The organism is Streptomyces sp. NBC_01445 (assembly GCF_035918235.1).
Taxonomy (GTDB): Bacteria; Actinomycetota; Actinomycetes; order Streptomycetales; family Streptomycetaceae; genus Streptomyces.
The window spans coordinates 6,306,795-6,417,929 of sequence record NZ_CP109485.1; the positions used below are offsets into that span (position 1 = coordinate 6,306,795).

Below are 111,135 nucleotides of genomic sequence, written 5' to 3' on the forward strand. Positions count from 1 at the left end.
CGACGTTTTCGCTAGGCTCCCTCCCATGTCTCGTATCGACGGCCGCACCCCCGAACAGCTCCGCCCCATCACCATCGAACGCGGGTGGAGCAAGCACGCAGAAGGCTCCGTCCTCGTCTCCTTCGGCGACACCAAGGTCTTCTGCACCGCCTCCGTCACCGAAGGCGTCCCCCGCTGGCGCAAGGGCAGCGGCGAAGGCTGGGTCACCGCCGAGTACTCGATGCTCCCGCGCGCCACCAACACCCGCGGCGACCGCGAATCCGTCCGCGGCAAGATCGGCGGCCGCACCCACGAGATCAGCCGCCTCATCGGCCGCTCGCTGCGTGCCGTCATCGACTACAAGGCCCTCGGCGAGAACACCATCGTCCTCGACTGCGACGTCCTCCAGGCCGACGGAGGCACCCGCACCGCCGCCATCACCGGCGCCTACGTCGCCCTCGCCGACGCCATCACCTGGGCCCAGGGCAAGAAGCTCATCAAGGCCGGCCGCCAGCCCCTCACCGGCACCGTCTCCGCCGTCTCCGTCGGCATCGTCGGCGGCATCCCCCTCCTCGACCTCTGCTACGAGGAAGACGTACGCGCCGACACCGACATGAACGTCGTCTGCACCGGCGACGGCCGCTTCGTCGAGGTCCAGGGCACCGCCGAGGCCGAGCCGTTCGCCCGCGACGAACTCAACTCCCTTCTCGACCTTGCCGTTTCCGGCTGCGCCGACCTCGCCACCGCCCAGCGCGCGGCACTCGAGGCCGCCCTGGAAAGGTAAAGAGCACGCCAAGTAGGGTGGCAACCCGAAAGACGTCAACTGCGTCACTACGGACGGGCGCACGGCATCACGCCGTGCGCCCGTCCGCACACAAGGGGAGGACCGTTCCATGGCCGCGCGCCCTCGACACCGTCGCCGCATCGCCGTACTCGCCGCCACCGCGGCACTCATCGCCCTACCGGCCGCCGCCGGCTGCGGCGCGCTCGACAAGGCACTCGACTGCGTCCAGACCGCCGACTCCATCGCCGACAGCGTCAGCGACCTCAAGCAGGCCGTCGAGAGCGCGACGAACGACCCCGCGCAGGCCGACAAGGCGCTCGACTCCATCGACAGGAATCTCGACAAGATCGGCGACAAGACCGACAACGCCGACGTCTCCAAGGCCGTCGACGACCTCAACACCGCCGTGGGCAACGTGCGCACGGCCATCAAGAACGGCGACGGAACGCCCGACATCACCCCCGTCACGGACGCGGCGGGCGAACTGACCAAGGTCTGCACGCCGTAACACCGGCGCGATACTGGTCCCCATGACCCGCCTCATCCTCGCCACCCGTAACGCCGGCAAGATCACCGAGCTCAGGGCGATCCTCGCCGACGCAGGCCTGCCCCACGACCTCGTCGGCGCGGACGCCTACCCCGACATCCCCGACGTCAGGGAAACCGGCGTCACCTTCGCCGAGAACGCCCTCCTCAAGGCCCACGCCCTGGCCCAGGCCACCGGCCTGCCCGCCGTCGCCGACGACTCGGGCCTGTGCGTCGACGTACTCGGCGGAGCGCCCGGCATCTTCTCCGCCCGCTGGGCCGGCCGCCACGGCGACGACAAGGCCAACCTCGACCTCCTCCTCGCCCAGCTCGGCGACATCGACGACGACGTCCACCGGGGCGCCCACTTCGCGTGTGCCGCCGCGCTCGCCCTCCCGGACGGCACGGAGCGGGTGGTCGAGGGCCAGTTGCGGGGAGTGCTGCGGCACGCGCCGACGGGTTCGGGGGGCTTCGGGTACGACCCGATCCTGCAGCCGGACGGGGAGACGCGGACGTGCGCGGAGCTCAGCGCCGCCGAGAAGAACGCGATCTCGCACCGGGGGAAGGCGTTTCGGGCGTTGGTGCCGGTGGTGCGGGAGCTGTTGGGCTGAGTTCTCGCCACGCACGACGAAGGGCGCTCCCCGCTGGGGAGCGCCCTTGTGTGTGCGGTCGGAGGGATTCGAACCCTCACGGGATTTCTCCCACCGGGACCTAAACCCGACGTGACTGCCAGATTCCACCACGACCGCGAAATAACGGACATCTCGCCCTCTCGGCGAGATCCGCCCCGTCAGTGTACGGCGACGCTGCTCGGCGCGGGAGCGCACGTGTTGCGTCGGCACCAAGTTCTAGTCAGTGCATGACAGTTCGGGAAGCGGGGGTCAGAACTTCGGTGCCCGGGCCTGGGACTCCACCAGTTCCGCCGCCTCCTCCTGTGTCTCCACCGACGGCGGGGAGCCCGCCAGGGGCTGCTGGGCCGTTTCCTTCATGCAGGCCACCGCGATGACGCCGACCAGGGCCGCCGCCATGGCGTAGTACGCGGGCATCATGTCCGAGCCCGTGACGCTGATCAGGGCCGTGATGACCAGGGGGGTCGTGCCGCCGAAGAGGGATGCCGAGAGGTTGTAGCCCACGGAGAGCGAGCCGTAGCGGACCTGGGTGGGGAAGAGGGCCGGGAGCGCCGCCGACATCGTGCCGAGCATGCAGACCAGGGACAGGCCCAGGAGCAGCATGCCGAGCGAGACCGCCCACAGGGCGCCGTTCTTGACCAGCAGGAACGAGGGGATGGAGAGGAAGAAGAAGCCCAGCATCCCGGCCATGAGGAGCGGCTTGCGGCCGAAGCGGTCGGAGAGTTTGCCGACCTGGCTGATGACCAGCATGAGGACGATCATCGTGGCGATGAGGATGAGCAGTCCGTGGGACTCCTTGTAGCCCATCTCGTCGGACAGGTACGTCGGCATGTACGACAGGAGCATGTAGTCGGTGATGTTGTAGGCGCCGACCAGGCAGATGCACAGGATCAGCGTCGGCCAGTAGTCGCGGAAGATCTTGGCGAGGTCGCCCTTCGCGGTGGTCTCGACGTTCGACGCGGCGTCCGAGGCCCGGTGCGAGGACTCGTCCTCCAGTTTCTGGAAGGCGGGCGTCTCGTCGAGGCGCAGCCGCAGATAGAGGCCGACGAGGCCGATCGGGCCGGCGACCAGGAACGGGACGCGCCAGCCCCAGGACTCCATGCCTCCGCTGCCGAGGAGGGTGGTGAGGATGGTGACCAGGCCCGCCGCGCCGACGTAGCCGGCGAGGGTGCCGAACTCCAGGAAGCTGCCGAAGAATCCGCGGCGTTTGTCGGGCGCGTACTCGGCGATGAACGTCGAGGCGCCGCCGTACTCGCCACCCGTGGAGAAGCCCTGGACGAGGCGGAAGAAGATCAGCAGGACGGGTGCCCAGAAGCCGATGGTGGCGTACGACGGGATCAGTCCGATGGCGAACGTGCCGATCGCCATCAGGATCATCGTCGTCGCGAGGACCTTCTTGCGGCCGATCTTGTCGCCCATGGGGCCGAACACCATGCCGCCGATGGGCCGCACCAGGAACGAGACGGCGAAGGTCGCGAAGGAGGAGATCAGCTGGACCGTCGCGTTCCCGGAGGGGAAGAAGACGTGGCCGATGGTGACGGCGAGGTAGCTGTAGATGCCGAAGTCGAACCACTCCATGGCATTGCCGAGCGAGGCCGCCTTGACCGCCCGCTTCACCGCTGCCTCGTCGGTGACGGTGATGTCCGTGCGCCGCAGAGGCGGATTCTTCCGGCGTTTCACCGCGCGGAAGAGGGTCCGGTGGCGTTTGACCGCCGCGGGGTCGGCGGCGGACCCGGTCTGCTCTGGGTCGATGACGCCCGACATGGAGTGATCCCTTCTGTGGACGCGAAGTTCCAGGGAATCACTTGCTCGAAGGTAGCGGCCGCAAACGGAAGTCCCCTGTGAAGGGGACTTCCGTCACATTCGCGCGTACCCGGAAGGCCTGCGGTGATCCGCGGCCGGCGGGTCAGATTCCGAGATCCTTGATGATCTTCGCGACGTGGCCGGTGGCCTTCACGTTGTAGAGGGCGCGCTCGACCTTGCCGTCCTCGTCCACGACGATCGTGGAGCGGATCACGCCCGTCACCGTTTTGCCGTAGAGCTTCTTCTCGCCGTACGCGCCATACGCCTCGAGGGTCTCCTTCGAGGGGTCGCCGAGGAGCGTGACCTTGAGGTTCTCCTTCTCGCGGAACTTCGCGAGCTTCTCCGGCTTGTCCGGGGAGATGCCGATCACGTCGTAGCCCGCGCCCGCGAGGACGTCGAGGTTGTCCGTGAAGTCGCAGGCCTGCTTGGTGCAGCCGGGGGTGAGGGCGGCCGGGTAGAAGTAGACGATGGTCTTGCGGCCCTTGTGGTCGGCGAGGGAGACCTCGTTGCCGTCCGCGTCGGGCAGCGTGAAGGCGGGGGCGGTGTCGCCGGTCGTCAGTCGCTCGCTCATGGTGGGACTCCTCGTACGGGATACGGGTACGGGACCCGAGCGTAATGGGGGTGCCGTGGGGTGCGACGGCTGCCGAGCTGACAGACTGTCCACGACCAGTGCCATAACAGCGACCATGGAGGCAGCGCGGTGTCGGACACGTCGAGAACGTCGGATGCGCGGACCCCGGCGCAGATCGAGGCGGACATAAAGCGCCGTCGCGAGGCGCTGGCCGAGACGCTCGACGAGATCGGGGTGCGGGTGCACCCGAAGACGATCGTCGGCGACGCGAAGGCCAAGTTCGTCTCGAGTGTCGACCACTCCGTCGGGCGTGCCTATGTGGGTGCGAACCGGCTGGTGTCGGACGTGAAGGCGCAGTTCGTCTCGGAGGAGGGTGCGCCGCGTGTGGAGCGCATTCTTCCGGTGGCTGTCGTCGTGGTCGGTCTCGTGGGGCTGCTCACCGTGACCGCGCGGCGCCGCAAGCGCTGACCCTTCCTGCGTACGGGCGCGGCCGCGGCAGGTAGGTTTCGGGGCGTGAGCGCCAACAGCGAGAAGAACAGCACCCAGCACGACAAGCTGCCCATCCGCATGCTGCACGACCGTGTGCTCGTACGGCAGGACACCGCCGAGGGCGAGCGGCGCAGCGGCGGCGGCATCCTGATTCCGGCGACCGCGGCGGTCGGGCGGCGCCTGGCCTGGGCCGTCGTGGTGGCCGTCGGGCAGAACGTGCGGACGGTGGAGCCGGGCGACCGGGTGCTGTACGACCCGGAGGACCTGGCCGAGGTCGAGGTGCGGGGTGTCGCGTACGTGCTGATGCGTGAGCGCGATCTGCACGCGGTGGCTGCGGACCGGTTCGAGGGTTCCCAGGATTCGACAGGCCTGTACCTGTAGAGCAGTACGGCTCGTAGTTGCTTCGTAAAAGGGCTGGTGACCCTTGTCACCAGCCCTTTTACGCGTTCTTTGCTACCTTTGGGGGACCCCGACGAGACGCGCCGTACCGGGTATCGCAAAGACGACGCACCCCTGTTGATCCAACTGACGGAGGTGCCTGTCATGGCCTGGGTTCTTATCGTGATCGCCGGTTTTCTCGAGGTCGGCTGGTCGATCGGCATGAAGTTCACGGACGGGTTCACCCGGCTGTGGCCGAGCGTGTTCACCGGCGCGGGCATCGTCGCCAGCATGGTGCTGCTCTCCTACGCCGCCAAGACCCTGCCGATCGGTACGGCCTATGGCGTGTGGGTGGGCATCGGTGCGGCCGGTGCGGCCGTCGTCGGCATGCTGGCGCTCGGTGAGCCGGCGACGGCCGCGCGGATCTTCTTCATCGTGCTGCTGATCGTGGCGATCGTGGGTCTCAAGGCGACGTCGGGCCACTAGGACCGCCGAGGGGCGCTGTCACCAGTCGGAGTCGGAGTCGCGGGTGGTGTCCGAGTCACCGAACAGTTCGTTCACCGGTCCTGACGGTGGGTTCGGTTCCTGTGACGGAGGCTCGAGGGTGGGTTCCGCCGGCGTGGACGGTGCGGTCGGGGGGCCGGACGACTCCGGTTCGGACGGCGGTTCGCTGGAGGGCTCGTCGGTGGTCGGTTCGGTGAACGGTTCGTCCGGTGCGGCCGAGGGGATCTCGGGCTGTTCGGCGCCGGACTCCAGGTCCAGGTCGAAGTCCTTGGCGGGGCTGCCCTCGAGCGCGGCCTTGGTGAACTGGGCCCAGATCTGCGCCGGGAAGCCGCCGCCGTTGATGCGGGACAGGCCGAGCGCCCCGTACAGCGGGGTGTGGGCGCCGGTCGAGGGGTTCTGGCCCATGACGGCGACGACGGTGGCGAGGTCGGGGGTGTAGCCCGCGAACCAGGCCGCCGTGTCCTCCTCGGCGGTGCCGGTCTTGCCGGCGGCGGGCCGGTCCGCGGCGAGGGCGGCGGTGCCGGTGCCGCCCTCGACGACGCTCTGCAGGACGGACGTGGTCGTGTCGGCGGACTCGCGGGTGACGGCGCGCTGGGTGGTCTGCTCGGGCAGGTCGATGCTCTCGCCGTCCTTGGTGACCTCGGCGACGATCGTGTACGTGGCGCGCCTGCCGTGGTTGGCGAGGGTGGCGTACGCCTCGGTCATGTCGAGGACGCTGGCCGTGGACGGGCCGAGCGCGATCGAGGGGGACTCGGTCAGGTCGGGGGTGTCCTTGGGGAGGCCGAGGGCGATCGCGGTCTGCTTGACCTTGTCGGAGCCGACGTCGACGGCCATCTGCGCGTAGACCGCGTTGACGGACTTGTCGGTGGCGGTGCGGACGGTGATGGGGCCGTAGTCGACGGTGTCCTCGTTCTCGGGGGCGTAGTAGCCGCCGCTCCAGCCCTGTACGGGGCGTGCGTTGGTGCCGTCGTAGATGGTGTTCGGGGTGATGGTGCGGCCGTCCTGGGTGGTGGAGGCGTTCTCCACGGCCGAGGTGAAGACGAACGGCTTGAACGTGGAGCCGACCTGATAGTCGCGGCGCGTGGCGTTGTTGACGTACTGCTTCGTGTAGTCGATGCCGCCGTACATCGCGAGGACCTTGCCGGTCGAGGGGTCGATGGCGGCGCCGCCCGCGCGGACGTTGCGGTCGGCCGCGCGGTTCTCCTTGTCGAGCTTGGACATCAGCTTGTCGTCGACGGCCTTGACGAAGGCGTCCTGTTTCTTCTTCTGGAGCGTGGTGGTGATGCGGTAGCCACCGACGGCCAGGGTGTCCTCGTCGATGATGCCCTTGGCCGTGAGGTAGTCCTTGACGGCCTGGACGAGGTAGCCGCGCTGGCCGGACATCCCGGCGGGGCCCTTGGCGTCGTCGGGCATGGGGAACGCCATCTTCTGGCGGTCGGCCGGGCTGAGCCAGCGCTCCTTGACCATGCCGTCGAGGACGTAGTTCCAGCGGGCGACGGCCTGTGCCTTGTTCTCGGGGTGGGCGATGACGTCGTACGCGTTGGGGGCGTTGAGGAGGGCCGCGAGGTAGGCACCCTGTGCGGTGGTGAGGTCCTCGACGTCGATGCCGTAGTAGGCCTGGGCGGCGGCCTGGATGCCGTAGGCGTTGCGGCCGAAGTAGCTGGTGTTGAGGTAGCCCTCGAGGATGTGGTCCTTGCTCTCCTCGCGGTCCAGCTTGATCGAGATGAAGAACTCCTTCACCTTGCGGGTGATGGTCTGTTCCTGGGCCAGGTAGTAGTTCTTCACGTACTGCTGGGTGATCGTCGAGCCGGACTGCTTGCCCTTGCCGGTGAGGGTGTTCCAGGCGGCGCGGACCATCGCCTTGGGGTCGATGGCGGACTCGCTGTAGAAGTCGCGGTCCTCGGCGGCGAGTACACCGTGCTGGACCGTGCTGGGGATCTGGGAGAGGGAGACGTTCTCGCGGTTGATCTCGCCGTCGCGGGCGAGCTGGCTGCCGTCGGCGTACAGGTAGACGTTGCTCTGCGCGGTGGCGGTGGCGTTGGCGGGCGGGATCTTGACGAGGACGTAGCCGAGGGCGAACAGGCCGATGCACAGGAGCAGGAAGCCGAGGATCGTGCCGAGGACCATGCGCCAGGTGGGGATCAGGCGGCGCCAGCCCGTGCGACGGGGGCGTTTGCGTGTGGCCGGCTTCCCGGCCTTCCCGGCGTTCCCGGACTCTGCGGCCTTCGGCTGCTGCGGCTCGTCGCTCATGCCCTGTGGAACTCCTGTTTCCCTCCGTACGTCACGTACGCCTCTTTACTTCCTGCCGGACACTTTGGCATCGATGGGTGGCGCGGCCGGGGCGTGGCACGCGCCGGGGGCCCCGAAAATGCGTGGCACGGTACACCCTGCTCCCGCTAGGCTCCTGCGCTTTGGTCCAGAACGGAAGACGAGGGCGGGAGCTTGTCCGTGGGGACTTTCCGGCTGTACGCGGCCGTCGCCGCCGGAGGGTTCCGGCGCTACGCGACGTACCGTTCGGCCACCGCGGCCGGCGTGTTCACGAACACCGTCTTCGGGTTCATCGTGGCGTACACGTACATGGCGCTCTGGGACGAGCGGCCGGGGCTCGGCGGGTACGACCAGGCACAGGCGCTGACGTATGTGTGGATCGGGCAGGCGCTCGCGCAGGCCCTGTCGATGTTCAACGCGGGTTTCGCCGTCGACATGGTGGCGCGGATCCGCAACGGCGACATCGCCGTGGATCTGTACCGGCCCGTCGACCTTCAACTGTGGTGGTTGGCCGGGGACTTGGGACGGGCCGTGTTCCAGTTGTTCAGCCGGGGCGTGGTGCCGCTGACGGTGGGCGCGCTCGCCTTTCCGCTCGCGCTGCCGGGCGATCCGGTGGTGTGGCTGGAGTTCCTGGTGGCGGTGGTGCTGGCCGTGGTGGTCAGCTTCGCGATCCGCTATGTGCTGGCGCTGAGCGCGTTCTGGCTGCTCGACGGGTCGGGCGTGCTGCAGTTCGGGGGTCTGGTGGGGATGTTCTTCACGGGTCTGCTGCTGCCGCTGAACGCGATGCCCGGTGCGCTCGGCGACATCGCGCGGGTGCTGCCGTGGGCGGCGCTCCTCCAGATGCCCGCCGACATCCTCCTCGGCGCCCGCTCCGGCGCGGCAGAAGTGCTTGCCGCGTACGCCTTCCAGGTCGGGTGGGCGGTCGTCCTGCTCGCCGCGGGCCGCCTTCTCCAGTCCTCCGCGACACGCAAGGTGGTGCTTCAAGGTGGCTGACACCGGCGGCATGGGGAGCGTACGGGTCTACGGGCTGATCGCCGCGATGTGGATCCGCTCCACCCTGGTCTACCGCACGTCGTTCGCGGCCGCGGTCCTCACCAACTTCCTTGTCACGGCGCTCGACTTCGTCGTGATCTGGATGATGTTCTCGCAGGCGACCTCGATCGGCGGCTACAGCTTCGCGGAGACCGCCTTCCTGTACGGGACCGCCTCCGTCTCCTTCGGGATCACCGCCCTCCTGCTCGGCAGCGTCGACGATCTCGGACTGCGGGTGCGCGACGGCTCCCTCGACGCGTTCCTGGTGCGCCCCGCACCGGTGCTCGTCCAGGTCGCCGCCGACCGCTTCGGCCTGCGCCGCCTCGGCCGTTTCCTCCAGGGCACCCTGGTCCTCGGCTGGTCCCTGACGCGCCTCGACATCGACTGGACGCCCGCCAAGCTGCTCCTGCTGCCGGTGATGCTGCTGAGCGGCGCGGCGATCTTCGGCGCGGTGTACGTGGCGGGGGCGGCGTTCCAGTTCTGGGCGCAGGACGCGGCCGAGGCGCAGAGCGCGTTCACGTTCGGCGGGCTGACGCTGCTCCAGTACCCGCCGACGGTGTTCGCCAGGGACTTCGTGATCGGCGTGACGTTCGTCGTGCCGCTGGCCTTCGTCAACTGGCTGCCCGCGCTGTACGTGCTCGGCCGCCCCTATCCCATCGGCCTGCCCTGGTGGCTCGCCTTCACGCCGCCGCTGGTGGCCGCCGGGAGCTGCGCGCTCGCGGGTCTGGCCTGGCGCGCGGGTGTCCGTTCGTACCGCAGCACCGGGAGCTGAAGACGTATGACTGAGGACTTCATCGAGGTCGACGGCGTGGAGAAGGTCTTCGACGTGCGCAGGAAGACGGGCCTGCTGCGGCGCGAGCGCCATCAGGTGCGGGCCGTCGACTCGCTCACCTTCAGCGTGCCGCGCGGCGAGATGGTCGGCTACATCGGGCCGAACGGCGCGGGCAAGTCCACCACGATCAAGATGCTGACCGGCATCCTCACGCCCAGCGCGGGCCGGCTGCGGGTCGCGGGCATCGAGCCGTCCCGGGAGCGGACGCGGCTCGCGCGGCGGATCGGCGTGGTGTTCGGGCAGCGCACGACGCTGTGGTGGGACCTGCCGCTGATCGACTCGTACCGGCTGATGCACCGCATGTACCGCATCCCGGACGCCCGCTACCGGGAGAACCTCGACCGGTGCGTAGAACTCCTGCAACTGGGCGGCCTGTTGGACACGCCGGTACGGCAGCTCTCCCTCGGGCAGCGCATGCGCGGCGACATCGCGGCGGCCCTGCTGCACGACCCCGAGGTGCTCTACCTCGACGAGCCGACCATCGGTCTCGATGTCGTCTCCAAGGTCAAAGTGCGGGGATTCCTGCGGGAGTTGAACGAGGAGCGCGGCACGACGGTACTGCTGACCACGCACGACCTGACCGACATCGAGCAGCTGTGCAAACGCGTCATGGTCATCGACCACGGACGCCTGATGTACGACGGGCAGCTCACCGGCCTGCACCAGGTGGGGGAGAGCGAGCGGACCCTCGTCGTCGATCTGGAGCGTGAACTGCCGCCACTGGAAGTGCAGTTCGCCCGGGTGGTGAAGGTGGACGGACCGCGCCAGTGGCTGGCGTTCCTGGCCGCGCAGTCGGCGGCGCCGCTGGTCGCGCAGATCGCGGCTCAGTATCCGCTGGTGGATCTGTCGGTGCGGGAGCCGGACATCGAGTCCGTGATCGCCCGGATGTACGCCCGTGAGGAACCATCCCTGGGAGGAACGGCCGCACCCTCGTAGGCTGGTCCCATGACGGACGAACGCCCTGAGCGCCCCGAGCCGAACGACCTGCCCGAGCTGCGGGCCTCCGACGCCGACCGGGACCGGGTCGCGGAGGTGCTGCGGGACGCCCTCGCCGAGGGGCGCCTGGACATGGAGGAGTTCGACGAGCGGCTCGAGGCCGTGTACAAGGCGCGTACGTACGGCGAGTTGGCGCCCCTCACGCGTGATCTGCCGGGGGCGGGCGCGGCGGCGCCGGAGACCCCGGTGAGCTTTGTGAAGGAGCCGCAGCCCGAGGGCGCGCTCGACTGGCGGACGCGGATCGGCGGGGAGGCCACGTCCACATGGGCGCTCGCGTTCTTCGGCGGGTTCGGCCGCAAGGGGCGCTGGACGGTGGGCGAGAGGTTCACCTCGTTCGCGATGTTCGGCGGAGGCGAGATCGATCTGCGGGAGGCGCGGTTCGCGTCCCGCGACGTGGTCATCAACTGCTTCACGATCATGGGCGGGATCCAGATCAAGGTGCCGCCGGAGCTGGATGTCACCGTCAAGGGCTTCGGCATCATGGGCGGCGTCGACGACCGGGCGTCGGGCGAGGGCACGCCGGGCTCCCCGCGGGTCGTCGTGCGGGGGTTCGCCCTGATGGGCGGCGTCGGCGTGGACCGCAAGGCGAGGCGCGAGGAGCGTCTTCGCCTCAAGGAGGAGCGCCGCCAGGACAAGCTGGACCGCATGGCCGCGCACCTCGAGGCGCTGGAGGGGCACCGCGAGCGGCACGCCGACCGGCATCAGCTGCGGCACGAGCGCCACGAGGACCGGCGCCAGCGCCAGTGGGAGCGGGCGGAGGAGCGCCGAGAGTGGCGTGAGCGGTAGCGGCACCCGTGCCGTGAGCGGTAGCGCCCCCGCGCCGTGAGCGGTGGCGCAGCCGGGCCGGGCGCTACAGCTCGGCCGGCGTCGACCCCTTCAGCGTCGTCAGGTTGAACGTCTGCGCCATCCTGCGGAAGCCGGAGTCGCTCGGGTGCAGATGGTCGCCGGAGTCGTACGCGGGCAGGAGCTTGCGCGGGTTGTACGGGTCGCGCAGCGCCTTGTCGAAGTCGACGAACTCGTCGAAGACCTTGCCGGAGCGGATCTGCGCGTTCACGGCCTGGCGCACGCCTTCGAGGCGGGGCTCGTAGCCGCGGTGGCCCTGGAACGGCATGAGCGTCGCGCCGACCACGCGCAGGCCGCGCGTGTGCGCCTGCCGGGTCAGCTCCCGCAGACCCTCGACGATCTTGTCGGGGTCGTTCTGGTGCGGGTTGCGGAGGATGTCGTTGACGCCGAGCGCGATCACGACGGCCTTGACGCCTGATCGGTCGAGGACGTCCCGGTCGAAGCGCGAGAGGCCGCTCGGGTTGTTCGCGGGGCGGCCGAGGCCGTCGGACAGGATGCGGTTGCCGCTGATGCCCTGGTTGACCACGCCGTAGCGGGCCGCGCCGTTCTCGTCGCGCAGCCGGTCGGCGAGGTCGTCCGTCCAGCGCCGGTTGGCGCCCACCGTCGAGGTGACGCCGTCGGTCAGGGAGTCGCCGATCACGACGACGGTGCCGTCCGACTCGTTGCTGAGCACGTCGAGCGCGGTGACGTAGCGCCAGAAGGGGGTCTGCTGCGTGAACGGGGCGCCGGTCGCGTCCTCCGCGCGGTCGCCCTGGGCGACGTACGACATCTGGCGGGCCTGCGGGTGGTAGGTGACCGGGCCCGACGGAGTGGGCGAGTAGCTCGTGACCAGCATGTCCGCGTCGTGCGGGACGCGCAGCCGAACGGCGTCGCTCATGGCCTGGGAGCCGGCCGGGATCACGACCGAGGTGTTGCCGCCGAAGGTGAGGCGGCGCAGGGTGCCCGCCGCGGCGGCCGGGGTGTTGGGCGCGGCCGCGACGGCGACCGAGGCGTGCGTGATGCTGAGCGGCTGCTGCCCGAAGAGGTTCGAGAACGTGATGCGGGCGCTCGTGCCGCCGATGCTGGTGTGCACGACGTTGCGCACGGTGCGGCCCGCGAGGCCGTCGGTCTCTGTGCCGGGCTCGCCACCCGCGGGGGAGGCCGACCAACTGCCCGACCAGGTGCCGGTGGAGGCGGGGGCCGCCGAGTTCTGCGGGTGCCGGGGGCCCGCGCTGACCGTGCTGTCCGAGCCGTCGAAGGCGCCGGAGACGCCCAGGTATATGGCGGCCGAAATCACGACGACCAGGGCCGCGACCGCGGCCAACAGGGCATAACCGTGGCGCTTGGTCATGCGGGGGTGTCTCCTCGGGCAGCGGGAGCCCCGAGGCTCCGGTGTGATGATCCCATGATGCGTCATGGGTCGGGAGGAAGCCGACACTGCCCCCCTCCGCCTTTTGAGACGCCGGGAACTTGTCGTCCGTTCCGGGAGTCGGTCAGGTAGGGACAATGTGTGAGAGGGATGACACGGGGGACTGCCGGGTGAGCGGACTTGTGACGGGCGGAGTGAGCTGAGTGGACGAAGTGGAGGACGCGAAGCGCGCCGCGGCCGCGCGCGGCACGCAGGACTCGGAAGAAACGGGCGAAGCGGGCATGGGTGAGCATGCCCGCGCGGGCAGCTCCTCATTCGGGACGCGGCCGGCCCCGTTCGGCGCGGGCCCCGGCTCCTTCAGCCCCGCCGATGTGGAGAAGCAGCGCGGCGTACGCCGGATGAAGACCACCGCCACCGGCCTGCTCCTGCTCGTCGCCGTCATCTACGTACTCGCCAAATGGGGGCAGAACTCCGGCGCCGGCGCCTGGGCGGGGTATGTCGCCGCCGCCGCCGAAGCGGGCATGGTCGGTGCCCTCGCCGACTGGTTCGCGGTCACCGCGCTCTTTCGCCGCCCTCTCGGCCTGCCCATCCCGCACACGGCGATCATCCCCACCAAGAAGGACCAGCTGGGCGTCTCGCTCGGCGAGTTCGTCGGGGAGAACTTCCTCTCCTCCGACGTCGTACGGCAGCGGCTGCGCGCCGTCGGCATCGGCAGCCGGCTCGGCACCTGGCTGGCCGAACCGGAGCACGCCGACCGGGTGACGGCCGAGCTCGCCACCGCCCTGCGCGGCGCCCTCACCGTGCTGCGCGACTCGGACGTCCAGGCCGTCGTCGGCGAGGCCATCACGCGCCGCGCCGACGCGCAGGAGGTCGCGCCCGGCATCGGCAAGATGCTGGAGAGGGTCGTCGCCGACGGCGGTCACAAGCGCGTCGTGGACCTGATCTGCGTACGCGCCCACGACTGGCTGGTGCTGCACGAGGACTCCGTGATGGAAGCGGTGCAGGGCGGTGCCCCCGGCTGGACCCCGCGGTTCGTCGACAGGAAGGTCGGCGACCGCGTCTACAAGGAGCTCCTGCGCTTCGCCACCGAGATGCGCGACATGCCCGAGCACCCGGCCCGCGGCGCCCTAGACCGCTTCCTCGGCGACTTCGCCTCCGACCTCCAGTCCGACACGGACACGCGGGCGCGCGTCGAGCGCCTGAAGTCCGAGGTCATCGCCCGTCCCGAGGTCCAGGACCTGATCGCCTCCGCCTGGTCCGCGGTGCGCGCCATGATCGTCGCGGCGGCGGAGGACGAGCGCAGCCAGCTGCGGCTGCGCGTTCGGGCCTCGCTGCTCTCCCTCGGCTCCCGGATGGCGACGGACGCGCGCCTCCAGGACAAGGTCGACGGCTGGGTCGAGGGCGCGGCCACGTACGTCGTGACGACGTACCGCAAGGAGATCACCTCCCTCATCACGGACACCGTGGCGAGCTGGGACGCCGAGCACACCTCGAAGAAGATCGAGGCGCACATCGGCCGTGACCTGCAGTTCATCCGGATCAACGGCACGGTGGTGGGCTCGCTGGCAGGGCTCGCGATCTACGCGGTGTCGCGGGCACTGGGGGCGTGAGCGCTTCTCTGCCTGCCTGGCCGGAGCGGCGCACCGTCAGCGCCAGGAGCGCCGCCCCCGCGCACAGAGCGCCCGCGCCCACCCACACCGGGTCGTACGAGCCGAAGGCGTCCCGCGCCACCCCGCCAGCGAACGCCACGGCCCCGGCCCCGACCTGGTGCGCGGCGCTCACCCAGCCGAACACGACCGGCGCGTCGGCCCCGTAGTGGGCGCGGCACAGCGCGATCGTCGGCGGCACGGTCGCCACGTCGAGCAGCCCGAAGACGACGGTGAACGCGACGAGCGGCGCGTCCACGGCCGACGTCAGGAGCAGCGGCAGAGCGAGGAGGGTGAGGCCGCGCAGGGCGTAGTACACGGCGAGCAGGCGGCGCGGATCGGCGCGGTCCGTCAGCCATCCGGACGCCACCGTCCCCGCGACATTGAAGATCCCGATGAGGGAGAGCAGCGACGCGGCGACGGTCACCGGCATCCCGTGGTCGTGGGCGGCGGGCGCGAAGTGCGTCCACATCACCCCGTTCGTCGAGGCGCCGCAGACGGCGAAGGTCCCGGCGAGCAGCCAGAACGGGCCGGTGCGGGCGGCGCGGGCGAGAGTGCGCAGGGCGTGCCGGGCGGCGCCCTCGGTACGGCCGGCGGGGCGAGCGGTGTCTTCGGTTCGGCCCGGGTCCTTCCGCGGCTCGCGCACCGCGGCCCACACCACCGGCAGCGCGCCGGCCGCCGCGAGCGCGAGTGCCGCGGCGGCGGCCCGCCACGAGTACGTGTCGATCACCCACGACAGCACGGGCAGGAACACGAACTGCCCCACCACGCTCGCCGCCGTGAGCAGCCCGGTGACGAGCCCGCGCCGCGCGACGAACCACCGCTCGGTGACCGTAGCCGCGAACGTCGTCGCGGTCGCCCCCGTCCCCAGGCCCACCAGCACGCCCCAGTACAGGACGAACTGCCAGGGCGCGGTCATCGTCGTCGCGAGCCCGGCCCCGGCCCCGACGAGGCACAGGGCGCCGACGGCGACGCGCCGCATCCCGAGCCGGTCCATGAGCGCCGCCGCGAAGGGGGCACTCGCCCCGTACACGACCATGTTCACGAGCGAGCCGAGCCCGACGGAGGCCCGTGACCAGCCGAGATCCTCGTGCAACGGCCCGACGAGCAGACCGGCGAGCGTGCTGAACGCCCCGGCCGTGACGATGGCGAGCGCGGCACCGGCGGCGACGGTCCAGGGGGACCGGGGAATCTTGCGATACGGCCTCATGACTTCACCCTGCGACGGGTGCACCCGGCGCCACGACTGGCCAGATGGCCATGACGTGAAAGAATCTGGCCATGACTCCCGTAAGGCCCGTGACCCCGGCGCCGGACGGTCGCCGAACCGTCGCCGTCCTCGTCCGCGACGGCGTCCTGCCCATGGAACTCGGCCTGGTCCACCAGCTGTTCGGCACGGCGCGCTCCGCGACGGGCGAGCCGCTCTACGACGTCCGCACGTGCGCCCCGCGCCCCGGCAGGATCCGTACGGACGCGGACTTCCCGATCTACGCGGAGCACGGCCTGGCGGCGGTGGCGGCCGCGGACACGGTCCTCGTACCGGCGTCGCACGAGACGGACGAGGGCCTCGGGCCGGACGGCCTGCCGGCGGACCTGGCGGAGGCCCTGCGCGGGGCGGACGATGCGCGCGGGTCCCGCCCCCGCCGCATCGCCTCCATCTGCACCGGCTCGTTCGTCCTCGCCGCCGCCGGACTCCTGGACGGCCGGCGCGCGACGACGCACTGGATGTCGGCCGAGCTCTTCGCGCGTACGTTCCCGTCCGTGACGGTGGACCCCGGCGTCCTGTACGTCGACGAGGGCCGGATCCTCACATCCGCGGGCGAGGCGGCGGGCATCGACCTGTGCCTCCACATGATCCGCCGCGACCACGGCGCGGCCGTCGCCGCGGAGGTGGCGCGCCGCACGGTGGTGCCGCCGCACCGGGAGGGCGGCCAGGCGCAGTTCATCCAACGCCCGGTGGAATCAGAGGGGTTGACGTCCACGTCCGCGTCGCGCGCGTGGGCCCTCGCCCGCCTCGCCGAACCCCTCACCCTCGCCGAGCTGGCCGCGCGCGACGCCATGTCCGTCCGCACGTACAGCCGCCGCTTCCGGGAGGAGACCGGCCTCACCCCCATCCAGTGGCTGACGCAGCGCCGCGTGGACCGCGCGCGCGAACTCCTGGAACAGACCGACCACACCGTCGACCGCATCGCGACGGAGGCGGGCTTCGGCACGGGCACGTCGCTCAGAGCGCACTTCCAGGCGGGCCTCGGGGTGTCGCCGGGCGCGTACAGGTCGACGTTCAGGGGGAGGTGAGCGGGAGGCAAGGGGGGAAAGTGAGGCGGTCGGCGGGCGAGCGGGTACGGACATGAGTATGCGTACTCTGTCGCCCCCCGCGGCCCGTCCCGGAACCTCGTAGCCATGACTGCCGGAACCGCAGCAGCACGTCTCCTGAAGCCTCTGCCCCGCAGCCCATGGCCGGAGCGCTGGCTGACCCGCCTGCTCCTCCTGGGCCTGTCCACAGCGGCGTACGTCCTGTGCATGCCCTGGGACCTGCGCAACCGTCCGGAGACCCCCGGCTCGATCAACGAGACCACCCCGGTGACGAACCTGGGTGTCACGATCCTCGCCGTGACCCTCCTGGTCCTCGGCGCGTACGCCGGCCGTCGCGACCGCCTTCCGCTGGCGGTCCTGCTGGTGGCGGCCCCGCCGATCGTGCTCCTCTACGCGTCGTTCGCCTCCCACCCCGACCCGGGAGGCATCTTCCCGTGGCAGCTGGTGTGGTGCTTCTTCTCGCTCGTGATGGCGGGGGCGGTGCTCATCGCGGCGGCCGTCGGACGCACGTTCCGCGAGGATGACCGGTAGTCCGCGTACCGCCCCGACATGACCCCACTGCCCGGGAGCCCCGATGACCATCCGCAGGATCGTCCCGAACCTCACGACGAAGTCACCGGAGTCGATGGCCGAGAACCGCGGTTTCTACGGCCTGCTCGGCTTCGAGGAGGTCATGCGCCTCTCCCCCGGGACAGAGGGAGACCCCCGGACCCCCGAGGCCTGGGTGATGACCCTGGCGTCCCCCTCCAACCCGACCGCTCAGGTCAGCTTCCTCACCCACGACGAGACCGCGCCCGTGATCCCGGACCTCAGCGTGGAGGTCGAGGACGTGGACGCGGTCTACGAGCAGGTACGGGCATCCGGCGCGGAGATCGTCCACGACCTCCGCGACGAGGAGTGGGGCGTGCGCCGCTTCTTCGTGCGGGACCCGGAGGGGCGCGTGGTGAATGTGCTGGGGCACCGGGGCACGTAGCCCCTTAGGGGTCCGGCCTACGCGGTGTGGCGGTCGGCCAGTGCCCAGGACGCGGCGGCGACGCCCCCGGCGACCGTGAACACGGCGGGCCAGGCGCCGAGCTTCTTGGCGAGCGGGTGCGACCCGGCGAAGGCGGCGATGTAGGCACCACCGAGTACGGCAGCCACCTTGCCCCCGGCGGCCTGCCGCCACTGGGCCCCGGCCGCGACTCCCGCGGCGGCCAGCACGACGCCGCCGAGCTGCCGCTTCTTGGTGAACCGGGCCACGGCGTACCCGCCGACAATTCCGCTCGCGGCCACTGCTGCCGCCGGTACCTTCGCCATCCTGCCTCGCTTCTCCGTCGTGTGCGGCCCGGGTGGACGTGGACCGATTCGAGGCTAACGCGCGGGATTGCGGCGCCGGCGGGCAGGCCGGTTCTCCGCGAATGCGGGGGCCGAGGGGGCCGTCGCCTTTTGCCCGAGGTGCTCTAGAATTCCTGTGCGATCAACGGGGGTTGAGCGCCACATGTGACCGGGGGAGCGGTGTGATGGGCGATCCAAAAGATCTACGGGTTCCGCCGGAGAAGCTGACCAAGCTCGCGGACGACCTGGACGGCATGCAGGACCACCTGGACAAGCAGGTGAAGCGCATGGACACGATCGTCGACAGCATCGAGGCGGGCTGGAGCAGCCCGGCGTCGACGGCGTACCGGGGGTTTCACCGGGCGGCGGCCGAGGACGCCGTTCGGATCCGCGAGGTGATGAAGGTCCTGGAGCAGGCGGTCCGCATGAGCCGCGACGGCTTCACGGAACTCGAACTGGACAAGCTCGACCAGTTCCGCCGGATCCAGGTCAACGTCGATGTGGCGGGCGAGGCGGACAAGCTGTCCACGCCGAACGTCGAGGCGCCCGCGCCGCCTTCACGGCCGCGCAGCGGCCTGGACAGCTTCTGATCCGGCGGGTCCACGCACTCGCCTTCGCCATTCACCATTCGCCGCCGCATCCGTACGCAGCCGTGGACCGGAAGCCCGTACGCAGATGCAGTCGTATCCATGCCATAGCCGTACGGCACAACTCGTAGCCGCAGACGTGCACAGCGACAAGGGGGATCCGTGCCGCCCAGCGACGCCGACGACCACATATCGGTCACCTTCACCACCCTCCACCACCTCGCGATGGAGCTGGAGGACATCCTCAAACAGCTCAACGGGCGGATCGACGACCTCTACGAGCGCGTAGAGCCGGTCGTCCTGTCCTGGCAGGGCGAGGCCCGGGAGATGTTCATCGACAAGCTCGACGAGTGGGACCACTCGGCGCAGGATCTCCAGGCGGCCCAGAAGTGGCTGCACGAGATCGTGACGACGGGCCACATCAACTACGCGGCGGCGCACCGGGCGGTCCTGCGCGGCTGGGGCGCGGCCTGATGGGGACGCCGGCGCCGAGCAGCGGCACCATCGACGTCAAGCCGTCCACCCTGCACCAGGTCGCGGGCGGGTTCGCGGGCGAGCAGACGCCGTTCGACAAGGCCGCCAAGAACCTGATCAAGGAGCTCAAGGAGTACCCCGACGCGGGCGGTTACGGCACGGCGCCGCAGGCCTTCGCCGCCTCCTACCTCAAGGCGGCCAACCGCTACCTCGAGGTGTGGGCCAAGGCCGTGGTCAGTATCGGGGGCGCCGCGGTCGGCTTCGCCACCACCGCGAACAACTACTCCAAGGCGGAGGCCGCCAACGACGCCTCGGGCAAGACCAAGCCCCAGACGCAGCCCCCGCCCGTCGTCATCGACAAGGTCCCGGACTACGGCTCGGTCCCCGACCTGAAGTGGGGCGACGACGACGGCGGAGACGACTTCATCCGCTCGCTCCTGGAGTGCATTCCCGACGTCGTCTGGCACCTCATCCGCCCGCTGCTCGAACACGCCTTCCGCTGGGGCAAGGTCGCCGAGGTCTACCCGTATCCGCAGCAGCACTACCTCAACTCGCTGTCGCAGTCCTGGGCGGACATGACGAAGGCGCTGTCCTGGGCCGAGGGCAATCTGACGGGCCAGATGTACGGCATCACCCAGCAGAGCAACAGCGAATGGCACGACGCCATGCGCCAGTTCTGCAGCTCGCTGTGGGGCACCACGGCCTGGGGCAAGCAGACGGCGAGCTACGAGTGGAAGCACGACTCGGCCGCCAACCAGAAGCCGAGCCACCCGGTCATGTCCGTCCTGTTCGACACCGCGATGAAGATCAGCGACTTGCTGCGCGAGTTCGCCGAGGCGGCGGTGTACGTGAACGGCGAGGTGTGGGACATCTACTTCGAGGCGGTCAAGAAGGCCGTCGGCGACATCGACCTCAGTGACGGCGTCGACCTCAAGGACCTCAAGGAGGGCGCGAAGGGCGTAGGCCGCTTCCTCAAGGGCCTCGCCAAGGGCGGTGCGGAGCTGAGCGTCGAGATCACGCTCAACATCGACACGGCCGCGCTCAACCGCGTCGTGGAGGAGTACAACCGCCGCGTGAACGCGCTCTGGCCCCGACTCGACGCGCTCATGGAGGCGTTGGACGAGGCGCACCGGGCCGCTCCGACGTACGCGGCGGAGGAGGCCCGCGCGGAATCTTTCGGGGCCCGCTCCCTGAACGACTTCAAACAGGAGCACAAGTACACCAAGGACGCCGACGAGAAGAACCACTTCTACGCCATCGACCTGGCGAACCAGGAAGGAATCCACGGAAGTCACCCGGTGGACAAGCACATCGGCCTCACGACCGATCAGCTGAGCCAACGCTTGCGTGATCAGAGCCAGCCCCCGTCCGCCTCCACGTTCAAGGACATGCCGTCCGCCGAACGCTTCACTCAGGCGACGCTCGATGACGCCGCCAATGCAGAGCGAGTGGAAAAATGGATCGAAGGGGTTGAACGACGGGCCAGGAACAACCCGAACCGGAATCCCGACAACTCTAAGATCGACCCTCCGCTCACTCTCACCTTCAATGAGGCGACAGGGAAATCGGTCACCCGAGCCGAATATGACGCGCACGGAATGAACGCCACGGCCGGAGACGTAAAGTCCGTGGAAGTGGCGCTAAAATACAAGTCCGGGATCGATCCGCCGTTCGTCGTCATAACGTCCTACCCCGCAGCACCCTAGTCAACGAGGAGCCGAGCAAGTGAAGTCGTACACAGGTGCGCTGTTCAACAGCGGCCCGGTGGAGAGGCTCCTCGATCTCGCGGCGAGATGTCAGGAATCTTCCGGCGCCAGTCCGCTGGACGACGATCTGAGGCGCTTCATTCGGATTGTGGAGAATTCGAATGCCGCTCACTGGGCCTGCCCCATTTCCACCGTCGCCGCACTCCTGGAGTTCCTGGGAGATGTCGTGGACGGCGACTCCGCGCCTTTTGTTCCTGCCGAATTCCAGCAGAGGTTGCTGCAGGTCGCCGATGGAGCGGGCGGAGGTGAGTATTTGCGCACACTGGCAGGAATCATCAGGATTCTGTCCCAAGGTCCGGTTGCGGATTATGCCGAACTCCCTATGGCCGCATGGGAGGCGCGCGTCCTATTTCCTCGGCTAGGCGGATTCGGTGCAAACTGGATCTACGATGGAGAGTATGCGTCGATCGAGGACTCGGTCCGGGCGGCCGTTGATTCAGAGCACCCCTATTGCCCTGAATTCCTGTCTCCCCTGGCGGCCGAGGCGCAAACGGCTTTGGTCCTCTTCCCGGAGCAGGAATCCTTCCGCGTCAACATTTCGGAGCAGGTTCCGTGGGCTTCCATCGCGTCAGTCAGAGAACTGCTTGCGTTGATCAATGACCATATGCGGCATGAACACTGAGACACATGGAAGGTAAAGTGCCGACCCGAAACCGCTCTTCCACGTACCCTGACCGCGAGACCGCCCAATGGGCGACCCAGCAGGTGGTCACCGCCAACGAGCAGCTCGTCCACCGATGGCTCGCCCAGTCCACCCGCCCCCGCCTCACCGTCGAGGCGGCCTGGCCGTCACGCCAGGACCCGGTCGGCCGGGTCCTGCTCCAGGCGATGATGCTGGCAGGCCGCGACCCGGTCGACGTACGAGCCGCACGCGTGATCCTCAAGCGGGACGACGCGAGCCCGCACGGTTTCGTGGTGCACGCCACGTTCCCGGTCTACCTGTAACCATCTGCAACCACCCGTAGAGGATGCCGCAGCCGTGCCCATGAATCCCCTCGAACACGACCGCCGATATGGCGAGTTGGACCAGGTGATGCGCGCGTACGTCGGCCAGGCGGCCGACGACACCGAGGACAAGCCGGGCGCAGCGCTCACCGCCTACCTCCGCCACACCTGGCACACGCGCCCCTGGGCACTGGCCGACGCCGAGCAACAGCTCCGCGAGTACTCCCGCAACCCCCCGGGCCGTGTGCGCCTGCGCCTGGGCGAGTTCTACTCCGTCCCCGACGTCGGCCTGCCCGAGGCGGACATCCAGGACTGGCTGCGCATCCTCGCCGACCACATCAAGCACAGCATCGAGGCGGGCGAAGTCCCGCCGCCCTCGGCCCCCGTGACCCACTGGGAGTGGCACGCCCGCTTCCCCGAAGCCGCCCAGTTCCTCGGCGGCTGGTTCTCCCAGGACATGCCGGACGAGTTCGAAGACCATGACGCGGCGACCAGGGACTACATCACCACCACGGACCCTCACCTCAAGGCGCGCCTGGCGGGAGAACTCCACGAACTGCTGGCCCTGCCCCTGGACGAGTCGGACTACGCGCAGGGGCTGACGGAACTGGGCATGGAGGTCGACCCGGAGACCCCGTATTCCCCGTCGGGCTGGCTGGCGCGGGTGGCGGAGCAGGTGGGCGGGGGAGGCTTCGTGGCGGATTACGGGGAGGGGCGGGCGCAGGGCGGAGAGTAGGGCCTCGCCCGCACTCAGCGGCTACTGAAGCTGGGATTCCGCAAGCAGTCGGTGACGACGCCGACATCAAAAACGGTGAAGTCCCTCTTGTTTTCTGGATGTTCACGATGCGCGGAGACGTGGACGCTGCCGAACCCGGGCCGGGTCACGCGGGCGGCGACCTCGTCGTCCCGCTTCTCCTTGTTGCCCGACCGCTTCCACCCTTTTCCCTCAAGCCGCGTGACGACTTCGCGTACGAGCTGGTCGGGGGAGCGCGAATCGGCCGCTCCGAGGGTCACGCTGACGTCGGCAGAAGCCACGACCTGGGCGTCATCCATGGAATCCTCGACGAAGTCCTGAGGATGACAAGCACTGCTCCCGCCACCGAACTCCTCGGGCTCACGCCCAGGATCGACGGCCTTGGCCGCGTCGTAGACGTCCGGGTACATGGCATCCATGGCTTGCCGGTACGTGCGCTGGGCCGGGTCGACCTGAGTCGAGCAGGCGGTCATCGCGCCGGCGAGGGCGAGGAGAGCGGCGACGCGGAGCCCCCGGCGGCGCGTGGGGATATGGCTACAGGTACGGGCATGGGCGCGGGTGGGAGCCATGCCCCCATCCCAGCGCAGGGGCGCGGCCCGGGACACGGGGGCGGGTACTCATCTCGCCCTGAGTGGGGGTGGCTGGAGCGTCGCCGACAGGAGCTTCAGTCGTCAGCCCGGATTGGGCGCCGATGGACGTCAAAGCCCGGGCAGGCTACGGGAGTTCGGCGCCCCTGCCAGGTACGGAGTGCGGCCGAAGCGTCGCCCCGACAGGTCCGTCCAGCTGGGTGCTACTGTCCCCGCCATGTCCGAGACCATAAGCACCACCAAGACCGAAATCGACGCGATCACGGCCGAGTTCTTCGGCGCGTTCGACAACAGGGGCGGCAGCGAGGCGGACGTCGACCGGATCCGCCGCCTCACGATCCCGGGTGCCGTGATCGTGAGCACCGGCCCGGCGACCACGGCCTACACGGTGGACGAGTTCATCGAGCCGCGCCGGAAGCTGCTGTCGGACGGCCGGCTGGTGGAGTTCTCCGAGTGGGAGACGACCGAACGGACCCAGATCGCGGGCGACATCGCAGCGCGCTTCGGCGAGTACCGCAAGTCCGGCATCATGAACGGCGAACCGTTCGAGGGCGGCGGCACGAAGTCCATCCAGTTCGTCCGCACGCCGGAGGGCTGGCGCATCGCGTCGTTCACTTGGTACGACCGGCCTTGACGGACGCTGCGCGGGAACCGGGCGTCATCGGCGATCTCTTACTGACCCGCGCTCGTCTGTGACTCGGCGTCGGCCGGATCGTCGTCATCGCCGTCAGGTACGGGGAGGCGGGCGCCTCTGCTACGGGCGATGCGGTGCACATCGTGCAGCGCCTCGGTCAATCGAGCGGCCAGGAAGCGGAGTTGGTGCGCGGTGGTCTTGCCTTCTCCTTCGCCTTTGCCGTCGCCAAGGAGGTCAGCGGCGTGGTCGAGGAGTTCTTCAGCCATGTCGAGCTGAACGGACTCGACGTTGTCGGCGACGCGGGAGAGATGGCTGCTGCCCGTGCCGTCGCTGAGGAGGTAGCAGGGATTCCCGTCGAGGTTCGACCAGGGCAGGAGCCTGGGACGGCTGAGCGTTGTGCCGTCGTGGCTCTGGTGGATCACGCGACCACCTCAACGCCGTGGATGCGGCGCGGGCCGAGGTCCACTCCGTGCACGGCAACCCAAAGGGCGCGGCGGCGAGCGCGCTGACGCTTCGCCTGCTCGCGTTGCTCGTGGGCGAGGAGGTAGGGGCGGACGAGTCGGGAGTCTTCACCGCGGAGGGGGGCCGTGTGTGGGGAGGGGCGCCGAGGCGGGTCGGGGACTGCGAGTGCGGGGTCTAGCGCCGCCGCCATGTGCTGCCGATGCCGCCCGGATGCGGGCCACGCAAGCCGCAGCAGTGGCTCGATAAGGCGGGCGATAGGGTTCAACACGTCATCAACTCCTGTGAAGTTGGCGGCCATGCCCCCGGACCGTCGCTAGCGGTCGCGGGGGTCTTCCGTGCCTGAGGGCAGGTCGACCTGCATGGACATCGCTGTGTAGCGATCCACTTACAGAGTGGTACGGCGAGGGTTACGCTCACCAGGGGGTCTGTGGTGACTGGACTTCTGTCACACGGGAGTTGACGATGAGTAGCACCTATGGGGATTGGTTCAGGGCTCAGCGTGAGGTGGCAGGCCTGACACAACAGGAGCTGGCTGACCGGGCGATCATGACGCGTTCGCACATCGCGCACATCGAGGCAGGGCGTCGACTTCCGTCGAAGGAGGACGCGCGGCGGCTGGACAAAGCGTTGGGCACTGGGGATGTGCTCAGCAGCTTCCTGCCGGCGGAAGACGCGGCGGTCGCAGAGTACTTCGAGACAGCTCTTCAGCTCGAACAACAGGCCACCATCATCCGCGAGTTCGCGTTGTCCTTCATCCCGGGCATCCTCCAAACGGAAAGGTACGCACGTGCGGTTCTGGGCACGTCGTTCCCTCCTGTGGGGCAGGAGGAGCGTGACAGGCGCCTTGTCACACGCCTTGAGCGCGCGAAGATCCTTGCGGATCCAGTGGCGCCCGTAGTCTGGGCATTACTGGATGAAGCCGTACTGCGTCGCCAAATCGGCGGCCCGCACGTCATGGCGGAGCAGATCGGTCATCTCACGAGCCTCATCGAGGTCGGCCGGATCCAACTGCACGTATTGCCTTTCACGTTGGGCATCCATCCCCTGCTGAACAACATGCTCACGCTGATGTGGTTCGAGGACCAGCCACCCACGGCGTACGGCGAAGGGCTGTACATGGGGAAGATCCACGACAGCCCATCCGTAGTTCAGGAGCTGCAACATCGCTACGATTTCGCCCTGGGCAACGCGCTGCCGCTCAAGGAATCATTGGCTCTACTCAGGGCAACAGCAAGGGACTACGAACGCCATGACTGACCGAAGCATCCCGCACGCGGCGTCACTGAAGGGCTGGCGGAAGTCGTCCTACAGCAACGACCAGGGCGGCAGCTGCCTGGAAGTCCTGGACCACCACCCCGCAGGCATCCCCGTCCGCGACTCCAAGACCCCGAACGGGCCCGCACTGGTCTTCCCTTCGACCGGCTGGTCCTCGTTCATCACAGCGGTCAAGGCCGGAAGCCTCCACTCCTGACGCCTCGCGCCGGCGCGGGCTCAATGGGATTGGTCGGATCGCCAGAGTGCCACCTCGGCGCGGGTTGGCACCGCGAACGGCCGAATGTGGCGCCCACATCGGTGGCATGGGCGCCGTTGGCATTTTCGTCTGCCGCGGCGTGAACGAATGCTCGGCGGGAGCTGCTTCGAGGCGCGCCGAGCCGGCCCAACCCCTTGCTTCCACGCCCGGCCGTCAGTACGAGTAGTGCTCCTTCAGTGCCTCGCTCAGCCGCTCGCGCTCGAAGCCCAGCGCGGCCGCCAGGACGTGCATGCCGAGGCGAGGCGGAACGGCATTGCCGATCTGTTGGGCCACCGCGGCGCCGGCCCAAAGCCAGTCCGGTACCGCGGGGAAGGTCTGGAGTCGGCCGGCCTCGGACTCGGTCAGGCGAGGGCGGTCCTGCCCGTCGGGCCCGACGATGCGGTTGCGGGAGATCTTGCCGGTCACCGTGGCCGACGGTTCGTGCGAGCCGCGCTGTCCGCGAGCCTTGGGGTCACCGCCGGTTCCATAGTTGGAGACGACGGTGTAGGGATCGTCACGCTCGGCGAGAACGTCCTTCATGCTGACCCACGGTTGCAGACCGAGGCCGTGGTCGTGGCGTGACTTCCGCTTGTGATAGCGCCCGTGCGTCGGCTCGGGCATGCACGGCTCACCGGGCAGCAGGCGTCCCTCGCCGGTCCACCGGGCGATGAGGATGGCCCGGCGTCGGGTCTGGGGCACGCCGTACTCCTCGGTGTGGAGCACCTGCGGCGACGCGACCGCGTACCCCTCCGCCCGAAGGATCTGCGCGTACCTCTGCCACACGGGCAGCACCGCGGGGACCTGTTCCAGGACGATCACCTGGAACGGGCGCCCGGCGTCGACGGCCTCGAGTGCCCAGCGCAGCGGCTCCAGCACCAGACCGGTGCGCTCGTCGTGCTTGTCGGTCTCCTGGTCCTTGAGTGCTGCGAGGTCTGCCCGGACCTGTGCCAGTGGGTCACGGTTGCGCAGCCGGTCGGCGAAGGCGAGGACGTGATCGAGCGCACGCCGCCCTGAGCCTCGGCCCGCGACCGTGAACGTCTGGCACGGGGGGCCGCCGGCCAGAACGTTGAAATCCTCGCCGAACCTGGTCGGACCGTAGTCGCGGACGTCGCCGGATTCGGTCGGCAGCCCGTTCGCGGCACGTGTGGCGCAGGCGTCCTTGTCCCACTCGATACCCATCGACGGCACCTTGAGCTGCCGTGCGGCTTGATCGAGCCCGCCTGGCCCCGCGAAGAGATCGATGATCTTGAAGGGGGAGGCGGACGGGGGTGCTGCGTTCATAGGGGGATCCTAGCCGGCGAGTGCGACAGCGATCGCCTCTCCCACCGCACGGGCCAACGGGGGCGGGAGCGCGTTGCCGATCTGACGGTAGGCCGCCGTCTTACCGCCGGCGATCTGCCAGGTCGAGGGGATCGCCTGCAGCATCGCGGTCTGCGCGACGGTGAGCCTGGGCGGCTCGGTCAGGGAGGAATCGGCGTCCGGCAGATGGTCGGCAAGGCTGTTGCCGTTCACGCCCAGCTGCAGCCAGGCCTTCTTGGAGCCCGTGGGCCCCAGGTCCGCTCCGCCGCGCCGGTCCGAGCCGCCGACGAGAGCGGGTGCCGGGCGCCAGGCGCCGCGTATCCACCCGTCCGCGCCGGGCCAGCCTCCGGCGGCCATGGACGGGCCGAGCGTCTCGCCGACGGTGGGGACGCGCAGTACGGTTCGGGATGGCCAGACGAACCGATCGGCGTACGGCTCCTGCAGGGCCACCAGGAATCCGGACCTGCGGTGCTGGGGAACCCCGAAGTCCGCGGCGTCCAGCACCTGCCGGAACACGCGGTATCCGGCGCCTCGAAGCTCTGACTCCATCCACGTGCGTTCGTCCGTGAAGTCGTCCCCCTCGACGAGTTCCGAAAGGTTCTCCAGCAGCACCGCCCTGGGTCGGATCTGCGGGACGAGCGCTACCGCCTGTCGCAATACGGCGCGCTCGGCCTCGTCGTCGTGGCGCTTCGTGGTGGCGGCGGACTTGATCCGGGGCAGACCCGCGCTGAACAGGTCGACTCCCAGGACCTCGGGATGATCCGCCGAGTCGAAGTGGAGAAGATCGCCGCAGACCACTTTCCACTCGGGGCGGTTGATCTCGATCGTCCAGCAGGCATGAGCCTTCCTGTCCACCAGCAACACCGGACGGAAACCCGCCTGTTCCAGCCCCAGGGCCTGGGCGCCCGAGCCCGAGCAGACCTCGAACGAGGTCAGGTCTCGAGCGGCGGGCTCCACGCGGGCGGCCACGGCGCGATGCGTGGACGTCGCTGCGGACACCGCGACCGTCTCGACCGCGGGCAGCACAGCCTTGATGGGCGTGTCGTCCGAACTCGGGCGGGGCGCGGTGTCCTCGGCGGACTGGGCGAACACGGTGGCCAGCCGCTCCTCCACCACAGAGGCGCTGTCCGGGGACTCGCCGTGCTTTTCGAGCAACAAGGCGGCGACCGACTCGCGCGCGGCTGCCCTGAGCTCGGTGTCGAGCGCCTGCTCGTCGATCCCGTCGAACAGCACGAAGGGCGCCAGGCGCAGCAGTCGCTTGAGCAAGTCCTGCAGTGTCTCGCGCTGATTGAGCCCCTTCAGGTCCAACTCGTTCCACACGCGCAGGATCGCCTTGACCAGGTGGGGGCTTCCGCCGAGTGCTGCCCTGCGGGCGTAGATCTGGTCGAACGCCGCCTCACCGAGGATGCCGAGCGCCTCGTAAGGGTGAGTCTCACCGGGCGAATACACCAGCTGTGCGCGCCACCACAGCCGCCCGAAGACGTGTCGGGTCAGGTCGGTACCGAGCACGCGGTCGCGCGGAGGCTGGGGATAGCGCCAGAAGGCGACATCCGGGAGCAGCACCAGTCCGAGGAACGCCCAGAGATCTCGCGACGCCGCCTCCGCGGGCACCAGATTCATCTGGGAGTGCAGTAGTTCGGCGAGCCGGAGATCGAAGTCGGCATTGCGGGCGCGGTCCGATTCGTCGGGGAACCCGGCCTGCCGAGCCACGTCGACGACGGACTCCCGCAGGGCCCACAGCTGCTCGGTCCCGATCCGGTCGCCACCGGTGGCGACATAGACCGCGGAGGGGTGCGACACGTTCACACGCCGGGACACATCCGTGATCGGCAGGTCACGGTACTCGTCGAACAGAGGCTTGGCCTGGCCCGCGAGCAGGCGAGGATAGAGCAGGCTCACTGGGGCTCCTCGAAGATCTTCACGGCTGCCTGGAGTTCGGAGGCGAAGAGACTCGGGGCATGCTGTCGACGCAGCCGCACGTCGGTGATCGACTGCTCCGGGAACAAGCGGTGGAACAGGGACAGCAGTGTCGCCCCCAGGGAGTCCTCGGGGTGATCCGCCTCGTCCGTGAAGTCGTCCTGGGACAGGGCGTGCTCGATCATGGTGCGGGCGACGTCCGCGTACACGGCCGAGAGCACCACGCGGTCGACCGCCCGCGGACGGGCCGCGTTCTGGAACGCCTCGGCCGTGGCCGTGTTCCGCTCGTTCACGAGCAGGAGCAGCGAGCCCATCGCCGCACTTTCCAATTCGCCACTGATCTGGATGTGCCAGGCGGCACCGTTCGGGAACGACGTGTGGGAGAAGTCGATGACGGCCATCGGGAACTGTGGGGCGTCGCCCTGCAGGCGCAGTTCCACACCGTCGTCCCACAGCACGGAACCGGCGCGCCGCGGCGCCGCCGGCCGGGCGTCGTCGCGCCGCTCGGCCAGTACGAGAGCCGTGTCCAAGAGCAGGACACCCCCGAGGTCGGCACCCCGGAGTCGGACGTCGAGATCGACCGTGTTCGGGCCGGCTCCGCTCAGACGGGCCAGTCGGCCGGGACCCCGCAGGTTCGAACCGGTGGCCGTCCACACGACGGACAGCTGGAGGTCGGTGTCCTCCGGGAGCCCCGCCGCGGCGCGGGCGCGGGCCAGGTCGACCCGTACGCGCCTGCGCAGGTGAAGGTCCATCTGGTAGTCCCAGTCGTCGATGGCCTCCGGCAGCGGCACCTCGCCGTCCGGGGTGACCAGCGACCAGGCCTCGGCCGCGACGACGTCCCGGGGTGGGACGCGGTAGGGGAGGGCGCGGCGGGCCATCAGTCCGTCACCGCCCGCACCTTGATCGCGATCTCGGTCATGGTGTCCGGAGCAGGTACCACGAGGGCCCGCCACACCGCGTCACCGCCGCTGATGTCGCACTCCGGCGATGTGTGCAGTGCGCCATCGGGGTCCTGCCAGCCGAGCAGAACAGGCACGCGGGCTCCGGCCGGCGGGTCGGTCTCCCGCCCACCCGCGCCCGGAAGCGTGACGGCCAGATCGGCGGACACCCGCTGGGCGGCGTCGACGGGCAGCCGGAACTCCTGCACGAGCACGGCCCGCTCTCCCAGGTCGTCGTAGTACGGATCGCCCACGTACTGCACCCGAGGCCTGATGCGTCGTACCGCGGAAGTGCCAGGCGCGGTCGAGCCGGCGTCCCCGCCTTCCGAGGGCCGATCGGATCCGTCCCGCGCCGCTCCTCGAACCCCGCGCACGGGTACCACGGTCTCAGGGCCCTCCTCCTCGTTCCCCCGGTTGCGGGAGGTGAGGCCGGAACCGGGCCTGGTGTACGACGTCGCGCCACCGATGCCCCAGGCGCCGCCGACCAACCCGGAGAAACGGCTGCTCGCCGCGCCGAGTGGAACCTGCGCGGCACCGGACTTGGCCCCACCGCTAAGGGAGAGCAGGTTGCTGATCTCCTCCTGGACACGACGGAACGTGGTCCTGATGTAGGTGCTGTCCGGCGCCTCGAGCGAGTGCGGGTGCCAGGCGTCGTGCGTGGGCGGCTCGGCCTTGGCGTACACCTCGTCCATGCCGTGGTCGCCGCGGAACACACCGGCGTAACCCTGGTTCTCGCTCGGTGGTTTGGGGCCTGCGTGATACGTCACCACCAGCTCGGCCGGGCGCATGAGGCAGACGTGGTGGACCAGCTCGTTGATCCCGACCATGCTCGACGCGGGGGACGACTCGAGCGCCGGCATCAGTCGTTTCACGACGCCGAAACGGCCGAGCAGCTTTCGAGGCTTGCCGCAGAGGAGTTCCCGTCCCTGCTCCCCGCGCATCTGCTCGTAGGCGGCGACGAACATCTTGAGGGGCTGGTACGTGCGCGGGTCGGGCACAGGGACGCTCCGACCGTCCCTCCTGACCTCGAACCGCATCGGCGGGGAGGATCCGTCCTTCTCGATCATCTTCGGCCAAAGGTGCCAGCTGATCGTCTCGGCCAGGTACTCCGCAGCCTCGGCGACCTCCAGTCGGTGCTCGTCACGCTCGAGCTTGGGGTCGACCACGACGACCGACGTGCCGGTCTCATCCGGTCCGAAGGGACGCAGTCCCAGCTGGTGGGCCACGGCATCGGCCTCATCGCCGACCAACGGCTCGACGACATCGCCGGATGTGTCGCCCCACCAGTGCCGGCCGGTGTAGCGCAGCGGGTTCTCGGGCGCGTCCGCGTAGTAGCTCTCCCACATGGCGCACCCGATGAGCCGGGTCTCCAGTTCGCCGCGCGGGTTGCGGCACCGGGTGTGCACCAGCACGGTGCCGCAGCGGGAGAGCAGGTAGAAGATGCCCTTGCCGAACCCGTAGGTGCCGCCGCCGAACGGGGTGTCGCGCGGCTCACCGATGTTGCGGACGAACGACACGAAGTCGCGGGACGCCTCGTCCGCCGTACGGTCGGCGCGTGTCGGCCCGCCGAGCCCGGTAGTGCCTCGGTCGGACACGATGAGCAGCGGAATGGTGCTGCGCGTCAGCGAACTGCGCAGCGGCAGGTGATCGTTCTTCAGCGGAGCCTTGTTGAGGAGCAGCTCACGCCACACGGGGCCGTGGGCGGGACCTACCGTCGACAGGTCGATCCGGTAGTCGACCGAGTCGGACGAACCGGGTGGCCGTGCGTCCCAACTGTTCTGTGCGGACTCGCGGACCAGGATGGTCAGCAGATCGAGCTCCGGCCGACCGAGCTGGTTGCGAATGCCCTCCGCCGCGCTGGCGCCCTCCGGCGGATACGGCTGAGAGTGCCACGCCGGGCCGGTCATGCGGGCTCCTGGAGCAGGGCATCGAGGACGGCGGCGATCAGTTCCTCGGCCAGCGGCGAGGGGGACGCCCCGGACAGGTCCACGGAGTACGCCACGTCCTCGACGGTCACCGGCACGCCAGCCTCCGCGAGCTCACGTCCCGTGAGCCGAGGGAAGTCCTTGTCCACCGGATACCAACGCTGCTCCGTCGCCACGAAGCGGGACTCGGCGTATCGCTCGACATCCGGCGGGTGATATCCGACCTGGCTCAGCAGCCCGCGCAGGGACGTCTCGTCGTCACACAGTTCCAGTGCACGGTCGACGAGTTCGGGCAGGGACGTGCCCGCGTCGGATGCCTCCAGTCGGAACCACGCCAGATGGAGCGCACCACCGTCCGGCGCCTCCAGCTGGTCGAGGCCGTGTATCCGGGCGCGGCGGCCTTCGGCACGCGTGGACGTCTTGACCTCGACGGCCCCGTGCGGAGAGGAGAAGTCGTGGCGGTGCCCCGAGGGGCCCAGCCACAGGCGATGCGCGCTCGGGTCACGCTCGAGCATCGCGACCAGAACGAGCAGCTCGCCGAACAGCCCTATGAGCCCTTCGCCGCTCAGCGGCGTTCCCTGGACGCGGAACAGCGACTTCCACCGGTCCATGGCCCGGTACAGCGCCTTGACCGGATTGGACGGCAACTGCTCAGCCGTGTCCAGGACGTCCGAACACAGCGTGGCGAAAAGGTCGTTGAGGTTCCGCTCAAGACAGCCGAGATCCGCGTAGGTGCGGTAGCTGGCCTCGTCCTCCAGCGGCCGCTTGAGCAGCTTGAGGACGGGTCCGTCCGGGCCGCGGCGCAACTGCTGGCGCGACTTCATCGGGACCAGGAGATGACGATGCCCCTCGTAGTCGACCGCGGCCATCAACGCGCCGTCGTCCGTACAGATGGAGAGGTCGGCCACCCGCAGTCGACGCTCGGACGTCACCGGCTCGGCCTCCAACTCGGCCCACCGCTCAGCGAGGAGGTCCCGCCACGAGTCGGTGCTCATGCGTCCTCACCCTCGATGAGCCTCAGCATCTCCTCCTCCTCGAACTCCTCCAGCTCTACGCCGGACAGGTCGGCCGAGACGTACTCCGGCTCGACGGCGGAGTCGCGGCCGTCGGGCTCGGGGAAGACGAGTCCCACGCCGATCACGTGCACCTCCGCGTCGAGCGGCTGACGCTGCTTCTTCGCGGGGACCGGCTCGGAGTACCGGTCGATCGGGTAGAGGGTCAGCAGACCTGTGGTCGGGAGCTGCACCCGTCGAGCGTCCCGGAGCTGATGCTCCGTCATGGTGCTGACTTCGCCCTCGAGGTCGATGCCCGCGTCCTTGCGGCTCATGAGTGTCTTGATGTCCGCGAAGCCCTGGGATCCCGTGGCGAGCTTCGCACGCACCACGCGACCCACTGCGACCCCCGGGGCGAACTCGAGATCGTCGTCGGAGCCCTTCGGCGGCCTGCCGATGAGAGCCACGTTCCAGCGGCGCAGCGCCCCGGCGCTCCGGACGCGCTTCTGGATGTACTCGGTGATCAGCTTGGCGTTGTTCTCCCGCGCGAGCTTGGCGCTCTTCTCGCCGGAGCCCTCGTGGAACTGGTAGTTCCCGAGGAAGTTGAGCACGACGTCGTGGGGAACATCACGGAAGATGATGTTCCCCTCGGAGGAACGATCCTCCTTGACCACGGCGTTGTTCGACGTGACCTGGGAGACCAGGTCCCGGGCGGCGGCCAGGTTCTGACGCAGCCACGGGGCGTCGGTACGGAAACAGTGGGTCTGCACACGCGCACCGCCGTAGGAAGACGCCGCCTTCACGGCGCTCTTCATCTTCGCGGCGGCGGTCACCTGGAGGGAGGGGTGCGTGCGCAGGCGTACGGCGAACGTCAGCGGGTTCTCGTTCGGGTTGTGCAGATAGACGTCGATGTCCCGGCGCATTTCCGTCTCGACGGTCGCCAAGTGACGGAACCATTCGGCAAGTTCGTCGGTCATCCAGATGCGCGGAAGGTCGGCGTATCCGTTGCGGAAGCCGAACCATCGACCCATCTGCAGGAGAGTGTCGTAGGCGGAGACCGCGCGCACGAAGTAGCTGACCGACAGACCCTCCAGGGTCAGGCCTCGCGACAGCGTGTTGCCACCGACCGCGATGGCGACCAGGGGCCCGTTCTCGTAGTCGAGACGGTCCTGGCTGCTGGAGTTGTCCATGATGACGCGGCAGCTGCCGAGCACGCCGGGCAGTTCGGTCACGAGGGCGTCGAAGGGGACGCTCGCTTCGCCGAAGTCCTCGGCGGGTACCCGACCGGTCTCCTTCTCCCACAACACACGGAGTTCTTCGAGGAGATCCGGGTCGTCCAGCGTGTCACGCACTTCGGCCCTGAGCTCCTCGAGCGGAGCTCGGAAGCTGTTGTGGACCGAGGTGTTGACGCTGGTGTGGATGAGCATCGTGTTGTGCGGGTTACCGGTGCCCCGCACCCGGCGGGCCGCCACGACCAGCCAGAAGTAGAGCACCGCGCTGCGTAGGGTCTCGGTGATCTCGGGGGTGAAGCCCTCCACCTCCGCGCGGGTACTGGGACGGACGTACTCGATGTCCGTCCAGGGAACCGTACGGATCATGTCGTGGCCGTCGTCCATGTCCGACGGGTCCTCGCCGTCCAGCGCGTAGCGGCCGAACAGCACCTCGGTGCCGAAGTGGCCCTCCGGCTTGGGCAGGTTGACGATGAAGTCCTGCGGATAGAGGTCCTTGGCGCTCGGGTCGATCAGCAGGTTGGCGAACGGCGACGCCGTGTACCCGATGTACGCGCTGCGCGGCAGCCCGGCCATGATCCGCCGGATCAGGGGGTTGATCGACTTGGTGGCGACGGTCGCCTGGTCCGCCTCGTCGTCGATGATCAGCGCAGGGCAGTTCTCGAGGTAGCTCGAGGCCCCCTCCAGCCACTGCGCCAGCTTGTCCAGCACCGTCGCGTTCTTCTTCACGACGCACAGGACACGCGTGTTGTTGCTGTTTCCGAAGAAGGACGCGGCGTTGGCGGGCGGCACGAAGTCGTGGTCGAGGTTCGTCAGCTGGCTCCAACGGTCCGGGTTGGGCTCGACGAGCTCGGAGACGAGGCGGGCCTGCGTCTGCCGGCGCAGCCCGTTGTGGATCCCGGAGAGGACGATGAACAGCTTGTAGCCGCGGTCCGCCGCCTTGGCCATCACGGCGGTGAAGTTGGTCGTCTTGCCGGACTGCACGTAGCCGAGCGCCAGACCGCGTGTGGAGAAGGCGGGCTCGCGAGGATGGTCCAGGAGGGACACGACGCGGGACGACGATTCGTCGAGCGACTTGATCGAGGCGTCGCCCCAGCCGCGGTCCTGCAACGAGCGCTCCAGCGCGGGCCAGCACCGATCTCCGGGGCGCGGGCCGGTGTACCAAGTGTCACGGTTGCCGCGCACGACGGTCTGCGGCTCTTCCAGCTCCCGGATCCTCGCGAGCTTCTGCTCGTGGCGCGCCCGGATCAGCTCGATCTTCTCGGCATCGATGCCGAGCTGCTCCAGCCGCTTCACCGTCTCGGCCGGCGGCCACTTGTCGAGCATCCCGCTGAAGGTGTCATAAATGTCGTCGATCTCGTCGGACACGGCGCCTCTCTCCCCCCGGAGAACAAACACGGCGCGGGCCGGGTCAGCAACGCAGACACGGATCTGCGCGCGGTCCCGCACCTGCTTGTCTCGAACCAAGCAAACCGTAGCGGGTGGTCACGACAGAGCGGCAGGGAGTGGAAGCACCGCTTCCTGGCCGAGGCAGTCTTTGGCCGAATATGCCCTGGTCACGTACCTCGCGCCGGCTCGGTCAGGTGTCGACGCCCTGCCCCCGCACCGCGCGCATCACGAGTTCGGCCACGTCCCTGGGATCCTCGTGCTCCCAGAACCTCAGCACCGTCCATCCCGCCGCGATCAGATGCTCCGTGGTCTCCCGGTCCCGCGCCATGTTTCGGTCCAGCTTCCTGCGCCACCACTCGGCGTTGGCCTTGGGGTGTGTGGCGTGCTGCGGGCAGCCGTGCCAGAAGCATCCGTCGATCAGCACGGCGACCTTGGCGCGGGTGAACGCCACGTCGATCCGTCGCCGGGCCATGCCGGGCACGGGGTACTCGACGCGATACCGGAGCCCGGCCGCGTGCAGCAGCCGCCGTACCGCCAGTTCGGCCCCGGTGTCCTTGCTGACCTGCTTGCTCATGCGGGCCGACACACTGGGGGAGGACGGTTTGATCTCGTTCAGCGCCGGCGCTCCTCACCCGTGTACCGCGGTCTCTGCTGAACCGATGGTACGGACACACCTCGGCCGGTCACAGACGACCACATGTTGCGGCCAGGGCAGGGCCAGGAACAGAGGATGGGCGGGTCGGTTCAGCCCACCCGCCCGTCATGCCCAGGCTCAGGCCCCCGCCCCACCCCCATGACACTCCCCATACATCCGCCCCGACCCACACCAGCACTCCGCCCCCCGCTCCGGCGGCCACGGCACCGCTCGGCCTCGGGCCGCCAGTGTCGTGGCGTACTGCGGTAGCAGCGACGCGTCTGTGGGGGACGAGGACTCCGACGCCGCGAACGCCTCGTACGACGGGACCGTGCCCGCGACGATGCCGAGGTTCGGTGTGCCCGAGGCCGCGAGTTCGCGGAGGGAGGACTCTATGGTCGCCAAGTGCTCTTCGTGGGACGGGTATTCGGAGGTAAGGGTCGGGTACGCGGCCAGTAGTTCCGTCAGCTCCGTCGCCGGCCAGTGCAGTACCGCCACCGGGAACGGGCGGGACAGGGCCTGCCTGTACGAGCCCAATTCCGCGCGCAGGCGCAGGATTTCGGCCTTCAGTTCCGCCGGGTTGTTCGAGCCCAGCGCCCACGTCCGCTTCGGGTCGTGGAGTTCGTCCAGGGACACCGCGGCCCGGTGGACCCGGTCGGCGAGGGCGTCCCACTCGTCGTGCTCCGCGCCGATCATGCGGCGTACACGGTGGCGGCCCAGGAGGAGCGGGTGCGTCTCGTACGGCGGGTTCGTGCGCTCCGCCTCCGGCAGGAGCAGCGTCAGGGCCTCCGTGAAGGACTCGTGCGCCGCTTCCAGTTCGTCGTGCGACTCCAGGGCCTCCGCCACGATCACATACGCGGCCGGGTCCTTCGGGGCCGCCGTCCGGATGCCCGTGATGATCGCGTGGGCCTCCGCCTCGTGGCCGTACTCCCACAGGTTCGCGGCCATCAGGGCCTTCACCAGGTGGGGCTGCTCCAGCTCCGACGGCGGGCCGGCGATGAGCCCGTCGTACAGCGAGGCGGCGCGCTGGCGCGCGTCGGCGAGTTCGTAGTGCGCCGCGGCCTGGAGGAGCAGTTGCTCGGCGTCCTCCGGGTACAGGCCGGCGATGCGCTCCAGGCGCTCGGCTTCGGCGATGTGGTTGACAGGGTCTACAGGCTCGGCGGGCGTAGCAGGCGTGTCGGGGCGCATGGGTGACACCGTACTGCCGACCACCGTCACTGGCGCCAGGTCACCACAGGCTCGCGTAGCCGTTGCTTTCGTTCCATACGTACGCCATGCGCCCGACCACCACGGCCAGCGTGCCCGCCCACAGCACCGTCCCCGTCCACAGCCAGGCCACGCACGAGCGGTAGCGGCCGTCGGTGTCCAGGGCCGCGAGAGCGGGGTGCGCCGGGTCGAAGCGCACGCGCACGCGGGCGCCCTCCTGGAGTGCATGGGCGCCCACCTCGTCGGGGAGCGCCTGTTCGTGTGCCGTGCCGTCGGGCGCTGTCCAGCTGACCACCGGATGCAGCACCGCGTACGACGCCTCGTTCGACGCGACATGGCCCGTCACGATCGCGTCGACCACCGTGCCGGTGCTGCGCCGGAGCGTCTCGGTGACGAGTTGCAGCACCTGCGAGGTGGCCAGGACGACGCCTGAGACGAAGGGGATCAGCGCGAGCAGCCAGAGGGGACCCATGGGGCGCGAGCTTAGGGTGCCGGTCCTTTCACTGGTGACTTCCCTGGTGAGTTACGGAGGCAGGGCCTATCTTGCGGCCGTGCGCGAGCCGAAGCGGAAGCGGGAGCCGGAGTGGCGGCGGGATCGGGAACGGGACCGGGAGCGTCAGCCGGTCGTCGTGCGGCAGGGGCCGCGCGCGGGACGCCGTGTGCCCCGCCGCCGTCCCTCAACCCTGCGCGCGGGACGCCGCGCGTTCGGTCGCCGCCCCTCGGCCCTGCGCCCCCCGCAGGGGCGACGCCCCTCGACCCTGCGCCGCACCCTGTGGACCGGCGCCGAGGTCACCGTCACCCTCGGGGTCGTCCTTCTGCTTCTCGTCGTCCATCAGCTGTGGTGGACGAATCGCGAGGCCAGAGCCGGTGCCGAGCGCAAGGTGCAGGCGCTGGAGCGCGAGTGGGCGGCCACCCCCGCGGACGGACAGGGTGACGGGGACCAGGACAGCAGCTCGGATCCGGCCGGTGACGACATCCCGGCCGGCTCGTCGGGCGAGGGGGACGGTGGCGGGTCCGGGGGCCGGACATCCGCCGACTCCACCTCCGCCTCCCGGGAAACGCCCCGCTGGGACCAGGCCTACGCCGTCCTCACCATCCCCCGCCTCGGCCTCACCGTCCCCGTCGCCGAGGGCGTCGGGAAGCAGAACGTCCTCAACAAGGGCTACGTCGGTCACTATCCGGCCACCGCCCAGCCCGGCCGCGCCGGGAACTTCGCGCTCGCCGGGCACCGCAACACCCACGGGGAGCCCTTCCGGTACATCAACCGGCTGCGCAAGGGCGACGAGGTCCGGGTCCGTACCCGTAGCGCCGAGTACACGTACGTCGTCGACAAGACCCTCGCCCAGACCTCCGCGCGCGACGGTGGCGTCATCGCGGGCGTGCCGCGCAGCGAGGTCGTGCGCGGTGCCGGGTACAGCGAGCCGGGGTACTACATCACGCTCACCACCTGCACGCCCGAGTACACGTCCAAGTACCGGCTCGCGGTGTGGGGGAAGCTGCGGTCGATGCGGCCGCGGTGAGCGAGGGCCGAGAAGCCGCCCCTTCATCCGACCGGGACCCATCCTGTATAACGGGCAGAACGCCACAACACGTGGGCACGGACCGAACAGCGGGAAGGAGGGACGCCGGACATGACGCGCACCTGGGGCACGGCCCTGCGGCCCGCCGCCCTGTTGCTGTTCCTCCTCGTCGAGACCGTTCTCGTCGACACCGGCAGCCTCACCGCCGCCGTCGCGCTCGCCGCGACCGCCGCCGCGGGCTCCGCGCTCGCCGTCTGCTCCCTGCTCTCCGCGCGCTGCGCCCCCGCCGTGCCCCGCACCCGGGTCCGCACCACGATGCGCGACCGTGAGCAACGCACCGCGTTCCTGCCGCAGCGCGATCCCGACGCCCGCGGGCGCAGCCGACCCCGAGCACCCGGCCGTCTCCTCCTGACGGCCGCGTAGGGGACCCGCTCCACCCGCAGTCCCCCTACGGGCCGTCACGCCGATCGGCCGCCCTTCCCGGCGGTCTTCCGATTCCGGCACGACGGGACCCCCGGAGGGCTCACCCATGTCGACGTTCATGACTGTCTTCGCCAGCCTGGTCGAGCACATCGCCGACCTGCTCGACCCGCTCTTCCACGCCTCGGCGACCGCAGCGGCGATCGTCCTCTTCACCGCGTTCGTACGCCTCCTCGTGCACCCCCTGTCCCGGGCCTCGGCCCGCGGGCAGCGCCAGCGCGCCAAGCTCCAGCCGCGCATCGCCGAGCTGCGCAAGAAGCACAAGAAGAACCCCGAGAAGCTCCAGAAGGCGATCATGGAGCTGCACAAGGAGGAGAAGGTCTCGCCGCTGTCCGGCTGCCTGCCGAGCCTCTTCCAGCTGCCTGCCTTCTTCCTGCTCTACCACCTGTTCTCGAACGGCAGCATCGGCGGCGAGCCCAACGCCCTGCTCGGCCACACCCTCGGCGCCGCGCCGCTCGGCGGGCGCTTCAAGGACGCGCTCGCGGACGGCGGGCTCTTCGGCGCGCAAGGCGTCGTCTATCTGGTCCTGTTCGCGATCGTCGCGGCGGTGGCGAGCTTCAACTACGGCCGTACGAAGCGTCAGATGGCGGCCCAGCCGATGCTGCCGGCCGCCGCGGACGGGCCGCAGGCGCCGGGCGCGGGCGCGATGGCCTCGATGACGAAGATCATGCCGCTGATGTCGTTCATGACGCTGTTCACGGTGGGCTTCGTGCCGCTCGCGGCCGCCCTGTACGTGGTCACGAGCACGACGTGGAGCGCCGTCGAGCGGGCCGTCCTGTACCGCGACATGCCCTCTGCCGCGGCGCTTGCTACTGCCGCGTAAAGGTCCAGTCCGTGAACGAGGTATTGCGGACTGGACGAGGACCTTGGACGATCGACCAGTCCTCCGATGGCTGCACCCGTCGCGAGGTCCCTCCTCGATCAAGGGAGTCTCAACCATGAAGCTGCTGCGAGTCGGTACCGCGGGGGCGGAGCGCCCGGCCCTGCTCGATGCCGAAGGTGTCCTGCGCGACCTGGGCGGAGTCGTCCCCGACATCGACGGGGAGCTGCTCGCCGACGACGCGGCGCTGGGGCGCGTACGGGCCGCCGCCGAGTCCGGCGAGCTGCCCGTGCTCGACGCGGACGGCCTGCGGGTCGGCCCGCCGGTCGCGCGGATCGGCAAGGTCGTGTGCATCGGCCTGAACTACCACGACCACGCCGCCGAGACCGGCGCCGAGCCGCCGTCGGAGCCCGTCGTCTTCTTCAAGGCGGCGGACACGGTCGTCGGCCCCGAAGACACCGTGCTCGTACCGCGCAAGTCCGTGAAGACGGACTGGGAGGTCGAGCTGGCGATCGTCATCGGGCGTACGGCGCGCTACCTGGAGTCGCACGAGGAGGCCCTCGCGCACGTCGCCGGTTTCGCGGTGTCGCACGACGTCTCCGAGCGCGAGTTCCAGATCGAGCGCGGCGGCACCTGGGACAAGGGCAAGAACTGCGAGACGTTCAACCCGCTGGGCCCCTGGCTCGTGACGGCGGACGAGGTCGCGGACCCGCAGGCACTCGGCCTGAAGCTGTGGGTGAACGGCGAGCTGAAGCAGGACGGCTCGACGGCCGACCAGATCTTCCCGGTCGCCGAGGTGGTCCGGTACGTCAGCCAGTTCATGACCCTGTACCCGGGCGACGTGATCAACACGGGGACGCCGGCGGGCGTGGCGATGGGGCAGCCCGAGCCGAAGCCGTATCTGCGGGCCGGGGATGTGGTGGAGCTGGAGATCGAGGGTCTGGGGCGCCAGCGCCAGGAACTCAAGGACGCGTAGCGCTCCACGAGGGGGCGGGGGAACTGCGGGGGTCGTCGGCCGGTTGTCGGCCGCGGGCCCGCAGGGGCTGGTCGCGCAGTTCCCCGCGCCCCTTATGGGGGCGCCTGGTCAGCCCGTGATGAAGAGGTCCAGGGCCTTGACCACCAGTGCGTGGTCCTCCAGCTGGGGGAGGCCGGAGACCACCACCGCTCCGATGACTCCCGCGCCCTCGACGGCCAGCGGGAACGCGCCGCCGTGCGCCGCGTACGTGTCCGGGTCGAGCCTGGACGAGTCCTCGAACGTCGTGCCCTTGGCCCGGAAACGGGTTCCGACCAGCAGCGACGAGCAGGCGTAGCGCTCGACGACGCGGCGCTTGCGGGCGATCCACGCGTCGTTGTCCGGAGTCGAGCCCGGCAGCGCCGCGTGGAAGAGCTGCTGGCCGCCGCGCGTGATGTCGATCGCCACCGGCGCCTTGCGCTCCCTGGCCAGCTCGACGAGCAGCGAGCCCAGCTCCCAGGCGTCCTCGTGAGTGAACTTCGGCAGGACCAGACGGCGCTCCTGCTCCTCGATCTCCTCGGCCGTCGGCGCGCTCACAGCGTCACCGTCACACCGTCGCGGGCCGAGCGGCGGGCCGCCTCCAGGACGTCGAGCGCGGCCGCTGCCTGCTCGGCGGTGACCGGGTTCTCGCCGCTGCCGCGCAGGGCGGCGGCGACGGCCGCGTAGTACGCGGGGTAGGCGCCGGGGAGCGTCTCGACGGGGCGTCCGCCGCCGGTCAGCGGGGATTCACCGGAACCGATCCGGCCCCACATCGACTCGGGCTCCACACCCCAGGGCTCACCGACCGCCGGGATCGTGCCCTCGCGCAGCACCGCCTCCTGCGGGTCGAGGCCGTACTTCACATAGCCGGCCTGCGAGCCGAGTACGCGGAAGCGCGGGCCGAGCTGGGCCGCGGTCGCGGAGACGTACAGGTGGGAGCGGACGCCGTTCGCGTGCGTGATCGCGATGAACGTGTCGTCGTCGGCTGCCGCGCCCGCGCGCCGCACGTCGGACTCCGCGTAGACCGAGACGGCCGGGCCGAACAGGACCAGGGCCTGGTCGACGACGTGGCTGCCGAGATCGTAGAGGAGACCTCCGATCTCTTCCGGGTCGCCGGACTCGCGCCAGCCGCCCTTGGGCTGCGGCCGCCAGCGCTCGAAGCGCGACTCGAAGCGCCAGACGTCGCCGAGCTCTCCGTCCGCGATCAGGTTCCGCAGCGTCAGGAAGTCGTTGTCCCAGCGGCGGTTCTGGAAGACCGAGAGCAGCAGGCCGCGCTCCTCGGCAAGCGCCGCCAGCTCGCGCGCCTCGGCCGCGGTGCCGGCGATCGGCTTGTCGACGACGACCGGGAGGCCCGCCTTGAGGGCGGCCGTCGCGATCGGTACGTGCGTCTTGTTCGGGGAGGCGATGACGATCAGGTCGAGCTCGTCGGCCAGGGGCCACAGCTCGTCGGGCGTGGCCACGAAGCGGATGCCGTCACCGAAGGAGGCGCGGGCCTGCGCCTGACGCTCCGGGTTCGAGGTGACGACCGTGTCGAGCACGAGGCCGTCGGTCGCGGCGATCAGCGGGGCGTGGAAGACGGAGCCCGCCAGGCCGTAGCCGACGAGACCGACGCGGAGGGGGGAGCCGGTGGCCCCAGCCGTACCTGATGTCATGCCTTCAGTCATGCATCCACTTAAGCAACGGTGTTGCCAAAGTGCAAGCGGAAGGGACAATGGGGGAGTGAACAGGGCTAACTCCGGGGTCAATCTGGCGGTGCTGCGAGGCCATAACGCCGCACTCGTACTCGATCTGCTGCGCACGGCGGGCGACGAGGGCATCAGCAGGCTCGAACTGGCCGAGCGCACGGGCCTCACCCCGCAGGGCGTCAGCAAGATCACGGCGCGGCTCCGGGAACAGGGCCTGGTGACGGACACCGGCCGCCGCGCCTCGACGGGCGGCAAGCCGCGCACCGTCCTGCGCCTCGTGCCGGACGCGGGGCACGCGGTCGGGCTGCACCTGGACCGCGACGAACTGACGGCGGTCCTGGTCGACCTCGCGGGCACGGTCGTCGCCGAACGCCGCTCCCCGCTCGCCTTCGGCGCGGGCGGCGACGCGGTGGTGGAGGCGGCGGCGAGCGAGGTGGAGGCGCTGCTCGCGGACGCGGACGCGGACGGCGGGGATGCGGATACGGATGCGGGCGGCGGGGACGCGGATGCGGGCCGCGGGGACGCGGATGCCGGAGAGCCGGACCGCCGCGGCGTACGGGAACCCGACGCACAGGACCCCGGCGCGCAGGACCTCGTACATCCAGAACCCCCCACCTCCCGAGTGCTCGGCGTGGGCGTCGCGCTGCCCGGGCCCCTCGACCACTCCTCCGGCGTGCTGCACCGCGTCACCGGGTTCCCCGAGTGGGACGGGTTCCCGCTGCGGGACGCGCTCGCGGAGCGGCTCGGGCTTCCCGTGGTCGTGGACAAGGACACCAACGCGGCCGCGCTCGGCCTCGCGCTCGCCGGGTCCGGCGACGCGTTCGCGTACCTCCACCTCGGTACGGGGCTCGGCGCCGGACTCGTCCTGGGTGGCGCGCCGTATCGCGGGCCGCACACGGGAGCGGGTGAATTCGGCCACCAGGTGATCCAGCTGGACGGTCCGCTCTGCAGCTGCGGCAACCGCGGCTGCATCGAGGCTCTCTGCCTCGCGGCGGTCGCCGCCGGATCCTTCGACGAGGCCGCGCGCGTGCTCGGCGAAGGCGCGGCGAACATGGTCGGCCTCCTCGACATCGACCTCGTCCTGCTCGGCGGGCGCACGGTCGCAGCCGCCGAGGAGCGCTTCGTCGAAGGGGTGCGGGCGGTGCTCGGCGAGCGGGCGCGGCGCGGCGGCACGGTCGAGGTCCCGGTCCTGCGCGCGCCCGGCGCCGCGACAGCGGTCGTCGAGGGCGCCGCCCAACTGGTCCTCGCACCCCTGTTCGGCCGGGCGCACGGTCACTTCCCGGCCAACCGGAATGACAGAAATCTGAGCTGATCGAGCGGAATCGCTCGTGCATCGGGCCGTACGGGGCCCTGCTGGTCCGGCACGGGGCGCGTCGCGCGTGACACGGTCGCGGCGGCAGTACCCTTCCCGCCCGCGATCACAAAGGCTCCTCATGCGACCGCGTATCCCGCTCGCCGTCACTGCCGTGGCCCTGACCTCCGTGGTGACCGGCGGCCCCGCCCTCGCGGCCGACCCGGTCCCGGCCGGGTCCGCCCCGCTCGAGCCCACCTGTGTCACCCAGTACCCCGCCGACTTCCCGATCAGCACCCGGATCCGCGGCGGCCCCACGACGTACCACCCCGGCGGCGGCTTCCGCACCTGGTCCCTCGACCTCACGAACAAGACCGATGCCGAGTGCGCCCGCATCCACCCCGTCCTCGTACTCATCGACAAGAAGCGGACGCTGGCGACGCGGCAGATCCAGCTGGAGTTCTCCGACGGCAAGCGCCACCACCCCGTGCACTTCGAGCGGACCGAGTGGGACGAGAACGTCGGCGTCTTCGACGACGGCTTCCCCGGCTTCCGGGTGGGCCCGGGCAAGACCGTCACCGTCCGGGCCCGGCTCACGTTCACCTCCGACGCCGAGCCGAACAGCGTCGTCGCCAACGCGGCCGTCGTGCAGCGCCGGGACGACGACGGCGACTGGGTGGGGGAGTCGGGCGACTACCGGTTCACGCTCACCGACGACGAGGAGGGCGAGCGGTCCGGAAGGCGCCCCGGCGAGCAGCGCGACGAACCTGACACCGGGGATGACGGCGTGCTCGAGCCCGGCCGCGACAGCGGCACCGCGAGCGCCCGTGCCACCGACGGGACCGGTCCCACCCACGGCCCCACCCGCAGACCCACCACCGGCCCCACCCATGGACCCACCACCGGCCCCACGGCCGGCAGCGACCCAGGCGCCGGCACCAGCACCGATGGAGACACGGGCGCAGACGCAGACGCAGACGCAGACACGGGCGCGGACGCAGGTATCGGGGCCGACCCCGGCGACCTCTCCCTCACGCCCGACGAGCTCGCGCGGACCGGGCCGCGTTCCCTGCGCGGACTCGGCCTCGCGTCCGGCGCCCTGCTCATCGGCGGCGCGGCCCTCGTGGCGGGCTCCCGGCGGCTGCGCACCGACCGCCGGTGAGGGCGGATTCCGGCCACGCCGCCCGCCGCGCGCACCACACTCCCGGACCGCCCCCGACACCCCGTTAACAAATGTCTGCGAACATCCCTGGGTGGATTACCCGAACGACCAGGCACCTGGCGCACCCGTACGCGCCGGCATCCCCGAGCACGGCCGCATCCCGAAGTACTACGCGGTCAAGGCCCATGTCTCTGCCCTCCTCGACGAGCTGGGCGAGGGCGAGCCGCTGCCCACCGAACGGGACCTGGCCCTGCGGTTCGAGGTGGCGCGCGAGACCGTGCGCCAGGCGCTGCGCGAGCTGCTGCTCGAAGGGCGCCTGCGCCGCCAGGGCCGGGCGACGGTCGTGGCCGGGCCCAAGCTGGAGCAGCCGCTGTCGATGGCCAGCTACACCGAGGGCGTGCGCCGCCAGGGCCGCCGCCCGGGACGTACGCTCATCGGCCTCGACCGCTTCCCGTGCCCGCCCGCCCTCGCCGACGAGATCGAGGTCGAGCGGGGCGAGCCGGTGTGGCACATGGAGCGCGTGCTGCTCGCCGACGACGAGCGCGTCGGCCTGGAGAGCACCTACGTCGCCGTGGCGCGGATGCCGCGCCTGGACGTCGACTTCGACCCGGACTCGTCCTTCTACTCGTATGTGCACGAGCGGCTCGGGATCGAGTTCGGGTCCGCCGACGAGCGCATCGAGACCGTGCTGGCCACCCCGCGCGAGGCCCTCCTGATCGGCACGCCGCCCGCGCTGCCGATGCTTCTCATTCACCGGGTGTCGTCCGACACGAGCGGCCGGCCCACGGAAAGGGTGCGGACGCTTTACCGGGGGGACCGGTTCTCGTTCACCACGCGTTTGGGCAACTGATCGCCGAGGGGCGGTAGTTGACTCACGATGATAACGAGAATGTAACGGGTCTAGGCCAACCTTGGGTGGCCGTTCACCGTCCCGTTGCCGTGCGGACCGGCACGGGTCATCCGCCCCAAGGAGCGTGGCCGCCGTGAGAGAGAAGACCGACCCCATACCCGCCGTGCGCTTTGGAGCTGAGAGCTGATGGCCAGCGGCATCCGCTTCGACAAGGTGTCCGTCGCCTACGGCGCGAACACCGTCCTCCACTCCCTCGACCTGACGGTCGAGCCCGGCGAGGTCATGGCGCTGCTCGGCCCGTCGGGCTCCGGCAAGACGACGGCCCTGCGCGCCGTCGCCGGATTCGTGCGGCCCGCGTCGGGCCGCGTCCTGATCGGCGACCGCGACGTCACGGACCTGCCGCCCCACCGGCGCGGCATCGGCATGGTCGTCCAGCAGTACGCCCTGTTCCCGCACCTGCGCGTGGAGGACAACGTCGCCTTCGGCCTGAAGGCCCAGAAGGTCGCCAAGGCCGAGATCCCCGCCCGGGTCACCGAGGCCCTCGAGATGACCGGCATGGCGTCCTACGCGAAGCGCTACCCGCGCGAGCTGTCCGGCGGGCAGCAGCAGCGGGTGGCCATCGCACGGGCCCTCGCCATCCGGCCCGGGGTGCTCCTGCTCGACGAGCCACTGTCCGCGCTCGACGCGCAGCTGCGCTCCGGCATGCTGGCCGAACTGGCCCGCCTGCACCGCGAACTGCCCGACGTGTCGATCCTCTACGTCACCCACGACCAGGTCGAGGCACTCACCCTCGCCGACCGGATCGCGGTCATGGACAAGGCGCGGCTCCAGGACTGCGGGACCCCGCAGGAGCTGTACCGCAGGCCCCGCACCGAGTTCACCGCGTCCTTCGTGGGCAACGCCAACCTCCTTCCCGTACAGGTGGGTTCGGGGTCGGTGTCCTTCGCCGGCGCCCAGCTGAAGGTGCCCACCGGCGACGTCGCCTCCGGGGTGTCCGCCACCCTGTGCGTGCGCCCCCACCTCGTCGGACTCGGCGACGGGCCCAACGCCCTCACCGGCTCCGTGTCCGAGGTCCAGTGGCGCGGCTCCACCCACCGCCTGTACGTCGACGTGGGCGGGCACCGGCTCAAGGCCGACCTGCGCGAACTGCGCACCCCGCCCGCGCTCGGCGACGAGGTCACCGTGCACTTCGCACCCGAGGACGCGGTGCTGCTCTCGGCCGGGGTGAGCAAGGATGGCTAGCGCCACGCTGAGCACGCCGGTGAGCAAGGCCACGAAGCCCCGCAAGGGAACGCCGAAGTGGGTGTGGGCGCTGCCGCCCGTCGCCGTACTCGCCCTCGTGTTCCTCTACCCGCTCGCCCTAGTCGTGCAGCAGTCCGTACAGCCCGACACCGGCGGCACCTCCCTCGAGCCGTACGCCGACGTCTTTGCGTCGTCCGCGTTCCGGGAGGCACTCGGGACGACGGTGTGGCTGGCGGTCGGGGCGACCGTCGGATGCCTCGTGCTCGGGTTCGCGCTCGCGCTCGTCATCGCGTTCGTCCCGTTTCCCGGCGGGAAGGCCGTCGCCAAGTTCATCGACGTGTTCCTCTCCTTCCCGTCCTTCCTCATCACCCTCGCGCTGCTCTTCGTCTACGGCTCCGTGGGCATGGCCAACGGACTGTGGACGGACGTCACGGGCGCCGCCTCCGGGCCCTTCCAGTTCCTCACCACCCCGTGGGGCGTGCTCCTCGCCGAGATCACGTACTTCACACCGTTCGTGATGCGGCCCCTGCTCGCCGCGTTCTCGCAGATCGAGACCGCGCAGCTGGAGGTGGCGTCCTCCCTGGGCGCGAAGCCCGCCCGCATCGTGCGGCAGGTCATCCTGCCCGAGGCGCTGCCCGCGCTCGCCGCCGGCGGCAGCCTCGTCCTCGTCATGTGCCTCAACGAGTTCGGCATCGTGCTCTTCACCGGCGCCAAGGGCGTCACCACGCTCCCGATGCTCGTGTACAGCAATGCGATCCTCGAGTCCGACTACCCGGGCGCGTGCGTGGTCGCCGTCGTCAACGTCCTGATCTCCGTGGGCCTCTACGGCCTCTACCGGGTGGTGAGCCGCCGTGCTGGTGCATAGCCGTAAGGGCAAGTGGGCCACCTGGGTCCTCTTCTTCGCCCTCTTCCTGCCTCTGTTCGCGCTGCCGCTGCTCGTCATCGTCGCCGCGTCGTTCGCCACGAACTGGTCGAGCGCCCTTCCGACCGGATTCACCGGTGGCCACTACCAGGCCGCCACCAGCGGCGCGTCCCTCCAGGCGCTGACCACCAGCCTGGTCACCGCCGTCAGCGCCAGCCTCCTCGCCCTCCTGATCGGCACCTGGGCCGCGCTCGCGGCCGCCGCGCTCAAGAAGGGCGGCCGCAGGGTGCTCGACGCCCTGTTCATGCTGCCGGTCGCCGTACCGTCCGTCGTGGTCGGCCTCGCCGTGCTCGTCGCGTTCTCCAAGCCGCCGATGGTGCTCAACGGCACCCGCTGGATCGTCATCCTGGCGCACACGATTCTTGTCACGGCGTTCGCCTATCAGTCGGTTTCGGCCGCGATCGTACGACTTGACCCCGCGTACGAACAGGCCGCAGCGTCACTCGGCGCCCGCCCCTCGTACGTCCTGTGGAAGGTCAAGCTGCCCCTCCTGCTGCCGTCGCTGAACGCGGCCGCGGGACTCTGCTTCGCCCTGTCCATGGGCGAGCTGAGCGCCACGATGATGCTCTACCCGCCCGACTGGATGCCGCTGCCCGTGCAGATCTACGCGATCACCGACCGCGGCTCCCTGTTCACCGGATCGGCGATCTCCGTGATCCTCATGGCGACGACGCTGCTCGTCCTGCTGCTCGTCTCGCGGATCCGCACCAAAGCCTCGTACCGCTGACCCCCGATACCCACATCGCTGCAAGGAGTTCACCTCGCCATGCGCAGAAACATGCTCAAGCCGATCGCCGCCGTCACCGGAAGCCTCGCCCTCGCCGCCACCCTCTCCGCCTGCGGCGGCAACTCCGCCGCCTCCGACGAGAAGTCCGTCACCGTGTACAGCGCGGACGGCCTCAAGGGCGAGAACGGCGACGGCTGGTACGACCAGGTCTTCAAGGACTTCACGAAGAAGACCGGCATCAAGGTCGAGTACGTCGAGGGCGGCTCCGGCGAGATGGTGCAGCGCGCCGCCCGCGAGAAGTCGAACACCCAGGCCGACGTCATCGTGACGCTCCCGCCGTTCATCCAGCAGGCCGACGGCAAGGGCCTCCTGGCGAAGTACACCCCCCAGGGCGCCGACCAGGTCGACGGGGCCGACAAGGCCGCCGACGGCACCTGGACCTCCGTCGTCAACAACTACTTCGGCTTCGTCTACAACAAGAAGGACCTGAAGACGGCGCCCACCACGTGGGACGAACTGCTCGACGGCACGTACAAGAACAAGCTCCAGTACTCCACGCCCGGCGTCGCCGGCGACGGCACCGCCGTGGTCGTCAAGGCCATGCACGACTTCGGCGGCAAGAAGCCCGCCATGGACTACCTGAAGAAGCTCCAGGCCAACAACGTCGGCCCGTCCGCCTCCACCGGCAAGCTCGCCCCCAAGGTCGACAAGGGCGAACTCCTCGTCGCCAACGGCGATGTGCAGATGAGCTTCGCGCAGTCCAAGACCATGCCGAACCTCGGCCTGTGGTTCCCGAAGAAGGCCGGCGGCAAGCCGACCTCGTTCGCCCTGCCCTATGCCGGCGGCCTCGTGAAGAACGCCCCGCACAGCGAGAACGGCAAGAAGCTCCTCGACTTCATGCTGTCCACCAAGGCGCAGCAGCAGGTCAGCTCCATCGGCGGCGGCTTCTCCGCGCGCAAGGACGTCAAGGCCACCGACGAGAACGCCATCGCCCTCTCCAAGGTGATGGACGGCGTCGAGATCTTCGAGCCCGACTGGAACGACATCGACAAGAACCTCCAGACGTACGTGGAGGACTGGAAGTCGGCGACCGGCAGCTGACCTGCCGCCGCTCACGCAAGGCTCGACGGGGTCAAGATCAGCACGTCCTGATTAGGCTGGGGGCCGTCGGCACAGAGTGGTCCCGGCGCCCCAGCTATTTCTTGACCCCAGTGTTTTCTTGTATGGCAGGAGACCGGCACATGGCAGAGCGCAAGCCCATCGAATCGTGGCTCACCGACATGGACGGTGTGCTCATCCACGAGGGCGTGCCGATCCCCGGCGCCGATGCCTTCGTCAAGAAGCTCCGCGAGTCGGGCAAGCCCTTCCTGGTGCTGACGAACAACTCGATCTACACCGCCCGCGACCTCCAGGCCCGGCTGACCCGCATGGGCCTGGAGGTGCCGGTCGAGAACATCTGGACGTCGGCGCTGGCCACCGCCAAGTTCCTCGACGACCAGCGCCCCGGCGGCACGGCGTACGTCATCGGCGAGGCCGGCCTGACGACGGCGCTGCACGACATCGGGTACGTCCTCACCGACCACGACCCGGACTACGTGGTTCTCGGCGAAACACGCACCTATTCGTTCGAGGCCATGACGAAGGCCGTCCGCCTGATCAACAACGGCGCCCGCTTCATCTGCACCAACCCGGACGAGACCGGCCCCTCCACCGAGGGCCCGCTGCCCGCCACCGGCGCCGTCGCCGCGCTGATCACCAAGGCGACCGGCAAGCAGCCCTACTTCGCGGGCAAGCCGAACCCGCTGATGATGCGCACCGGCCTGAACGCGATCGGGGCGCACTCGGAGAGCAGCGCCATGATCGGCGACCGCATGGACACCGACGTCCTCGCGGGCCTCGAGGCCGGGATGAAGACCTTCCTCGTCCTGACCGGGCTGACCGGCAGGGCCGACATCGACCGTTATCCCTTCCGGCCTTCCGAGGTCGTCAATTCCATCGCTGACCTGGTCGAACTCGTCTGATCCCGCTCCCGGGGCGGCCTTTTCCGGCGGCCCCGGGATGCGGATCGGGCCTGCGCGCGTGACCCTTCCAATACAGGAGGTTCACAATGCGTAGAGAGATGTTCGCTCTCCGTGCCATAGGGGCGGCAGCCGTTCTGGTGACACTGCCCGTCGCCGCCGCCCACGCGGAGGGCGGGGGATCCGACGGATCCACCGGTTCCATAACCGTCACCCCGTACGCCCCCGCCCCGGGGACCCAGGTCGACCTCAGGGTCTCCGGTTGCAAGGATTCCAGGGGCAAGGTCTACTCGGACGCCTTCGAGACGCCCGGCGACCTCGCCCGGTCCGCCGACCAGCCCACCCTGACGACGCAGGCCCGCATCCGCTCGTCAGCGACGCCCGGGGTCTACGAGATCAAAGTGACCTGCGACGGCGCCGACGACAAGGTCAGGGGCAGCGTCCAGGTCCTGCAGCCGGGCCGGCCCACGCCGACCCCCACCGCGGCCGTGCACGCGGGCGGCGGCGGGACCGCGCAGGTCACCGCGGCCCACACCACCGAGATCGCCGGTGTGCGCGGGGAGGGCCCCGGCACCCGGCACGCGGTGATCGGCCTGGTGCTCGCGGCGGTCGCGGCTGTGGCCGTGGCCTTCCGCGGCGTCCGCCGGCGTCGCTCCGACTGAGCGGGGGCCGATCATGGCTGACGGCGAACGACCTCATGGCAACGGGCGGCTCGTGACCGGAGTGGCCTGGGCCGTACTGCTGCTCGGCCTGTGGGTGTGGGGCCGCGAAGTCACCGACTTCCACGGCCTGTCCGCGCCCACGACCGGCGACGCGGCCGCAGTGGGACGGCCGCTCGGCATCGAACTGCCGCCCGCGCACAAGCCGATGTCGATGTCCGGCGCGAAGCCGCAGAGCATCGACGTCTCCGCACTGAAGATCGAGGCGCCGGTGACGGTCAGCGGCCTCGACGGGGCCGGCGCGATAGACCCGCCGCCCTTCTCGGAGGCAGGTGTCGTCGGCTGGTACGGCGGCGGCGCGAAGCCGGGCGAGCGGGGCACGGCCCTGCTCGTCGGGCACGTCGACACGGACACCCGGCCCGCCGTCTTCTACCACCTCAGCTCGGCCAAGCCGGGCGACAAGGTGCGGGTAGGGCGGGACGACGGCTCCGTCGCCGAGTTCACCGTCGACGACGTGCAGGTCTTCAGCCGCGCGCGGTTCGACGCGAAGAAGGCGTACGGGCAGCGGCAGTCCGACCGGGCCGAGCTGCGACTGATCACGTGCGGCGGCTCCTTCGACCGGGCGTCGCACACCTACACCGCCAACGTGGTCGTGTCCGCGTACCTCACCGGAGTGACCAACGCGCCCGCGTCCGCGAGCTGACAGCGACAACGACGCCGGCAACACCGACGGCGCTGACAACCTGGCCCGGCCGGCGACCCGCTCCCCCCGGGGAGCCGCCTGGCCGGGCTGGTCCTCGACCGCGCGCGCTCGGGCTGCGGGAGTAACCCGGCGTCGGCGCGGGAGGTCGGGAGAGAGACCTGCCCTCTCGGAGAGCCCCTCTCGGAGAGGTGGTGACGGCGGGGGCTCGGGCCGCTCACGACGACTGTAGAGCGGATGGGCGACGTGGCCTAGAGGCTGTTTGACGCCAAGTCCGGATGTGCTCGCTCACCTGGTGAACACCGAACGCGGGGGCTGTAACAGGTAGTTGACGAACCCTGTCCGCCCTCGTGGCCGCGGCGGCCCGTATGCCAGGATTGAGAGTCGTACAGGGCACCCAAGGGGGAGTGGATGTACCGCAAGGACGCAGGCCGCGTACGCGGTGTCGGCGCCTGGGGGGTGAGGGCGGGAGCGGCGGCCGTGGGGGCGGCGCTGCTGGTGTCCGGTTGTTCCTCCGGGGACGGCAAGGACAAGAACGGCTCACCGTCACCCGTGAAACAGCAGCCGAAGGGGTCCGACCCGTACTGGGTCAACCCGGACGGCAGCGCAGCCAAGCAGGTCGCCGCCTACGAGAAGTCCGGCAAGAAGGACGACGCCGAGCAGATCCGGAAGATAGCCGAGCAGCCGAGCGGCGAGTGGATCCTCCCGGAGAACGCGGAGGACCAGGCCCGGGGCTACACCGAGGCGGCCGACAAGGCCGACAGGGACGCCCTGCTCGTGCTCTACAACATCCCGCACCGCGACTGCGGCCAGTTCTCCAAGGGCGGCGCGGCCGACGGGAACCAGTACCGGGCGTTCATCGACAGTGTCGCCAAGGGCATCGGCGACCGGCGCGCGACGGTGATCCTGGAGCCGGACGCCGTGCAGCACATGGTGGACAACTGCACGCCGGAGGAGTTCCACGAGGAGCGCTACGACCTCCTCAAGGGCGCTGTCGGCAAGCTCACGTCACTGAAGAACACGACGGTTTACCTCGACGCGGGGAACGCCGGCTGGGGCAAGCCGGACCAGATCTTCCAGCCGCTCCAGTGGTCCGGCATCGACCAGGCCGACGGCTTCTCGGTCAACGTGTCGAACTTCTACACCACCGAGGACTCCGTGAAGTACGGCAAGGAGCTCTCGGCGAAGGTCGGCAACAAGCCGTTCGTCATCGACACCAGCCGCAACGGGAACGGGCCCTACACGGGCGGCGATCCGGATCAGCGCTGGTGCAACCCGCCCGGCCGTGCGCTGGGCGAGGAGCCCGGCACCAAGACCGGCGACCCCCTGGTCAAGGCGTACCTGTGGGTCAAGCGGCCCGGCGAGTCGGACGGTGACTGCAAGGGCGGTCCGAAGGCGGGCGCCTGGTGGCCGGAGTACGCGATCGGTCTCGCCGAGGCCAGTAAGTAGGGCCGGCGGCAGGGAAAGCAGCAAGGGGGTGCGGGGCTTCGGCCCCGCACCCCCTTACGTACGTTCCCCTACGGCACGTGCACCCACTGCGCCTTGCTCGGCGTGCCCTGATCATCCGTCACGAACAGCATGTACCAGCCCGACTCGACCAGGCTGCGGTCATTCGGGACGGTCACCGTGACGCTGTCCTTCGACTTCTTCAGGTCGAGGGCGATCGACGTCTGGTCGACGTCCGTGACGTGCGTGGACGCGCTCGGCCTGATCAGCCGGGCCGTCCTGATCGCCGTCGCGTGGTCCGACTTGTACGTCGCCGTGCCGCCGCGCGCGACGGTCTTCGTGCCGCCGCTGAGCGTCGGCCGCGAGTCCTGGTAGAGATACGGCGGCGTGTAGATCTCGATGCGCTGCTCGAAGACGCCGGGCTTGGTGTTCGCCTTGTCGGCGTAGAGCGAGTCCGAGCCGAAGAACATCACGCGGCCGTCGGGCAGCAGGATCGAGCCCGAGTGGTAGTTGCGGCCGACGAGCGGGTCGGCGACTCGCTTGAACGTGTTGGTCTTCACGTCGTACAGCCGCGCCTGGTGGATGTTCGAGTCGCCTCGGCCGCGGTAGTCCTCCGAGCCGCCTGACACCAGGACCGTGTCGTCGGGGAGCGTGGAGGACTGCGGGTAGCGCGTGCCCTTCTCCAGCTCGGGGCCGTCGACGAACTTCGGGTCCCTGGCCTTCAGGTCGACGATCCGCGTCCTGCGGCTCGACTCCTTGGACTCGCCGACCCCGCCACCGCCGACCACCATGTAGCGCTGGTCCTGTGCGGGCGGCAGCTCGACCGTGCCGGCGGTCTCCATCAGCTTCGGGTCGCTCAGCCCGGGGATCTTGTGGAACTTGTTGGTCTCGAGGTCCCAGATGCCGGGCGTGCGGCCGACGTTGTCGGGCCCGTAGCCCGCGTTGGCGCCCGAGTAGAAGATCTTCCCGTTCTCCATCTGGAAGAGGGCCGGGTAGGTCGGGAACTGGCGGATCCCCTTGGTGTACGTCCACTTCTTGGTCTTCGGGTCGTACGTCTCGTTCTTGCCGGGGACGAGCTGGCCGATGTCGTCGAGCCCGGAGACCGAGAGGACCTTGCCGTCCGAGAGCGTGGTCAGCGTCGGGTACCAGCGCGCCTCGTTCATCGGGTCGACCTTGATGTACTTCTCGGCGACCGGGTCGAACTCGTAACTGTCCCTGATCCCCTGGAAGTCCTTCTTGTCGAGGGCGAGCTTCTGCGCGATGCCGTAGACGTTGCGTGCGTCGGCGCCCTTGAGGCCCTGCACGCGGTAGTTGTCCTGCGTGCCCGTCTCGTACTTCGTGCCGCTCTTCTGCGCCTCGACGTAGACCCGGCGGATGCCCGGGTCGTTGCGCAGGAACTTGCCCGTATTGGGGTCGAAGACCTTCTTCGCCCGCTCGATGGTGATGTTCTCGCTGGTGACGAAGGTCTTGCCGTTCTCCTTGCCGGTGAACCTGGACCCCTTGGGGATCGTCTTCGGCTCGTCCGGGTCCTCGTTGTGGACGATCATCAGGCCGCCGGCCTTGGTGACGTCGCCCTTGAGCTTCTCGTAGCTCTTGGTGCCGCCCGCGATGAGCAGATTTCCGTTGGCCAGCTGGGTGTGGCCCGTGCAGAACAGGTCGGTGGGCGTGGGGATCTTCTTGATCGTCCCCTTCACCGGGTCCCACAGCCGGGTGTCGAACTTCTTCGCGTCGAAGTTGTCCTGGTTGTTCCCGGAGCCGGCCACGAGCAGGATCTTGCCCGTGTGCAGCAGGGCGGCGTGGATGGTGTTCTGCCGGTACTCCTCGGGGAACTCGACGATGTCCCACTTGCCGTTCTCGGCCTTGTACTCGGGCTTGTTGATCTTGTAGTCGTGGTACTTGGCCGACCCGAACCGGTAGAGCCACGGCCCGTTCATCCCGGCAAGCGCTAGCACCACCACCGAGCCGATGGCTATGCGTCGGGCACGGCGGCGGCTGGCACCGTCTTTCACTTGTTACGTCCCCCCAGGGAAATCTGCATGGTCTGGTCGTTGCCCCCGTCTGCGGCCCATGCGGGCTTCTGCTGCGGCACGCTGTGCGGCTGCGGATGCGGCGGCCCGGACGTCTCGGCGGCGGGCGGCTTCGGCTTCTTCCTGTCCTGGCGCAGCATGTACCGCCAGGCGAACATCGGCAGCGCCGTGATCAGCAGGGCGAAGCAGGCCCAAGTGATCATCGCTGGGTGCGAGTGTCCGTACACGAAGCCGGCGGCGATGGACCCGGCGAAGACGAGGATGAAGTACCAGTGGTACCGGAAGGTGCCGAACCACCGGTCGGGGCTGGCCGAGTCGCCCTTGGGCGTGACGACGAACTTGCTCTTGCGGCGCAGCACCGCGTCGAACAGGGCCTTCGCGTACAGCGGCGCGGACAGCGCGGACATCACCATGCCGGCCACGCCGCCGGAGCCCTCGGGCTCGTGGGGCGAGACGTTGTGCCGGCGGTTCCAGATGTAGAGGCCGATCTGCAGTGCCGATGCGTTGCCGTACAGCATCAGCCAGATGGTCGGGTCGATGTTCACGCCGGATGCGCCGAGACCGAGGAACAGGGCGCAACTCAGCGCCGCCAGAATCCAGTTCATGGCGGACATCGGGTAGAAGATGATCATCATCGTGTAGTTGAAGAGCTTGCTCGGCGGGAGCGAGAAGAAGCCCTTCCAGTACTGCTTGAGGATGGTCTCGTACGTGCCACGCGACCAGCGCATCTGCTGCGTGAAGAAGTCCGTCCAGGCGCTCGGGCCCTCACCGACGGCGAGCACGTCCGGTGTGTACACGGACCGCCACTTCCTGCCGGTGGCCGGGTTCTTGGCGCGGTGGATCTCGAAACCGGTCGCCATGTCCTCGGTGATCGAGTCGTACAGACCGCCGATCTGCTTGAGGGTCTTGATACGGACCGCGTTCGACGTGCCCACGAACATCGGGGCGCCGTAGGCGTTGCCCGCGCGCTGGATCAGAGCGTGGAAGAGGAACTGCTGCGACTCGGCGGCCTTGGTGACGAAATTGTCGTAGTTGCCGTACACCTGGGGGCCGATGACGAAGCCGACGTCCGGGTCGCGGAAGAAACCGAGCATCCGCTCCAGGTAGTTGGGCAGCGGCACATGGTCGGTGTCGACGGAGGCGAAGTAGTCGTAGTCGTCGCCGTGCGCGTCCAGCCAGGCGTTGTAGTTGCCGTGCTTGGTCTTGGCGCGGTGCGGGCCCTTGGCCTGGTTCCACCGCGCGACGCCCTTGCGGGAGAAGTGGTGCACGCCGAGGCGCTCGCAGACCGCCTTCACCTCGGGGTCGTCGCCCTCGTCGAGGAGCCAGATGTGCAGCAGACCTCGGTGGCGCAGCTTGACCGCCGCCTCCAGGGTCTTCGTGACCATCTCGATCGGCTCCTTGCCGGGCACGAACGAGGTCAGGAACGCGACTCTCGTGCCGGTCTCGGGCACCACCGGGATCGGGTCGCGGGCGACGAGCGTGGCGTGCGCGTTCGACAGCACGTTCATGCAGCGGAAGAACTCGATCAGGCCGATCGACACCAGCATCACGACGTCGAGCGCGGGCAGGAAGTCGTACGCCGGGTAGTCCCGCTGCGTCCAGTGCTCGGGCTGGAGCAGCCAGAAGAGGAGCACGAGGGAGAGCAGCGGCGCGGCGCCCAGCATCAGCGCGGCCCGCAGCCGGTGCGGCTCCTGCGAGAGCAGCGAGCGGTACTGCACCTTGTACGGCTTGCCGGGTTCGGGCTGGGTCAGCGGGCCCGCGAGCCGGCTGTAGTGCTCGTAGTCGTAGCGCGGCAGGGTCTTCTTGATGCGCCGGAAGCCGCCGGTGCGATGCGGCGGCACGCGTAGCTGGGTGGTCTGGGACGGATCGAAGTTCTGCCGGGCGCCCGTCGGCGTCGACGTCATGAGTCATTCCCCCCGCACGCAAGTCACTGCGTGGTCGTCGGTCATCCGTCCGGTTCGGTCCCCCTCGACCTTGCCGGACGTGTCAGTGGCAGGCCACCATCCCCCGTCTAAGACTGAGACGACGGCCTTCCGGTTGCATGATGCCCCCCTCGGCATCGCTTCATGAACGGGGCCCCCACCCCTGAATCGAGCGCAACCGGCGCCGGCCGAGTGCCGGCCCCAACTGCCGTGTACCGCCTGCCTCATCGGAGCCAATTGCTCCAGGACAGGGTTCTACGCACCTCATCATGATCGCAAGGGCGATACGAAGCGAAACAAGCTGTTTACCGGTCATACGCGCGATTTGGTGCGCCTGTTGGGGCGGATGGGGCGCGCCGGCGTCGCCCACGGGGCGCGCGCCGGGGGCTCAGGTGTTGCCCATCGGGCGCGCGCCGGAGCGTTTCGCCGGGGGTGCTTGCCGGGGTGCTCAGGTGGTGCTCGCGGGGGTGCTCGCCGGGGTGCTCGCCGAGCTGGTCAGGCGTTGCTCGCGGGGTGCTCGCCGCGGGTGTCCGCGCGGTTGCTTGCCGGGGTGCTCGCCGAGGTGCTCAGGTGCTGCTTGCCGGGGGTGCCCGCGGGGCTGCTCGGCGGGGTGCTCAGGTGTTGCTCGCGGGGCGCTCGCCGCGGGTGTCCGCCGGAGTGCTCAGCCGGGCGCGGATGTCGCCGAAGTGCTCCCTTATGGCGCGCTCCGCCCGCAGCGGGTCGCCGGAGCGCACCGCGTCGACGATCTCGCGGTGTTGGAGTCCGGTGACCTTCGGGTCGTGCGGGATGGCGACGAGGTCGGTGCGCACGCGGTGGAAGGCGTCCCAGAACGCCTCCATGACCTCGCCGAGCAGAGGGTTCCCGAGGCCGCGGTAGAGCGTTGCGTGGAAGGCGCGGTCGGTGCCCGGGCTCACGGCGCCGTCGGCTGCGGCCTCGGTGTCCATGCGGTCGACGAGGGCGTCCAGTTCGGCGAGGTCGGCGTCGGGGACGCGTCCGGCGAGGCGCGCGATGAGGCCGGTCTCGACGGCCTCGCGCAGTTCGAGGAGCTGGAGCAGGCTGTCCTCGCCGCGGTAGTGCCCGGCGACGGTGCGGAAGGTGAGCCCCTCGATCATGGGGGCCATGGACATCGGCCCGACGTACGTGCCGAAGCCGTGCCGGATCTCCACGATGCCCATCGCCTGGAGAGCTTTGAGCGCCTCGCGCACGGAGTTCCGGCTGACGCCGAGGAGCTCCATCAACTCGGGCTCGGTGGGCAGGGAGGCACCGGAGGGAAGCCGCCGGTCGATGATGAGCTTTTTGATCCGCTCCTGGAGGTCGCGCGCCATGGCCCCACGTTATCGGCAGGAACGGCGTCCGTACGCCCCCCGAACAGCAGAAAGACTCCCGCTTACGTGGAGGGCCCGGCAATGGCGGATGCCCCTCGCTCTCGCGAGGGCCTCCGCCGTGCCTGTGCGCCGTCAGGGACTCGCCCCCCGGACCCCCAGCCGCCTTCGCTGGGTCGGGGCCGGCCCGCAAATAGCGAATGCCCCCCACTCGCGTGGAGGGCATTCGCTGTGTCTGTGCGCCGCCAGGGACTCGAACCCCGGACCCGCTGATTAAGAGTCAGCTGCTCTAACCAACTGAGCTAGCGGCGCCTGCTGACCTGGAGAACTCTACCTGAATCCCTGGGGTGCTCCGGACCACCACGCCCGTCCGTATCACCCTATTTGTCCGGTAAGTGCATCATTTGGACCGTCAACATGCGATATCACCGGAGAGTTGAGAGGCTTCCGTTTGTACTGATAGTTGGACATTTCATTCTGGAGTGTGAGGGGAATCGCATGGAAGCTCCGGTGTTCGAGGAATTCGATCCTGCGAGCGACTGTGACTGCCCGGGGTGCCTTCGCTGGCGGCATGCCGCCGGGAGCTCCCCGTCGTCGCTGACGATCGGGCTCGGCGGCCACCCCGCCGCCCACGGCGCCCGGCGCGCCCTCGTCCTCGCCGCCGCGGCCGGCACGGTCATCGGCGGCGCGCACACGGTGCCCGCCGTCGCGTCCACCCACGGACCGGCCAGACCGGGGCTGCCGTCCTCGGACGAGCCTCCGACCCCGCAGGGCGGCACGGGCCCGCTGCACGGACCGGCGGGCAGCCCGGCCACGCATCCGGGCCAGGTGACCGGACTGCCGGCCACGACCCGCGCGGCGATCATCAACCGGGCCAAGCTCTGGATCGCCGCCAAGGTGCCGTACAGCATGGTCAAGTTCTGGAGCGACGGCTACCGGCAGGACTGCTCCGGCTTCGTCTCCATGGTGTGGAAGCTCGGCAGCAACGAATGGACCGGGAGTCTCAACAAATTCGGGACGCGCATCACGCGCGAGCAGCTCCAGCCCGGTGACATGCTGCTCTTCCATAATCCGGCGGACCCTCAGAAGGGCTCGCACGTCGTCATCTTCGGCGGCTGGACCGACTACACGCACACCTACTACGTCGCGTACGAGCAGACGCCGCCCCGCACCCGCAAGCAGTCCACGCCCTATGCCTACTGGAGCAACTCGTCCCACTATGTGCCCTATCGCTACAAAGGGCTGAAGCAGGCGGAGATGGCGGTCGGCGGTTCGGCGTCGACGGAGTTCCCGGGCGTCAAGTCGTTCGGTCCCGGAGCGGACAGCGCGACCGTCACGCGGCTCGGGAAGATGCTCGTCGACCGGGGCGGCAGCCGGTTCTACACGACCGGGCCCGGGCCGCGCTGGGGTGAGGCCGACCGGCTCGCCACGCAGGCGTTCCAGCGCGCGCAGGGCTGGACCGGCGCGGAGGCCGACGGCCTGCCAGGCCCCAAGACCTGGGCCTATCTCGTCAGCGGCAAGGGCAAGGACATCCGGCCCACCACCGGCGCTGCCGGCCACGGCTCCGCCGTGTCCAAGGTGCCTGCCTATCCCGGGCGCGGCATGTTCCGGCCGGGCGCGAGCAACGCACACGTCACCCAGCTCGGCAGGCAACTCGTGAAGAAGGGGTTCGGCAAGAACTACACGAAGGGCCCGGGGCCCCGCTGGGGCGAGGGCGACCGGCGGAGTGTCGAGGCGTTCCAGCGGTCCCAGGGCTGGCGCGGCGGCGCGGCCGACGGCTACCCGGGGCCCGAGACCTGGCGACGGCTCTTCTCGTGATCGCCCACCGGCCGGCCGCCGGCGGGGCGTGAGGCCCCGCCGGCCGCACGCGGCCCCGGGGGTGCGCGGCGACTCGCCTCGCCGCACCCCCCGAATCCTCCGGCCCCGCCGGGCCGGAGGCCATCGCGGATGTACGGATCCAGCACGGAGGCAAGGATGAGTGCGACGACGGAGCGGCCGGAGGGGCCCGAGCTGCCCGCGGAGGCCGACGGCGGCGATGCGCGTGACAGTCACGGGGTGCCCGAGGGCTTTTGCGCCGCGGGTTTCGACGAGCCGGGAACCGAGACGTCCGGCGGCCATCCCGCCCGGCTGATCCACAGCGAGTCCACCACGGAGATCCCGGTCCATCTGCTCTACCGGGACGGGTCCGACTCCGTCTCGGTGCCGCTGCCGCCGGCCATTGTCGCGCGCAGGCAGAGCGGCGGCGAGGAGCCGCGTGTACCGCTCCGGATGCCGCCGCGGCCGCCCTCGCGCCCGGAGCCGGTCGTCGACCCGGAGCTCGTCGAGCGCCCCGGGCGCACGCTGCCCGGGGCCCTCGGAGTCCTCGGCGGCCTCGCCGGCGCGGCGGGCGGTGCCGCGTCGTTGTGGTGGGGCGGGGTGCTGCCGCACATCACGGCGCTGCACGCTCCCGCGGGCGCGCAGTTCGGGGCCGTCCAGTGGGCGGCAATCGCGGGCTTCACGCTCGCCCTGTTCGGGTTCGGCGGTCTCGCGCGCGGCCAGACCGGCACGGCGGGGGTGCTCACCCTCTTCGGCCGCTACCGCGGAACCGTCCGCCGCACCGGCCTGATGTGGGTGAACCCCCTGCTCCTGTACCGCCGTACCGACGTACGCCTGCGGCACTGGCGCAGTGAGGCGATGCCCGCGGTCGACGCGAACGGGGTCGCCCTGCGCGTCGTCGTCCTCGTCGTGTGGCGCATCAAGGACACCGCGCGCGCCGCGCTCGCCGTCGAGAACCACCAGGAGTATCTGCGCGAGTGCGTGGAGGCGGCGATGGCGCGGGTGCTCTCGCAGTTCCCTGTCGATGCTCCCCCAGCCAACGCTGGGGGGACCCCCATCCACCAGGACGCCCCGACCCTGCGCGACGCCGAGGCCGTCGGCGACGCGCTCACCCGGCAGCTCGCCGCCGATGCGGCGCCCGTCGGCATCGAGGTGTTCTCGGCGCAGCCGACCAGGATCGAGTACGCGCCCGAGGTCGCCGCCGCGATGCAGCGCCGCCGGATCGCGGCGCTCGACGCGCAGCACCGCGACAGCGTGCTCACGTCCGTGGTCGACTCCGTCGAGGACACGGTGTCGCGGCTGACGACGCGCGGCCTGGTCGAGCTGGACGACTACGAACGCAAGGCGCTGGTCAAGGATCTGACGGTGGCCTTCTACACCGGCCGGGGCGGCGACGGGTCGTAGAGTCCCCGCCCATGGGGATCTCGAGACTGACGGCCGAAGCCTGGAAGCTCACCGCGTCGGGCCCGCGTGTCCTGCTGGGGATCGCCGGCCCGCCCGGCGCCGGGAAGTCCACGCTCGCCCGGGCCCTCGTGGAGCGGATCGGCGAGCAGGCCGCGTATCTGCCGCTCGACGGATTCCATCTGGCCGACGCCCAGTTGGAGCGCCTCGGGCTGACCGACCGCAAGGGCTCCGAGCCGAGCTTCGACGTGCGGGGGTACGTGGCGCTGCTGCGCCGGGTCCTCGACGACACCGCCGCGGACATCTACGTACCCGATTACGACCGCACGCTGCACGAGCCCGTCGCGGCGCGGCACGTGGTGTCGCCGGCGGCGCGGCTCGTCGTGACCGAGGGGAACTATCTGGCGTGCGACCTGCCGGGCTGGCGGGAGGCGCGGGAGCTGATGGCGCGGTGCTGGTATGTCGAGGCTCCGCCAAAGGTGCGTCAAGTCCGGCTCGTGGAACGGCAGTTGGCGGGCGGTCGGGACGCGGAGGGGGCTCGCGCGTGGGTGGCCGGAAATGACACGCCGAACGGGGAGCTGGTCGAGACCTCCCGGGGGAGATGCGACAGGATCCTCTCCACTATTGGTATGGACATGTTCAACTCCCGGCAATAATCTGGGGTCTGGTCTAGACCTGATCTAGCGCTGTGCGCACGGCTCACCGGAACTCCCCCACGTTCTCCAGGAGCGGCAGCATGCGAAAGAAGATGTACGCGGCCCTGCTCGGCCTCACCACCGCCGGGGCCTTCGTGCTCTCGTCGGGCGGCGCGAGCAGCCACGGCTACACCGACCTCCCCATCAGCCGGCAGAAACTCTGCGCCGACGGCACCGTCACCGGATGCGGCAACATCCAGTGGGAGCCGCAGAGCGTCGAGGGCCCCAAGGGTTTCCCGGCCGCCGGCCCCGCCGACGGGACGATCTGCTCCGCCAACCACGGAGAGTTCGGCGCCCTCAACGGCGCGAAGGCACCCAACGGCACCGCCTGGCCGACGACCAAGGTCACCGAGGGGGCAAGTCAGACCTTCCGCTGGCAGTTCACCGCGCGGCACTCCACCACGGACTTCCGCTACTACATCACCAAGAACGGCTGGGACGACAGCAAGCCGCTGACCAGGGCCGACCTGGACACCGCGCCGTTCCTGACCGTGCCGTTCAGCGGGCAGCCCCCGGCCACGCTCTCCCACACCGGCACCCTGCCCTCCGGGAAGAGCGGCCACCACGTGATCCTCGCGGTGTGGACGATCGCGGACACGGCCAACGCGTTCTACGCGTGCTCGGACGTTCAGTTCTGAGCCTGTCTTGAGGCTCCCGGGGCCTTCGCGCGGGTACGTTCCGTGCACGCCGTTCCGACCGGGGCGGCGTGCACGGAACGTGGTATCGGGGGATGGCCATGCAGGTCTTGTTCTTGATCGTGCCCGTGTTCATCGCGTCGGTGGCGATCTTCATGGCGGTGGCGCTGACGCGCCGCTCGATGCAGATGAGAAGGGCCTGGGCGAGCGGCCTGACCGCAGAGGCCCGCTGCCTGCGCGCGTTCACCTCGACGAGGCGTGACGACGACGGCTTCCGGAGCACCACGCAGCACCACGTGTACGAGTTCACGGCCGGTGACGGACGCCCCGTCAGGTTCGAGGAGGCCAACGGGCCCGCGACCACCGTGCAGGGCGATGTCGTGAGGGTGTACTACACCGCCGACCGCCCCGACCGTGCCACGGCGCACGCCCCGGCCCCGGTGCGGGCCGCGGCGGGCATGGTGTTCCTGCTGGGCTTCCTCGGTCTCGTCGTCTCCTTCTGCGTATTCTTCGTGGTCGTCGCCGCCGAGATGCCCTTCTGACCCGAGGCCCCCATGGATGCCGTGTTCCACATACTCTTCCCGGTCCTGATCCTCGTCCTGGTCTGGGCCGGCTACGCGATCGTCCGCAGAAGCAACGAGCGGCAGGCCGCCTGGCAGAGTGGGCTGACCGCGCGGGCGCGGGTCGTCCGGGCCTATGTGACGGTCCAGGTGGTCAACAACATCGCCCGCCGGATCCAGTGGCACGAGTACGACTTCACCACCGCGGACCGGCGCGCGATCCGGTTCAAGGAGTCCGGTGGGCCGCCGAGCCGGGCCGCCGGTGACGAGGCGGTCGTCTACTACACGGTCCAGCAGCCCGACAAGGCCACCGCGTCGGAGCCGAGTCCCGGCAAGGACGCGTTCGGCATGATCTTCGGCCTCGTCGTCATCGTCGCGACCATCGGCATACTCATCAACGTCATGGTCCAGTACGGCTGATCCGCCGCCGAGGTCTCCACTTCTGACGATGCGTCAATTATGGTGCCCGGTCATGGGTCCCATGAGGCGTACCGTCGCGGAACTCGTACAGGAGCGTTGGGGCGACCACCGCCCCGGACTGTGGTGCGAGGACCAGGTCCTCAGTCATCACGAGGTGGCTGCGGGCGCCGCCGCCCGGGCCGCGCTCCTCGCCGACCTGCTGCCCAGGGGGGCGGAGCCGCACATCGGCGTACTCCTGGACAACACCCCGGAGTTCCCGCTCTGGCTGAGCGCCGCGGCCCTCGCGGGTGCCGCCGTCGCCGGCGTCAACCCCACCCGGCGCGGCCCCGAACTCGCCCGCGACATCCTCCACACCGACTGCCGCGTCCTCGTCACCGAGCGGTCTCGTCTGCCGCTGCTCGACGGGCTCCAACTCCCTGGCGTACGCATCCTGGTGACGGACTCCGACGCTTACGGTGAGCTGCTCGCGCCGTACGAGGGAGCCAAGCCCGACCCCGCGCGCGCCACCCCCGAAACCCGCATGCTGCTCTACTTCACCTCCGGCTCCACGGGCGCGCCCAAGGCCGCGATCTGCTCGCAGGGGCGCCTCGCGGCGGCCGGGCAGTCGCTCGTCGGCCAGTTCGGCGTGCGCCCCGACGACGTCCACTACATCTGCATGCCGCTGTTCCACGGCAACGCGGTGATCGCCGACTGGGCGCCGGCCGTCGCGGCGGGCGCGGGCGTGGCGCTGCGGCGCCGGTTCTCGGCGTCCCGCTTCCTGGGTGACGTACGGGCGTACGGGGCCACGTACTTCACGTATGTCGGGCGGGCCGTGCAGTACATCCTGGCCACCGACGAGCGGCCCGACGACCGGGACAACCCGCTGCGGATGGGCTTCGGCACGGAGGCGGGGGCGGTGGACGCGGCGCGGTTCGCCGAGCGGTTCGGGGTGCGGCTCGTGGAGGGGTACGGGTCGTCCGAGGGCGGCGCCGCCATCCAGCGCTCGGCGGGGACACCGCCCGGGGCGATAGGGCGGGCGACACCGGGGGACGACCTGGCGGTCGTGGACGCGGCCACCCGTCGGGAGTGCCCGCCCGCGGAGTTCGACGCGGACGGCCGTCTCGTCAACGGGGCTGCCGCGATAGGGGAGTTGGTCAACCGCGGCCGCACGCCCTTCGAGGGGTACTGGCGCAACGAGGACGCGCACGCACAGCGCGTACGGGACGGCTGGTACTGGACGGGGGATCTTTTCTACCGCGACCGCGAGGGGTTCCTGTACTTCGCGGGCCGCACCGACGACCGGCTCCGGGTCGACAGCGAGAACCTGGCGCCCGCGATGATCGAGAACATCCTCGCCCGGTACGAACACGCTGCCGCGGTCGCCGTGTACGGCGTGCCCGACCCGGTGGCCGGCGACCAGGTGATGGCGACGCTCGCCCTGCGCGGGACGGACCCGGCCGAACCCTTCGACCCCCTCGGCTTCGCCGAATTCCTGCTCTCGCAGGCCGACTTGGGGACGAAGATGGCGCCTCGCTTCGTCCGGATCGTGGGGCGGATGCCCGTCACCGCGACGAACAAGGTGCACCGGGTGGGGCTGCGCCGCGAGGGGTTCCGGTGCGCGGACCCCGTGTGGTGGCGGCCGCCGGGGGAGAGCGGGTACCGGAGCCTCACCGATGCCGACGTCACGGCGCTCTCGCAGGAGTACGCGGCACACGGGAGATCGGAGCTGCTGGACGGGTGAGGCGTGTGCACCTTGGCGCGCGCCCCTGGGGGACTGCTCAGGCGAAGGCCGCCGCGTTGCGGGCCGCCCACTGTGCGAACGTGCCGGGCTCGCGGCCGAGCAGGGTGCGCACGTCCGGGCTCACCCGCTGCTCGGCGGGGAGCGGCGAGCCGAGGATGTCGAGCGTGCCGTCCACGACCGGCTCCGGCATGAACCGCGTCATGAAGGCGCGGGCCTCCGCGCGGCTCAGTTCGGTGAACCGCACCTCGGCGCCGATCGCCTCGCCGAGCGCCGCGGCCTGCTCGCGCGGTGACACCGCCACCGGTCCCGTCAGCTCGTAGGCCCGGCCCGCGTGACCGTCCTCGCGCAGCGCGACGGACGCGACCGCCGCGATGTCCGCCGGGTCGACGACCGGCAGCGCCACATCGGCGAAGGGGGCTGCGACGGTGCGGTCGGCGCGGATGGAGTCGGCCCACGCGAAGGCGTTCGAGGCGAAACCGCCGGGGCGCAGCAGCGTCCAGTCCAGGCCCGACTGTCGCACGGCCTCCTCGAAGGCGTGCAGCCTGGCGTGCGAGACGGCGTCCGGCCGCGTCACCGCTCCCTGCGAGGAGAGCAGGACCACGCGGCGTACACCGGCCGCCTTCGCCACGTCGAGCACCGCGGCCGGCGGCTCCCCGGCCTGGTGCAGCTCGGCCCCGATCAGCAGGAACAGCGCGTCGGCCCCCTCCAGCGCGGGCCGCAGGCCGGCCGCGTCGCCGACGTCCGCCTGTACGTGGCGTACGGGCAGGTCGGGCGCGGGGCGGCGGGACACGGCGGTGACCTGCTCGCCGGCGGCGGTCAGGGCGGCGACGAGCGGACGGCCGACGTTCCCGGTGGCACCCGTGACAACGATCATCTTCAACTCCCTTGTACTGAGGGGGCTTTGGTGCCCCGCTCTGTTCTCGAAAGCTAGCATCCTGAGTAAAGTAGGTACCTAGAGGAAAGTGACTTTCCGGGAGGGCTGTATGAGCGGCAGTGCAGGGCGGAAGGACGGAGGGCCCGAGCAGGCCTGCCCGATCTCGCCGGTTCTCGACATCGTCTTCAGCCGCTGGACCACGCCGATCCTGTGGGCGCTCAACGAGTACGGCACCCAGCGCTTCGTGCAGCTCCAGCGCGCCATCGGCACCATCACGCCGAAGGTGCTCACGCAGCGCCTGCGGCAGATGGAGCGCGACGGACTCGTCGTGCGCACGTACTACCCGGAGGTGCCGCCGCGGGTCGAGTACGAGATCAGCGACCTGGGCCGCAGCCTCGCCCCGCTGTTCGCGACGCTGGCCGAGTGGTCGTCCGGGCATCTGCCCCTGGTCGAGGAGGCGCGGGAGAGGTTCGACGCGGGGGAGGGGGCGGGGACGGCCCCGGTCACCGGGCCGTCCCCAGCTGCTGGGCCCGCCCGGTGACCTCCCTCGCCGCCTCCCTGCGCGGCCCCTCCTACCTGCGCGGCAGCGCCCCGTGGTGTGCCGCCGGATATCTCGCGGGAGGGGTGCTCGTCGGGGCGCCGCTCCTGGTCACGTTCGTGACGCTCGGGGTCGCGGGCGCCGTGCTCTCCCTCGTCCTCGTGGGGCTGCCGCTGCTCGCCCTGCTCGCGCTCGCCGGGGTCCCGGTCGGTGCGCTGGAGCGACGCCGGCTGCGGCCCGTGACCGGCGATGCGGCGCCCAGCCCGCACCGCACACCGGCCGAGCCCGGCGCCACGGCCTGGCTGCGGCTGCGCCTCGGCGAACAGGCGACCTGGCGCGAACTCGCCTACGCCGCGCTCCTCGCGCTCGTCCTGTGGCCGCTCGACCTGCTGGTCCTGGCCTGCACGATCGGCCTCGCGGGGGCGGTGGCGGCGGCGCCGGTCCAGCTCGCGAGCGCCGGGCGCGACACCCGGGTCGTGAAGCTCTGGCTCATCGACTCCTACGGGCAGGCCGCTCTGTGCACCGTCGCCGGGCTCGCCCTGCTCGCGGTGCTCCTCTACCCGCTCGGCGCCTATGCCGCGGCGCGGGCCGCGCTCGCCCGGCTGCTGCTCGCGCCGCGAGAGACGGAGGAGGAGGCGCGGCTCGCGGAGGTCACCAGGTCGCGAGCGCGCCTGGTCGCCGCGTTCGAGGCCGAGCGGCGCCGCATCGAGCGCGACCTGCACGACGGCGCCCAACAGCGCCTGGTCGCCCTCACGATGAGCCTCGGGCTCGCCCGCCTCGACGCCCCCGCGACGGGACCGCTCGCCGAACGCATCGCCACCGCGCACGAGGAGGCGGGCCAAGTGCTCGTGGAGCTGCGGGAGTTGATCCACGGAATCCACCCTCAGGTCCTCGCCGACTACGGGCTCGCGGCCGCCCTCGACGACGCCGCCGACCGCTCGGCCGTCCCCGTCGACACCCGCATCGACCTGCCCCGCCTGCCCGGACCCGTCGAATCCGCCGCCTACTTCGCGGTGTGCGAGGCCCTCGCCAACACCGCCAAGCACAGCGGCGCCGGCCGCGTCCTCCTCACCGCACGCCACGAGCGCGGCCGGCTCGTCATCGACGTACAGGACGACGGAGGCGGCGGCGCCGATCCCGCGCGCGGCAGCGGGCTCACCGGACTCGCCGACCGGCTCGCCGTCCTCGATGGCACACTGACGATCATCAGCCCGGCCGGCGGGCCGACCGCCCTGTCCCTGGAGATCCCGTGCCCGGCGCTCTGAGAGTGGTCCTCGCCGAGGACGCCGTGCTGCTGCGCGAGGGTCTCGTCGGCCTGCTCGCCCGGTTCGGGCACGAGGTGGTCGCCGCGGTCGGTGACGCGGACGCGCTGCGCGCCGCCGTCGCCGAGCACACGCCGGACCTCGTGCTCACCGACGTACGGATGCCGCCCGGCTTCCAGGACGAGGGCCTGCGCGCCGCGCTCGCCCTGCGCGCGGACCGCCCCGGCCTGCCGGTCCTGGTCCTCAGCCAGTACGTGCAGCGCTCGTACGCGGCCGAGCTCCTCGACACGGGCGACGGCACCGGCGTCGGCTATCTGCTCAAGGACCGCGTGGGCCAGGTCGAGCAGTTCGTCGAGGCGGTGGAAGGGGTTGCCTCCGGCGGCACGGTGGTCGACCCCGAAGTCGTACGCCAGCTGCTGCGCCGCCGCCGCGACCCGCTGGAGCGCCTCACCCCACGGGAACGCGAGGTCCTCGCCCTGGTCGCCGAGGGCAGATCGAACGGAGCGATCGCCCGGCACCTGGTGGTGAGCGAGGCGGCCGTCGGCAAGCACATCGGCAACATCCTGGGAAAACTGGACCTGCCCCCGGCGGACGATACGGACACTCATCGCAGGGTGCTGGCTGTGCTGGCTTACTTGAGGGCTTGATACGTGGGGGGCCCGCATGCGGGCCCCCGCTTACGCGGAGGGCCGGGAAATGGCGAATGCCCCCCACTCGCGTGGAGGGCATTCGCCGTGTCTGTGCGCCGCCAGGGACTCGAACCCCGGACCCGCTGATGCTGTGTCTTCCCGGGGGATGACCCCCGGACCCCCAGCCGCCTTCGCTGGGTCGGGGCCGGCCGGTAAATGGCGAATGCCCCCCACTCGCGTGGAGGGCATTCGCCGTGTCTGTGCGCCGCCAGGGACTCGAACCCCGGACCCGCTGATTAAGAGTCAGCTGCTCTAACCAACTGAGCTAGCGGCGCTTGCTGACTCGAAAATAATACCTGGTTCTGAGGGGTGCTCCTGACACACCCGGGCGGGCGCCTAGATCGCCAGGGAGAGCAGGACCGGGGCCGCTCCGCGGTTCAGCGTGTTTGCCGCGTGGTGCAGGCGGTGGGCGTGCTCGATGGGGAGCGAGAGGGCCAGTGCGCCCACTGAGGAGCCGGCCGTGAGCGGGACGGCGGCGCACACCGTGCCCACCGCGTACTCCTGGAGGTCGAGGACCGGCACCGTCGCCGGCTGGGCGTCGAGCTTGGAGAGCAGGACGCGCTCGTTCGTGATCGTGCGCGAGGTGAGGCGGGCCATCTTGTGGCGGGAGAGGTGGTCGCGCCGCGCGTTGAGGTCGAGCTGGCCGAGGAGGCTCTTGCCGATCGCGCTGGCGTGCGCCGCGGAGCGGAAGTCCACCCACTCGTTGACCGCGGGGGTCGTGGGGCCCTGGGCGAGCTGGGTGATGCGGATCTCGCCGTCCACGTACCGGCTGAGATAGACCGCCGCGCCCAGGGTCTCGCGCAGCCGGTCGAGGGTGTGCTGGAGGCTCATGGTGAGCGCGTCCTCGCGGCCCTGCGTCGAGCCGAGGCTGGTCAGCGTCTCGCCGGTGACGTACGCGCCGTCGGAGGTCTGCTCCACGTACCCGTCGCGGCGCAGCATGCGCAGCAGTGGGGCGAGCCGGTCGGCGGGCAGCCCGGTCTCGTTGCTGAGCTCGGTGTCGGTGACGCCGACGCCGCGTCGTGCGACGGTTTCGAGCACACGAAGGGCGTGCTGCACCGACTGGTGCTGCGCGATCGGCTCGTGCTTCAGCGCCACGGCATCCCCCTGCAAGGACCGGTTCCGGACAGCTGGCCTCGGTCCACGATAGCTGCCAAGGTGCCTTTGTGGGGCGCCAGTTGGCGACTTTGGTGGCACGCTCCGGGCCTGTCAGCAGGAGCGCGCCACCCTGGCATATGCCAAAGTCATGCCCCAGGTTCGGGACCTCGGGACTTAGCGGACCTCACCGATCGTGGTCACAGCACTGCGCTGAGAAATTCCCGCGTCCGCTCGTGCTCCGGATCGCTGAAGATCTTCTCCGGCGACCCCGACTCGATGACCCGGCCCGCGTCGAACATCAGGACCTGGTCCGAGATGTCCCGGGCGAAATTCATCTCGTGGGTCACGCAGAGCATCGTGATGTCCGTGGTGTGCGCGATGTCGCGCAGCACGTCCAGGACGCCGGCGACGAGCTCCGGGTCGAGCGCGGAGGTGACCTCGTCGAGGAGCAGTACCTGCGGGCGCATCGCGAGGGCGCGGGCGATGGCGACGCGCTGCTGCTGGCCGCCGGAGAGCTGCGTCGGGTACGCGTCGCAGCGGTCGCCCAGACCGACCATGTCGAGCAGCTCGCGGGCGCGCTGCTCCGCCTCGTCCTTGGAGAGGCCGAGCACGGTGACCGGCGCCTCCATGATGTTGCGCAGGACCTTCATGTTCGGGAAGAGGTTGAACTGCTGGAAGACCATCCCGATGTTCTTGCGGACCTCGCGGATGTGCTTCTCGCCGGCCGGGACGAGCTTGCCGGCCTTCTCCTCGTGCGTGAGGAACTCACCGTTGACCTTGATCGTGCCCTCGTCGGGCTTGATCAGGGTCATCAGGAGCCGCAGGATCGTCGTCTTGCCGGAGCCGGACGGGCCGATCAGCGTGACGTGCTTGCCGGAGTCGACGGAGAAGTCGAGCTCGTCGAGGACGGTGTTCCCGCCGAAGCGCTTGACGACCTTGTCGAAGCGGATCAGCTCGCTGCCGTCCACCTTGGGGTTGGCCTGGTCTGTGGGGAGGTTCGGGTCAGCGGACAAGACGTCGCTCCAGGGCTCGGAGGAGGAGGGAGGAGGGGTAGGCGATGACGATGAAGGCGACACCCACGACCGTGAGGGCCTCCGTGTACTGGAAGGTCTGGGCCGCTTCCAGGCGGGACCGCTGCAGCAGTTCGAGCACGCCGATCCCGGCGAGCAGCGGGGTGTCCTTCAGCATCGCGATCACGTAGTTGCCGAGCGCGGGGATCACGCGGCGGATCGCCTGCGGCAGGATCACCGCCGTCCACGTCCTGCCGTACGGCAGGCTCAGCGCCCGTGCCGCCTCCCACTGGCCGACGGGCACGGCCTCGATGCCCGCGCGGTAGACCTGCGCGGTGTACGTCGAGTAGTGCAGGCCGATGGCGACGATGCCGGTGGTCAGGGCGGAGAACTGGATGCCCCACTCCGGCAGCACGAAGTACAGGAAGAAGAGCTGCACGAGCAGCGGGGTGTTGCGGATGAACTCGGTGACGATGCCCACCGGCCAGCGCACGAAGCGCGTCGGGGCGCGGAGGGCGAGCGCCCAGACCAGGCCGACGCTGAAGGAGATCAGCGAGCCGAGGACGAGGGCCTGAAGCGTGACGAGCACGCCGTCCCAGAAGTGCGGCATGAAGTCGGCGACGGCCGACCAGTCCCAGGTGTCGGAAGCGGTGGTGATCACGCGCCGCCACCTCCCGCGCTGGTGGGAACCTGTGAGACGTCCGTCGTCTGGCGGATGTTGAGCTTGCGCATGATGCCGATTCCCGGGTCGGGGCGCTGGCCGATACCGGCCTTGGTCTTGCGCTCGAGCGCGCGCATCCCGCGCGTGAGCAGGAAGGCGATCACGAAGTAGATGACGAGGGTGATCGCGTAGATCTGGGCGCTCTCCTGGGTGGCGAGGCGCACCAGGTACGCGGCGAAGGAGACGTCACCGATGCCGAGCAGCGAGACCAGGGCGGTGCCCTTGAGGAGTTCGATCAGCAGGTTCGAGAACGGCGGGATCATCTCCGGCACGGCCTGCGGCAGCAGGATCAGCCGCATCCGCTGCCAGGGGGTGAAGCTCAGCGCGACCCCCGCTTCGCGCTGGGCGGGCGTCACCGAGTTCAGCGCGCCGCGCACCACCTCGGCGCCGTACGCGCCGTAGGACAGGCCGAGCGCCAGGACCGCGGCCCACATCGGGACCAGGGACCAGCCGGCGAGCTGCGGCAGGACGAAGAAGATCCAGAACATCAGGATCAGCGCCGACGTGCCGCGGAAGACCTCGGTGTAGAAGCCCGCGACGAAGCGCACGATCCACAGCCTGTGGGTGCGGGCCATGCCCACACCGAAGGCGACGACGGTCGCGAGGGCCGCGCTGTACACGGCCAGCTGGATCGTGATCCAGATGCCCGGAAGGACCCAGTGTTCCCACAGTCCCGCTGTCATTTGCACAGCTCCTCTGCGGTCAGCTTCGTCATCTCGGCCTGCGTGAAACCGAACGGCCGCAGGATGCGGAAGAGTTCGCCGCTCGCCTTCATCTTGTGGATCTCCTTGTTGAAGGCGTCGCGCATCGCGGTGTCGTTCGAGCGGAACGTGAACCCGCCGCCGTCGACGTGCTTCTTGCCTCCGACCAGGGGCGCGAACGGCTCGGTGTGCTCGGCCTTGCGGCTCTTCTTCGTCACCTCACGGGTGGTGAGGGCGGTGCCGGCGAACACGTCGATGCGTCCCGCCTCCACGGCGTTCAGGCCGGCGACCTGGTCCTGGAGGATGACGATGTCGCTCTCCTTGTAGCCCGCCTCGACCGCGTAGGCGATCTCCGCGTAGCCGGTGCCCGTGCCGAGCTTCGCCTTCGCCTTCACGCAGTCCGCGTAGTCGTGCAGGTCCTTCGGGTTGCCCTTGCGGACGATGAAGGAGTCGAGCATCTGGTACTCGGGGTCGGAGAAGATGACCTGCCGGCAACGCTCCTTGTTGATGTACATCCCGGCCGACACCACATCGAACTGCTGGGTCTGCAGGCCGGGTATCAGGGAGCTGAAGTCGGTGGCGACGGGCTGGACATGGCCGACACCGAGCCGTTTGAAGATGACCTTGGCGAGTTCGACTGCCTCACCGGTGAACTCGCCGTTGTCGTCGATGTAGCCGTACGGCACCTCGCCCGCGATCCCGAGACGCACCGTGCCCTGCCCCTGGAGTCGGGCGAGGGTGTCGCCGTTCGGTACACGGCTGCACCCCGCGGCCCCGAGGGCGCCGGCCGCGCCGAGAGCGGTGGCACCGATGAGCAGAGATCGTCGGCGTATGCCCTTTCTGTTGCCTTCTAGGCTTCGTGTTCCTTCTGTGACGTTCCAAATAGGTGGAGCCATGGGCGCGCGGCTACCCGACTCGACACGACCTATGCGTATCAATTCAAGCCCCTGATGCGAGCGGGGCGCCCTTGACCCAGGGGGGAGCATGGGGCTGAACATGGAGGGCATGGCCGACCGATACATCGAAGTCTCCCTCGCCAAGCGGGGAGTTCAGTGCACGGCAAAGCTGCTCGACGACCGCGCTCCGCTGACCTGCGCGGCGGTGTGGGACGCGCTTCCACTGGGCTCCGACGTCTACCACGCGAAATACGCGCGCAACGAGATCTACGCCCTTTTCCCGGCATTCGCGGACCGGGAACCACCCCAGGAGAATCCGACCATCACCCCTATTCCGGGGGACCTCTGCTATTTCTCCTTTTCCGGTACGGAACTGGGGACCCAGGCATACGGCTATGAATCCGGCGCCGAGCTGAAGCCCGGCGCCGTCGTCGTCGACCTCGCCCTCTTCTACGAGCGCAACAACCTGCTGATCAACGGCGACGTCGGCTGGGTCCCCGGCATCGTCTGGGGCCAGGTCGTGGAAGGCCTCGACCGGATGGCCGATGCCTGCCAGGACCTGTGGCGCGGTGGCGCGCTGGGCGAGACGCTCGAGTTCAGGCGAGCGTAGGCGCCGGAATTCCGGCGATCCCCGCCTCGTACAGGCTGTGCGCGGCACGCAGGACCAGCGCGTCCGCGTGCCGCGCGCCCACGATCTGAAGCCCCACCGGCAGCCCGTCCGCGTCCACCCCGACCGGGACGGTCGCGGCCGGCTGCTGCGTCAGGTTGAACGGGTACGTGAACGGCGTCCACCCCGTCCAGCGCCGCAGCCCCGACCCCTTCGGCACCTCGGTGCCCGCCTCGAACGCCGTCAGCGGCAGCGTCGGCGTCACCAGCAGGTCGTACGTCGAGTGGAACCGGCCCATCCGCCGCCCGAGCTCGGCCCGCACGTCGACCGCCGCGAGATAGGCGAGCGCACTGTACCCGGCCCCCTGCGCACAGATCTCGCGCAGGCCCGGATCGAGCAGCGCGCGCTGCGCGGGCGAGAGGTTCTGTGTCACGCGTGCCGCCCCGCTGAACCACAGCGTGTGGAACGCCTCGACCGGGTCCGTGACGTCCGGATCGGCCTCCTCGACGTACGCCCCGAGCCCCGCGAGCCCCTCCACGGCCTTGCGGACCGCCGCCGCGACCGCCGGCCGGACCGCGACCTGCCCGCCGAACGACGGTGAGAACGCGACGCGCAGTCCCCGCACCCCGCCGCTCAGCCCGTCGCGGAAACCGCCCTCCACCGGGCCGAGCTGCGACCAGTCGCGCCAGTCCGCGCCGGTGATCACGTCCATCATCAGCGCCGCGTCGGCCACGTCCCGCGTCATCGGCCCCACGTGCGAGAGCGTCCCGAACGCGGACGCGGGATAGAGCGGCACGCGCCCGTACGTCGGCTTCAGGCCGAAGATCCCGCAGAACGCCGCCGGGATCCGCACCGAGCCGCCGCCGTCGGTGCCCAGGGACAGCGGCCCCGCCCCGAGCGCCACCGCCGCGGCGCTGCCGCCGCTCGATCCGCCTGAGGTGCGCGAGAGGTCGTACGGATTGCGGGTCACGCCGGACAGCGGCGAGTCCGTGACGCCCTTCCAGCCGAATTCCGGCGTCGTCGTACGGCCCACGAACACCGCGCCGTGCTCGCGCAGCCGCGCCACGGACGGCGCGTCCTCGTCCCACGCGCCCTCGGCCCGCACCGTGCGCGAACCGCGCAGCGTCGGCCCGCCGCGCATCAGCAGAATGTCCTTCACCGACACCGGGACCCCGTCCACCAGGCCCTGTGGCTCACCTCTGCGCCAGCGCTCCGCGCTCGCCTTCGCCTGCGCGAGGGCGGTCTCCGTGTCGAGCCGCACGAAGGCGTTGACCGCGGGGTCCACCTCCTCGATGCGGCGCAGGACGGCCCGCGTGGCATCGACCGGGCTGAACCCGCCCTTGCGGTATCCGTCGACGAGCGCTTCCGCGGTCAGCTCGGTGAGGTCGGTCATCCGCTCTCCTCAGGTCGATCCGGGAGTGCCGATCCAGGACGTGATCATTCAGATCGGTCAGTGTCCGGGGACATACCCACGTTTCTTGTCGACCACGTTCGGAAGCTGCTCCCCGGACGCCCACTTCTCGTAGAACTCCACGAACTGGCGCGACAGTTCGTCCCGCCAGCCGACGATGTCGCCGCTCATGTGCGGGGAGACGATCAGGCCGGGCGCCGTCCACAGGGCGCTGTCCCCCGGCAGCGGCTCGTGCTCGAAGACATCGAGCGCCGCGCCCGCGATCCACCGCTTGGCCAGCGCATCCGCGAGATCGTCCTCGACCACGAGCTGTCCGCGGCCCACGTTGATGAAGCGGGCGGACGGCTGCATCATCCCGAAGAGCCGCGCGTCGAACATGCCGCGCGTGTCGTCGGTCAGCGGCGCCGCGCACACCACCCAGTCCGCGCGGGCCGTCAGCCGCCCGAGGTCCGCCGGCCCGTGCACTCCGGCCCGCGCGGTGCGCCCGACCAGCGCCGTCGTGATCCCGAGCGCCTTCAGCGTCGCGATGATCGCCCGGCCGATCGGCCCTGAACCCACCACGCAGGCCCGGGTGCCCGCGACGCGCTGCGTCTCACGGTGGCGCCACTCGCGCTCGCCCTGGAGAGCGAGGGTGCGCGGCAGGTCCTTCGCCATGGCCAGGACGAGCGCGCCCACGTACTCGGCGATCGGCTGGTCGAAGACGCCGCGCGCGTTCGTCACGACCGTGTCCGACGCGGCGAGTTCCGGGCACATCAGCCGGTCGACGCCCGCGCTCGCGGTGTGCACCCAGCGCGGGCGGGGGCCCTCGCCCGGCCAGGCGCGGCGCACCGCGTCGGACAGGAAGTCCCAGACCAGCAGCACGTCGGCCGAGGGGAGTTGAGCGGCGAGCGTCGACTCGTCGGCGTGCACGACGCGCGCCCGGCCCATGAGCCTTCCCAGGCGCGGCGGGGGGTCGTCGTCGAGCACCAGCAAAGTCACTTCAGACACGTTCGCTCCGGTCGTCGGGCCGCGCACTGGGGGTCATCGGGCCGGGAATCTGGCTGGTCGTCGAGCCGGTCATCGGGCTGGTCATCGGCAGAAACCGTTTCGCAACAAGGGTCCGCTTCATTGGTAGGAAAAAGTGCGGATTGACCACGCTGGCACCCGAACCTACCTTCGTCAACAGAGGCACTTTTCTGTTGCCCCCGCCCTGTCCCGACGTCCCGGCCCGCCGGCCGGCTCTCCGCAGCATCGTCTCGAACGTCTCAAGAGACTTGGGGCCTGTCATGGACGTCTCCTTCCTCGGCGGACCGCACCCGCAACGCGGTGTCGGTGTCGTCGCACCCTTCGACTTCGCCCTCGACCGCGAGCTGTGGCGCTGGGTTCCGGACGAGGTGTCACTGCACCTCACCCGTACCCCGTTCGTGCCCGTCGAGGTCAGCCTCGACCTGGCCCGTCTGGTCAGTGAGCACGAGACCCTCGGCGAGGCGGTGCGCGCGCTGAGTGCCGCCGAACCCGAGGTTCTCGCGTACGCCTGTACGTCGGGCAGTTTCGTCGGCGGCATCGCGGGCGAACGCGCCATGTGCGAGGCGATGTTCCGGTCGGGCGAACGCCCCTCCGTCACCACGTCGGGCGCGCTCCTCGAAGCGCTCACCGAGCTGGGCGCCCGCCGGATCGCCCTGGTCACCCCGTACACGCGGTCGGTGACCGAGTCGCTCGAGGAGTATCTGGCCGAGGCCGGCATCACCGTCACGGGCCGCGCCTTCCTCGGCCTGACCCGGCACATCTGGAAGGTGCCGTACCGGGACGTGGCCGACATGGCCAGGGACGCCGCCCGCCAGGACGCCGACGCGCTGTTCATCAGCTGCACGAACCTGCCGACGTACGACGTCATCCCGCAGCTGGAGGCCGAGCTGCGGATCCCGGTGATCTCAGCCAATCAGGTCACGGTATGGGCAGCGCTGCGCAGGCTGGGTACCCGTGCCGTGGGGCCGTATCAGGCGCTGCTGGACGAATCCGCTCGGAACTGGCGAGTTCCCGAGCTGCCGCAGCTGCCGCCGGAACCGGCCCATGAGCTGCCGGAAGAACAGGAAGGGTGGGCATGACCGCAGTCGGATTTCTCTACCCGGGACACTCGGCCGAGGACGACTATCCGCGAATCGAAATGCTGATCGACAGCGATGTGAGGCTGTCGGTCGTCCATACGGACATCGGTGAGGACGCGCACCGCGTCGACGCGCTGATCGAGATGGGCTCTCCGCAGCGGCTCGCCGCCGGTGTCGAGGAGCTGCGCCTGTCCGGCGCCGAGGCGGTCGTCTGGGCGTGCACCAGCGGCAGCTTCGTCCGGGGCTGGGAGGGCGCGCACGAACAGGTGCGGGACCTGGCCAGGGCCGCGGGCCTGCCCGCCTCCAGTACGTCGTTCGCGTTCGCCCACGCCGTACCGGAGGTCGGCGCGCGCAGCGTCGCGATCGCGGCGACGTACCCGGAGGACGTGGCGGAGCACTTCCGTACGTTCCTGAAGGCGGGCGGCATCGAGGTCGTCTCGGTGCGCGGCAGCGGCATCATCACGGCGGCCGAGGTCGGCACCTGGGGGTGGCCCGAGGTCAGGGCGATGGCCGTGGCGGGCGATCACCAGGACGCGCAGGCGCTGCTCCTGCCGGACACGGCCCTGCACACGGCGGCCTACGTCCGTGACCTGGAGCAGGAGCTGGGCAAGCCGGTCCTGACGGCCAACCAGGTCACCGTGTGGGAGGCGCTGCGGCTCGCGGGGCGGCGGGTGAACGCGCCGGCGCTCGGCGCGCTCTTCACGAAGGAGCCGCTGGTGCAGGTCTGATGCTTGTCCAGCGTCCGGATCAAGGGGTCCGGAATAAACCGGAGCCATCCTCCGTTAAGTCCGGGCGCAGACAGCACCGTACTTACAGGAGGACTCAGTGGCCGGAAACGACGAGATCCGGGCAACCGCCCAGGGCGCCGCCCCCGTGCCCCTTTCGGTCCTCGATCTGGTGACCGTCGGCGCCGGCCGCACCGCCACCGACGCCCTCCGCACCAGCGTGAAGATCGCCAAGCTGGCCGAGAACCGCGGGTTCAACCGCTACTGGGTCGCAGAACACCACTCCATGCCCGGAGTGGCGTCCTCGTCCCCGGCCGTGATCCTGGCCCATCTCGCCGCCCACACCGAGCGCATCCGCCTCGGTTCGGGCGGCGTCATGCTGCCCAACCACGCGCCCCTGGTCATCGCCGAGCAGTTCGGCACCCTGGAGGCGATGGCCCCGGGCCGTATCGACCTCGGCCTCGGCCGCGCCCCTGGCACCGACGGCGCGACGGCCGCCGCCCTGCGCCGCACGGACCGGCTCAACGAGGGCGCCGACGACTTCCCCCAGCAGCTCGCCGAGCTGACCCGCTTCCTCGACGACGACTTCCCGGACGGCCACCCCTACGCCCGCATCCACGCGGTCCCGGGCCCGGTCCAGGCGACGTCCCCCGGCGGCGTGCAGTCCCCGCACCGCCCGCCCATCTGGCTGCTCGGCTCCTCCGGCTTCAGCGCCCGCCTCGCCGGCGTCCTCGGCCTGCCCTTCGCGTTCGCGCACCACTTCTCCGCGCAGAACACGGTCCCGGCCCTCGACCTCTACCGCGAGTCCTTCAAGCCGTCGGCGGTTCTGTCCTCCCCGTACGCCCTCATCGGCGTCTCCGCGCTCGCCGCGGACGAGGAGAAGGAGGCCCGCCGCCAGGTTCTCGCGGCCGCCCTCAACATGGTCCGCCTGCGCACCGGCCGCCCCGGCCTCGTACCGACCCCCGAGGAGGCCGAGCGTTACGAATTCAGCCCGATGGAGCGGGAGTTCGTCGACAGCTGGAACTCGAACGTCATCCACGGCACCGCCGACGAGGTCCGCGCCGGCCTCGACGACCTGCAGAAGCGCACCGGAGCCGACGAGCTGATGCTCACCGCCAACGCCCACACCGCCGAGATCCGCCTGCGTTCGTACGAACTCGTCGCCGACGCGTACGGGCTGCCGCAGGCCTGACCCGGCCGACCGGGGTGCCGCCTCGCACGGGGGGAGGCGGCACCCCGCGTCTTTTCCCGACCTGTCGGGAACCGTCAGGAAGCCGTCAGCAGCGCGGAGATACGATCCGGCGCCACCGGGCGCGAGTACAGCCAGCCCTGGCCCGTGTCGCAGCCGATCTGGCGCAGGCGCGCCGCCTGCGCCGCCGTCTCCACGCACTCGGCGGTGACCGTGAGGCCGAGCCGGTGCGCGAGCTGCACCATGGCCTCGACGATCACGGCGTCCGCGGGGGTCGCGTGCTCGCCCCCTTCGTCGTACTGGAACCCGCGCACGAACGAGCCGTCCAGCTTCAGGACCGACACCGGGAGCCTGCTCAGGTACGCGAGGTTCGAGTAGCCGGTGCCGAAGTCGTCGATGGCGATGTGCACGCCCATGTCGCTGAGCGACTGCAGGGTCTGGAGGGGGCGGCCCGCCGAGCCCATCACCGCCGACTCGGTCAGCTCCAACTGCAGGAGTTCCGGGGCGAGTCCGGTCTCCGCGAGGACCTCGGCGACATCCGCCACCAGGTCCGAGTCCCACACCTGACGCACCGCCACGTTCACGCTCACATAGACCGGCGGAGTCCGGGGGTGCTCCAGCTGCCAGCTGCGCGCCTGCCGGCACGCCGTACGCAGGACCCACCGGCCCAGCGGCACGATCGAGCCGTCCTCCTCGGCCAGTCCGATGAACCGATTCGGCGTGAGCATTCCGAACTGGGGGTGATCCCACCGCACGAGCGCCTCGACGCCGCGCAGCACCCCGTCGCCCAGATTCACCAGCGGCTGGTACTCGAGGACGAACTCGCCGCGCTCCACCGCGGGGCGCAGGCTCGACGACAGGGCCTGTCGGGTCATCCGGTGCGCGTTGCGCTCCGGGTCGAACAGTGTCCAGCGCGCCTTGCCGTCGGCCTTCGCCCAGTACAGCGTGGTGTCCGCGGCCTGCATCAGGCCCGTCGCCGTAGTGCCCTCCATGTGCCGCTCCACGACCCCGATCGAGGCCGACACGGCGAGCCGCTGCCCCGACAGGTCGAACGGTTCCTGGACCGCACGGAGCACCGATTCGGCGAGCGCCGAGAGCTGTTCCGTGCCGGCCGAGTCCTCGACGAGCAGCGCGAACTCGTCGCCGCCGAGCCGCGCGACCAGCGGGGCCGCCGCCCCATGGCCGTAGCCGATCCGGTCGGCGCAGCGCGTGAGACGCTCGGCGACGGCGGCGAGCAGCCGGTCCCCGACGCCGTGCCCGAGCGAGTCGTTGACCGCCTTGAACCCGTCGAGGTCGAGGTAACACAGCCCGATCCGTCCGCTGCCCGCCCCGTCGTACGCGCCCGCCTCCAGCGCGGCGGAGAGCCGCTCGAAGAACAGGGTGCGGTTCGGCAGCCGGGTCACCGGGTCGTGCATCTGCAAGTGCCGCAGCCGCGCCTGGAGTTCACGGCGGGCGCTGATGTCGGCGAGGGAGAGCAGCACCGTACGGCCGCCCGGCACCGGCGAGACGGTGACCTGGACCCACACGGAGTGCCCGTCGGGGTGCTTGATCCTGCGGGTGCACGTCAGCCGCGCCTGCCGCCCGCGCAGCACCTCGCGGTACGTGTGCCAGGTGCGGGAGTCGGACACCAGGTCCACGAGCTCCGCCGCCGTGTGCCCGGTGAGCCCGCCGGGGTCCTCCACGCCGAGCATCGCGGCGAGCGCGGTGTTGGCGGTGATCACCTGGCCCCGGCGGTCCACGACGGCCAGGGCGAGGGGTGCGGCGAGGAAGGCCGAGAGGTAGGGGGCGGGCGGGGACGCCGGCGGGGGAGGGGGTGCGGTGCCGAGCGCCTCGTGGGCCCGGGCGTCCTGGCCCGCGAGTACGGAGTCGGGGGCGGAGGCGTGCGAGGGCGCCGCCACCGCTGCGGAACTCTCCGTGACGGCGCGGCGGGTGGAGTCGGGCGCCGCGTCGGCCGCGGTCGTCGGCCCTTCGGACATTCCGCTCACCGCTCGCTCCTGCAGTGCAGTCGTTCCGGGGGTCCGGGAGGGTTGCTCCCGGGTCATCACAGCCTGGGTGGCGAACGGCCTTCGCAGCCGGGCCCGCGCAGGAAAGTGTGCCGATCATAGAGGCAGCCCCGAGGCGCGAGCCAGCCTTGCCCGCCCGATCCGCCGGTTCGGCGGCATCCCGGGGTAGCCGGCAGATCGTTTCTGCTCGTGGCCGGCACAGCTTCTGGCCTCCCGCGATCGCGCGTGACGTTCTGTGACCGCCCGGGGTGTCGCCCCCTCACTCGACCGGGCCAGATAAACAGGGCGCAGTACTACAAATCCCCACACTCTGGGTTGGGTGTCCCGCTTTCCCGATCCGGAGGTCGACTTGCCGCGTCCGCTGCCACCCGGGGGAGTGGAGAGACCGCGCCTGCGCTCCGTCGGTGCGGCTCTCACCGCGCTCACCGCCATGGCCGCCACGTCCCTGGTCGCGGGTCCCGCGATTTCCGCCCCTTACGCGGGTCCCTGCTCGCTGGAGCGCACGGCGGCCCACCACTCGGAGGGCCTCGACACCTGGAACCGCGCCTATCCGCGCCCGGTCAGGACCCTCAACGCGGTGATGGTCTTCCTGTCCTTCCCCGACGCGCGGCCGACGACGACCCCCAAGGAACTCACGGCCGACTACTTCCCCGCCACCAGCGACTTCTACGACCGGGCCTCCTACGGGAAGTTCCACCTGGTCCCGCACCCGCAGCGCCGCTGGCTCCGCATGCCGCACAGCTCGACCTCGTACGCCATAGAGCGCGACTGGGACGCCGCGCACCGCGGCGCCTATCTGCGCGACGCCCTTCACACGGCCGACCGGCACACCGACTTCAGGAAGTTCGACGTCGTCTACTTCGTCGCCGACCCCGACGCCCCTGGCGTCGACTCGGACGCCACGAAGGTCGTCAACTTCGACAAGCCGATGCGGGCCGACGGTACGGACATCAAGCGCATCGTCACCGTCTTCGAGCAGCACCCGCCCGACCGCAACGTCCTCGCCCACGAGACGGGCCACGTCTTCGACCTGCCGGACCTCTACCATCGGCCGACCGACGGCAAGGGTGACTGGGACACGTATGTCGGTGACTGGGACGTCATGGGCAGTCAGTTCGGGCTCGCGCCCGACTTCCTCGGCTGGCACAAGTGGAAGCTGGGGTGGCTGGACCGGCGGCAGGTGGTGTGCGTGACCAGCAGCCGGCGGGTCACCCTCGAACCCCTGGCGTCCGCGCCCGCGCGGCCGGGCGCGGCGCCCGGAACCAACGGGGCGCCGTTCGGCTCGGGCTATGGGACGAAGCTGGCCGTCGTGCGCACCGGGGAGGACAGCGCGATCGCCCTGGAGGCCCGCGACGCCGACGGCAACGACGCGGCGACGTGCTCCGAGGGCATCCTCGTCTACCGGGTGCGCAGCGAGACCGCCTCCGGCCACGGCCCGGTCGAGGTGCTCGACGCACATCCCGACACGGATGCGTGCTTCGGCGACTCGGTGTACCCGGCGCTCGCGGACGCACCGGTACGGGTGGGCGAGAGCTACAGGGTGCCGGGCGAAAACGTACGGATCAAGGTCGAGGGGCGTACGCGGTCGGGGGCTTGGACGGTGAAGGTGGGTGTGGGCAAGGGCTGAACGCCTTCCGGGAGGCACCGGCATACGTAAGAAGCCCCTCGCTCTCGCGAGGGCATTCGCTGTGTCTGTGCGCCGCCAGGGACTCGAACCCCGGACCCGCTGATGCTGTGTCTTCCCGGGGGATGACCCCCGGACCCCCAGCCGCCTTCGCTGAGTCGGGGCCGGCCCGCAAATAGCGAATGCCCCCCACTCGCGTGGAGGGCATTCGCTGTGTCTGTGCGCCGCCAGGGACTCGAACCCCGGACCCGCTGATTAAGAGTCAGCTGCTCTAACCAACTGAGCTAGCGGCGCCTGCTGACGTCGTAGACCTTAGCATCCTGATCCGGGCCAGGAAAAATCGATATCCGCACTGAAGGTTTGGTGCTCGCGCGGGCCGCGCGGACGCAGGCCCAGAGCAGTACCTCGGGTCCCGGCAGCCATGGGTGGAGGGTGTCGGGGGCGACCACCCAGCGCGAGTCGGCGCGTGGTCCCCCGGCGTGGTCGGCGCCCCCGGCCGGCGGCGGGACGGTCACCGCGTCGCCGCTTCCGTGGCACAGCAGCGGCGGCACCGCCGGGCCCCACTCCTCCCACTCCAGGAGCGAGGGCAACCGGTGAGCGGTGCCGGGGGCCGCGAACAGGAGCATGCGCCCGCGGTGCGCGGCGACCGGGCCGGAGCCGGGGCCGTCCTCCCAGAGCGCGTCCAGCATCCGGCGCCCGAACATCGACGGCACGTTCACCACGTCGAAGGCGGTACCGCAGGGCAGCACCACGGGGGCGTCCGGCCGGGACTCCCATAACGCGAGAGTGCTGCGCGGATACGTTCCCGCCGAGGCGAGCCACGCGGCGCCCTCCCGGGTGGCGCCCGCGATGTCGAATCGGTCGGACCGGGCCAGCCGGCCGGCGCTGTTCTGGGAGTGTGTGGCGCTCATGGCACTTACATCTACCGGGCGTGAGCGCGCGACTTCCCAGGGTTGCCGGAAATGGGGACAGGAGGGGGCGGGGTGGAGTATCTTGCCCCACGGCATATGCCAAAGGATCTTTACGGGTGCGGTTGCACTGCTACCGCGTTCCGCTACGGCCGGTTCTCGGCCGGCCCGCGCATCAGGTCGCGGCCGAACTCGACCATCTTCTTCGCGTAGTCCTCGGTCCACTGCGCCCGCTCGGCGATCGCCGCGGGCGTCAGGCGGTCGAAGCGGCGCGGGTCGGCGAGCTGGGCCGCCGCCAGGGCCTGGAACTCCACGGACCGGTCGGTCGCGGCGCGGAACGCGAGAGCCAGCTCCGTCGCGCGGGTGAGCAACTCGCGCGGGTCCTCGATCGCCTCCAGGTCGAAGAAGTGCTCCGGGTCCGCGGCGGCCTCGGCCGGCTCGAAGAGCAGCGGGGCCGGACGCATCCGCCTCTCGGTACGGGCCCGCTCGGGCTCGGCCATGATGTTCCTCCTCGTACGGTGTGCAGCCCCACGTCGCCGCCGGGTCCACCTTCTATTCTCCGCAGGCCCGCAAGAGCGCCCTCCCACCTCAAGGCATCCACTCCACCCGGTGTTCCGCGAGGCGGGCCAGTACCGCGTGATTCGCCTCCCAGCCGTCCGGGAATTTCACCGTGACTCCCAGCTGGACCGGTTCCGTCGACGGGTGGTCGTCCAGCAGGGCCGGGACGCCCGCGCGGCAGACCACGATGCACGCGTGGCGGTGGCGGGAGGCCAGGACGCAGAGGCGGCCCGTTTCCAGGTGGAACGCCGTCGCGTCGGGGCGGCCCGAGAGCGGGTGCAGGACGACCGTGACGTCGAACTCGCGGCCCTGCAGCCGGTTCGCCGTGTCCACGGTGACGTCCGTGACGCCGAGGTCCGCGAGCGCCGAGCGCACCGCCGCGGCCTGGTCGCGATGCGCCGTGCCGACCGCGATGCGGTCCGCCGTGAGGGGGGACGGGTCGGGGCCGCGCTCCGAGACCGTGGCCCCGCCGCGGTCCAGCAGGCGTCGTACCACCTGGGCCAGGGCCCGTACGGCCTCGGGGTCGGTGCGGGGCGTGTGCCTCGCCGGGAGTTCGAGCAGGCCCCAGCCCGACTCCGCCGCCTCGTCGATCACCCGGTCCGGGCCCGAGCCGTCGGAGGCGACCTCGAACCCCAGGCTGCGGTCGCCGTGGTCCGTGCCGCTGCGGAACGGTGTGTACGGGTAGAACGCGCCGGAGACCAGCGGCGCGGCGGACGCCGGGAGGCGCCAGGAGACCGGGAGCCGGTGCTGCGGCAGCTCGGGGTTGTGCGCCAGGAGCGTCGTCACGGCGGACGCCGACGGGTCGTACGGCAGGCCCGCCCACTGCTCGGCCCCGACGATCGCGAACGGGTCAAGCTGGCCCGGGTCGCCCACGAAGAGCGCCCGCTCGAACAGGCCCGCCACGGCGAGCAGCGCGTCCGAGCGCATCTGGTACGCCTCGTCGACGATGGCGTGCTGCCAGGGGGTGATGTCCTTGACGTGCGCCCACTTCGCGGCCGTCGAGATGACGACCGGCAACGGCGCGAGATCACCGGCCTTGGTCGACTTGCGCACGTTCGTCAAGTCGTCGAGCGCCTTGTCGTACGGGTCGGGGTCGCTGCTGTGCAGGCGCCCGACGGGCAGCTCGGGGTTCTTCTCGGCGAGGCGCAGGACGAGATCGTCGACCTGCGCGTTCGTCTGCGCGATGACCATCAACGGGCGGCCCGCCTCGGCCAGTTCGAGCGCGGCCCGGACCACGAGCGTCGACTTCCCGGCGCCGGGCGGGGAGTCCACGACGATGCCGCGGGCCGTGCCGTGCAGGGTGTCGCGGAGGATGCCGTCGGTGGCGCGGCCGGCCGCCGCCCCCGGGTCGAACGGGGCGTCGCCGCTCGTGCCGGAGCGGCCGGGCGCATGCGGTGCGGCCGTCACAGCAGATCCTCCGTGGTCACGGCGTCCGGCGCCTCAGGCACCGGCACACCCGAACTGTCCGTACGCGGCGGGCCGCCGTGCGTCCACGGCGTCTCCTCCGGGTCCGGCAGCTTCGGACCGCCCCGCTGCTCGTGCTCGAAGAGCGTGAAGCACACCTGGTCACCCTTCTCCGGGACGGATCCCGGCTCCGGCTCCTTGCCGCGGCCCATCTTGTCCAGGACGCGCAGGACGACCCCGCCCCCGGCGTCGTACGACACGAACTCCGCGGCCTGAGGCTTGCCGTCGAGCGAGCGGTACACCTTCGTGCGCTCGCCGAGATGCGGCACGTCGTCGGTGCGGACGGTGATCAGGGGGCGCGGCCGGTTCTTCTCGTTGTACGCCGGGACCGACTCCGTCACCTCGCCCGCGAACGCCTCCCCGGTGAGCCGGCGGCCCGCCATGACCAGCGGGTCGTCGAGCGCCTCCTGCGCGTCCAGCCTGGCCTGCTCGCGCTCGCGCGTCGCCAGCTTGTTGGCCGCCGTCACCGCGTCGTCGCGGCGCGGCTGCGGCGGCTCGCCCGCGGCGACGCGGTCCCGGTGGCCGGTGAACGACCAGCGGTCGCGCGTCCAGCGCTCCGCGGCGCGCGGCCCCTCGGGGAACGTGCACAGCGCGTCCAGGCCGCGCCACACCGCGTCCCACGTGGGCCGGGTGCGGCTGTCGACGAGCGCGTGGATGTCGCGCTCGGCCGCCGTCAGCGCGGCGAGCCTCGCGTCCGCCTCGATGCCGTCCTCGGCGGCGGCCAGCAGTGTGCGGGCCTTGTCGTAGCGCTCGATCGCGGGAGCCAGCAGCTTGTTGTCGAACGCGGGGTCGGTGGCCGGGCCCGCGGGCGGGCAGACGAGCTGGCCGTCCTTGTCCCGGGCCAGCTCGGCGCGGAGCGCGGCCTCGGCGCCCGACGCGCCCTCCGGGGCCTCGATCCAGGCGAGCAGCGCGCCCAGATGCTGGTCCTCCAGCGTGGACTGGCCCGTCGCCCAGTGCCGGGACAGCAGGTCCGTCATGGCGAGCAGGAGCGCGGAACCGGGAACTCTGGCCCGCTCCCCGAAGTGCGTCAGCCAGCGGCCCAGCAGCGGGACGTGCGGCGGGGCGGGATAGGGCGCCTCGGGCTCCTGCTCGGCGGTGCGGCGGAACCGCATCGAGCGCCCGAGCAGCCGCACGAACTCGATGCCGGACCGGCTCGGCAGGATCAGCTGGGGCGCGTCGGCGCACAGCTCGACCTCCACCTTGACCCGCTTGCCGGTCGTCGGGTCCGTCTCGGCGCGCTCGGCGGCCTCGACGTCGGCCGCGAACCCGTCGACGTACGGCAGGACGATCCCCGCCAGCTCGGCGAGGAACGCGAAGCGCAGGTCACGGTCGCGGGGCTGGGGCACCACGAGCAGCCGGGGCGAGGTGCGCTCCGTGCCGACGAGCGCGCCGAGCGGAGCACCCGCCTCACCGGCCGTGATCAGCGGGACCAGGACGAGGGGGCGCTGCGACAGATGGCGGTGCCGCACGGTCGCGACCGGCTGGGCGCGCCCGCTCTGCACGGCCTCCAGGCGGGCCAGATCGTTGATCAGCGGCATGCCGGCCCCGCCTCTCCGTGCGCGCCGAGCGCCTCGGCCCGCAGCCACGCCGCCCGGCGCAGCGCGGCGACCGCCGGGTCCAGCGGATCGCCGGAGTGGCCGTGGGCCGCCGAGAGGACCTCGTCGACCGTGGTCAGACCGCCCAGCTCGGCGCGGAGGCCGCGGCCGAGCGAGGTGACCGCGCCCTCCTCACGGGCCCGGTCGCGGCAGTGGAACGCCAGCTCGCACGCGGCCAGGCACTCCGGCGCGTACGTCGCGGGCACCGACTCGACCGCTTCCGTGAGTTCCTCCGCGGGCCGCGTGACGTCGAAGCAGGTGCCCTCGGGCAGCGCGTCCGCGATGTCCTCGATGCGGGTGAGCCGCTCCAGCTGCCGCCGCGTCACCGACAGCTGCTTGCGTACGTCGACGGCGGACGCCGCCGGAAGGTTGCTGAAGTCCTTGGGGCAGACGAGCAGGATCCGGTGCCTGACCTCGGGCGCCGGGTCCAGGTGCTGGGCGACCCGCTCGAGGGCCAGCACGTACACCGCGGCCTGGCGGGCCGCGGCGCCGACCTTCGCCGCGTCCGCGCTGCCGTCGATCATCGGGAAGGACTTGATCTCGACGACCGTCCACGTCCCGTCGGGGTGCACGACCACCGCGTCCGGTTCGAGGAAGGCCGGGGTGCCCGCGACGTCGAGCGCGAGCATCGGGTGCTCGAGGAACGTCCAGGCGCCGGAACCGGCCGCCTCCGCCGTCGCCTCGCGCAGCGCGAGCGCCGTGCGGGCCGTGCGGCCCTCGGGTCCGACCGCCGTCAGATCCGGCGTACGCGCCTCGCCCGGCACCGGCTCGGGCCCGCCGCCCATGCGCTCGTGCACGAGCCGGAGCATCTCAGCGCCCCCGTCGGCCTTGACCTTCGCCTCGAACGCGTTGCCCCGCATGAACGCGAACTGGGACTGGCCGAATCCGGACGGCGCCCCGAGCGCGTCCGCGAGCAGCGCCTTGTCGACGCCCGCCCCGTCGAGCAGCGCGCGTCGCCTGCACCCCGGGTTCGCGGCGAGCGCCGCCAGCGCCCGCGCGTCGAGTGCCCGTGGCGCTATGTCACTGCCGCGCAGCTCAGCGAGCCGCTGCCGCAGCGCCGTCCCCCGCGTCGGAGGAGCGGGCACCCGGGCCGCCGCCCGGTCCTGTACTGACCTTGCGCTGTCGGGGAATTCGCTCACCCGCCGAAGTCTGGCACTCCCCACTGACAATCGAGGACGCCGCCGTGGAGGCCGGGGCGGGAGAGGTGCGGCGAGGCCGTACGGAACCGGCCGTCGTCGCCCGGCGCACCCGGGCCCGTACGAGGTCCGCGGCCCGCGTCACGCGCCGGCTCACCAGGAGACCGAGGCCCATCACGGCCACCCCGGCGAGCGCGTCGAAGAAGTAGTGGTTCGCGGTGCCCATCACCACGAAGGCGGTGATCAGCGGATAGGCGATACCGGCCGCCCTGACCAGCGGCGTACGGCCGTGGCGCCACAGCATGACCCCGCACCACACCGCCCAGCCGACGTGCAGGCTGGGCATCGCCGCGTACTGGTTGGTCATGCTGCCGAGCCCGCGCGGGGCGCTCGCCTGGCCGCCCCACCAGCCCCACGAGCTGTACTGGGCCATGGTGTCGACGAAGCCGTGGCCGGGGGAAAGCAGGCGCGGCGGGCAGGTCGGTACGAGGGCGAAGCCGATCAGGCCGATCAGGGTGGAGGTCATCAGCCAGGTCCGGGCGGCGCGGAAGTGGACGGCGCGGCTGCGGAAGAGCCAGATCAGGATGCTCGGCGTGACGAGGTAGTGCAGTGAGGCGTACCAGAAGTCGGCGGGGACACCGATCCAGGCCTCGGAGGTGAAGAGACGGTTCAGCGGGTGTTCGAGGTTGAGATGGAGTGCCTTCTCGGCCCGGAGTATCGCGAGGCCGTGGTCCACGGCGGTCGACACCTCCCCGCGCACCATGAGCCGGCCCGCCGAATAGGCGGCGTACACCAGCAAGAGCACCGGCAGTTCGGTCCACCAGCGCAGCCGGTCGCCCTCTGTCGCCGCAGTGGGCGGTGCCTCGGTCTGCGACATCCCGCCGCTCCCCCTTAACTCCGTGTACGGCGGCCCGTGGCCATGTGGCTCACTTTACGGTGTATGTGTCCGCCTGGAAGGGGCGCCTCCGACCCACGAAGACGCAACGATCACCCGGGAGGTTGCCTGAATCCCGGGTGAGCGATGATGGAACGAGCGGGCGCGCCTGGCCTGACTTATCGGTACATGGCAGCCCTTTTCACCCGCCCTCGGAAAGGTCACCCATGGCACCGCGCATCCTGTTGGCCCGGCATGGACAGACGGAATGGTCACTGTCCGGGCGGCACACCGGCAGGACCGACATCCCCCTCCTCGAAGAGGGACGGCGCGGCGCGAAGCTCCTCGGTGAACGTCTGCACCGGTCGCCCCTCGACGGACTCCCCGGGGCCGAGGTGCGCACCAGCCCGCTCTCCCGCGCGCGCGAGACCTGCGACCTCGCCGGCTTCGGCGACCGGGCCGCCGAGTGGGACATGCTCATGGAGTGGGACTACGGCGCGTACGAGGGGCTGACCCCCGCCGAGATCCAGGAGCGGCGCCCCGGCTGGTTCATCTGGCGCGACGGAGTCCCCGAGGGCGAGACACTGGAGCAGATGACCGCGCGTGCCGACGAGGTCGTCGCCTGGGCCAGATCCGAGAACCGCGACGCCCTGGTGTTCGCGCACGGCCACATGCTGCGCTCCATCGGCGCGCGCTGGCTGGGCCTCCCGCTCGACTTCGCGGCCCGCATCCGCCTCAACCCGACGTCACTGTCGGTCCTCGGCTGGGCCTACGGAGATCCGGCGATCGAGTCGTGGAACGACATCGGCCACCTCGCGGGCCACGAGGGCTAGGGCCTCTCGGCGATAGCGGCGCCCGTAGGGCTCACGCCGTGCGCGGAGCCGACGCGTGCTGCTCCAGGAACGCCGAGACGCCCGACGCCCTGCGGTGCGGAAGGAGCACGCGCGCGGTGGTCGCCAGCATCGACTGGATGCGCGACGACTGGACCTCGGTCAGCAGGTGCAGGACCCGCATCCCCGCGGACGCGGCCTCGTCGGGCTGTCCGGCGCGCGCGAGGTCGTCGGCCAGCTCCGCCGTGTACAAGGCGATGTTCCGGGTGAAGTGCGGGTCCTGGAGGGCAGCTGCGCGGCGCGCGTGCCGGGCGGCGCGCGTCCAGTCGCCCAGCGCCGAGTAGCACTGCGCCTCCAGGCCCTCCAGCTCGGCCTCGCCGTAGAACGTCATCCACTCCGGGTCGTCGTCCGACCGCCCGCGTGCGAAGAGGGCCTGCGCCCGGGCCAGGGCCCGCTCACACCCCGTACGGTCCCCGAGCCCCGCCCAGCCGCCGGCCTCGCGCAGCGCGAGCAGCGAGAGCAGTCTCGGCGAGGCCAGCTGGGCCGCGACGCGCGTGGCCGCCTGCGCCGCCCGCACCGCCTCCCTCGGCCGCCCGGCGTCCCGCGCCAGGAATGCCGTGTTGCAGAACGCGTGCGCCTCAAGGGCCGGGTCGCCCGCCACGCGCGCGGTGGCCAGCGCCTCCGCGTAGTGCGAGCGCGCGTCGTCGAAGCGGCCCGAGTCGTGCGCCAGCCAGCCGACGGAGATGGCCAGTTCACCCGCCCCGGCCTGGAGCCGCTCGGCCGTGCCGGGCGCCGCCGTCCCCGCGTCGAGCAGCGCGAACGCCGTACGCAGCGGGGCCGCGGCCCTCTTGTAGAGCCCGTCGGCGCCGTGCCGGTCGTCGAGCAGCCGGATCCGGCGGATGGCCTCCTCGACCGCGCCGACACCGGCCGCGGGCGCCGCGCGCCCGCCGTGGCCCGCCGCGGTCGACTTCGCCGCGTGGGCTGCCGTGCCGTCGGCCGCGATGCCGAAGGGCGCCAGGGAGGCGATGGCCACGGTGGCCGTCCCTCCGGTCATGAATGCGCGACGCCGCACGTCGCTCTCCTCGTCGTGGTGCGGGTACTCGAACTCGGTGTGCGCGAGGGGTACGGGGTCTGCGGGGCGGGCCGCCCGGCCGCGTACGGCCGAGCGGGGCGCGAACCCCATGTCCGTGAGCGAGCGCCCGGGGAACATGTGCAGGAACACCCGCTCGTACGCGTAGTTGGGGCAGCGGATCTCGCCGGCCTCCACCCGCCCGATGTAGCGCGCGTCGCAGCTGACCCGCTCGCCGATCTCCCGGGCGGCCCGTCGCACCGCGGCTGCGAACTCGCCGGGAGAGCGCTGCCCACGCAGCCGCCTGAAGGCGAGATTCGGCCGCGGGGACTGCGCTGACGATGCCACCGGTGACGGCGTCATGACCGGGCCCTCTCGTGCGAACCGTGCCGGATCACCGGGGAGTTGGGTCTCTGTGGGCCCTGGTGCAACCCCTGTTCCGACGGGGCACGAAGGTACCTGCTGTAACGACCCCGACACACAGTGTTTAGCTACAAACCGGATATCTCACCCCGCATCCGCCATGAAGTGCCATCCTTTGCGGCGGCGTACCGCCGTAGCTGTTGACGCTTACGGGCGTTGAACCTTGCGGGGCCGGAGCGGTCGCGTTCCGGTCGTGCAACCCGTACGCGAGAGCGAGGAGGGGCTGACGTGTTGGAGGCATCACTTTCGACGGCGCGGCACCGGCCGACCCAGGACCACAGCGCGCCACCCCGTGACAGTGCGTCCTGCGACGTGGTGACCGTCCCGGCCCGGCAGGGCCTCGAAGCGGTCGACATCCTGCGCCGCGGCGCCACCGAGGCCGTCGGCCCGGTCCTGCACGACGGGGACTGCGACACCCTCGGCTTCCTCGTGCCGCCCGGCACCGCCGACGGCTGGGACGTCCCCGGCAGCGCCTGCACCCACACCCCCGCGTCGTCCTCGCAGAAGCGCGGCCCCGGTGCGGGCCCCGTGCCGCCCGCCCCCGTGGAGGGCGGCGGCTGGCTGCTCCCGCCCGGCGGGGCCGAGCTCGTCACCGACCCGACGGTCCTGAGGGCGGCGCTCGGCGAGGCGGCCCGCATGATCGAAGCCGCGGACAACTGCTGCTGAGGCCGCCTGCCGGGCGCCTGTGGACCCTGGCCCAGCGGCCGCTGGGCCGACTGGTCGCCGCCCGTCGATAATGGACGGATGGCAAGGGCAAGGGCAAAGAACAAGCAGGCCGGAGCGGCCCGTGGCGGCCGGGAGGCCGTCGTCGAGGCCGTCGACGGCGGGCTCGCCGAGCTGATACCCGACCGGGACCGGCCGCGCGCCTGGACGCTGCTCGTGGACGGCGCCCCGCAGTCGCATGTCGACCTCGGCGATCCCGGGCACCTCGAATTCGAGTACCAGCGCAGGATCGGCCATGTCATCGACCTCGCCGTGGACAAGGGCCGCCCCGTGCACGCCGTGCACCTGGGAGGCGGCGCCTTCACCCTCGCCCGCTACATCGCCGCGACCCGCCCCCGCTCCACCCAGCAAGTGGTCGAACGCGACGAGGCGCTCATCCAACTGGTGCGCCGCGAACTGCCGTTGGACCCCGGCTCCCGGATACGCGTCCGCGCCGGTGACGCCCGCGAGGGGCTCGCGAAACTTCCCGACGGCTGGGCCGACCTCCTGATAGCCGACGTGTTCAGTGGGGCGCGTACGCCCGCGCACCTCACCAGCGCCGAGTTCCTCACCGAGGTACGCCGCGTGGTCAAGCCCGACGGGTGCTACGTCGCCAACCTCGCCGACGGGCCGCCCCTCGCGCATCTGCGCGGCCAGATCGCCACCGCCGCGGCCGTCTTCCCCGAGCTCGCCCTCGTCGCCGACCCCGCCGTCCTGCGCGGCAAGCGCTTCGGCAACGCCGTGCTCGTCGCCTCCGGCCGGGTGCTGCCCGTTGCCGAACTGACCCGGCGCGCGGCCGGTGATCCGCACCCCGCCCGCGTCGAACACGGCAAGTCCCTCTCGGACTTCACCGGGGGAGCCGGTGCCGTCAGCGACTCGGATGCCGTCGCTTCGCCCGCTCCTCCGCCTTCCGTCTTCCGGTAGACGTTCAGTACTTGGCGACTTCCACACTCGGCGCGTGGTCGTGCCACGTGCAGAACACCGAGACCTTGTCCGTGCCCGAGGTGAACTCCACCCTGATCCACGTCGAGTCCTTCCACACCTGCACCGACCAGCCGGCCGCGGGTGTCGCCGAGACCAGCGTCGCCGAATCCTTGCCCAGGTCGAACACGGCACGGCCGCCCGCCGTCGCGTAGCCCTTCACCGTGCCGGACGCCGACGCAGACGCGGGCGGCTTCGCGGAGGTGCTCGGTTTCGCCGGGCGGCTCGGGGACGGGGTGGCCGAGCCGGGGGAGTGCGACGGCTTCTGCGATGCGGAGCGGGACGGCGACCCTGACGGTGACGGCTCCGGGCGGTGCGTCGACGACGACCGCGCCTCCACCGCTCCCGCGGCGATCGGCACCGCACGCGGCGGGTCGTACGCCGTGCCCGCCATCACCGTGTGCACGCCCCACCACGACAGCGTGACGGCCGCGCCGGTGGCCAGCAGCCAGGCAGCCGTGTGAACAAGTCCTCTGCGCATGGGGTGCATCGCGGCCATACTGCCGCACCCGCCACACCCGTGTCCCGGGGGGACCGGGGTTGCCCCGGACCTGGGCGGAAGGAGGACCGGGGTCCCCCGTATGGCGTACGGTGCCGCCCATGGCAAGTGTGCTCGTGGTCGAGGACGACCAGTTCGTGCGCTCGGCCCTCATCCGGCACCTGACCGAGGCCTCCCACACCGTACGGAGCGTCGGCACGGCCCTGGAGGCGCTGCGCGAGGTCGCCCATTTCCGTTTCGACGTCGTGATTCTCGATCTCGGTCTGCCCGATCTGGACGGATCCGAGGCATTGAAGATGCTGCGCGGCATCACCGACGTACCCGTGATCATCGCCACGGCCCGCGACGACGAGACCGAGATCGTCCGGCTCCTCAACGACGGCGCCGACGACTACCTCACCAAGCCGTTCTCGCCCGAGCACCTGTCCGCCCGCATGGCCGCCGTGCTGCGCCGCGCGCGCTCCAGCGCCGCCGCCGAGCCGCCCTCGCGCCTCCTCCAGGTCGGCGGCCTCGCGATAGACCCGCTGCGGCGCCAGGCCGAGCTGGACGGGGCGCGGCTCGATCTCACCCGGCGCGAGTTCGACCTGCTCACCTTCCTCGCGGGCCGGCCCGGCGTCGTCGTACCCCGCAAGGAACTCCTCGCCGAGGTGTGGCAGCAGTCGTACGGGGACGATCAGACCATCGACGTGCATCTGTCGTGGCTACGCAGGAAACTGGGCGAAACGGCCGCCCGGCCGCGTTATCTGCACACCCTGCGGGGCGTCGGCGTGAAGCTGGAGCCGCCGCGGCCGGAGGGCGGGCCGGCATGAGGTGGGCCCTGGTCAAGGTGTGCCTCGCCGTCACCGCCATGGTTGTCGTCGCTTTCGCGGTTCCACTCGGCCTCGTCATCAAGGAGATGGCCAGGGACCGCGCCTTCTCCAACGCCGAGCGGACCGCCGCCGCGATCGGGCCCACCCTCTCCATCACCACCGACCGCGACGAACTGACCCGCGCCGTCGCCTCCACCGAGGCCGGCGCCGACGGCCGCATGGCCGTGTACATCCCGGCCTCCGGCGGCGCCCCGGCGATCCAGGTCGGCACGTCGCGCGCCGGTGACGGGCACGTCGGCCTCCGGCAGGCCACCGTCGCCGATGTGCCCGGCGGGTCCGTGTGGCTCCAGCCCATCGCCGTCAGCTCCGGCATCGCCGTCGTCGAGGTGTTCGTGCCGGAGTCCGAGGTCACCAATGGCGTCGCCACCGCGTGGCTCGTCCTGGCCGGCGTCGGCGTCGCCCTCGTCATAGGGTCCGTCGCCGTCGCCGACCGGCTCGGCGTACGCATGGTGCAGCCCGCCCAGCGGCTCGTCTCCGCCGCGCACGATCTGGGCGAGGGGAAGCTCGGGGCGCGTGTTCCGGAGGACGGGCCCACGGAACTTCGGCTGGCGGCCGTCGCGTTCAACTCCATGGCCGATCAGGTCGTTCAACTGCTCGCCAACGAGCGGGAGCTGGCGGCCGATCTCTCCCATCGGTTGCGTACGCCCCTCACCGTTCTGCGGCTCAACGCCGTCTCGCTGGGGGAGGGCGCCGCCGCCGAGCAGACCCGTGCCGCCGTCGAGCAGCTGGAGCGCGAGGTCGACACCATCATCCGTACCGCCCGCGACGCCAAGCCGCAGACCGCCGCCGCGGGGCCGGGGGCCGGGTGCGATGCCGCCGAGGTCATCCGTGAGCGCATGGACTTCTGGTCCGCGCTCGCCGAGGACGAGGGGCGCAAGGTGCGCGTTGCCGGCGTTGACCGGCCTGTACGTATCCCCGTGGCCCGCGGGGAGCTGGCTGCCGCGCTCGACGCGCTGCTCGGGAATGTCTTTCGCCATACGCCTGAAGGCACCGCCTTCGCCGTCGACGTGCACAGCGGCGAGGACGCCGTGATCGTGCTCGTTTCGGATGCGGGGCCCGGGATTCTGGACCCGGATGCCGCGATGGCCCGTGGGCGGGGTTCCGGCAGTGACGGGTCCACCGGGCTCGGGCTCGACATCGTCCGTCGGCTCGCCGAGTCGACCGGCGGCGATGTGCGCATCGGGTCCTCCGTGCTCGGGGGGACCGAGGTGCGGATCTGGGTGCAGCTGGACGGGCGGGGGCCCGGGTCCGGTGGGGCTGTGCGGCGGGGGCACCGGGGTGGGGTGCGGCGTGGCCGGAAGCGGGGCGCCGGCGCCGGGTCCGGTGCCGCTGTGTAGTCGGGTGGGACCTCATCGTTTCGGGGTTGGTCTCTACCTTTAATCCGTTCCGATGGCTTCCTTAAGCCCTCCATAAGAACCTCAACCGCCGGTACCGGTGCCCCATTTGCCGGGTTCCGGATCGCTAGCGTGCTGCCGCACCCCCACCCCCGTACAGCTAAGGCAGGCACGCGATGAGCAGCACGCACCGGCGCAGGGTCAGCGGCAGGAACAAGGCGATAGGCGGGCTCGTCGCCGCGGCCGTCGTGGGCGGCGGCGCCTTCCTGTTCTCCGGTACGGCGCAGGCCGCGGGCGTCGGCGCCGCGTACACCAAGACCAGTGAGTGGTCCGGCGGGTACACCGCCCAGTACGTCGTCAAGAACGACTCGGACAAGTCCCAGTCGGACTGGAAGCTGGAGTTCGACCTGCCGTCCGGCACCAAGCTCGGCTCCCTCTGGAACGCCGAGTCGTCCGTCTCCGGCTCGCACGTCACCGTGAAGGCCGCCTCCTGGGACAAGGAAGGCATCGCCGCCGGGAAGTCCGTGACCGTCGGGTTCGTCGTCACCGGCGACTCCGATCCGGCCGGGTGCCTCATCAACGGGGCCAAGTGCTCCGTGGATGACGGGGCCACTCCGGAGCCCAGCGGCCGGCCCACGGAGTCCGCGACGCCCACCCCGAGCGCCAGCGCTTCCGCTTCAGCGACCGCCAAGCCCACCGCGACCGCCACGTCGACGGCCGGTCCCTCGCCGTCCTCGTCCTCCGGTACGGGTTCCGGCACCGCGGCCGCGGGCGGCTTCGCCCCGTACGTCGACACCTCGCTCTACCCGAAGTTCGACCTGGTCGCCTCCTCCAAGGCCACCGGCGTCAAGGAGTTCAACCTCGCCTTCATCACCTCCGGCGGATCCTGCACCCCGAAGTGGGGCGGCGTCACCGACCTCGGCAGTGACGAAGTCGCCGCGCAGATCGGGGACTTGAGGGCCACCGGTGGCGACGTGCGAGTCTCCTTCGGCGGCGCGTCCGGCACCGAGCTGGCGCAGGCCTGCTCCTCGGCCTCCGACCTCGCGGCGGCCTACCAGAAGGTCATCGACCAGTTCAAGCTCACCAAGGTCGACTTCGACGTCGAGGGCGGCGCCCTGCCGGACACCGCCGCCAACACCAAGCGCGCCCAGGCCATCGCCACGCTGCAGAAGAACAACCCGGAGCTGAACGTCTCCTTCACGCTCCCCGTGATGCCCGAGGGCCTCACGTCCGACGGCGTGAACTTCCTGAAGAACGCCAAGTCCAACGGTGTCTCGACCGACCTCGTCAACATCATGGCGATGGACTACGGCGCCTCGTACAGCGGCGACATGGGCACGTACGCCGAGCAGGCCGCTACCGCCACGCAGGCGCAGATCAAGAGCGCGCTCGGGCTGTCCGACGCCGCTGCCTGGAAGGCCGTCGCGGTCACCCCGATGATCGGTGTCAACGACGTCTCGTCCGAGATCTTCAAGGTCGACGACGCCACGCAGCTGGTCACCTTCGCCAAGGAGAAGGGCCTGGGCGGTCTGTCGATGTGGTCCGCCACCCGCGACAAGGCGTGCGAGGGCGGGGCGTCCAACTCGGCCCAGCCGACCTGCTCCTCGATCGAGCAGTCTGCGAACGCCTTCCAGAAGGCTTTCGCCTCCTTCAAGTAGCTCTCCCCCCACGGGAAGCTGCGCGCCCCGGCCGGATCCCCATCCCCCACTCGGCCGGGGCGCGCCTTTGTGTTCCGGTTCGTTCTGAGGGGTGCCGCCGCCTGGTGCGGCTCGCCTTTTGGGTGCGCCGCCGTTTCGCCGGGTTTGTTGTCGGGTGCGGGGCCGCGGGGGCATGCACGTGCTCGCTGTTCTATGGGCCACCGTCTGCTGGTTGATTGCCCGTGCGTGGTGCTGGTGGCTGCGCGCGCACATGCCCCCGCGTCCCCTCCCGTCTCGTACGCGGCTGACCGCCGGTGCTACTTCTGCGGTGGGGGCGGGAGTGTGTTGGTGCGTGACGCTTGTGCGTACCAGTACGCGCTCGACTTCGGCGTACGTTTCTGGGTCGCGTAGTCCACGTGGACCGCCCCGAAGCGCTTCTCGTAGCCGTACGCCCACTCGAAGTTGTCCATCAGCGACCAGAGGTAGTAGCCACGGACGTCCGCGCCGTCCTTGATCGCGCGGTGTACGGCGGACAGGTGGCCGTGGAGGTACGCGATGCGCTCCGGGTCGTGGATCCGGCCTTCCGGGTCCGGCTTGTCGTCGTACGCCGCGCCGTTCTCCGTGATGTACAGCGGCAGGCCCGGCGCCTCCCTGGTGTAGCGCATGATCAGGTCGTGCAGGCCCGTCGGGTCGATCGTCCAGCCCATCTCCGTGCGCTCGCCCGGGGACTGGTGGAACGCGATGTCATCCGCTCCCGGCCAGGGCGAGTGGTCGCTCGCCCCGTGGCCGTCGGCCCGGGTGGCCGGTGCTGACGGGGCCGCGGAGACCAGGGACGGCGTGTAGTAGTTGAGGCCCAGAGCGTCCAGGGGCTGGTGGATCGCCGCCAGGTCCGTCGTGTGCACGAACGACCAGTCCGTGATCCTCGCGGTGTCCGTGATCAGGTCCGCCGGGTACTCCCCGTGCAGCATCGGGCCGTGGAACACGCCGTTGGCCAGGTTGTCGATGCGGCGTCGGGCGTCGTTGTCGGCCGGGCTTTCGGGTGAAAGTGGCCTGACCGTCGAGGAGTTGAGGCTTACTGCTACTTCCGCTCGGGGTGGCAGCGTTTGGCGCAGTGCCTGTGTTGCCAGGCCGTGGGCCAGGTTGAGGTGGTGGGCCGCTCGGAGCGCTGCCGCCGGGTCCGTCCTGCCTGGCGCGTGCACACCCGAGCCGTAGCCCAGGAACGCGCTGCACCACGGCTCGTTGAGCGTGATCCAGAAGTCCACCCGGTCGCCCAGCGCCTCGCCGACCATGCCCGCGTACTCCGCGAAGCGGTACGCCGTGTCGCGTGCCGGCCAGCCGCCCGCGTCCTCCAGTTCCTGCGGCAGATCCCAGTGGTAGAGCGTCAGGGCCGGCTTGATGCCCTTGGCCAGGAGTTCGTCCGTCAGGCGTCGGTAGAAGTCCAGGCCCCGCTGGACCGCCGGGCCGCGGCCCGTGGGCTGCACCCTCGGCCACGAGACCGAGAAGCGGTACGTGCCCAGGTCCAGGTCCTTCATGAGCGCCACGTCGTCCCGGTAGCGGTGGTAGTGGTCCACCGCTATGTCGCCCGTCTCACCGCCGGCCGTTTTGCCCGGCGTATGGCTGAAGGTGTCCCAGATCGACGGCGTCCTGCCGTCCTCCCTCACCGCCCCCTCGATCTGGTACGCCGATGTCGCCGCTCCCCAGAGGAAGTTCGGCGGGAAAGTGGGGGTGGCGGGGGATGCGGGGGTGGGATCTGTTGTGGGTGTCTGGGTAATGGGCTCAGGCATGGAAGCGCTCCCATCGGTAGGAAGTTGTGGGGTGGGGCCGCCGCTTGCGGCGGCCCCCAAAAAACGTCAGCCCTTTACCGCGCCCTGCATGATGCCGCCCACGATCTGCTTGCCGAACAGCAGGAACGCGATCAGCAGCGGCAGCGTGCCGAGCAGGGCGCCGGCCATGATCACCGAGTCGTCGGGGATGTAGCCGGTGCCCAGTTGGTTGAGGGCCACCTGGACCGTCGGGTTCTCTCCGTTGAGCGCGATGATCGGCCACAGGAAGTCGTTCCACGCCATCACGAACGTCAGCAGGCCGAGCACCGCCATCGCCGGGCGCGCCGCCGGGAAGACCACGTGCCAGACGACCCGCAGACTGCTCGCCCCGTCGACCCGGGCGGCCTCGATGAGTTCGGTGGGCAGCGCCTGGACCAGGTACTGGCGCATGAAGAACGTACCGAAAGCGCTGACCAGGGTCGGCAGGATGACCGTCTGCAGATGGTTCGCCCAGCCCAGGTCCGTCATCCACAAGTACAGCGGGACCACCGCAAGTTGGGGCGGGATCATCATCGTGCCGATGGTTATCAGCAACAGCGTGGTCGAGAATCGGAAACGTAGTTTGGCGAAGGCGAAACCGGCGAGCGTGGAGAACAGCACCGTGCCGACGGTGACGGTCGCCGCCACGAGGATGGTGTTCCACATCGCGGTGCCCATGCCGGCCTGGTTCCAGGCGGTCTCCAGGTTCTTGAACAGGTTTCCGCCGAACCAGAAGGGGGGTGGTGTCTGCGCGAGGCGGGTGTTGGTGCGTGAGGCCGCGATCGTCGTCCACAGCAGCGGGGCGAGCGAGATCACGGCGAACAGGATCAGCACGAGGTACGTGACCGGACCCGCGTGCAGCTGCTTGCCCGCGCCCAGGATCCGCCGCCGACGCGGCGGTTCGGCGTCCTGCGCGACCTGAGGCGGTGTCGCGTCGGTGATGGTGGTCATTGGGATTTCCTCAGCCGTCGGGTGATCAGCAGGTTGACCGCGGCCACGATGAGCAGGATCAGGAACATCGACCAGGCGATCGCGGACGCCTTGCCGAGGTTGCCGACGATCCAGCCCTGGTCGTACATGTACAGGCCGAGCGTCTGGTACTGGTGCTCGGACCCGCCCTTGGTGCCGCTGACACCGCCGAACAGCAGGGGCTCGCCGAAGAGTTGTGTCGCACCGATCGTGGAGACGACCACCGTGAACAAAATCGTCGGACGCAGCATCGGAATGGTCACGTGCCGGAACTGCTGCCAGCGGTTCGCGCCGTCCAGGGCCGCCGACTCGTACAGGTCGGCCGGGATGGCCTGCATCGCCGCCAGATAGATCAGCGCGTTGTATCCGGTCCACCGCCAGATCACGATCGAGGAGACCGCTGCCTGCGAACCCCAGTCGGATTCACGCCAGTTGACCGGGTCGATGCCGACCAGGTCGAGCGCCCAGTTGATCATTCCGGTGTCGGGCGAGAAGAGCAGCACGAAGACGAGCGTCGCCGCCGCCACCGAGGTGGCGTACGGGGTGAGCATGACGACGCGCCACACGGTGGAGCCGCGCAGCCGGTAGTTGAGCATGTGCGCGAGCCAGATCGCCGCGATCAGCTGCGGCACGGTCGAGATCACGCCGATGGTGAACGTGTTCTTCAGCGCGTTCCAGAAGAAGTCCGACTGGAAGAGGTTCGTGTAGTTGTCCAGGCCCGCCCAGGTCTGGCCGTCCAGGTTCGACAGCTGCACATGGTGCAGCGAGTACCAGGCGGTGTAGAGCAGCGGCACCAGTGAGAAGGCGCCGAAGATGATGAAGAAGGGGGAGATGAACGCGTACGGGGACGCCTTCATGTCCCAGCGGTACAGCCGGCTGCGCCAGGTGCCGGCGCCGGTCGGCGCCGTACCGCGGCCCTGAGCGCCCCGGGCCGCGCCCGGCTCCTGGGAGCCGGGCGCGGTGTCGGCGCTCGTCGCGGACTGCGCGAGAGCCTCGTCGGAGCTGGTCACTGGTCGAGCACGTCCTTGACTTCCTTGGTGGCCGCGTCCCAGCCCTGCGCGGGCGACTTGCCCTTCTGCTCGACCTGGAGGATGCCGGTGTCGGTGATCGCGGTGCCGATCGGCTGGTCCTTGATGCCGAAGACCTGGACCGGGATGGTCTTCGCCGAGTCGGAGAAGATCTGTGTCAGGGGCGCGTCGGAGAAGAACGTGGTCGTCGCGGCCTGCGGCTTCAGGCCGGCGTACGCCGAAGGTGTCGACGGGAAGCTGGCCTGCTTGGCGAACACCTTCGCCTGCTGCGCGGGCGCGGTCAGCCACTTCGCCAGGGCGATGGCCTCCTTCTGGTGCTTGCTCGCCGTCGGTACGCCGATGAACGAGCCGCCCCAGTTGGCCGCGGTCGGCGCGGCCGCCACGTCCCACTTGCCCTTGCCGGAGTCACCGGACTTCTCCTGGATGTAGCCGAGCATCCACGCGGGGCAGGCCACCGTGGCGAAGGTGCCGTTGGCGAAGCCCTGGTCCCACGGCTTGTCGAACTGCTTCAGCTTGGCCGACATGTTGCTCGTCGCGACCTCCATGGCCGCGTTCCAGGACTTCTTCACGCCGCTGGACTTGTCCCAGATGACGTTGCCGTCCTTGTCGTAGTACCTCTGGGACTCACCGCCGAGCGCCGCGTTGTACACGGAGGACGCGGAGTCCACGTACTTGGTCTTGCCCGGCGCCTTCTTCATGTACTGCTTGCCGAGGTCGACGTACTTGTTCCAGTCGCCCTTCCACTGCGCGGCGAGCTTGGTGCGGTCGGTCTCCAGACCGGCCTTCTCGAACAGGTCCTTGCGGTAGCAGATCGCCATCGGGCCGACGTCCGTGCCGAGCCCGATGAGCTTGCCGTCCTTGGTGGTGGCCTGGGCGTTCTTCCAGTCCAGCCACTGCGACTTGTCGACCTCCTTGCCGAGGTCGACGAACTTGTCGGCCTGCGTCTGGACGGCCTCGGTGATGTTGCCGACCTCGATCGCCTGGATGTCGTCCGTGCCGGATCCGGCCTGCAGCCGGGTGAGCGTCTTCGGCCAGTAGACGTCGGTGCGGGTGGTGACGTTCTCCTTGATCGTCACGCCCGGGTGCAGCTTCATGTACTCGTCGTAGAGCCCGGCCTGCTTGTAGCCGAAGACGCCGAACGTGCCGATCGTGACCGTGGTGCCGCCCTTGTTGCCGGCACCCCCGCTCGAACCGCCGTCGGATCCTGAGTCGTCATCGGTCGCGCATCCGGCGAGCAGCCCTGTGGCCAGGGCGGCGACGACCGCGAAGGTCATCGCGCGTCGGGACGTGCGGGCAGTCGTGCGCATTGCGTCCTCCAAAGTACTCACTTGCTCTGAAGTGCCAACCCCGGCCAACTGCCTTGCTACGCCCGTTTGTTCACGTGCGGCTCGGGCGGGGAACGTGCGGCTTCTGTAGGCGTCCAGTAGAGTGGGAGCGCTCCCACCGGTGATGTGTTGAAGAGTCGTCGCTCGGCCCGGGGGTGTCAAGACACCCGGCAGTGACAACTTGGCGCGGTTACAGGGCTGTTAGATTCCGCGTGAGACCTGGGGAGGTAGGAGTCATGGCGGCTCGCGGCACACACAGCAGGCGTCCGACTCTTGAGGAGGTCGCCGCCCGCGCGGGTGTGGGCCGGGGCACGGTCTCCCGGGTGATCAACGGATCGCCCCGGGTGAGCGACGCGACCCGTGCCGCGGTCGAGGCCGCCGTCGCCGAGCTCGGCTACGTACCGAACACGGCGGCCCGCGCCCTCGCCGCCAACCGCACCGACGCCATCGCCCTCGTCGTGCCCGAACCGGAGACACGTTTCTTCGCCGAGCCCTACTTCTCCGACATGCTGCGCGGCGTCGGCGCCCAGCTCGCCGAGACCGAGATGCAGCTCCTGCTGATCTTCGCGGGCAACGACCGGGAGCGGCAGCGCCTCGCCCAGTACCTCGCGGCCCACCGCGTCGACGGCGTCCTGCTGGTGTCCGTCCACGCCGACGACCCGCTGCCCGATCTGCTCGGCCAGCTGGAGATCCCCGCCGTCATCAGCGGCCGTCGCTCCGCCGCCGAGACGCTGCCCTCGGTGGACTCCGACAACTTCGCGGGCGCGTACTCGGCCGTCGAACACCTCCTGAGCCGCGGCCGCACCGCCATCGCCACGATCACGGGCCGGCTCGACGTGTACGGCGCCCAGCGCCGCGTCGACGGCTACCGCGCCGCCCTCGGCGCGGCCGGCCGCGAGGTGGACGAGCGGCTCATCGTGCCGGGGGACTTCACTGAGGAGGGCGGCCGGCGCGCGATGGCCGAGCTGTTGGAGCGCTGCCCCGAAGTGGACGCGGTGTTCGCCGGGTCGGACGTGATGGCGGCGGGCGCCCGCCAGGTGCTGCGCGAGGCGGGGCGCCGTATACCCGAGGACGTCGCCCTGGTCGGCTACGACGACTCGGCGATCGCCCGGCACATGGACCCGCCCCTGACCAGCGTCCGCCAGCCGATCGAGGAGATGGGCCGCGCCATGATCGACCTGCTCCTCGCCGAGATCGCCGACCGCCGCCCGGTCGCGTCCCGCGCACTCGACGGCCGTCAGCTGGTCCTTCCGAACGAACTGGTGGAGCGCGCTTCGTCCTGAGGGGTGCGCGTCGGCCTCAGGCGCGCGTGTCGTCCTGAGCGGCGCGGGGTGCCACAACGATCAAGGCCCCGGTTCTTTCGAACCGGGGCCTTGATCATTCAGGGTGAGTGACGGGACTTGAACCCGCGGCCACCTGGACCACAACCAGGTGCTCTACCAACTGAGCTACACCCACCATGTCCGGTCGTTTGTGTTTCTTCCGACCGGCCGAGAAAAAGTGTACAGGGTCCGAAGGGGTGCTCGCGCACGCCTTTTCCGGACCCCGTACACAGGGGACGGAAACGCGGTGCGAGCTGCTATTCCGCAGGCAGCGCGTGCTTGGCCGCGATCTTCTTCGCGGTGTCGGAGTCGGGTCCCGGCTGCGGGACGAAGACCGCCTCGCGGTAGTAACGCAGCTCGACGATGGAGTCGCGGATGTCGGCGAGCGCGCGGTGGTTGCCGTTCTTGTCCGGACTGTTGAAGTACGCCCTCGGGTACCAGCGGCGCGCCAGTTCCTTGACCGAGGACACATCGACGATCCGGTAGTGGAGGTAGTCCTCCAGCGTCGGCATGTCCCGGAGCAGGAAGCCGCGGTCGGTGCCGACCGAGTTCCCGCACAGGGGCGCCTTGCCCGGTTCCTTGACGTGCTCGCGTACGTACGCGAGCACCTGCTCCTCGGCGTCGGCGAGCGTCGTGCCACCCGCGAGCTCGTCGAGGAGGCCCGAGGCGGTGTGCATCTGCCGCACCACCTCGGGCATGGTCTCCAGGGCCTCGGCCGGCGGGCGGATCACGATGTCCACACCGTCGCCGAGTACGTTCAGCTCAGAGTCGGTGACCAGTGCGGCCACCTCGATGAGCGCGTCATTCGCCAGCGAGAGCCCGGTCATCTCGCAGTCGATCCACACCATGCGATCGTTCATACGCCTTACCCTACGGCGCACTCCTCTGCCCGGGCAGACTCGCGCGCCCCGCCGCATACGCGTCCGAGCTGGGTTTGCCCGGATCTGTCGGCAGTGAGGCGGTGGGTCCCGGGTAGGTTCCGGCCGCCGCGGTGCGCCGTGACTGGGCCGGGACCGGGGTCTCCGGTCCCGGCGCCGCCGCGATCTCCACCGGCTTCTCCGGCTGCGGTCTGCGGGCCCGGTAGGCCGCGCGGTACGCGGCCGGGGACGAGCCGAGCTGGCGCCGGAAGTGCCCGCGCAGGGCGACCGGCGAACGGAAGCCGCAGCGCCCGGCGACCTCGTCGACCGAGTAGTCGGAGGTCTCCAGGAGCCGCTGGGCCTGCAGCACCCGCTGGGTGATCAGCCACTGCAGGGGAGCGCTTCCGGTGAGGGAGCGGAACCGGCGGTCGAAGGTGCGGCGGCTCATATAGGCGCGCGCGGCGAGGGTCTCCACGTCGAACTGCTCGTGGAGGTGCTCCAGCGCCCAGGCGACGACCTCGGCCAGCGGGTCGGCGCCGATCTCCTCAGGTAAAGACCTGTCGAGGTAGCGCTCCTGGCCGCCGCTGCGGCGCGGCGGGACCACGAGTCTGCGGGCGAGCGCTCCGGCCGCCTCGTTGCCGTGGTCCGTGCGCACGATGTGCAGACACAGGTCGATACCGGCCGCGGTCCCGGCGCTCGTCAGGACGTCACCGTCGTCCACGAAGAGCTCGCGCGGGTCCACGTGGACCGACGGGTAGCGCTTGGCCAGCGTCGGCGCGTACATCCAGTGGGTGGTCGCCGGCCGGCCGTCGAGCAGGCCGGCCGCGGCGAGCACGAAGGCGCCGGTGCACAGTCCGACGATGCGCGCGCCTTCCTCGTGCGCGCGGCGCAGCGCGTCGAGGGCTTCCTCCGGTGGCGGCGAGGTGATCGACCGCCACGCGGGCACGACGACGGTGCCCGCCCGCGAGATCGCGTCGAGCCCGTGGGGCGCGGTGAGTTCGAGGCCGCCCGTCGTGCGCAGCGGGCCTTCCTCGCCGGCGGACACCAGCAGCCGGTAACGCGGTACCCCGGCGTCCTGGCGGTCGATGCCGAACACGGAGAGCGGAATGGAACTTTCGAAGATGGGTCCGCCGCTGAACAGCAGCACCGCGACTATTTCCCGGCGGCGTCGCCCGGAAAGCTTCCGAGCTGCGGCCTCCGGCGCAGCAGTGGAGTCGTGGCTCATCCCGCTAAGCCCCCCTCGGTGGTCGCGGCGCCCTTTGTAGTGTGACGGGCTTGTCGCTCCAGCACGTTTCCCCTCGGTCCTGCAGAGTCCCCCGCCGATGGACAGTCATGATCGAATCTACTGTGTCCGGTGGTCTCGTCGTGACCAGTTGAGGATCCGGCAGATTGTCGACATGGCAACTTGGCGTGAAGCATTCGATCACGAAGCGTGGCACTCAGGGGCGTTGCAGGGAAGTGCGCCTCAACTCAGTGGCCGGTCCCCGTAGGGTGCAAGCGCCTTCTACGGTCCTTTCATGCCTGGTGGCGCGGGGGTTGGAGGCGGGTGACGGCAAGAAATGCATGGCCGGGCGAAGTTGGCTGAAAATATACGCAGTAGTGCGCGGGAACCAGTCAGCCCCCCGGCGCACATCATCCCGTGCGGCGACCGCCCTTGCGCGCCCCCGGCACCGTCCTGCCGCGCCGGCCCCTGTGATCGCAGGACCGTACCGGAGCCGACTGCGCCGCGCCCCTTTCGGACTGGCGCAGCAGCACCCGGCAGACCCCGGTCACCGCGGCGAGCCCGAGCGCCGCACCCATCGCCCCGGCCAGTGAGAAGCCGTATCCCACCAGGATGACCGGGACCAGGACGCAGCTGAACGCCGCCCAGCGGACGACGTCGCTCACCGTGTCCGTGCGGGACGCCTGCGTCGCCTCCCGTCGGCCCTCGGGCGGCGGCTCCTCGCATGGAGCGTCGGCGGACGGGTACACGATGGACGGTCCGGGCACGGCGCGCTCCCTGTTGCTGTGGGTACGCACGTTCAACGCGTGGTCGTGCGACCGGTCACTCGGCCGAACCGGGGGTGCCGGTACCGTACCCAAACCGTCTGTACGGGGCAGCAACCATTGCCATACGGGCGCGGCCTCGGGCATGCTCCCCTGAACGCCGCGGAGCGTGCGCTTAACCGGGCAGACGACTCTGGGCAGAGGGGGAGTGTCGCCGTACCCTTGGGGGTATGGGGTTGGGAAGATGATTCCCGGACACAGCTCCGCCGCTCCCTGTCGTCCCTCCACCGAGGATCCGTCGAGGATCCAGAGGACCTAATCGCCGAGATACCCATGGCCGGTCACGAATTCCCTGAACCCGCGGACCGCAAGCGGCAGGTCGCCGATCCCACGGCGACCCCCCAGGCGGCGGAAGAAACACGTCAGTCCTGCGATCCCGCCTTCAAGCACGGAGTGGTCGTCGGCTTCGACGGCTCGACCTCCAGCGAGCGGGCCCTCGCCTACGCCATCGGCATGGCACACCGTTCGGGCTCCGGCCTGATCATCGTCCACGTCGCCAACCGGCTGCCCACCACGGTGTGGGCGGGCTGCGAGCCGCCGGTCTTCGTCGATGTGCCGGACCACCGCACCGAGGTGCTCGGGCTCGAACTCGCGTGTGCGGAGTATCTGTCCGAGGTGCCCTGGATTCTCGTCGAGCGCGGCGGCGACATCTGCCACGAACTCGAAGAGGTGGGCCGGGAGTACGAGGCCGACGCGATCGTCGTCGGCTCCACGCACGGGATCGTCGGCCGGATCTTCGGCTCGGTCGCGGGACGGCTCGCGCGGCGCGCCAGGCGCCCGGTCATAGTCATCCCGTAACTCCCTTGAGCCCCAGGTGAGATGGGCGAATCCTACTCGCGCGTAGAGGTGCTTTGTGCCTTTGTGAAGGGTACATACCGGTCGCTGGACCATCGCAGGGCCCAGTACCGCGCGCAGCACAACTGCACCCGCACGAAGGGAGCCCGCCGTGGACAAAGACGTCTCCGCGGGAAGCACGACCTCCACTCTCGGCCATCTCGCCCTGGGACTCACCCTGTTGGCCTTCGGCCTCGGTCATACCGAAGTGATCGACGGCGTGACGGCCGCGAACGCCGTATCCCTCGCGACATACGTCGGTGGCATCGCCCTGTTCGTCGCCGGCCTGCTCGCCTACCGCGCCAGTGACGCCTCGACGGGTACGGCCTTCGCCGCGCTCGGCGCGTTCTGGTTCACCTGGGGCGTCACGGCAGGCGATCCCATGTCGGCCAACGCACAAGGGCTGTTCCTGCTTCTCTTCGCGCTGCTCGCCCTGAGCCTGACCCTCGGGGCCGCCGGCTCCGGGACTCTCGTGCGCGCGGCGTACGGGGCGCTGTGTGTGGCCCTGCTGCTGCTCGCCGTGGCCGCGTTCGGTGACACGGCCGGGCTCGCCAAGGTCGGCGGCTGGTTCGCCGCGGTGGGCGGGCTGCTCGCCTGGTACGCGGCGACGGCCGCGCTGGGCGGGCTGCCCACGGCCCTGCCGGGGCGTGCTGCCGGCCGGGGGGTGACGGCCACCGGCTGACAGCTGCGGGCCGGGGGAATGGGCGCCCCCGGCCCCCCATAAAGAACGGGTCCCTGTGCGCTTGGTGGCGCGCATGGGGACCCGTTCTTCTTTACTCGCAGCTTCTGTACTCGTACTGCGGGGGCTGCCTACTCGACCGTGACCGACTTCGCCAGGTTCCTCGGCTTGTCGATGTCGCGGCCCAGGGCCAACGCCGTGTGGTAGGCGAGGAGTTGGAGCGGGATGCCCATGAGGATCGGGTCGAGCTCGTCCTCGTTCTTCGGGACGACGATCGTGCGGTCGGCCTTCTCCTGCTCCTGGTGCGCGACCGCGAGGATGCGGCCCGAGCGGGCCTTGATCTCCTCGAGGGCGGCGCGGTTCTTCTCCAGGAGGTCGTCGTCCGGGACGATCGCGACCGTGGGGAGCGCCGGCTCGATCAGGGCGAGCGGGCCGTGCTTCAGCTCGGAGGCGGGATAGGCCTCGGCGTGGATGTACGAGACCTCCTTGAGCTTGAGCGAGGCCTCGCGGGCGACGGGGTAGCCACGGACCCGGCCGATGAACATCATCGAGCGGGCGTCGGCGTACTCCTCGGCGATCTTCTTGATCTGCTCTTCCTGCTCCAGGATCTGCGTGATCTGCCCGGGCAGCTTGCGCAGGCCCTCGATGATCCGCTTGCCGTCGGCGACGGACAGGTCGCGGATGCGGCCGAGGTGGAGGGCGAGGAGCGCGAACGCGACCGTGGTGTTGGTGAAGCACTTGGTCGACACGACGCAGACCTCGGGGCCCGCGTGGACGTACACACCGGCGTCCGACTCGCGGGCGATCGCCGAGCCGACGACGTTCACGACGCCGAAGACGCGGGCGCCCTTGCGCTTCAGCTCCTGCACGGCGGCGAGGACGTCGTACGTCTCGCCGGACTGGGAGACGGCGATGTACAGGGTGTCGGGGTCGACGACCGGGTTGCGGTAGCGGAACTCGGAGGCCGGCTCGGCGTCCGCGGGGATGCGCGCCAGCTCCTCGATCATCTGCGCGCCGATCAGGCCCGCGTGGTACGAGGTGCCGCAGCCGAGGATCTTCACGCGGCGCACGCTGCGCGCCTCGCGGGCATCGAGGTTGAGGCCGCCCAGGTGCACGGCGGAGAAGCGCTCGTCGATGCGGCCGCGCAGGACGCGGTCGACGGCCTCCGGCTGCTCGAAGATCTCCTTGTGCATGTACGTGTCGTGACCGCCCATGTCGTACGAGGCGGCCTCCCACTCGACGGTGGTCGGGGACGCGGTCGTGCGCGTGCCCTCCGTCGTGTAGGTGCGGAAGTCGTCGGCCTTGAGGGTGGCCATCTCGCCGTCGTCGAGGGTGACGATCTGGCGGGTGTGGGCGACGAGGGCGGCGATGTCCGAGGCGACGAACATCTCCTTCTCGCCGATGCCGAGGACGACCGGGGAGCCGTTGCGGGC

Annotated in this window: 110 protein-coding genes, 5 tRNA genes and 1 riboswitch (1 of these 116 cut by a window edge); of the genes, 62 read left to right on the plus strand and 53 right to left on the minus strand. The window is 70.4% G+C overall.

What is annotated here, in order from left to right; genetic code table 11:
• The first annotated feature begins 25 nt into the window (after positions 1–25).
• The 3 genes from rph to rdgB all read left to right on the plus strand — a co-directional run bounded on the left by rph (position 26) and on the right by rdgB (position 1,899).
• Complete coding sequence (gene rph, locus OG574_RS28720) at positions 26–763, plus strand: ribonuclease PH (RefSeq protein ID WP_100593981.1); 738 nt, start codon at positions 26–28, stop codon at positions 761–763.
• 109 nt (positions 764–872) lie between these two features.
• The gene (locus OG574_RS28725; protein ID WP_326775557.1) at positions 873–1,271 is read left to right on the plus strand and encodes a hypothetical protein; all 399 of its coding nucleotides are present in this window, start codon (positions 873–875) and stop codon (positions 1,269–1,271) included.
• Positions 1,272–1,293: 22 nt separating this feature from the next.
• Positions 1,294–1,899 (plus strand): RdgB/HAM1 family non-canonical purine NTP pyrophosphatase, encoded by a 606-nt coding sequence (rdgB, locus tag OG574_RS28730; RefSeq protein ID WP_326775558.1) that lies wholly within the window; start codon positions 1,294–1,296, stop codon positions 1,897–1,899.
• Between the two features lie 53 nt (positions 1,900–1,952).
• On the opposite strand, the gene OG574_RS28735 is transcribed toward rdgB, so the two are convergent.
• The 3 genes from OG574_RS28735 to bcp all read right to left on the minus strand — a co-directional run bounded on the left by OG574_RS28735 (position 1,953) and on the right by bcp (position 4,291).
• Positions 1,953–2,037 (minus strand) — tRNA-Leu (locus OG574_RS28735).
• 132 nt (positions 2,038–2,169) lie between these two features.
• The gene (gene proP, locus OG574_RS28740; protein ID WP_326775559.1) at positions 2,170–3,681 is read right to left on the minus strand and encodes a glycine betaine/L-proline transporter ProP; all 1,512 of its coding nucleotides are present in this window, start codon (positions 3,679–3,681) and stop codon (positions 2,170–2,172) included.
• A gap of 142 nt (positions 3,682–3,823) precedes the next feature.
• A complete protein-coding gene (gene bcp / locus OG574_RS28745) occupies positions 3,824–4,291 on the minus strand; it encodes a thioredoxin-dependent thiol peroxidase (protein ID WP_266563771.1) in 468 nt (155 codons plus the stop codon).
• 129 nt (positions 4,292–4,420) lie between these two features.
• Between bcp and OG574_RS28750 the strand changes: the two genes are divergently transcribed.
• The 3 genes from OG574_RS28750 (at position 4,421) to OG574_RS28760 (ending at position 5,644) form a co-directional block, all read left to right on the plus strand.
• On the plus strand, positions 4,421–4,759 hold the full coding sequence (locus tag OG574_RS28750) for a DUF3618 domain-containing protein (protein WP_326775560.1): 339 nt from the start codon (positions 4,421–4,423) through the stop codon (positions 4,757–4,759).
• Between the two features lie 99 nt (positions 4,760–4,858).
• On the plus strand, positions 4,859–5,161 hold the full coding sequence (locus OG574_RS28755; protein ID WP_199841797.1) for a GroES family chaperonin: 303 nt from the start codon (positions 4,859–4,861) through the stop codon (positions 5,159–5,161).
• A 70-nt stretch (positions 5,162–5,231) separates the two neighbouring features.
• Positions 5,232–5,292: riboswitch (guanidine-III (ykkC-III) riboswitch) on the plus strand.
• Between the two features lie 31 nt (positions 5,293–5,323).
• Positions 5,324–5,644, plus strand: coding sequence for a DMT family transporter (locus OG574_RS28760; protein ID WP_326775561.1), 321 nt, complete (start codon positions 5,324–5,326; stop codon positions 5,642–5,644).
• Positions 5,645–5,662: 18 nt separating this feature from the next.
• Here OG574_RS28760 and OG574_RS28765 read toward each other — a convergent pair whose 3' ends face one another.
• Complete coding sequence (locus tag OG574_RS28765) at positions 5,663–7,912, minus strand: transglycosylase domain-containing protein (RefSeq protein WP_326775562.1); 2,250 nt, start codon at positions 7,910–7,912, stop codon at positions 5,663–5,665.
• 198 nt (positions 7,913–8,110) lie between these two features.
• On the opposite strand from OG574_RS28765, the gene OG574_RS28770 reads away from it, so the two are divergent.
• Genes OG574_RS28770 through OG574_RS28785 form a run of 4 tightly spaced genes read left to right on the plus strand, consistent with a single transcriptional unit; the run spans position 8,111 to position 11,576 of the window.
• Positions 8,111–8,923: an ABC transporter permease gene (locus tag OG574_RS28770; RefSeq protein ID WP_326775563.1), complete on the plus strand. Its 813-nt coding sequence runs from the start codon at positions 8,111–8,113 to the stop codon at positions 8,921–8,923.
• Between the two features lie 10 nt (positions 8,924–8,933).
• The gene (locus OG574_RS28775) at positions 8,934–9,734 is read left to right on the plus strand and encodes an ABC transporter permease (RefSeq protein WP_326778653.1); all 801 of its coding nucleotides are present in this window, start codon (positions 8,934–8,936) and stop codon (positions 9,732–9,734) included.
• Positions 9,735–9,740: 6 nt separating this feature from the next.
• Positions 9,741–10,730: an ABC transporter ATP-binding protein gene (locus tag OG574_RS28780; RefSeq protein WP_326775564.1), complete on the plus strand. Its 990-nt coding sequence runs from the start codon at positions 9,741–9,743 to the stop codon at positions 10,728–10,730.
• Positions 10,731–10,739: 9 nt separating this feature from the next.
• Positions 10,740–11,576, plus strand: coding sequence for a DUF1707 SHOCT-like domain-containing protein (locus OG574_RS28785; RefSeq protein ID WP_326775565.1), 837 nt, complete (start codon positions 10,740–10,742; stop codon positions 11,574–11,576).
• 64 nt (positions 11,577–11,640) lie between these two features.
• Here OG574_RS28785 and OG574_RS28790 read toward each other — a convergent pair whose 3' ends face one another.
• Positions 11,641–12,963 carry an SGNH/GDSL hydrolase family protein gene (locus OG574_RS28790; protein ID WP_326775566.1) on the minus strand — a complete coding sequence of 441 codons (1,323 nt, stop codon included), beginning with the start codon at positions 12,961–12,963 and terminating at the stop codon, positions 11,641–11,643.
• A gap of 299 nt (positions 12,964–13,262) precedes the next feature.
• Between OG574_RS28790 and OG574_RS28795 the strand changes: the two genes are divergently transcribed.
• Positions 13,263–14,591 (plus strand): DUF445 domain-containing protein, encoded by a 1,329-nt coding sequence (locus OG574_RS28795; RefSeq protein ID WP_326778654.1) that lies wholly within the window; start codon positions 13,263–13,265, stop codon positions 14,589–14,591.
• On the opposite strand, the gene OG574_RS28800 is transcribed toward OG574_RS28795, so the two are convergent.
• Positions 14,521–15,837: an MFS transporter gene (locus tag OG574_RS28800; RefSeq protein WP_326775567.1), complete on the minus strand. Its 1,317-nt coding sequence runs from the start codon at positions 15,835–15,837 to the stop codon at positions 14,521–14,523. The genes OG574_RS28795 and OG574_RS28800 overlap by 71 nt on opposite strands.
• A gap of 71 nt (positions 15,838–15,908) precedes the next feature.
• On the opposite strand from OG574_RS28800, the gene OG574_RS28805 reads away from it, so the two are divergent.
• The 3 genes from OG574_RS28805 to OG574_RS28815 all read left to right on the plus strand — a co-directional run bounded on the left by OG574_RS28805 (position 15,909) and on the right by OG574_RS28815 (position 17,913).
• The gene (locus OG574_RS28805) at positions 15,909–16,922 is read left to right on the plus strand and encodes a GlxA family transcriptional regulator (protein WP_326775568.1); all 1,014 of its coding nucleotides are present in this window, start codon (positions 15,909–15,911) and stop codon (positions 16,920–16,922) included.
• Between the two features lie 105 nt (positions 16,923–17,027).
• Positions 17,028–17,471, plus strand: a complete 444-nt coding sequence (locus tag OG574_RS28810; RefSeq protein ID WP_326775569.1) for a hypothetical protein — start codon at positions 17,028–17,030, stop codon at positions 17,469–17,471.
• 43 nt (positions 17,472–17,514) lie between these two features.
• Positions 17,515–17,913, plus strand: coding sequence for a VOC family protein (locus OG574_RS28815; RefSeq protein ID WP_326775570.1), 399 nt, complete (start codon positions 17,515–17,517; stop codon positions 17,911–17,913).
• A gap of 17 nt (positions 17,914–17,930) precedes the next feature.
• On the opposite strand, the gene OG574_RS28820 is transcribed toward OG574_RS28815, so the two are convergent.
• Positions 17,931–18,236: a hypothetical protein gene (locus OG574_RS28820; RefSeq protein ID WP_326775571.1), complete on the minus strand. Its 306-nt coding sequence runs from the start codon at positions 18,234–18,236 to the stop codon at positions 17,931–17,933.
• Between the two features lie 203 nt (positions 18,237–18,439).
• On the opposite strand from OG574_RS28820, the gene OG574_RS28825 reads away from it, so the two are divergent.
• From OG574_RS28825 to OG574_RS28850, 6 genes are all read left to right on the plus strand, one after another.
• Entirely contained in the window at positions 18,440–18,844 is a 405-nt protein-coding gene (locus OG574_RS28825; RefSeq protein WP_326775572.1) for a WXG100 family type VII secretion target, read from the plus strand.
• 222 nt (positions 18,845–19,066) lie between these two features.
• On the plus strand, positions 19,067–19,315 hold the full coding sequence (locus tag OG574_RS28830) for a WXG100 family type VII secretion target (protein ID WP_326778655.1): 249 nt from the start codon (positions 19,067–19,069) through the stop codon (positions 19,313–19,315).
• Positions 19,315–21,021 carry an RNase A-like domain-containing protein gene (locus OG574_RS28835; RefSeq protein WP_326775573.1) on the plus strand — a complete coding sequence of 569 codons (1,707 nt, stop codon included), beginning with the start codon at positions 19,315–19,317 and terminating at the stop codon, positions 21,019–21,021. The genes OG574_RS28830 and OG574_RS28835 overlap by 1 nt, the downstream gene beginning before the upstream one ends.
• Before the next feature lie 19 nt (positions 21,022–21,040).
• Entirely contained in the window at positions 21,041–21,703 is a 663-nt protein-coding gene (locus OG574_RS28840; protein ID WP_326775574.1) for a hypothetical protein, read from the plus strand.
• Between the two features lie 5 nt (positions 21,704–21,708).
• Positions 21,709–22,026: an RNase A-like domain-containing protein gene (locus OG574_RS28845; protein WP_326775575.1), complete on the plus strand. Its 318-nt coding sequence runs from the start codon at positions 21,709–21,711 to the stop codon at positions 22,024–22,026.
• 34 nt (positions 22,027–22,060) lie between these two features.
• Positions 22,061–22,762 carry a contact-dependent growth inhibition system immunity protein gene (locus OG574_RS28850; protein WP_326775576.1) on the plus strand — a complete coding sequence of 234 codons (702 nt, stop codon included), beginning with the start codon at positions 22,061–22,063 and terminating at the stop codon, positions 22,760–22,762.
• A 14-nt stretch (positions 22,763–22,776) separates the two neighbouring features.
• Here the strand turns inward: OG574_RS28850 and OG574_RS28855 are convergent, their stop codons facing one another.
• Positions 22,777–23,349, minus strand: a complete 573-nt coding sequence (locus tag OG574_RS28855) for a hypothetical protein (protein WP_326775577.1) — start codon at positions 23,347–23,349, stop codon at positions 22,777–22,779.
• Positions 23,350–23,584: 235 nt separating this feature from the next.
• Between OG574_RS28855 and OG574_RS28860 the strand changes: the two genes are divergently transcribed.
• Complete coding sequence (locus OG574_RS28860; protein WP_326775578.1) at positions 23,585–24,001, plus strand: nuclear transport factor 2 family protein; 417 nt, start codon at positions 23,585–23,587, stop codon at positions 23,999–24,001.
• 38 nt (positions 24,002–24,039) lie between these two features.
• On the opposite strand, the gene OG574_RS28865 is transcribed toward OG574_RS28860, so the two are convergent.
• Positions 24,040–24,423 (minus strand): hypothetical protein, encoded by a 384-nt coding sequence (locus OG574_RS28865; RefSeq protein WP_326775579.1) that lies wholly within the window; start codon positions 24,421–24,423, stop codon positions 24,040–24,042.
• Between the two features lie 502 nt (positions 24,424–24,925).
• Between OG574_RS28865 and OG574_RS28870 the strand changes: the two genes are divergently transcribed.
• Entirely contained in the window at positions 24,926–25,720 is a 795-nt protein-coding gene (locus tag OG574_RS28870) for a helix-turn-helix domain-containing protein (protein WP_326775580.1), read from the plus strand.
• Entirely contained in the window at positions 25,713–25,934 is a 222-nt protein-coding gene (locus OG574_RS28875; protein ID WP_326775581.1) for a DUF397 domain-containing protein, read from the plus strand. The genes OG574_RS28870 and OG574_RS28875 overlap by 8 nt, the downstream gene beginning before the upstream one ends.
• 213 nt (positions 25,935–26,147) lie before the next feature.
• Here the strand turns inward: OG574_RS28875 and OG574_RS28880 are convergent, their stop codons facing one another.
• From OG574_RS28880 to OG574_RS28920, 9 genes are all read right to left on the minus strand, one after another.
• Positions 26,148–27,254, minus strand: coding sequence for a DNA cytosine methyltransferase (locus tag OG574_RS28880; RefSeq protein WP_326775582.1), 1,107 nt, complete (start codon positions 27,252–27,254; stop codon positions 26,148–26,150).
• Positions 27,255–27,263: 9 nt separating this feature from the next.
• Positions 27,264–29,171, minus strand: coding sequence for a DNA cytosine methyltransferase (locus OG574_RS28885; RefSeq protein WP_326775583.1), 1,908 nt, complete (start codon positions 29,169–29,171; stop codon positions 27,264–27,266).
• A complete protein-coding gene (locus tag OG574_RS28890) occupies positions 29,168–30,067 on the minus strand; it encodes a hypothetical protein (RefSeq protein ID WP_326775584.1) in 900 nt (299 codons plus the stop codon). The genes OG574_RS28885 and OG574_RS28890 overlap by 4 nt, the downstream gene beginning before the upstream one ends.
• Complete coding sequence (locus OG574_RS28895; RefSeq protein ID WP_326775585.1) at positions 30,067–32,034, minus strand: hypothetical protein; 1,968 nt, start codon at positions 32,032–32,034, stop codon at positions 30,067–30,069. Before OG574_RS28895 ends, OG574_RS28890 begins: the two co-directional genes overlap by 1 nt.
• Positions 32,031–33,047, minus strand: a complete 1,017-nt coding sequence (locus tag OG574_RS28900; protein WP_326775586.1) for a PD-(D/E)XK motif protein — start codon at positions 33,045–33,047, stop codon at positions 32,031–32,033. Before OG574_RS28900 ends, OG574_RS28895 begins: the two co-directional genes overlap by 4 nt.
• Entirely contained in the window at positions 33,044–35,641 is a 2,598-nt protein-coding gene (locus OG574_RS28905; protein WP_326775587.1) for a Z1 domain-containing protein, read from the minus strand. Before OG574_RS28905 ends, OG574_RS28900 begins: the two co-directional genes overlap by 4 nt.
• A 211-nt stretch (positions 35,642–35,852) precedes the next feature.
• Complete coding sequence (locus OG574_RS28910) at positions 35,853–36,236, minus strand: very short patch repair endonuclease (protein WP_326775588.1); 384 nt, start codon at positions 36,234–36,236, stop codon at positions 35,853–35,855.
• 198 nt (positions 36,237–36,434) lie between these two features.
• Positions 36,435–37,484: an SEC-C domain-containing protein gene (locus OG574_RS28915; RefSeq protein WP_326775589.1), complete on the minus strand. Its 1,050-nt coding sequence runs from the start codon at positions 37,482–37,484 to the stop codon at positions 36,435–36,437.
• A 40-nt stretch (positions 37,485–37,524) separates the two neighbouring features.
• On the minus strand, positions 37,525–37,974 hold the full coding sequence (locus OG574_RS28920) for a DUF3592 domain-containing protein (protein ID WP_326775590.1): 450 nt from the start codon (positions 37,972–37,974) through the stop codon (positions 37,525–37,527).
• Positions 37,975–38,227: 253 nt separating this feature from the next.
• Between OG574_RS28920 and OG574_RS28925 the strand changes: the two genes are divergently transcribed.
• The 4 genes from OG574_RS28925 (at position 38,228) to OG574_RS28940 (ending at position 41,298) form a co-directional block, all read left to right on the plus strand.
• On the plus strand, positions 38,228–39,022 hold the full coding sequence (locus OG574_RS28925) for a class E sortase (protein ID WP_326778656.1): 795 nt from the start codon (positions 38,228–38,230) through the stop codon (positions 39,020–39,022).
• Between the two features lie 111 nt (positions 39,023–39,133).
• A complete protein-coding gene (locus tag OG574_RS28930) occupies positions 39,134–39,445 on the plus strand; it encodes a DUF6412 domain-containing protein (protein WP_100594022.1) in 312 nt (103 codons plus the stop codon).
• Between the two features lie 106 nt (positions 39,446–39,551).
• Positions 39,552–40,325, plus strand: coding sequence for a YidC/Oxa1 family membrane protein insertase (locus tag OG574_RS28935; protein WP_326775591.1), 774 nt, complete (start codon positions 39,552–39,554; stop codon positions 40,323–40,325).
• 115 nt (positions 40,326–40,440) lie between these two features.
• Positions 40,441–41,298: a fumarylacetoacetate hydrolase family protein gene (locus OG574_RS28940; RefSeq protein ID WP_100594024.1), complete on the plus strand. Its 858-nt coding sequence runs from the start codon at positions 40,441–40,443 to the stop codon at positions 41,296–41,298.
• Between the two features lie 108 nt (positions 41,299–41,406).
• Here OG574_RS28940 and OG574_RS28945 read toward each other — a convergent pair whose 3' ends face one another.
• Complete coding sequence (locus OG574_RS28945; protein WP_326775592.1) at positions 41,407–41,871, minus strand: heme-degrading domain-containing protein; 465 nt, start codon at positions 41,869–41,871, stop codon at positions 41,407–41,409.
• Positions 41,868–42,977 (minus strand): Gfo/Idh/MocA family oxidoreductase, encoded by a 1,110-nt coding sequence (locus OG574_RS28950; protein ID WP_326775593.1) that lies wholly within the window; start codon positions 42,975–42,977, stop codon positions 41,868–41,870. Before OG574_RS28950 ends, OG574_RS28945 begins: the two co-directional genes overlap by 4 nt.
• A 55-nt stretch (positions 42,978–43,032) precedes the next feature.
• Here OG574_RS28950 and OG574_RS28955 point away from each other — a divergent pair, with 55 nt between their 5' ends.
• The 11 genes from OG574_RS28955 (at position 43,033) to OG574_RS29005 (ending at position 54,018) form a co-directional block, all read left to right on the plus strand.
• Positions 43,033–44,310, plus strand: a complete 1,278-nt coding sequence (locus OG574_RS28955; RefSeq protein WP_326775594.1) for an ROK family transcriptional regulator — start codon at positions 43,033–43,035, stop codon at positions 44,308–44,310.
• Between the two features lie 121 nt (positions 44,311–44,431).
• Positions 44,432–45,451, plus strand: coding sequence for a hypothetical protein (locus OG574_RS28960; RefSeq protein ID WP_326775595.1), 1,020 nt, complete (start codon positions 44,432–44,434; stop codon positions 45,449–45,451).
• A 91-nt stretch (positions 45,452–45,542) separates the two neighbouring features.
• The gene (locus tag OG574_RS28965) at positions 45,543–46,301 is read left to right on the plus strand and encodes a GntR family transcriptional regulator (protein ID WP_100594029.1); all 759 of its coding nucleotides are present in this window, start codon (positions 45,543–45,545) and stop codon (positions 46,299–46,301) included.
• 186 nt (positions 46,302–46,487) lie between these two features.
• Positions 46,488–47,543 carry an ABC transporter ATP-binding protein gene (locus tag OG574_RS28970; protein ID WP_326775596.1) on the plus strand — a complete coding sequence of 352 codons (1,056 nt, stop codon included), beginning with the start codon at positions 46,488–46,490 and terminating at the stop codon, positions 47,541–47,543.
• On the plus strand, positions 47,536–48,408 hold the full coding sequence (locus OG574_RS28975; protein ID WP_326775597.1) for a 2-aminoethylphosphonate ABC transporter permease subunit: 873 nt from the start codon (positions 47,536–47,538) through the stop codon (positions 48,406–48,408). Before OG574_RS28970 ends, OG574_RS28975 begins: the two co-directional genes overlap by 8 nt.
• Complete coding sequence (locus OG574_RS28980) at positions 48,395–49,192, plus strand: ABC transporter permease (protein ID WP_100594032.1); 798 nt, start codon at positions 48,395–48,397, stop codon at positions 49,190–49,192. The genes OG574_RS28975 and OG574_RS28980 overlap by 14 nt, the downstream gene beginning before the upstream one ends.
• A gap of 39 nt (positions 49,193–49,231) precedes the next feature.
• Entirely contained in the window at positions 49,232–50,293 is a 1,062-nt protein-coding gene (locus tag OG574_RS28985; RefSeq protein WP_326775598.1) for a 2-aminoethylphosphonate ABC transporter substrate-binding protein, read from the plus strand.
• A 140-nt stretch (positions 50,294–50,433) separates the two neighbouring features.
• Positions 50,434–51,213, plus strand: coding sequence for an HAD-IIA family hydrolase (locus tag OG574_RS28990; RefSeq protein ID WP_116512807.1), 780 nt, complete (start codon positions 50,434–50,436; stop codon positions 51,211–51,213).
• A gap of 86 nt (positions 51,214–51,299) precedes the next feature.
• On the plus strand, positions 51,300–51,872 hold the full coding sequence (locus OG574_RS28995; protein WP_326775599.1) for a hypothetical protein: 573 nt from the start codon (positions 51,300–51,302) through the stop codon (positions 51,870–51,872).
• A gap of 13 nt (positions 51,873–51,885) precedes the next feature.
• Positions 51,886–52,572 carry a class F sortase gene (locus tag OG574_RS29000; protein ID WP_326775600.1) on the plus strand — a complete coding sequence of 229 codons (687 nt, stop codon included), beginning with the start codon at positions 51,886–51,888 and terminating at the stop codon, positions 52,570–52,572.
• 408 nt (positions 52,573–52,980) lie between these two features.
• Entirely contained in the window at positions 52,981–54,018 is a 1,038-nt protein-coding gene (locus OG574_RS29005) for a glycoside hydrolase family 6 protein (protein WP_326775601.1), read from the plus strand.
• 68 nt (positions 54,019–54,086) lie between these two features.
• Here OG574_RS29005 and OG574_RS29010 read toward each other — a convergent pair whose 3' ends face one another.
• From OG574_RS29010 to OG574_RS29025, 4 genes are all read right to left on the minus strand, one after another.
• Positions 54,087–56,024, minus strand: a complete 1,938-nt coding sequence (locus OG574_RS29010) for a kelch motif-containing protein (RefSeq protein WP_326775602.1) — start codon at positions 56,022–56,024, stop codon at positions 54,087–54,089.
• Positions 56,021–57,946, minus strand: a complete 1,926-nt coding sequence (locus tag OG574_RS29015; RefSeq protein ID WP_326775603.1) for a glycosyltransferase family 2 protein — start codon at positions 57,944–57,946, stop codon at positions 56,021–56,023. Before OG574_RS29015 ends, OG574_RS29010 begins: the two co-directional genes overlap by 4 nt.
• A gap of 632 nt (positions 57,947–58,578) precedes the next feature.
• Positions 58,579–59,289 (minus strand): FadR/GntR family transcriptional regulator, encoded by a 711-nt coding sequence (locus OG574_RS29020; RefSeq protein ID WP_326775604.1) that lies wholly within the window; start codon positions 59,287–59,289, stop codon positions 58,579–58,581.
• A 235-nt stretch (positions 59,290–59,524) separates the two neighbouring features.
• A tRNA-Lys gene (locus tag OG574_RS29025) sits at positions 59,525–59,598 on the minus strand.
• A 186-nt stretch (positions 59,599–59,784) separates the two neighbouring features.
• Between OG574_RS29025 and OG574_RS29030 the strand changes: the two genes are divergently transcribed.
• The 7 genes from OG574_RS29030 to OG574_RS29060 all read left to right on the plus strand — a co-directional run bounded on the left by OG574_RS29030 (position 59,785) and on the right by OG574_RS29060 (position 66,532).
• The gene (locus OG574_RS29030; protein ID WP_326775605.1) at positions 59,785–61,104 is read left to right on the plus strand and encodes a peptidoglycan-binding protein; all 1,320 of its coding nucleotides are present in this window, start codon (positions 59,785–59,787) and stop codon (positions 61,102–61,104) included.
• 156 nt (positions 61,105–61,260) lie between these two features.
• Positions 61,261–62,505, plus strand: a complete 1,245-nt coding sequence (locus OG574_RS29035) for an SPFH domain-containing protein (protein WP_326775606.1) — start codon at positions 61,261–61,263, stop codon at positions 62,503–62,505.
• A gap of 11 nt (positions 62,506–62,516) precedes the next feature.
• Complete coding sequence (locus tag OG574_RS29040) at positions 62,517–63,158, plus strand: nucleoside/nucleotide kinase family protein (protein WP_326775607.1); 642 nt, start codon at positions 62,517–62,519, stop codon at positions 63,156–63,158.
• Positions 63,159–63,238: 80 nt separating this feature from the next.
• Positions 63,239–63,835, plus strand: a complete 597-nt coding sequence (locus tag OG574_RS29045) for a lytic polysaccharide monooxygenase auxiliary activity family 9 protein (protein ID WP_326775608.1) — start codon at positions 63,239–63,241, stop codon at positions 63,833–63,835.
• A gap of 92 nt (positions 63,836–63,927) precedes the next feature.
• Complete coding sequence (locus OG574_RS29050; protein ID WP_326775609.1) at positions 63,928–64,374, plus strand: DUF3592 domain-containing protein; 447 nt, start codon at positions 63,928–63,930, stop codon at positions 64,372–64,374.
• Positions 64,375–64,386: 12 nt separating this feature from the next.
• The gene (locus tag OG574_RS29055; RefSeq protein ID WP_326775610.1) at positions 64,387–64,812 is read left to right on the plus strand and encodes a DUF3592 domain-containing protein; all 426 of its coding nucleotides are present in this window, start codon (positions 64,387–64,389) and stop codon (positions 64,810–64,812) included.
• Positions 64,813–64,864: 52 nt separating this feature from the next.
• Positions 64,865–66,532 (plus strand): long-chain-fatty-acid--CoA ligase, encoded by a 1,668-nt coding sequence (locus tag OG574_RS29060; protein WP_326775611.1) that lies wholly within the window; start codon positions 64,865–64,867, stop codon positions 66,530–66,532.
• A 37-nt stretch (positions 66,533–66,569) separates the two neighbouring features.
• Here OG574_RS29060 and OG574_RS29065 read toward each other — a convergent pair whose 3' ends face one another.
• Complete coding sequence (locus OG574_RS29065; protein WP_326775612.1) at positions 66,570–67,406, minus strand: NAD(P)H-binding protein; 837 nt, start codon at positions 67,404–67,406, stop codon at positions 66,570–66,572.
• A 109-nt stretch (positions 67,407–67,515) separates the two neighbouring features.
• Here OG574_RS29065 and OG574_RS29070 point away from each other — a divergent pair, with 109 nt between their 5' ends.
• Genes OG574_RS29070 through OG574_RS29080 form a run of 3 tightly spaced genes read left to right on the plus strand, consistent with a single transcriptional unit; the run spans position 67,516 to position 69,853 of the window.
• A complete protein-coding gene (locus OG574_RS29070) occupies positions 67,516–67,947 on the plus strand; it encodes a winged helix-turn-helix transcriptional regulator (RefSeq protein ID WP_326775613.1) in 432 nt (143 codons plus the stop codon).
• Between the two features lie 17 nt (positions 67,948–67,964).
• Positions 67,965–69,209, plus strand: coding sequence for a sensor histidine kinase (locus OG574_RS29075; RefSeq protein ID WP_326778657.1), 1,245 nt, complete (start codon positions 67,965–67,967; stop codon positions 69,207–69,209).
• On the plus strand, positions 69,194–69,853 hold the full coding sequence (locus OG574_RS29080) for a response regulator transcription factor (RefSeq protein ID WP_326775614.1): 660 nt from the start codon (positions 69,194–69,196) through the stop codon (positions 69,851–69,853). Before OG574_RS29075 ends, OG574_RS29080 begins: the two co-directional genes overlap by 16 nt.
• A 243-nt stretch (positions 69,854–70,096) precedes the next feature.
• Here OG574_RS29080 and OG574_RS29085 read toward each other — a convergent pair.
• The 6 genes from OG574_RS29085 to ehuB form a co-directional block, all read right to left on the minus strand.
• Positions 70,097–70,170 (minus strand) — tRNA-Lys (locus OG574_RS29085).
• 61 nt (positions 70,171–70,231) lie between these two features.
• Positions 70,232–70,990, minus strand: coding sequence for an IclR family transcriptional regulator (locus tag OG574_RS29090; protein ID WP_326775615.1), 759 nt, complete (start codon positions 70,988–70,990; stop codon positions 70,232–70,234).
• 197 nt (positions 70,991–71,187) lie between these two features.
• Positions 71,188–72,003: an ectoine/hydroxyectoine ABC transporter ATP-binding protein EhuA gene (ehuA, locus tag OG574_RS29095; RefSeq protein ID WP_326775616.1), complete on the minus strand. Its 816-nt coding sequence runs from the start codon at positions 72,001–72,003 to the stop codon at positions 71,188–71,190.
• Positions 71,993–72,610, minus strand: coding sequence for an ectoine/hydroxyectoine ABC transporter permease subunit EhuD (gene ehuD / locus OG574_RS29100; RefSeq protein WP_326778658.1), 618 nt, complete (start codon positions 72,608–72,610; stop codon positions 71,993–71,995). The genes ehuA and ehuD overlap by 11 nt, the downstream gene beginning before the upstream one ends.
• A 47-nt stretch (positions 72,611–72,657) precedes the next feature.
• The gene (gene ehuC, locus OG574_RS29105; protein WP_326775617.1) at positions 72,658–73,404 is read right to left on the minus strand and encodes an ectoine/hydroxyectoine ABC transporter permease subunit EhuC; all 747 of its coding nucleotides are present in this window, start codon (positions 73,402–73,404) and stop codon (positions 72,658–72,660) included.
• Complete coding sequence (gene ehuB / locus OG574_RS29110) at positions 73,401–74,318, minus strand: ectoine/hydroxyectoine ABC transporter substrate-binding protein EhuB (protein WP_326775618.1); 918 nt, start codon at positions 74,316–74,318, stop codon at positions 73,401–73,403. The genes ehuC and ehuB overlap by 4 nt, the downstream gene beginning before the upstream one ends.
• 109 nt (positions 74,319–74,427) lie before the next feature.
• Between ehuB and OG574_RS29115 the strand changes: the two genes are divergently transcribed.
• Positions 74,428–74,928, plus strand: coding sequence for a DUF3830 family protein (locus tag OG574_RS29115; protein ID WP_326778659.1), 501 nt, complete (start codon positions 74,428–74,430; stop codon positions 74,926–74,928).
• Here the strand turns inward: OG574_RS29115 and OG574_RS29120 are convergent.
• From OG574_RS29120 to OG574_RS29130, 3 genes are read right to left on the minus strand one after another with little or no spacing between them, the layout of a single operon-like run.
• Positions 74,915–76,318, minus strand: a complete 1,404-nt coding sequence (locus OG574_RS29120; protein ID WP_326775619.1) for an amidase — start codon at positions 76,316–76,318, stop codon at positions 74,915–74,917. The genes OG574_RS29115 and OG574_RS29120 overlap by 14 nt on opposite strands.
• A gap of 57 nt (positions 76,319–76,375) precedes the next feature.
• A complete protein-coding gene (locus tag OG574_RS29125; protein WP_326778660.1) occupies positions 76,376–77,263 on the minus strand; it encodes a D-2-hydroxyacid dehydrogenase in 888 nt (295 codons plus the stop codon).
• Between the two features lie 52 nt (positions 77,264–77,315).
• Positions 77,316–77,603, minus strand: coding sequence for a hypothetical protein (locus OG574_RS29130; RefSeq protein ID WP_326775620.1), 288 nt, complete (start codon positions 77,601–77,603; stop codon positions 77,316–77,318).
• On the opposite strand from OG574_RS29130, the gene OG574_RS29135 reads away from it, so the two are divergent.
• The 3 genes from OG574_RS29135 (at position 77,602) to OG574_RS29145 (ending at position 80,337) form a co-directional block, all read left to right on the plus strand.
• Positions 77,602–78,420, plus strand: a complete 819-nt coding sequence (locus OG574_RS29135; protein ID WP_326775621.1) for a maleate cis-trans isomerase family protein — start codon at positions 77,602–77,604, stop codon at positions 78,418–78,420. The genes OG574_RS29130 and OG574_RS29135 overlap by 2 nt on opposite strands.
• The gene (locus OG574_RS29140) at positions 78,417–79,148 is read left to right on the plus strand and encodes a maleate cis-trans isomerase family protein (RefSeq protein ID WP_326775622.1); all 732 of its coding nucleotides are present in this window, start codon (positions 78,417–78,419) and stop codon (positions 79,146–79,148) included. The genes OG574_RS29135 and OG574_RS29140 overlap by 4 nt, the downstream gene beginning before the upstream one ends.
• 97 nt (positions 79,149–79,245) lie before the next feature.
• Positions 79,246–80,337, plus strand: coding sequence for an LLM class flavin-dependent oxidoreductase (locus tag OG574_RS29145; RefSeq protein WP_100594058.1), 1,092 nt, complete (start codon positions 79,246–79,248; stop codon positions 80,335–80,337).
• Between the two features lie 74 nt (positions 80,338–80,411).
• Here OG574_RS29145 and OG574_RS29150 read toward each other — a convergent pair whose 3' ends face one another.
• On the minus strand, positions 80,412–82,310 hold the full coding sequence (locus OG574_RS29150; RefSeq protein ID WP_326778661.1) for a putative bifunctional diguanylate cyclase/phosphodiesterase: 1,899 nt from the start codon (positions 82,308–82,310) through the stop codon (positions 80,412–80,414).
• Positions 82,311–82,656: 346 nt separating this feature from the next.
• Here OG574_RS29150 and OG574_RS29155 point away from each other — a divergent pair, with 346 nt between their 5' ends.
• Positions 82,657–83,964 carry a M6 family metalloprotease domain-containing protein gene (locus OG574_RS29155; protein ID WP_100594060.1) on the plus strand — a complete coding sequence of 436 codons (1,308 nt, stop codon included), beginning with the start codon at positions 82,657–82,659 and terminating at the stop codon, positions 83,962–83,964.
• A 217-nt stretch (positions 83,965–84,181) separates the two neighbouring features.
• Here the strand turns inward: OG574_RS29155 and OG574_RS29160 are convergent.
• The 7 genes from OG574_RS29160 to OG574_RS29190 all read right to left on the minus strand — a co-directional run bounded on the left by OG574_RS29160 (position 84,182) and on the right by OG574_RS29190 (position 90,499).
• Positions 84,182–84,255, minus strand: a tRNA-Lys gene (locus OG574_RS29160).
• Complete coding sequence (locus tag OG574_RS29165) at positions 84,246–84,872, minus strand: bifunctional DNA primase/polymerase (protein ID WP_326775623.1); 627 nt, start codon at positions 84,870–84,872, stop codon at positions 84,246–84,248. Before OG574_RS29165 ends, OG574_RS29160 begins: the two co-directional genes overlap by 10 nt.
• A 143-nt stretch (positions 84,873–85,015) precedes the next feature.
• Positions 85,016–85,369, minus strand: a complete 354-nt coding sequence (locus tag OG574_RS29170) for a hypothetical protein (protein WP_326775624.1) — start codon at positions 85,367–85,369, stop codon at positions 85,016–85,018.
• Between the two features lie 88 nt (positions 85,370–85,457).
• Complete coding sequence (locus OG574_RS29175; RefSeq protein WP_326775625.1) at positions 85,458–86,834, minus strand: AAA domain-containing protein; 1,377 nt, start codon at positions 86,832–86,834, stop codon at positions 85,458–85,460.
• Entirely contained in the window at positions 86,831–88,429 is a 1,599-nt protein-coding gene (locus OG574_RS29180; RefSeq protein WP_326775626.1) for a hypothetical protein, read from the minus strand. Before OG574_RS29180 ends, OG574_RS29175 begins: the two co-directional genes overlap by 4 nt.
• Complete coding sequence (locus OG574_RS29185; protein WP_326778662.1) at positions 88,420–89,571, minus strand: hypothetical protein; 1,152 nt, start codon at positions 89,569–89,571, stop codon at positions 88,420–88,422. Before OG574_RS29185 ends, OG574_RS29180 begins: the two co-directional genes overlap by 10 nt.
• Positions 89,522–90,499 carry a phosphatase PAP2 family protein gene (locus tag OG574_RS29190; protein ID WP_326775627.1) on the minus strand — a complete coding sequence of 326 codons (978 nt, stop codon included), beginning with the start codon at positions 90,497–90,499 and terminating at the stop codon, positions 89,522–89,524. The genes OG574_RS29185 and OG574_RS29190 overlap by 50 nt, the downstream gene beginning before the upstream one ends.
• 224 nt (positions 90,500–90,723) lie before the next feature.
• On the opposite strand from OG574_RS29190, the gene OG574_RS29195 reads away from it, so the two are divergent.
• Positions 90,724–91,329: a histidine phosphatase family protein gene (locus OG574_RS29195; protein ID WP_326775628.1), complete on the plus strand. Its 606-nt coding sequence runs from the start codon at positions 90,724–90,726 to the stop codon at positions 91,327–91,329.
• Positions 91,330–91,360: 31 nt separating this feature from the next.
• Here OG574_RS29195 and OG574_RS29200 read toward each other — a convergent pair whose 3' ends face one another.
• The gene (locus OG574_RS29200) at positions 91,361–92,758 is read right to left on the minus strand and encodes a tetratricopeptide repeat protein (protein WP_326775629.1); all 1,398 of its coding nucleotides are present in this window, start codon (positions 92,756–92,758) and stop codon (positions 91,361–91,363) included.
• A gap of 288 nt (positions 92,759–93,046) precedes the next feature.
• Between OG574_RS29200 and OG574_RS29205 the strand changes: the two genes are divergently transcribed.
• Together OG574_RS29205 and OG574_RS29210 are read left to right on the plus strand one after the other, a co-directional pair.
• A complete protein-coding gene (locus tag OG574_RS29205; RefSeq protein WP_326775630.1) occupies positions 93,047–93,484 on the plus strand; it encodes a hypothetical protein in 438 nt (145 codons plus the stop codon).
• A 78-nt stretch (positions 93,485–93,562) separates the two neighbouring features.
• A complete protein-coding gene (locus OG574_RS29210) occupies positions 93,563–94,444 on the plus strand; it encodes a spermidine synthase (protein ID WP_100594069.1) in 882 nt (293 codons plus the stop codon).
• Between the two features lie 4 nt (positions 94,445–94,448).
• On the opposite strand, the gene OG574_RS29215 is transcribed toward OG574_RS29210, so the two are convergent.
• On the minus strand, positions 94,449–94,982 hold the full coding sequence (locus OG574_RS29215; RefSeq protein WP_326775631.1) for a hypothetical protein: 534 nt from the start codon (positions 94,980–94,982) through the stop codon (positions 94,449–94,451).
• Positions 94,983–95,101: 119 nt separating this feature from the next.
• Here OG574_RS29215 and OG574_RS29220 point away from each other — a divergent pair, with 119 nt between their 5' ends.
• The 3 genes from OG574_RS29220 (at position 95,102) to OG574_RS29230 (ending at position 98,861) form a co-directional block, all read left to right on the plus strand.
• Positions 95,102–95,809 (plus strand): response regulator transcription factor, encoded by a 708-nt coding sequence (locus OG574_RS29220; protein WP_326775632.1) that lies wholly within the window; start codon positions 95,102–95,104, stop codon positions 95,807–95,809.
• Entirely contained in the window at positions 95,806–97,206 is a 1,401-nt protein-coding gene (locus OG574_RS29225; protein WP_326775633.1) for a sensor histidine kinase, read from the plus strand. Before OG574_RS29220 ends, OG574_RS29225 begins: the two co-directional genes overlap by 4 nt.
• 173 nt (positions 97,207–97,379) lie before the next feature.
• Positions 97,380–98,861 carry a glycoside hydrolase family 18 protein gene (locus OG574_RS29230; protein ID WP_326775634.1) on the plus strand — a complete coding sequence of 494 codons (1,482 nt, stop codon included), beginning with the start codon at positions 97,380–97,382 and terminating at the stop codon, positions 98,859–98,861.
• Between the two features lie 296 nt (positions 98,862–99,157).
• Here OG574_RS29230 and OG574_RS29235 read toward each other — a convergent pair whose 3' ends face one another.
• The 4 genes from OG574_RS29235 to OG574_RS29250 all read right to left on the minus strand — a co-directional run bounded on the left by OG574_RS29235 (position 99,158) and on the right by OG574_RS29250 (position 103,946).
• Positions 99,158–100,624: a GH1 family beta-glucosidase gene (locus tag OG574_RS29235; RefSeq protein WP_326775635.1), complete on the minus strand. Its 1,467-nt coding sequence runs from the start codon at positions 100,622–100,624 to the stop codon at positions 99,158–99,160.
• 66 nt (positions 100,625–100,690) lie between these two features.
• Positions 100,691–101,593 (minus strand): carbohydrate ABC transporter permease, encoded by a 903-nt coding sequence (locus tag OG574_RS29240; protein WP_326775636.1) that lies wholly within the window; start codon positions 101,591–101,593, stop codon positions 100,691–100,693.
• Positions 101,590–102,621 (minus strand): carbohydrate ABC transporter permease, encoded by a 1,032-nt coding sequence (locus tag OG574_RS29245; protein WP_326775637.1) that lies wholly within the window; start codon positions 102,619–102,621, stop codon positions 101,590–101,592. The genes OG574_RS29240 and OG574_RS29245 overlap by 4 nt, the downstream gene beginning before the upstream one ends.
• The gene (locus OG574_RS29250) at positions 102,618–103,946 is read right to left on the minus strand and encodes an ABC transporter substrate-binding protein (protein WP_326775638.1); all 1,329 of its coding nucleotides are present in this window, start codon (positions 103,944–103,946) and stop codon (positions 102,618–102,620) included. The genes OG574_RS29245 and OG574_RS29250 overlap by 4 nt, the downstream gene beginning before the upstream one ends.
• A gap of 254 nt (positions 103,947–104,200) precedes the next feature.
• Between OG574_RS29250 and OG574_RS29255 the strand changes: the two genes are divergently transcribed.
• On the plus strand, positions 104,201–105,247 hold the full coding sequence (locus OG574_RS29255) for a LacI family DNA-binding transcriptional regulator (RefSeq protein ID WP_326775639.1): 1,047 nt from the start codon (positions 104,201–104,203) through the stop codon (positions 105,245–105,247).
• A gap of 102 nt (positions 105,248–105,349) precedes the next feature.
• Here OG574_RS29255 and OG574_RS29260 read toward each other — a convergent pair.
• The 4 genes from OG574_RS29260 to OG574_RS29275 form a co-directional block, all read right to left on the minus strand.
• Positions 105,350–105,422 (minus strand) — tRNA-His (locus tag OG574_RS29260).
• Between the two features lie 121 nt (positions 105,423–105,543).
• Positions 105,544–106,146: an oligoribonuclease gene (gene orn, locus OG574_RS29265; RefSeq protein WP_100594077.1), complete on the minus strand. Its 603-nt coding sequence runs from the start codon at positions 106,144–106,146 to the stop codon at positions 105,544–105,546.
• Positions 106,147–106,156: 10 nt separating this feature from the next.
• Entirely contained in the window at positions 106,157–107,368 is a 1,212-nt protein-coding gene (locus OG574_RS29270; protein ID WP_326775640.1) for a helix-turn-helix domain-containing protein, read from the minus strand.
• Positions 107,369–107,775: 407 nt separating this feature from the next.
• Positions 107,776–108,132 (minus strand): hypothetical protein, encoded by a 357-nt coding sequence (locus OG574_RS29275; protein WP_398376326.1) that lies wholly within the window; start codon positions 108,130–108,132, stop codon positions 107,776–107,778.
• Positions 108,133–108,462: 330 nt separating this feature from the next.
• On the opposite strand from OG574_RS29275, the gene OG574_RS29280 reads away from it, so the two are divergent.
• Positions 108,463–108,987, plus strand: a complete 525-nt coding sequence (locus OG574_RS29280; RefSeq protein WP_326775641.1) for a universal stress protein — start codon at positions 108,463–108,465, stop codon at positions 108,985–108,987.
• Positions 108,988–109,135: 148 nt separating this feature from the next.
• Positions 109,136–109,705: a GPR1/FUN34/YaaH family transporter gene (locus OG574_RS29285; RefSeq protein ID WP_326775642.1), complete on the plus strand. Its 570-nt coding sequence runs from the start codon at positions 109,136–109,138 to the stop codon at positions 109,703–109,705.
• A 128-nt stretch (positions 109,706–109,833) separates the two neighbouring features.
• Here the strand turns inward: OG574_RS29285 and glmS are convergent, their stop codons facing one another.
• Positions 109,834–111,135, minus strand: partial view of a glutamine--fructose-6-phosphate transaminase (isomerizing) gene (glmS, locus tag OG574_RS29290; protein WP_100594081.1) — the 3' portion only. It continues 516 nt past the right edge of the window; 1,302 of the gene's 1,818 nt are visible here — the last part of the coding sequence; the start codon falls outside the window, past its right edge; it ends in the stop codon at positions 109,834–109,836.

Coding starts and splice junctions, on each gene's coding strand:
- OG574_RS29120 (WP_326775619.1), bottom strand. CDS start 76,318: ATGACCGACCTCACCGAGCTGACCGCGGAAGCGCTCGTCGACGGATAC.
- OG574_RS29140 (WP_326775622.1), top strand. CDS start 78,417: ATGACCGCAGTCGGATTTCTCTACCCGGGACACTCGGCCGAGGACGAC.
- OG574_RS28725 (WP_326775557.1), top strand. CDS start 873: ATGGCCGCGCGCCCTCGACACCGTCGCCGCATCGCCGTACTCGCCGCC.
- OG574_RS29235 (WP_326775635.1), bottom strand. CDS start 100,624: ATGCCTGAGCCCATTACCCAGACACCCACAACAGATCCCACCCCCGCA.
- OG574_RS28830 (WP_326778655.1), top strand. CDS start 19,067: ATGGAGCTGGAGGACATCCTCAAACAGCTCAACGGGCGGATCGACGAC.
- OG574_RS29035 (WP_326775606.1), top strand. CDS start 61,261: ATGAGTGCGACGACGGAGCGGCCGGAGGGGCCCGAGCTGCCCGCGGAG.
- OG574_RS28890 (WP_326775584.1), bottom strand. CDS start 30,067: ATGGCCCGCCGCGCCCTCCCCTACCGCGTCCCACCCCGGGACGTCGTC.
- OG574_RS28805 (WP_326775568.1), top strand. CDS start 15,909: ATGACTCCCGTAAGGCCCGTGACCCCGGCGCCGGACGGTCGCCGAACC.
- OG574_RS28940 (WP_100594024.1), top strand. CDS start 40,441: ATGAAGCTGCTGCGAGTCGGTACCGCGGGGGCGGAGCGCCCGGCCCTG.
- OG574_RS29190 (WP_326775627.1), bottom strand. CDS start 90,499: ATGTCGCAGACCGAGGCACCGCCCACTGCGGCGACAGAGGGCGACCGG.
- OG574_RS28795 (WP_326778654.1), top strand. CDS start 13,263: ATGGGTGAGCATGCCCGCGCGGGCAGCTCCTCATTCGGGACGCGGCCG.
- OG574_RS28845 (WP_326775575.1), top strand. CDS start 21,709: ATGGAAGGTAAAGTGCCGACCCGAAACCGCTCTTCCACGTACCCTGAC.
- OG574_RS29230 (WP_326775634.1), top strand. CDS start 97,380: ATGAGCAGCACGCACCGGCGCAGGGTCAGCGGCAGGAACAAGGCGATA.
- OG574_RS28785 (WP_326775565.1), top strand. CDS start 10,740: ATGACGGACGAACGCCCTGAGCGCCCCGAGCCGAACGACCTGCCCGAG.
- OG574_RS29225 (WP_326775633.1), top strand. CDS start 95,806: ATGAGGTGGGCCCTGGTCAAGGTGTGCCTCGCCGTCACCGCCATGGTT.
- OG574_RS28990 (WP_116512807.1), top strand. CDS start 50,434: ATGGCAGAGCGCAAGCCCATCGAATCGTGGCTCACCGACATGGACGGT.
- OG574_RS28765 (WP_326775562.1), bottom strand. CDS start 7,912: ATGAGCGACGAGCCGCAGCAGCCGAAGGCCGCAGAGTCCGGGAACGCC.
- OG574_RS28910 (WP_326775588.1), bottom strand. CDS start 36,236: ATGAGCAAGCAGGTCAGCAAGGACACCGGGGCCGAACTGGCGGTACGG.
- OG574_RS29055 (WP_326775610.1), top strand. CDS start 64,387: ATGGATGCCGTGTTCCACATACTCTTCCCGGTCCTGATCCTCGTCCTG.
- OG574_RS28820 (WP_326775571.1), bottom strand. CDS start 18,236: ATGGCGAAGGTACCGGCGGCAGCAGTGGCCGCGAGCGGAATTGTCGGC.
- OG574_RS28875 (WP_326775581.1), top strand. CDS start 25,713: ATGACTGACCGAAGCATCCCGCACGCGGCGTCACTGAAGGGCTGGCGG.
- orn (WP_100594077.1), bottom strand. CDS start 106,146: ATGAACGATCGCATGGTGTGGATCGACTGCGAGATGACCGGGCTCTCG.
- OG574_RS28825 (WP_326775572.1), top strand. CDS start 18,440: ATGGGCGATCCAAAAGATCTACGGGTTCCGCCGGAGAAGCTGACCAAG.
- OG574_RS28895 (WP_326775585.1), bottom strand. CDS start 32,034: ATGACCGGCCCGGCGTGGCACTCTCAGCCGTATCCGCCGGAGGGCGCC.
- OG574_RS28855 (WP_326775577.1), bottom strand. CDS start 23,349: ATGGCTCCCACCCGCGCCCATGCCCGTACCTGTAGCCATATCCCCACG.
- OG574_RS29170 (WP_326775624.1), bottom strand. CDS start 85,369: ATGGCCGAGCCCGAGCGGGCCCGTACCGAGAGGCGGATGCGTCCGGCC.
- OG574_RS29135 (WP_326775621.1), top strand. CDS start 77,602: ATGGACGTCTCCTTCCTCGGCGGACCGCACCCGCAACGCGGTGTCGGT.
- OG574_RS28880 (WP_326775582.1), bottom strand. CDS start 27,254: ATGAACGCAGCACCCCCGTCCGCCTCCCCCTTCAAGATCATCGATCTC.
- OG574_RS29040 (WP_326775607.1), top strand. CDS start 62,517: ATGGGGATCTCGAGACTGACGGCCGAAGCCTGGAAGCTCACCGCGTCG.
- OG574_RS29115 (WP_326778659.1), top strand. CDS start 74,428: ATGGCCGACCGATACATCGAAGTCTCCCTCGCCAAGCGGGGAGTTCAG.
- ehuD (WP_326778658.1), bottom strand. CDS start 72,610: ATGCCGCACTTCTGGGACGGCGTGCTCGTCACGCTTCAGGCCCTCGTC.
- OG574_RS29000 (WP_326775600.1), top strand. CDS start 51,886: ATGGCTGACGGCGAACGACCTCATGGCAACGGGCGGCTCGTGACCGGA.
- OG574_RS29220 (WP_326775632.1), top strand. CDS start 95,102: ATGGCAAGTGTGCTCGTGGTCGAGGACGACCAGTTCGTGCGCTCGGCC.
- OG574_RS29020 (WP_326775604.1), bottom strand. CDS start 59,289: ATGGCGCGCGACCTCCAGGAGCGGATCAAAAAGCTCATCATCGACCGG.
- OG574_RS29195 (WP_326775628.1), top strand. CDS start 90,724: ATGGCACCGCGCATCCTGTTGGCCCGGCATGGACAGACGGAATGGTCA.
- OG574_RS29270 (WP_326775640.1), bottom strand. CDS start 107,368: ATGAGCCACGACTCCACTGCTGCGCCGGAGGCCGCAGCTCGGAAGCTT.
- ehuC (WP_326775617.1), bottom strand. CDS start 73,404: ATGACAGCGGGACTGTGGGAACACTGGGTCCTTCCGGGCATCTGGATC.
- OG574_RS28835 (WP_326775573.1), top strand. CDS start 19,315: ATGGGGACGCCGGCGCCGAGCAGCGGCACCATCGACGTCAAGCCGTCC.
- OG574_RS29030 (WP_326775605.1), top strand. CDS start 59,785: ATGGAAGCTCCGGTGTTCGAGGAATTCGATCCTGCGAGCGACTGTGAC.
- bcp (WP_266563771.1), bottom strand. CDS start 4,291: ATGAGCGAGCGACTGACGACCGGCGACACCGCCCCCGCCTTCACGCTG.
- OG574_RS28775 (WP_326778653.1), top strand. CDS start 8,934: ATGGGGAGCGTACGGGTCTACGGGCTGATCGCCGCGATGTGGATCCGC.
- OG574_RS29060 (WP_326775611.1), top strand. CDS start 64,865: ATGGGTCCCATGAGGCGTACCGTCGCGGAACTCGTACAGGAGCGTTGG.
- OG574_RS28920 (WP_326775590.1), bottom strand. CDS start 37,974: ATGGGTCCCCTCTGGCTGCTCGCGCTGATCCCCTTCGTCTCAGGCGTC.
- OG574_RS29045 (WP_326775608.1), top strand. CDS start 63,239: ATGCGAAAGAAGATGTACGCGGCCCTGCTCGGCCTCACCACCGCCGGG.
- OG574_RS29200 (WP_326775629.1), bottom strand. CDS start 92,758: ATGACGCCGTCACCGGTGGCATCGTCAGCGCAGTCCCCGCGGCCGAAT.
- OG574_RS29065 (WP_326775612.1), bottom strand. CDS start 67,406: ATGATCGTTGTCACGGGTGCCACCGGGAACGTCGGCCGTCCGCTCGTC.
- OG574_RS28755 (WP_199841797.1), top strand. CDS start 4,859: ATGCTGCACGACCGTGTGCTCGTACGGCAGGACACCGCCGAGGGCGAG.
- OG574_RS28790 (WP_326775566.1), bottom strand. CDS start 12,963: ATGACCAAGCGCCACGGTTATGCCCTGTTGGCCGCGGTCGCGGCCCTG.
- OG574_RS29280 (WP_326775641.1), top strand. CDS start 108,463: ATGGCCGGTCACGAATTCCCTGAACCCGCGGACCGCAAGCGGCAGGTC.
- proP (WP_326775559.1), bottom strand. CDS start 3,681: ATGTCGGGCGTCATCGACCCAGAGCAGACCGGGTCCGCCGCCGACCCC.
- OG574_RS29050 (WP_326775609.1), top strand. CDS start 63,928: ATGGCCATGCAGGTCTTGTTCTTGATCGTGCCCGTGTTCATCGCGTCG.
- OG574_RS29125 (WP_326778660.1), bottom strand. CDS start 77,263: ATGGGCCGGGCGCGCGTCGTGCACGCCGACGAGTCGACGCTCGCCGCT.
- OG574_RS29215 (WP_326775631.1), bottom strand. CDS start 94,982: ATGCGCAGAGGACTTGTTCACACGGCTGCCTGGCTGCTGGCCACCGGC.
- OG574_RS28935 (WP_326775591.1), top strand. CDS start 39,552: ATGTCGACGTTCATGACTGTCTTCGCCAGCCTGGTCGAGCACATCGCC.
- OG574_RS29005 (WP_326775601.1), top strand. CDS start 52,981: ATGTACCGCAAGGACGCAGGCCGCGTACGCGGTGTCGGCGCCTGGGGG.
- rph (WP_100593981.1), top strand. CDS start 26: ATGTCTCGTATCGACGGCCGCACCCCCGAACAGCTCCGCCCCATCACC.
- OG574_RS29240 (WP_326775636.1), bottom strand. CDS start 101,593: ATGACCACCATCACCGACGCGACACCGCCTCAGGTCGCGCAGGACGCC.
- OG574_RS28900 (WP_326775586.1), bottom strand. CDS start 33,047: ATGAGCACCGACTCGTGGCGGGACCTCCTCGCTGAGCGGTGGGCCGAG.
- OG574_RS28870 (WP_326775580.1), top strand. CDS start 24,926: ATGAGTAGCACCTATGGGGATTGGTTCAGGGCTCAGCGTGAGGTGGCA.
- OG574_RS28800 (WP_326775567.1), bottom strand. CDS start 15,837: ATGAGGCCGTATCGCAAGATTCCCCGGTCCCCCTGGACCGTCGCCGCC.
- OG574_RS29130 (WP_326775620.1), bottom strand. CDS start 77,603: ATGACAGGCCCCAAGTCTCTTGAGACGTTCGAGACGATGCTGCGGAGA.
- OG574_RS29250 (WP_326775638.1), bottom strand. CDS start 103,946: ATGCGCACGACTGCCCGCACGTCCCGACGCGCGATGACCTTCGCGGTC.
- OG574_RS28930 (WP_100594022.1), top strand. CDS start 39,134: ATGACGCGCACCTGGGGCACGGCCCTGCGGCCCGCCGCCCTGTTGCTG.
- OG574_RS28985 (WP_326775598.1), top strand. CDS start 49,232: ATGCGCAGAAACATGCTCAAGCCGATCGCCGCCGTCACCGGAAGCCTC.
- OG574_RS29150 (WP_326778661.1), bottom strand. CDS start 82,310: ATGTCCGAAGGGCCGACGACCGCGGCCGACGCGGCGCCCGACTCCACC.
- OG574_RS28860 (WP_326775578.1), top strand. CDS start 23,585: ATGTCCGAGACCATAAGCACCACCAAGACCGAAATCGACGCGATCACG.
- OG574_RS28970 (WP_326775596.1), top strand. CDS start 46,488: ATGGCCAGCGGCATCCGCTTCGACAAGGTGTCCGTCGCCTACGGCGCG.
- OG574_RS28780 (WP_326775564.1), top strand. CDS start 9,741: ATGACTGAGGACTTCATCGAGGTCGACGGCGTGGAGAAGGTCTTCGAC.
- OG574_RS28975 (WP_326775597.1), top strand. CDS start 47,536: ATGGCTAGCGCCACGCTGAGCACGCCGGTGAGCAAGGCCACGAAGCCC.
- OG574_RS29015 (WP_326775603.1), bottom strand. CDS start 57,946: ATGACGTCGACGCCGACGGGCGCCCGGCAGAACTTCGATCCGTCCCAG.
- OG574_RS28815 (WP_326775570.1), top strand. CDS start 17,515: ATGACCATCCGCAGGATCGTCCCGAACCTCACGACGAAGTCACCGGAG.
- ehuB (WP_326775618.1), bottom strand. CDS start 74,318: ATGGCTCCACCTATTTGGAACGTCACAGAAGGAACACGAAGCCTAGAA.
- OG574_RS28810 (WP_326775569.1), top strand. CDS start 17,028: ATGACTGCCGGAACCGCAGCAGCACGTCTCCTGAAGCCTCTGCCCCGC.
- OG574_RS28960 (WP_326775595.1), top strand. CDS start 44,432: ATGCGACCGCGTATCCCGCTCGCCGTCACTGCCGTGGCCCTGACCTCC.
- OG574_RS28995 (WP_326775599.1), top strand. CDS start 51,300: ATGCGTAGAGAGATGTTCGCTCTCCGTGCCATAGGGGCGGCAGCCGTT.
- OG574_RS29180 (WP_326775626.1), bottom strand. CDS start 88,429: ATGCCGCTGATCAACGATCTGGCCCGCCTGGAGGCCGTGCAGAGCGGG.
- OG574_RS29070 (WP_326775613.1), top strand. CDS start 67,516: ATGAGCGGCAGTGCAGGGCGGAAGGACGGAGGGCCCGAGCAGGCCTGC.
- rdgB (WP_326775558.1), top strand. CDS start 1,294: ATGACCCGCCTCATCCTCGCCACCCGTAACGCCGGCAAGATCACCGAG.
- OG574_RS28915 (WP_326775589.1), bottom strand. CDS start 37,484: ATGCGCCCCGACACGCCTGCTACGCCCGCCGAGCCTGTAGACCCTGTC.
- OG574_RS29255 (WP_326775639.1), top strand. CDS start 104,201: ATGGCGGCTCGCGGCACACACAGCAGGCGTCCGACTCTTGAGGAGGTC.
- OG574_RS28950 (WP_326775593.1), bottom strand. CDS start 42,977: ATGACTGAAGGCATGACATCAGGTACGGCTGGGGCCACCGGCTCCCCC.
- OG574_RS29210 (WP_100594069.1), top strand. CDS start 93,563: ATGGCAAGGGCAAGGGCAAAGAACAAGCAGGCCGGAGCGGCCCGTGGC.
- OG574_RS28760 (WP_326775561.1), top strand. CDS start 5,324: ATGGCCTGGGTTCTTATCGTGATCGCCGGTTTTCTCGAGGTCGGCTGG.
- OG574_RS29165 (WP_326775623.1), bottom strand. CDS start 84,872: ATGAGCGCCACACACTCCCAGAACAGCGCCGGCCGGCTGGCCCGGTCC.